96 protein-coding genes, 4 tRNA genes, 3 rRNA genes and 1 other RNA gene (2 of these 104 cut by a window edge) are annotated in these 115,343 nt (G+C 61.6%); 50 read left to right on the top strand and 54 right to left on the bottom strand.

Going from position 1 to position 115,343, the window contains the following annotated elements:
- Together LLJ08_RS04375 and LLJ08_RS04370 are read right to left on the bottom strand one after the other, a co-directional pair.
- A protein-coding gene (locus LLJ08_RS04375) for a saccharopine dehydrogenase family protein (protein ID WP_179485800.1) crosses the window boundary here: on the bottom strand, positions 1 to 293 show its 5' portion. Its footprint begins 946 nt before the window's first position; the window shows 293 of its 1,239 coding nt (coding positions 1–293); the start codon lies at positions 291 to 293; its stop codon lies beyond the left edge, outside the window.
- Positions 294 to 319: 26 nt separating this feature from the next.
- The gene (locus tag LLJ08_RS04370; protein WP_228208292.1) at positions 320 to 1,417 is read right to left on the bottom strand and encodes a carboxynorspermidine decarboxylase; all 1,098 of its coding nucleotides are present in this window, start codon (positions 1,415 to 1,417) and stop codon (positions 320 to 322) included.
- 273 nt (positions 1,418 to 1,690) lie between these two features.
- Here LLJ08_RS04370 and mksB point away from each other — a divergent pair, with 273 nt between their 5' ends.
- The 3 genes from mksB (at position 1,691) to mksF (ending at position 6,621) form a co-directional block, all read left to right on the top strand.
- A complete protein-coding gene (gene mksB / locus LLJ08_RS04365; protein WP_041016180.1) occupies positions 1,691 to 2,977 on the top strand; it encodes an Mks condensin complex protein MksB in 1,287 nt (428 codons plus the stop codon).
- Positions 2,978 to 3,088: 111 nt separating this feature from the next.
- Positions 3,089 to 3,790, top strand: coding sequence for an Mks condensin complex protein MksE (gene mksE / locus LLJ08_RS04360; protein ID WP_228208291.1), 702 nt, complete (start codon positions 3,089 to 3,091; stop codon positions 3,788 to 3,790).
- Positions 3,787 to 6,621: an Mks condensin complex protein MksF gene (gene mksF / locus LLJ08_RS04355; protein WP_228208290.1), complete on the top strand. Its 2,835-nt coding sequence runs from the start codon at positions 3,787 to 3,789 to the stop codon at positions 6,619 to 6,621. Before mksE ends, mksF begins: the two co-directional genes overlap by 4 nt.
- 102 nt (positions 6,622 to 6,723) lie before the next feature.
- Here mksF and LLJ08_RS04350 read toward each other — a convergent pair whose 3' ends face one another.
- The 14 genes from LLJ08_RS04350 to LLJ08_RS04285 all read right to left on the bottom strand — a co-directional run bounded on the left by LLJ08_RS04350 (position 6,724) and on the right by LLJ08_RS04285 (position 22,496).
- On the bottom strand, positions 6,724 to 9,033 hold the full coding sequence (locus LLJ08_RS04350) for a PqiB family protein (protein WP_228208289.1): 2,310 nt from the start codon (positions 9,031 to 9,033) through the stop codon (positions 6,724 to 6,726).
- Positions 9,026 to 9,649 carry a paraquat-inducible protein A gene (locus tag LLJ08_RS04345; protein ID WP_042927444.1) on the bottom strand — a complete coding sequence of 208 codons (624 nt, stop codon included), beginning with the start codon at positions 9,647 to 9,649 and terminating at the stop codon, positions 9,026 to 9,028. Before LLJ08_RS04345 ends, LLJ08_RS04350 begins: the two co-directional genes overlap by 8 nt.
- Complete coding sequence (locus tag LLJ08_RS04340; protein ID WP_101277021.1) at positions 9,636 to 10,292, bottom strand: paraquat-inducible protein A; 657 nt, start codon at positions 10,290 to 10,292, stop codon at positions 9,636 to 9,638. The genes LLJ08_RS04345 and LLJ08_RS04340 overlap by 14 nt, the downstream gene beginning before the upstream one ends.
- 450 nt (positions 10,293 to 10,742) lie before the next feature.
- Positions 10,743 to 10,858, bottom strand: a 5S ribosomal RNA gene (rrf, locus tag LLJ08_RS04335).
- 133 nt (positions 10,859 to 10,991) lie between these two features.
- Positions 10,992 to 13,882 (bottom strand): 23S ribosomal RNA (locus LLJ08_RS04330).
- Positions 13,883 to 14,135: 253 nt separating this feature from the next.
- Positions 14,136 to 14,211, bottom strand: a tRNA-Ala gene (locus LLJ08_RS04325).
- A gap of 30 nt (positions 14,212 to 14,241) precedes the next feature.
- A tRNA-Ile gene (locus LLJ08_RS04320) sits at positions 14,242 to 14,318 on the bottom strand.
- Between the two features lie 91 nt (positions 14,319 to 14,409).
- A 16S ribosomal RNA gene (locus LLJ08_RS04315) occupies positions 14,410 to 15,946 on the bottom strand.
- The 16S, 23S and 5S rRNA genes sit together here with 2 tRNA genes alongside, the layout of an rRNA operon.
- Before the next feature lie 570 nt (positions 15,947 to 16,516).
- Entirely contained in the window at positions 16,517 to 17,128 is a 612-nt protein-coding gene (gene msrQ / locus LLJ08_RS04310; protein ID WP_228208288.1) for a protein-methionine-sulfoxide reductase heme-binding subunit MsrQ, read from the bottom strand.
- Positions 17,128 to 18,135: a protein-methionine-sulfoxide reductase catalytic subunit MsrP gene (gene msrP / locus LLJ08_RS04305; RefSeq protein ID WP_228208287.1), complete on the bottom strand. Its 1,008-nt coding sequence runs from the start codon at positions 18,133 to 18,135 to the stop codon at positions 17,128 to 17,130. The genes msrQ and msrP overlap by 1 nt, the downstream gene beginning before the upstream one ends.
- A 54-nt stretch (positions 18,136 to 18,189) precedes the next feature.
- The gene (gene pssA, locus LLJ08_RS04300; protein WP_014819285.1) at positions 18,190 to 19,029 is read right to left on the bottom strand and encodes a CDP-diacylglycerol--serine O-phosphatidyltransferase; all 840 of its coding nucleotides are present in this window, start codon (positions 19,027 to 19,029) and stop codon (positions 18,190 to 18,192) included.
- Positions 19,030 to 19,183: 154 nt separating this feature from the next.
- Positions 19,184 to 20,200, bottom strand: coding sequence for a ketol-acid reductoisomerase (ilvC, locus tag LLJ08_RS04295; protein ID WP_003303406.1), 1,017 nt, complete (start codon positions 20,198 to 20,200; stop codon positions 19,184 to 19,186).
- Positions 20,201 to 20,277: 77 nt separating this feature from the next.
- Entirely contained in the window at positions 20,278 to 20,769 is a 492-nt protein-coding gene (gene ilvN / locus LLJ08_RS04290; RefSeq protein WP_003279875.1) for an acetolactate synthase small subunit, read from the bottom strand.
- Positions 20,770 to 20,771: 2 nt separating this feature from the next.
- Positions 20,772 to 22,496 (bottom strand): acetolactate synthase 3 large subunit, encoded by a 1,725-nt coding sequence (locus tag LLJ08_RS04285; protein WP_031298394.1) that lies wholly within the window; start codon positions 22,494 to 22,496, stop codon positions 20,772 to 20,774.
- Positions 22,497 to 22,903: 407 nt separating this feature from the next.
- On the opposite strand from LLJ08_RS04285, the gene LLJ08_RS04280 reads away from it, so the two are divergent.
- Positions 22,904 to 23,335 carry a DUF4124 domain-containing protein gene (locus tag LLJ08_RS04280; protein WP_041016159.1) on the top strand — a complete coding sequence of 144 codons (432 nt, stop codon included), beginning with the start codon at positions 22,904 to 22,906 and terminating at the stop codon, positions 23,333 to 23,335.
- A 42-nt stretch (positions 23,336 to 23,377) separates the two neighbouring features.
- Here LLJ08_RS04280 and LLJ08_RS04275 read toward each other — a convergent pair whose 3' ends face one another.
- The 3 genes from LLJ08_RS04275 to mrcB all read right to left on the bottom strand — a co-directional run bounded on the left by LLJ08_RS04275 (position 23,378) and on the right by mrcB (position 26,796).
- A complete protein-coding gene (locus LLJ08_RS04275; RefSeq protein ID WP_041016158.1) occupies positions 23,378 to 23,704 on the bottom strand; it encodes a YqcC family protein in 327 nt (108 codons plus the stop codon).
- Positions 23,704 to 24,417 (bottom strand): tetratricopeptide repeat protein, encoded by a 714-nt coding sequence (locus LLJ08_RS04270; RefSeq protein ID WP_272877201.1) that lies wholly within the window; start codon positions 24,415 to 24,417, stop codon positions 23,704 to 23,706. The genes LLJ08_RS04275 and LLJ08_RS04270 overlap by 1 nt, the downstream gene beginning before the upstream one ends.
- 66 nt (positions 24,418 to 24,483) lie before the next feature.
- A complete protein-coding gene (mrcB, locus tag LLJ08_RS04265) occupies positions 24,484 to 26,796 on the bottom strand; it encodes a penicillin-binding protein 1B (RefSeq protein ID WP_228208285.1) in 2,313 nt (770 codons plus the stop codon).
- A 159-nt stretch (positions 26,797 to 26,955) separates the two neighbouring features.
- Here mrcB and LLJ08_RS04260 point away from each other — a divergent pair, with 159 nt between their 5' ends.
- From LLJ08_RS04260 to LLJ08_RS04245, 4 genes are all read left to right on the top strand, one after another.
- The gene (locus tag LLJ08_RS04260; protein ID WP_090523166.1) at positions 26,956 to 28,518 is read left to right on the top strand and encodes a bifunctional aminoglycoside phosphotransferase/ATP-binding protein; all 1,563 of its coding nucleotides are present in this window, start codon (positions 26,956 to 26,958) and stop codon (positions 28,516 to 28,518) included.
- Between the two features lie 73 nt (positions 28,519 to 28,591).
- Positions 28,592 to 29,377, top strand: a complete 786-nt coding sequence (locus LLJ08_RS04255; RefSeq protein WP_228208284.1) for a class I SAM-dependent methyltransferase — start codon at positions 28,592 to 28,594, stop codon at positions 29,375 to 29,377.
- A gap of 18 nt (positions 29,378 to 29,395) precedes the next feature.
- Positions 29,396 to 29,659, top strand: a complete 264-nt coding sequence (locus LLJ08_RS04250) for a TfoX/Sxy family protein (protein WP_014819277.1) — start codon at positions 29,396 to 29,398, stop codon at positions 29,657 to 29,659.
- A gap of 111 nt (positions 29,660 to 29,770) precedes the next feature.
- Positions 29,771 to 30,568, top strand: coding sequence for a Crp/Fnr family transcriptional regulator (locus tag LLJ08_RS04245; protein WP_090523158.1), 798 nt, complete (start codon positions 29,771 to 29,773; stop codon positions 30,566 to 30,568).
- A 197-nt stretch (positions 30,569 to 30,765) separates the two neighbouring features.
- Here LLJ08_RS04245 and LLJ08_RS04240 read toward each other — a convergent pair whose 3' ends face one another.
- From LLJ08_RS04240 to LLJ08_RS04230, 3 genes are read right to left on the bottom strand one after another with little or no spacing between them, the layout of a single operon-like run.
- Entirely contained in the window at positions 30,766 to 31,659 is an 894-nt protein-coding gene (locus tag LLJ08_RS04240; RefSeq protein WP_228208283.1) for a ChaN family lipoprotein, read from the bottom strand.
- An 11-nt stretch (positions 31,660 to 31,670) separates the two neighbouring features.
- Positions 31,671 to 32,438 carry a heme ABC transporter ATP-binding protein gene (locus LLJ08_RS04235; RefSeq protein WP_045666873.1) on the bottom strand — a complete coding sequence of 256 codons (768 nt, stop codon included), beginning with the start codon at positions 32,436 to 32,438 and terminating at the stop codon, positions 31,671 to 31,673.
- Positions 32,438 to 33,475 (bottom strand): FecCD family ABC transporter permease, encoded by a 1,038-nt coding sequence (locus tag LLJ08_RS04230; protein ID WP_256445905.1) that lies wholly within the window; start codon positions 33,473 to 33,475, stop codon positions 32,438 to 32,440. The genes LLJ08_RS04235 and LLJ08_RS04230 overlap by 1 nt, the downstream gene beginning before the upstream one ends.
- Positions 33,476 to 33,608: 133 nt before the next feature.
- Between LLJ08_RS04230 and LLJ08_RS04225 the strand changes: the two genes are divergently transcribed.
- The 14 genes from LLJ08_RS04225 (at position 33,609) to LLJ08_RS04160 (ending at position 50,506) form a co-directional block, all read left to right on the top strand.
- Complete coding sequence (locus LLJ08_RS04225) at positions 33,609 to 33,944, top strand: Rieske (2Fe-2S) protein (RefSeq protein ID WP_014819272.1); 336 nt, start codon at positions 33,609 to 33,611, stop codon at positions 33,942 to 33,944.
- Positions 33,945 to 33,975: 31 nt separating this feature from the next.
- Entirely contained in the window at positions 33,976 to 35,793 is a 1,818-nt protein-coding gene (locus tag LLJ08_RS04220) for a protein-disulfide reductase DsbD (protein ID WP_228208282.1), read from the top strand.
- A gap of 209 nt (positions 35,794 to 36,002) precedes the next feature.
- Positions 36,003 to 36,446, top strand: a complete 444-nt coding sequence (aroQ, locus tag LLJ08_RS04215; RefSeq protein WP_014819270.1) for a type II 3-dehydroquinate dehydratase — start codon at positions 36,003 to 36,005, stop codon at positions 36,444 to 36,446.
- Between the two features lie 75 nt (positions 36,447 to 36,521).
- Positions 36,522 to 36,980 (top strand): acetyl-CoA carboxylase biotin carboxyl carrier protein, encoded by a 459-nt coding sequence (gene accB / locus LLJ08_RS04210; RefSeq protein ID WP_023446134.1) that lies wholly within the window; start codon positions 36,522 to 36,524, stop codon positions 36,978 to 36,980.
- A 17-nt stretch (positions 36,981 to 36,997) separates the two neighbouring features.
- Complete coding sequence (gene accC, locus LLJ08_RS04205; protein ID WP_015275919.1) at positions 36,998 to 38,347, top strand: acetyl-CoA carboxylase biotin carboxylase subunit; 1,350 nt, start codon at positions 36,998 to 37,000, stop codon at positions 38,345 to 38,347.
- Positions 38,348 to 38,492: 145 nt separating this feature from the next.
- Positions 38,493 to 39,374 (top strand): 50S ribosomal protein L11 methyltransferase, encoded by an 882-nt coding sequence (gene prmA / locus LLJ08_RS04200; RefSeq protein WP_228208281.1) that lies wholly within the window; start codon positions 38,493 to 38,495, stop codon positions 39,372 to 39,374.
- A 109-nt stretch (positions 39,375 to 39,483) separates the two neighbouring features.
- Positions 39,484 to 40,728: a DUF3426 domain-containing protein gene (locus tag LLJ08_RS04195; protein WP_228208280.1), complete on the top strand. Its 1,245-nt coding sequence runs from the start codon at positions 39,484 to 39,486 to the stop codon at positions 40,726 to 40,728.
- Positions 40,729 to 40,929: 201 nt separating this feature from the next.
- Positions 40,930 to 41,943: a tRNA dihydrouridine synthase DusB gene (gene dusB, locus LLJ08_RS04190; RefSeq protein ID WP_042924294.1), complete on the top strand. Its 1,014-nt coding sequence runs from the start codon at positions 40,930 to 40,932 to the stop codon at positions 41,941 to 41,943.
- Positions 41,940 to 42,260 carry a DNA-binding transcriptional regulator Fis gene (gene fis / locus LLJ08_RS04185; protein WP_003279911.1) on the top strand — a complete coding sequence of 107 codons (321 nt, stop codon included), beginning with the start codon at positions 41,940 to 41,942 and terminating at the stop codon, positions 42,258 to 42,260. Before dusB ends, fis begins: the two co-directional genes overlap by 4 nt.
- Positions 42,261 to 42,336: 76 nt before the next feature.
- Positions 42,337 to 43,941, top strand: coding sequence for a bifunctional phosphoribosylaminoimidazolecarboxamide formyltransferase/IMP cyclohydrolase (gene purH / locus LLJ08_RS04180; protein ID WP_228208279.1), 1,605 nt, complete (start codon positions 42,337 to 42,339; stop codon positions 43,939 to 43,941).
- 199 nt (positions 43,942 to 44,140) lie between these two features.
- On the top strand, positions 44,141 to 45,433 hold the full coding sequence (gene purD, locus LLJ08_RS04175) for a phosphoribosylamine--glycine ligase (protein ID WP_228208278.1): 1,293 nt from the start codon (positions 44,141 to 44,143) through the stop codon (positions 45,431 to 45,433).
- A 116-nt stretch (positions 45,434 to 45,549) separates the two neighbouring features.
- On the top strand, positions 45,550 to 48,357 hold the full coding sequence (locus tag LLJ08_RS04170) for a hybrid sensor histidine kinase/response regulator (protein ID WP_228208277.1): 2,808 nt from the start codon (positions 45,550 to 45,552) through the stop codon (positions 48,355 to 48,357).
- Positions 48,358 to 48,726: 369 nt separating this feature from the next.
- Entirely contained in the window at positions 48,727 to 49,674 is a 948-nt protein-coding gene (locus LLJ08_RS04165) for a lysylphosphatidylglycerol synthase transmembrane domain-containing protein (protein WP_228208276.1), read from the top strand.
- Positions 49,675 to 49,774: 100 nt separating this feature from the next.
- Positions 49,775 to 50,506: a VC0807 family protein gene (locus tag LLJ08_RS04160; protein WP_281429800.1), complete on the top strand. Its 732-nt coding sequence runs from the start codon at positions 49,775 to 49,777 to the stop codon at positions 50,504 to 50,506.
- 55 nt (positions 50,507 to 50,561) lie between these two features.
- On the opposite strand, the gene LLJ08_RS21090 is transcribed toward LLJ08_RS04160, so the two are convergent.
- The 5 genes from LLJ08_RS21090 to LLJ08_RS04140 form a co-directional block, all read right to left on the bottom strand.
- Positions 50,562 to 50,648 carry a small membrane protein YohP gene (locus tag LLJ08_RS21090; protein WP_443977743.1) on the bottom strand — a complete coding sequence of 29 codons (87 nt, stop codon included), beginning with the start codon at positions 50,646 to 50,648 and terminating at the stop codon, positions 50,562 to 50,564.
- A 94-nt stretch (positions 50,649 to 50,742) separates the two neighbouring features.
- Positions 50,743 to 51,642, bottom strand: coding sequence for an AEC family transporter (locus tag LLJ08_RS04155; protein WP_014819259.1), 900 nt, complete (start codon positions 51,640 to 51,642; stop codon positions 50,743 to 50,745).
- 112 nt (positions 51,643 to 51,754) lie between these two features.
- Entirely contained in the window at positions 51,755 to 52,675 is a 921-nt protein-coding gene (gene rfbD, locus LLJ08_RS04150) for a dTDP-4-dehydrorhamnose reductase (protein WP_125875413.1), read from the bottom strand.
- A gap of 272 nt (positions 52,676 to 52,947) precedes the next feature.
- Positions 52,948 to 53,655: a DNA/RNA nuclease SfsA gene (sfsA, locus tag LLJ08_RS04145; RefSeq protein ID WP_228208275.1), complete on the bottom strand. Its 708-nt coding sequence runs from the start codon at positions 53,653 to 53,655 to the stop codon at positions 52,948 to 52,950.
- Positions 53,655 to 54,827, bottom strand: a complete 1,173-nt coding sequence (locus LLJ08_RS04140) for a pyridoxal phosphate-dependent aminotransferase (RefSeq protein WP_228208274.1) — start codon at positions 54,825 to 54,827, stop codon at positions 53,655 to 53,657. The genes sfsA and LLJ08_RS04140 overlap by 1 nt, the downstream gene beginning before the upstream one ends.
- Positions 54,828 to 55,018: 191 nt before the next feature.
- Here LLJ08_RS04140 and dksA point away from each other — a divergent pair, with 191 nt between their 5' ends.
- From dksA to LLJ08_RS04060, 16 genes are all read left to right on the top strand, one after another.
- Positions 55,019 to 55,465 carry an RNA polymerase-binding protein DksA gene (gene dksA / locus LLJ08_RS04135; protein ID WP_003284903.1) on the top strand — a complete coding sequence of 149 codons (447 nt, stop codon included), beginning with the start codon at positions 55,019 to 55,021 and terminating at the stop codon, positions 55,463 to 55,465.
- Between the two features lie 90 nt (positions 55,466 to 55,555).
- A complete protein-coding gene (gene gluQRS / locus LLJ08_RS04130; RefSeq protein WP_228208273.1) occupies positions 55,556 to 56,461 on the top strand; it encodes a tRNA glutamyl-Q(34) synthetase GluQRS in 906 nt (301 codons plus the stop codon).
- A gap of 95 nt (positions 56,462 to 56,556) precedes the next feature.
- The gene (locus LLJ08_RS04125; protein WP_003284901.1) at positions 56,557 to 56,733 is read left to right on the top strand and encodes a hypothetical protein; all 177 of its coding nucleotides are present in this window, start codon (positions 56,557 to 56,559) and stop codon (positions 56,731 to 56,733) included.
- The gene (locus tag LLJ08_RS04120; protein WP_179485775.1) at positions 56,717 to 59,671 is read left to right on the top strand and encodes a sensor histidine kinase; all 2,955 of its coding nucleotides are present in this window, start codon (positions 56,717 to 56,719) and stop codon (positions 59,669 to 59,671) included. The genes LLJ08_RS04125 and LLJ08_RS04120 overlap by 17 nt, the downstream gene beginning before the upstream one ends.
- A gap of 61 nt (positions 59,672 to 59,732) precedes the next feature.
- Positions 59,733 to 61,145 carry a sigma-54-dependent transcriptional regulator gene (locus LLJ08_RS04115; RefSeq protein WP_045666278.1) on the top strand — a complete coding sequence of 471 codons (1,413 nt, stop codon included), beginning with the start codon at positions 59,733 to 59,735 and terminating at the stop codon, positions 61,143 to 61,145.
- Between the two features lie 736 nt (positions 61,146 to 61,881).
- Positions 61,882 to 63,276 carry a polynucleotide adenylyltransferase PcnB gene (locus tag LLJ08_RS04110; protein WP_104096831.1) on the top strand — a complete coding sequence of 465 codons (1,395 nt, stop codon included), beginning with the start codon at positions 61,882 to 61,884 and terminating at the stop codon, positions 63,274 to 63,276.
- A gap of 1 nt (position 63,277) precedes the next feature.
- Positions 63,278 to 63,805: a 2-amino-4-hydroxy-6-hydroxymethyldihydropteridine diphosphokinase gene (gene folK, locus LLJ08_RS04105; RefSeq protein WP_221102675.1), complete on the top strand. Its 528-nt coding sequence runs from the start codon at positions 63,278 to 63,280 to the stop codon at positions 63,803 to 63,805.
- A gap of 127 nt (positions 63,806 to 63,932) precedes the next feature.
- Positions 63,933 to 64,733: a 3-methyl-2-oxobutanoate hydroxymethyltransferase gene (panB, locus tag LLJ08_RS04100; protein WP_014819250.1), complete on the top strand. Its 801-nt coding sequence runs from the start codon at positions 63,933 to 63,935 to the stop codon at positions 64,731 to 64,733.
- Positions 64,730 to 65,590 carry a pantoate--beta-alanine ligase gene (gene panC, locus LLJ08_RS04095; protein ID WP_045666541.1) on the top strand — a complete coding sequence of 287 codons (861 nt, stop codon included), beginning with the start codon at positions 64,730 to 64,732 and terminating at the stop codon, positions 65,588 to 65,590. Before panB ends, panC begins: the two co-directional genes overlap by 4 nt.
- 83 nt (positions 65,591 to 65,673) lie before the next feature.
- Entirely contained in the window at positions 65,674 to 66,054 is a 381-nt protein-coding gene (panD, locus tag LLJ08_RS04090) for an aspartate 1-decarboxylase (RefSeq protein WP_014597581.1), read from the top strand.
- Positions 66,055 to 66,416: 362 nt separating this feature from the next.
- Positions 66,417 to 68,081, top strand: coding sequence for a glucose-6-phosphate isomerase (gene pgi / locus LLJ08_RS04085; RefSeq protein WP_228208272.1), 1,665 nt, complete (start codon positions 66,417 to 66,419; stop codon positions 68,079 to 68,081).
- A 131-nt stretch (positions 68,082 to 68,212) separates the two neighbouring features.
- The gene (locus tag LLJ08_RS04080) at positions 68,213 to 69,088 is read left to right on the top strand and encodes an oxygenase MpaB family protein (protein WP_228208271.1); all 876 of its coding nucleotides are present in this window, start codon (positions 68,213 to 68,215) and stop codon (positions 69,086 to 69,088) included.
- A gap of 64 nt (positions 69,089 to 69,152) precedes the next feature.
- Positions 69,153 to 70,169, top strand: coding sequence for a class I SAM-dependent rRNA methyltransferase (locus LLJ08_RS04075; RefSeq protein WP_228208270.1), 1,017 nt, complete (start codon positions 69,153 to 69,155; stop codon positions 70,167 to 70,169).
- Between the two features lie 85 nt (positions 70,170 to 70,254).
- On the top strand, positions 70,255 to 73,143 hold the full coding sequence (locus LLJ08_RS04070; RefSeq protein WP_228208269.1) for a DUF748 domain-containing protein: 2,889 nt from the start codon (positions 70,255 to 70,257) through the stop codon (positions 73,141 to 73,143).
- Positions 73,143 to 73,439: a DUF2845 domain-containing protein gene (locus LLJ08_RS04065; protein ID WP_101275046.1), complete on the top strand. Its 297-nt coding sequence runs from the start codon at positions 73,143 to 73,145 to the stop codon at positions 73,437 to 73,439. The genes LLJ08_RS04070 and LLJ08_RS04065 overlap by 1 nt, the downstream gene beginning before the upstream one ends.
- A gap of 18 nt (positions 73,440 to 73,457) precedes the next feature.
- Positions 73,458 to 73,769 (top strand): DUF2845 domain-containing protein, encoded by a 312-nt coding sequence (locus LLJ08_RS04060; RefSeq protein WP_090523116.1) that lies wholly within the window; start codon positions 73,458 to 73,460, stop codon positions 73,767 to 73,769.
- A gap of 73 nt (positions 73,770 to 73,842) precedes the next feature.
- On the opposite strand, the gene LLJ08_RS04055 is transcribed toward LLJ08_RS04060, so the two are convergent.
- The 15 genes from LLJ08_RS04055 to ftsH form a co-directional block, all read right to left on the bottom strand.
- Positions 73,843 to 74,211 (bottom strand): BON domain-containing protein, encoded by a 369-nt coding sequence (locus LLJ08_RS04055; RefSeq protein ID WP_014819242.1) that lies wholly within the window; start codon positions 74,209 to 74,211, stop codon positions 73,843 to 73,845.
- Positions 74,212 to 74,475: 264 nt separating this feature from the next.
- Entirely contained in the window at positions 74,476 to 76,581 is a 2,106-nt protein-coding gene (gene pnp, locus LLJ08_RS04050; protein WP_090523112.1) for a polyribonucleotide nucleotidyltransferase, read from the bottom strand.
- A 165-nt stretch (positions 76,582 to 76,746) separates the two neighbouring features.
- Positions 76,747 to 77,016 (bottom strand): 30S ribosomal protein S15, encoded by a 270-nt coding sequence (rpsO, locus tag LLJ08_RS04045; RefSeq protein WP_003293213.1) that lies wholly within the window; start codon positions 77,014 to 77,016, stop codon positions 76,747 to 76,749.
- A 114-nt stretch (positions 77,017 to 77,130) separates the two neighbouring features.
- A complete protein-coding gene (gene truB, locus LLJ08_RS04040) occupies positions 77,131 to 78,048 on the bottom strand; it encodes a tRNA pseudouridine(55) synthase TruB (protein WP_221102667.1) in 918 nt (305 codons plus the stop codon).
- Positions 78,049 to 78,050: 2 nt separating this feature from the next.
- Positions 78,051 to 78,440: a 30S ribosome-binding factor RbfA gene (gene rbfA / locus LLJ08_RS04035; protein ID WP_003280893.1), complete on the bottom strand. Its 390-nt coding sequence runs from the start codon at positions 78,438 to 78,440 to the stop codon at positions 78,051 to 78,053.
- A 102-nt stretch (positions 78,441 to 78,542) separates the two neighbouring features.
- Entirely contained in the window at positions 78,543 to 81,044 is a 2,502-nt protein-coding gene (infB, locus tag LLJ08_RS04030) for a translation initiation factor IF-2 (RefSeq protein ID WP_023446159.1), read from the bottom strand.
- Between the two features lie 28 nt (positions 81,045 to 81,072).
- The gene (gene nusA / locus LLJ08_RS04025; RefSeq protein WP_046620279.1) at positions 81,073 to 82,554 is read right to left on the bottom strand and encodes a transcription termination factor NusA; all 1,482 of its coding nucleotides are present in this window, start codon (positions 82,552 to 82,554) and stop codon (positions 81,073 to 81,075) included.
- A gap of 47 nt (positions 82,555 to 82,601) precedes the next feature.
- Positions 82,602 to 83,060 carry a ribosome maturation factor RimP gene (gene rimP / locus LLJ08_RS04020; RefSeq protein ID WP_023446161.1) on the bottom strand — a complete coding sequence of 153 codons (459 nt, stop codon included), beginning with the start codon at positions 83,058 to 83,060 and terminating at the stop codon, positions 82,602 to 82,604.
- Positions 83,061 to 83,187: 127 nt separating this feature from the next.
- Positions 83,188 to 83,264: transfer RNA gene (locus LLJ08_RS04015), tRNA-Met, on the bottom strand.
- A 94-nt stretch (positions 83,265 to 83,358) separates the two neighbouring features.
- Positions 83,359 to 83,444: transfer RNA gene (locus LLJ08_RS04010), tRNA-Leu, on the bottom strand.
- A gap of 7 nt (positions 83,445 to 83,451) precedes the next feature.
- The gene (gene secG, locus LLJ08_RS04005) at positions 83,452 to 83,835 is read right to left on the bottom strand and encodes a preprotein translocase subunit SecG (protein WP_228208268.1); all 384 of its coding nucleotides are present in this window, start codon (positions 83,833 to 83,835) and stop codon (positions 83,452 to 83,454) included.
- Between the two features lie 4 nt (positions 83,836 to 83,839).
- On the bottom strand, positions 83,840 to 84,595 hold the full coding sequence (tpiA, locus tag LLJ08_RS04000; protein ID WP_041016122.1) for a triose-phosphate isomerase: 756 nt from the start codon (positions 84,593 to 84,595) through the stop codon (positions 83,840 to 83,842).
- A gap of 65 nt (positions 84,596 to 84,660) precedes the next feature.
- A complete protein-coding gene (gene glmM, locus LLJ08_RS03995) occupies positions 84,661 to 85,998 on the bottom strand; it encodes a phosphoglucosamine mutase (protein WP_041016121.1) in 1,338 nt (445 codons plus the stop codon).
- Positions 85,999 to 86,008: 10 nt separating this feature from the next.
- Positions 86,009 to 86,860, bottom strand: a complete 852-nt coding sequence (gene folP, locus LLJ08_RS03990; RefSeq protein WP_042924361.1) for a dihydropteroate synthase — start codon at positions 86,858 to 86,860, stop codon at positions 86,009 to 86,011.
- 171 nt (positions 86,861 to 87,031) lie between these two features.
- Positions 87,032 to 88,942, bottom strand: coding sequence for an ATP-dependent zinc metalloprotease FtsH (gene ftsH / locus LLJ08_RS03985; protein WP_042924365.1), 1,911 nt, complete (start codon positions 88,940 to 88,942; stop codon positions 87,032 to 87,034).
- 490 nt (positions 88,943 to 89,432) lie between these two features.
- Between ftsH and yhbY the strand changes: the two genes are divergently transcribed.
- Positions 89,433 to 89,744: a ribosome assembly RNA-binding protein YhbY gene (yhbY, locus tag LLJ08_RS03980; RefSeq protein ID WP_221102666.1), complete on the top strand. Its 312-nt coding sequence runs from the start codon at positions 89,433 to 89,435 to the stop codon at positions 89,742 to 89,744.
- 33 nt (positions 89,745 to 89,777) lie between these two features.
- On the opposite strand, the gene LLJ08_RS03975 is transcribed toward yhbY, so the two are convergent.
- The 8 genes from LLJ08_RS03975 to grpE form a co-directional block, all read right to left on the bottom strand.
- Positions 89,778 to 90,209: a hypothetical protein gene (locus tag LLJ08_RS03975; protein ID WP_014819229.1), complete on the bottom strand. Its 432-nt coding sequence runs from the start codon at positions 90,207 to 90,209 to the stop codon at positions 89,778 to 89,780.
- Entirely contained in the window at positions 90,187 to 90,663 is a 477-nt protein-coding gene (gene greA, locus LLJ08_RS03970) for a transcription elongation factor GreA (protein WP_041016117.1), read from the bottom strand. The genes LLJ08_RS03975 and greA overlap by 23 nt, the downstream gene beginning before the upstream one ends.
- Positions 90,660 to 93,881, bottom strand: coding sequence for a carbamoyl-phosphate synthase large subunit (gene carB, locus LLJ08_RS03965; RefSeq protein WP_041016116.1), 3,222 nt, complete (start codon positions 93,879 to 93,881; stop codon positions 90,660 to 90,662). Before carB ends, greA begins: the two co-directional genes overlap by 4 nt.
- 172 nt (positions 93,882 to 94,053) lie before the next feature.
- Positions 94,054 to 95,202 carry a glutamine-hydrolyzing carbamoyl-phosphate synthase small subunit gene (gene carA / locus LLJ08_RS03960; RefSeq protein WP_044314321.1) on the bottom strand — a complete coding sequence of 383 codons (1,149 nt, stop codon included), beginning with the start codon at positions 95,200 to 95,202 and terminating at the stop codon, positions 94,054 to 94,056.
- Positions 95,203 to 95,418: 216 nt separating this feature from the next.
- On the bottom strand, positions 95,419 to 96,225 hold the full coding sequence (dapB, locus tag LLJ08_RS03955) for a 4-hydroxy-tetrahydrodipicolinate reductase (protein ID WP_014819225.1): 807 nt from the start codon (positions 96,223 to 96,225) through the stop codon (positions 95,419 to 95,421).
- Positions 96,226 to 96,302: 77 nt separating this feature from the next.
- Positions 96,303 to 97,433 carry a molecular chaperone DnaJ gene (dnaJ, locus tag LLJ08_RS03950; RefSeq protein WP_003280872.1) on the bottom strand — a complete coding sequence of 377 codons (1,131 nt, stop codon included), beginning with the start codon at positions 97,431 to 97,433 and terminating at the stop codon, positions 96,303 to 96,305.
- A 122-nt stretch (positions 97,434 to 97,555) separates the two neighbouring features.
- A complete protein-coding gene (gene dnaK, locus LLJ08_RS03945) occupies positions 97,556 to 99,469 on the bottom strand; it encodes a molecular chaperone DnaK (RefSeq protein ID WP_228208267.1) in 1,914 nt (637 codons plus the stop codon).
- Between the two features lie 99 nt (positions 99,470 to 99,568).
- Positions 99,569 to 100,138, bottom strand: coding sequence for a nucleotide exchange factor GrpE (grpE, locus tag LLJ08_RS03940; RefSeq protein WP_041016112.1), 570 nt, complete (start codon positions 100,136 to 100,138; stop codon positions 99,569 to 99,571).
- 201 nt (positions 100,139 to 100,339) lie between these two features.
- Here grpE and recN point away from each other — a divergent pair, with 201 nt between their 5' ends.
- The gene (gene recN / locus LLJ08_RS03935; RefSeq protein WP_228208266.1) at positions 100,340 to 102,013 is read left to right on the top strand and encodes a DNA repair protein RecN; all 1,674 of its coding nucleotides are present in this window, start codon (positions 100,340 to 100,342) and stop codon (positions 102,011 to 102,013) included.
- 56 nt (positions 102,014 to 102,069) lie between these two features.
- Here the strand turns inward: recN and fur are convergent, their stop codons facing one another.
- The gene (gene fur, locus LLJ08_RS03930) at positions 102,070 to 102,474 is read right to left on the bottom strand and encodes a ferric iron uptake transcriptional regulator (RefSeq protein WP_003280866.1); all 405 of its coding nucleotides are present in this window, start codon (positions 102,472 to 102,474) and stop codon (positions 102,070 to 102,072) included.
- A gap of 95 nt (positions 102,475 to 102,569) precedes the next feature.
- On the opposite strand from fur, the gene LLJ08_RS03925 reads away from it, so the two are divergent.
- Positions 102,570 to 103,085 carry an outer membrane protein assembly factor BamE gene (locus tag LLJ08_RS03925; protein ID WP_014819220.1) on the top strand — a complete coding sequence of 172 codons (516 nt, stop codon included), beginning with the start codon at positions 102,570 to 102,572 and terminating at the stop codon, positions 103,083 to 103,085.
- Between the two features lie 41 nt (positions 103,086 to 103,126).
- On the opposite strand, the gene LLJ08_RS03920 is transcribed toward LLJ08_RS03925, so the two are convergent.
- On the bottom strand, positions 103,127 to 103,441 hold the full coding sequence (locus LLJ08_RS03920) for an RnfH family protein (protein ID WP_104096819.1): 315 nt from the start codon (positions 103,439 to 103,441) through the stop codon (positions 103,127 to 103,129).
- The gene (locus LLJ08_RS03915) at positions 103,434 to 103,868 is read right to left on the bottom strand and encodes a type II toxin-antitoxin system RatA family toxin (RefSeq protein ID WP_023446175.1); all 435 of its coding nucleotides are present in this window, start codon (positions 103,866 to 103,868) and stop codon (positions 103,434 to 103,436) included. The genes LLJ08_RS03920 and LLJ08_RS03915 overlap by 8 nt, the downstream gene beginning before the upstream one ends.
- Before the next feature lie 210 nt (positions 103,869 to 104,078).
- Between LLJ08_RS03915 and smpB the strand changes: the two genes are divergently transcribed.
- Positions 104,079 to 104,561 carry an SsrA-binding protein SmpB gene (gene smpB, locus LLJ08_RS03910; protein ID WP_003299438.1) on the top strand — a complete coding sequence of 161 codons (483 nt, stop codon included), beginning with the start codon at positions 104,079 to 104,081 and terminating at the stop codon, positions 104,559 to 104,561.
- Between the two features lie 72 nt (positions 104,562 to 104,633).
- Here smpB and LLJ08_RS03905 read toward each other — a convergent pair whose 3' ends face one another.
- Entirely contained in the window at positions 104,634 to 105,419 is a 786-nt protein-coding gene (locus tag LLJ08_RS03905) for a GntR family transcriptional regulator (protein ID WP_228208265.1), read from the bottom strand.
- A 268-nt stretch (positions 105,420 to 105,687) separates the two neighbouring features.
- On the opposite strand from LLJ08_RS03905, the gene LLJ08_RS03900 reads away from it, so the two are divergent.
- From LLJ08_RS03900 to LLJ08_RS03865, 8 genes are all read left to right on the top strand, one after another.
- Positions 105,688 to 107,382, top strand: a complete 1,695-nt coding sequence (locus LLJ08_RS03900; RefSeq protein WP_228208264.1) for an L-lactate permease — start codon at positions 105,688 to 105,690, stop codon at positions 107,380 to 107,382.
- 198 nt (positions 107,383 to 107,580) lie between these two features.
- Positions 107,581 to 108,402 carry a (Fe-S)-binding protein gene (locus LLJ08_RS03895; protein ID WP_191122753.1) on the top strand — a complete coding sequence of 274 codons (822 nt, stop codon included), beginning with the start codon at positions 107,581 to 107,583 and terminating at the stop codon, positions 108,400 to 108,402.
- On the top strand, positions 108,399 to 109,859 hold the full coding sequence (locus LLJ08_RS03890; RefSeq protein ID WP_228208263.1) for a LutB/LldF family L-lactate oxidation iron-sulfur protein: 1,461 nt from the start codon (positions 108,399 to 108,401) through the stop codon (positions 109,857 to 109,859). The genes LLJ08_RS03895 and LLJ08_RS03890 overlap by 4 nt, the downstream gene beginning before the upstream one ends.
- Positions 109,856 to 110,527 (top strand): LutC/YkgG family protein, encoded by a 672-nt coding sequence (locus LLJ08_RS03885; RefSeq protein WP_038663056.1) that lies wholly within the window; start codon positions 109,856 to 109,858, stop codon positions 110,525 to 110,527. Before LLJ08_RS03890 ends, LLJ08_RS03885 begins: the two co-directional genes overlap by 4 nt.
- Positions 110,524 to 113,376 carry an FAD-binding and (Fe-S)-binding domain-containing protein gene (locus tag LLJ08_RS03880; protein WP_228208262.1) on the top strand — a complete coding sequence of 951 codons (2,853 nt, stop codon included), beginning with the start codon at positions 110,524 to 110,526 and terminating at the stop codon, positions 113,374 to 113,376. Before LLJ08_RS03885 ends, LLJ08_RS03880 begins: the two co-directional genes overlap by 4 nt.
- Before the next feature lie 181 nt (positions 113,377 to 113,557).
- The gene (locus LLJ08_RS03875) at positions 113,558 to 113,863 is read left to right on the top strand and encodes a hypothetical protein (RefSeq protein ID WP_014819211.1); all 306 of its coding nucleotides are present in this window, start codon (positions 113,558 to 113,560) and stop codon (positions 113,861 to 113,863) included.
- Between the two features lie 133 nt (positions 113,864 to 113,996).
- Positions 113,997 to 114,375: a transfer-messenger RNA gene (gene ssrA, locus LLJ08_RS03870) on the top strand.
- Between the two features lie 163 nt (positions 114,376 to 114,538).
- On the top strand, positions 114,539 to 115,343 hold the 5' portion of the coding sequence (locus LLJ08_RS03865) for a tyrosine-type recombinase/integrase (RefSeq protein WP_228208261.1). Its footprint extends 434 nt past the window's final position; only the first 805 of its 1,239 coding nucleotides appear in the window; it begins with the start codon at positions 114,539 to 114,541; its stop codon lies off the right edge, out of view.

Raw genomic sequence — 115,343 nt, 5'->3', positions numbered from 1 at the left:
AGCACGGACATGTTGAGGAAGGCAGAACCGACGTTGATGACGATCTGCGATTCGGTTTCACGAATCAGTGCCTTGGTCGCTTCCACGTCCATGGCGTCCAGCGCATAGGCCTTGATTTCGCCGGGCTGCTTGAGCCCGCCCTTGGCTTGCACGCTGTCGATGATGGCCTGGCATTTGGAGATGTTGCGCGACGCGATAGCAATACGACCGAGTTCGTCGTTGTGCTGCGCGCACTTATGGGCCACCACCTTGGCGACACCTCCTGCACCAATGATAAGAACGTTTTTCTTCAATTGTTTCACCCCCTTGTACTGCGGCCTCAGGAAAGGCTGGACAGGTAATCGTTAAAGTCGAACTCACGAACCACCTCGACGCTTCCGTCGAGCTGCTTTACCACGATGGACGGCATTTTCAGGCCGTTGAACCAGTTTTTCTTGACCATGGTGTAGCCTGCCGCGTCGATGAACGACAGCCGATCGCCGATGGCCAACGGACGATCGAATTGGTACTCACCGAAGATGTCGCCGGCCAGACAGGATTTGCCGCACACCATGTAGCTGTGCTCGCCGTCGTTGGGCGCCATCTTGGCGTTGAGGCGATAGATCAGCAGGTCGAGCATGTGCGCCTCGATGGAGCTGTCGACCACCGCCAGGTTCTTGCCGTTGTACAGGGTGTCGAGCACCGTGACTTCCAGCGACGCACTCATGGTGATCGCCGCTTCGCCCGGCTCCAAGTAGACCTGTACGCCGAATTTTTCCGAGAACGCTTTCAGCCGCGCGCAGAAGGCATCCAGCGGATAGCCTTCGCCGGTGAAGTGGATACCGCCGCCGAGGCTGACCCACTCGACCTTTTCCAGCAGGTGACCGAAGCGCTCCTCGATGGTGGTCAGCATCTGGTCGAACAGCTCGAAGCTGCTGTTCTCGCAGTTATTGTGGAACATGAAGCCGCTGATCTTGCCGATCACCGCCTCGATCTTCGCCGGGTCGTGCTCGCCCAGACGACTGAACGGCCGCGCCGGGTCGGCCAGCAGATAGTCGGAACTGCTCACCTGCGGATTGACGCGCAGGCCGCGGATGGTGCCCTCGGTGCCGGCCTCGAAGCGCTCCAGCTGGCCAATGGAGTTGAAGATGATCTTGTCGCAGTTGGCGACCATCTCTTCGATCTCATCATCGGCCCAGGCCACGCTGTAGGCGTGGGTTTCGCCGGCGAACTTCTGCCGGCCGAGCTTGAGTTCGTACAGCGAGGACGAAGTGGTGCCATCCATGTACTGCTGCATCAGGTCGAATACCGACCAGGTGGCGAAGCACTTGAGGGCCAGCAGCGCCTTGGCGCCGGAGTGTTCGCGCACGTAGGCGATCTTCTCCAGGTTGCCCAGGAGCTTCTGTTTATCAATGAGGTAATACGGCGTCTGGATCATGTCTACGTGCCCCCAAGGGATTTCGCCGGACAGGAGCCGGCAGCTCCCGTTTGCAAAAGCCGCGAATTGTGCCGATTACCGACGCAGATCGGAATAGATTTTCAACACTTCGTCACCATTCAAGGACATCCGGCAGCACCGATATGGCTGCAAGCGCCGATGCTAGACAAGCTAACCCGCCTGCAATGACGTTCAAGTGAATCACCCAGTTGATTGCCGGGCGCCGCATTCAGAGCGCGTCCGATTGTCCGGCGGGCCTTCAGTGGGCTGTCAATGCAGTACAATTCGCGCTTTTTCACTGGCTGGACTGGCGCCTCGATGATCGAACCCAAGCGCGTACTGCGTGCCCTCGCTGAACACTGGACGTTGCTCGAGCCGCTGTGCGAGCGTTTCGACGCCGGCACCCTGAGCCTGGTCGAACTTCGTCATCAGCTGGCCGCGCAGCTGCCCGAAGGCACGCCCACCGATATCACTGCCCTGCTCGACCAGTGGATCCGCCTGGACATCCTGGTGCCGGTGGCCAAGAGCCCCAACCGCTTCGAGCTGAACGCGCAGATCCACGACTTCCTCGCCTACCTGCGCCGCGAGCACCGCCTTGGCCTGTGCCTGGAGATCGAAGCCTACCTACGCCACCTGGAGCGCCTGGCCGGGCATATCCTCGATGCGTTCGAGATTCGCGATGGCAACGACCTGGCCCGCCAGCTGCGCCTGCTGGACATGCGCGTGCGCGATGTATTGAAGAAGCTCGATAACGACGAGCAGGCCCTGGTCGCCGTGGCCGACCGGGCCAAGACCAGCGACCGCCAGATTCCGCTGCGCCAGCGCTATGCAGAGGTGTTGGCGACCTGGGACGAATACGTCGAGCCGATGATCCAGCTAGTCTCCGCCGATGGCGCCTTCGAGCAGGGCGTGCACCGCGTCGAGCAGGTGCTGATGAAACTGCTCGGCGAACAGCAACGCCTTGGCCAGCTGGTGGACGACGACCTCCTGCTGCGCACCCACGCGCGCATCCTCGAGATGCAGACCACCGCCCAGCTGACCCTGCGCAAGGCCCGCGAACTGCTGTTGCCGCTGCGCGAGGAAGCGCGCCGGCACAATGCGGTGACCCGCGGCGCCGCGCTGGCCCTGTCGGCGATCCGCAAGAAAGGCCTGGACGCCGTACCGCAGGCCTCGCTGCCGCTGTTCACCCGTCCGCAGAGCACTTTTCTCGGCACTGCCAGCCAGGTCGAGGCCTACGTCTATGCCCTGGCCCGCTTCGAGCCGAAACCGGCGCAGTTCCCGCGGGCCAGCGGCAAGCGCAAGGGCGAGCAGCCGCGCGCACCGCGCACCGCCCGCGAGATGATCGAGCGCTGCCAGCAGGCACTGCCGCTGCCGGACCTGATGGCCTGGCTGCTGGAACAGGAACCCGAGGGTGCCACAGACGAGCTGCTCTACTGGTTTTCGCGCCTGTCCCGCGACAGCCGCTTCCAGCGCGATCGCCTGGAGCGTCGCGAATACCTGACCCGCGAGCACCGCGTCAGCCTCAGCTCCTTTGCGCTGGTGGCCAACGCCAATGGCTGATTCCTACGTAGGGTGGGCAACGCGCAGCTTGTCCACCTTTGCCAACGCCGAACTCCCCGGTGGAAAAGCCTCTGGCGTTTTCCACCCTACGATTACCTGTGAGCCACGTTTATGAACATCGACCTCAAGGAAATGACCCAGCTGGCGCCGATCTTCCGCGAGCTGTTCAAGGGCTATCACCTGTCCCGCAGCGAGCCGGAGCCCTACGCGCAGCTGTCGAACATGCAGGACCAGTACCGCGCACTGTTCAAGGCGCTCGGCTTCGAGCTGGTCTGCGATCCGCGCGGCTTCTATTACTTCGTCCCCGAGCAGATGGGCGCGCAGGTGAACAAGACCGCCCAGCGCCTGGCACTGTTCACCTTCATCCTCGTCGAGCACCTGGCCGACCAGGGCCGCGATCCGCTGGCCGTGCTCGATGGCGGCAGCCTCGGTCGCGATGAACTGCCGGCGCTGCTGGACAAGTACCGCGACCTGTTCCTGCAGGCCGAAGTCACCACGCAGGAAGAGCTGGAAGAAAAGGTCATCCGCCGCCTGACGCAGCTGGGCTTCGCCGAGGACAGCAACGGCGTCTACCGCTTCCTGCCACCGATGCACCGCTTCCTCGACGTCTGCCTGTCGGTGCAGCAGGACCGCGATCTCGCCGCCAGCCTGCACAGCAGCGACCTGCCGTTACCAGCGCCGGAGCTGATCGCTGAAGACGACAGCGAGGACGACATCATCCTTATCGAAGAGCCGGACGAAGCTCTCGTCGAAGAGTCCGAAGAAGCCGCCCTCGCCCGCGCCATTGCTGCAGAAAAGGAGCTTGAAGCATGAGCCAGGAACGCTACGGCATTCGCCGCTTCGCCCTGCTGAACACCGCCGGCTACAGCCTCGGCATCTTCCCGCTGGAGAACCCGCTGTCGGTCTACGGCGCCAACAACCTCGGCAAGTCCGCTTCGATCAACGCGCTGCAGTTCCCGATCCTGGCGCGCATGTCGGACATGAGCTTCGGCAAGTACAGCCTCGAGCAGTCACGCAAGTTCTACTTCGCCAGCGACACCAGCTACATCCTGGTGGAAGTCATGCTGCCCCACGGCCCGCATGTGATCGGCGTGGCCGGTCGCGGCCCGGGCGGCGGCTTCGGCCACCAGTTCTTCGTCTACCAGGGCTCGCTGGATCTCGACCATTACCAGCAGAACGGCACCTGCCTGCGCCAGCGCGAGCTGTTCGCCAATCTCGAACGCGCCGGCATCAAGGCCTACGAGGCCAAGCCGGATGAACTGCGCCGGCTGCTGGTCGGCGGGCACACCTCAATCCCGTTGGACATGACGCTGATCCCGCTGCGCTCGACCAGCGAGCAGAGCCTGAAGACCTTCCGCGCGCTGTTCATCAACCTGCTGCACATGCGCGAGATCACGGCGGCCAAATTGAAGCAGCTGTTCCTCGATGCCTTCGAGCACAGCCTGCGCTCGGGCAGCGTCGACTACATCGCAGCCACCGAAGAAGCCTTCCGCGACGTGCGCCGCATGGAGCAGGACTACCAGGCACTGGTCGCCGCCGGCCCGCTGGTCGAAGCGCTGGCTTCCGGTGTCGCCCAGCGCGAGCTGCTGCGCGGCAAGCTGCATCGCCTGTCGCCGTTGCTCGACAACCTGCTCGGCACCTGGCACGACTACGCCGATGCACGCAAGGAAGAGCTGGTGATCCAGGCCGAGCACTACCGTCGCGAGCAGGACGGCCTGCAGAATGAACAGCGCGGTTCGACCGGCGAGCTGATGCGGCTGGAGCGCGAGATCAGCGAAGCCCAGCGCTGGCTCGGCGAGCTGGCGGTGCTGAAGAACCGTTTCACCCTGGTGGAGGACGCCCATGTGCTGGAGCAGCAGCTGCTCGCCGCCAAGGACGCCCATGACGAGCTGGCCGGTGCACTGGCGCAGTCCCGCCAGTTCTCCAGCGAGGACCTGGACGAGCGCCTGCGCGACCTGGAAAAGCGCTTGAAGTCGGTCAAGCAGCAGCTCGACCATGCCGACAACAACAGCTATTCGCGTTTGCGCGAGGAGTTTTCCCAGGCCGATGTGGATCGCCTGATGCGCCTGTTCAACGGCCAGCTGTTCAGCCTACCGCTGGGTGAGAAAGGCATCACTGCAGAAGGCGAGGACTGGGTCAAGGCAGTCGAAGCGGTGCTGGATCGCTTCAAGGGCGACACCTTCTCGGTGCCGGGCCTGTCCATCGACCTTTCGCATATCGAACCACCGGCCTTGCAGGCGCTCGCCGACCGCGCCGCCCTGCGCGACCAGAAGGATCGTCTCGAGCGCGAGCTCAAGCAGCTCAAGACCCAGCATGCCGTGGCCGTCGACCGCGCTGCGAGCAAGGCCCAGGCCGAGGCGCTGTACCAGGCCGTGCTGGATGCGCAGAAAGCGCTGGAAGACTTCCGCCGCAGCCAGACCCTGGCCGCAGAAGAGCCGGCAAAGCTGGAGCAGCTGGCCCAGGCCGAGGCAGCCCAGGAAGAACTCAAGCGCACCAGTGACGCCTTCGCCGAGCGCGTCCAGCACCTGTCCGCCAAGCTGCAGCTGGTCGGCCGTCAGCTGGCCGATCTGGAAGCCAAGGAGCGCACGCTGGAAGACGCCCTGCGTCGTCGCCAGCTGCTGCCAGCCAACCTACCGTTCGGCACGCCGTTCATGGATCCGGTGGACGACTCGCTGGACAACCTGCTGCCGCTACTCAACGACTACCAGGACAGCTGGCAGGCGCTACAGCGCGTCGACGGCCAGATCGAGGCGCTGTATGCCCAGGTGCGCCTGAAAGGCGTGGCCAAGTTCGACAGCGAGGAAGATCCCGAGCGTCGTCTGCAACTCTTGGTCAACGCCTACGCGCATCGCCAGGACGAGGCGCTGACCCTGGCCAAGGCGCGCCGTGCCGCGGTCACCGACATCGCTCGAACGCTGCGCAATATCCGTAGCGACTACGAAAGCCTGGAACACCAGCTGGCGCTGTTCAACCGCGAGATCAACAAGCGTCAGGTTTCCAACCTGGCGAGCTTCCGCATCGTGCTGGCGCCGAACAAGGATGCGCTCAAGCATATCGATCAGATCATCCACAGCGCCGGGCAATACGAGGAAGGCGAGACGCTCTCGGTGTTCGATCTGTCCCAGTCTTCCGAACAGGACGCGAAGAACGAGGAAGCCAAGGAGTATCTGGCGCAGCTGGTGGCGGCGAACAACAACCAGCTGGGCCTGAAGGACCTGTTCGAGCTGGCGTTCGAGATCACCAAGGTCGGCGGCCAGCCGGTGATTCACACCGACATCGATGGCGCAGCGTCGAACGGCACCACCATGACCATCAAGGCGCTGACCAACATGTATCTGTTGCTGCACCTGATGGATCGCGAGCAGGCTGGGCGCATCCGCCTGCCCTACTACCTCGACGAGGCGGCGGACATCGACGAGCGCAACCAGCAGGCGCTGATCGAAACCAGCCTGCAGCTGGGCTTCGTGCCGATCCTCGCCTCGGTGAAGCCGCAAGTCTCGGCGCACGTCGCCATCGACCTGGAAGGCGGCAGCGGGCCGGCCGGGATCTACATCGACGAGGCGGACTGGAAATACATCAGCCGCCGCGAACCGGGCGCCAGCCAGGCCACTGCTTCAGCCCAAAGGACCGAAGAACCGGCCTGATCTCCCTGTAATGAAAAGGGCCCCGAGGGGCCCTTTTTCATACACATCCGGATATCGCCGTAGGGTGGACTTCGGCCCACCAACAACGTCCCGGATCGATCGTCACTTGTCACTGGCAGCTCGGCCCAGCTCGATCTTCGGCGCCCAGTCAAACCATTCCTCCTGCGGCTCCTTGAACAAGGCAAAGGTCTGTCCTGGTAAGGCTCGCTGCCCCATGCGTTCGCCATCAGGCGTGGCAAAGGCAACGCCACCCTCGATCAGCGACTCCAGCGAGTCGGTACGCACGCTGGCGCCCTTGAACAGACTGAAGTCGACACCGAACCCACTGGTTTCCCAGAACCGGCTGCCGGTATGCACCAATGCAGCGTAACGTGGCTCGATCAGTACGCGGATCAGCACGCGGTCGGCAGTCTGCCCCAACTCGTAGCCAGTCACCTCGCCGACCTTCACCTCACGGTAGGTGACCGCATTGCCTGGCTTGATCGAACCCAAACGCGCAGCGCTGAGGACCAAGGCGATCCCTTCACCAGCCTTCTGCGGCTCACGCTCCTGGCCCACGAAACGCGCTTGAGCGGCCGCACCTGGTTTGCCGGGAGCAACCTCAAGATAGGGACCGCTGACCAGCGTATCCAGATTGGCGGTGCGCATGATGCCCAGTTCGGGCCGTACCACCCAGAACTGCGTGCCCGCACGAGCGATACGCGACTCTGCGGCGGTAATCCGAGCACGCAGCACGACGTGACCGAGGTCGTCGCTCAGGGTCACACTGTCAACCTCGCCGACCTCCAGCCCCTTGTAGCGGATCGGCGTGCCGGCACCGAGGCCGTCGCCGCGCTGGAGACGAATCTCTATCGAGGTACCGCGCCGTATTGCGCTGTCCCGGTCCTTGTGCAACTTGAATCGGGGCACCTTTCTGGCAGCCGGAGCTTGCGGCTCCGGCGTCTCGAATGCGATGCCCCCGGCCAGCAGGCTCTGCAGCGATTCGCTGCGTACCTCAATACCGGAAAGCCCGCCGGTAAGGGAAATGCCACTGGCATTCCAGAACCGGCTCGAACTGTTCACTAGGCCGGCGTAGGGCTGCTCGATGTGCACGCCAACCACGACCCGCTGCTGGTCGCGCGAGAACTGGTAACTCTGCACGGAGCCAACCCGTACCTGGCGATAGAGCACAGGACTACCGACATCCAGCGAACCGAGGTTGTCCGCCGTCAGTACCAGGTGAAGGCCGGGCGAGCGTATATCCAGCGGTGGTGCCTTGGCGCGTGCGACGAAGTTGCGCCTGGCTTCTGCGCCCTTCTCGCCGGGGCGAACAGCGATGTAATTGCCGCGCACCAAGGCCTCGAGCCCGGAAATACCGGCGACCGATACCGATGGCTTGACCACCCAGAATTGCGTGTCCTCTACCAGATAGTCCTCGAACAGCGGGTCGATGGAGAGTTCGGCCTGCGCGCCGCTGAGGTCGGAATCGATATCCAGCTTCTTCAGCAGACCGACCTGCATGCCCTTGTAGATGACAGGCGTCCGGCCGGCCTGCAGCCCATCGAAATCCTGCAGCGATACGAGCGTCTTGATACCGGCCTGGGCAGCATCGAAATCCTCGTAAAGGCGGAACGGAATGCTCGGGTCGGTCGCAGGGCTGTCCTTGCGGTGAGATGGCGTGGCGAAGGCGATACCGCCGGCGACGATGCTAGCCAGAGACTCCGTACGGAACTTAACCCCCGTCAGACCGGCATCCACGGTGACGCCGCTGGCATTCCAGAATCGCGTGTGTTTGCGCACCAGATGGGCGTACTCTGGCTGGATATACAACTGCACCTCGACGGTACTGTCGTCCTCGGACAACACGTAGTTCTTGACCTGTCCGACCTGGATCTGCCGATAGAACACCGGACTGCCGCGATTCAGCGAGCCAAGGCGCTCGGCTTTGAGCGTCAGGTGCAGGCCGATGCGGCTGTCGGACATCGGCGGCTCTTCCGCCAGCGCAACGAAACGCCGCGTTGTCTCGCCATCAGCAGGGCTGATACCGATGTAGTTGCCCGACACCAGAGTCTCCAGCCCGGTAATCCCGGCTAGCGTCACACTGGGCTTGACCAGCCAGAAGCGCGTGCCGCTGCGTAGATAGCCATCGACGTCCTTGTTCATCTCGATGTCCGCGACAACGACCTGCCGGCGCTCATCGTCGCCTAGACGCAGATCACGCACGACACCAATCGTCATGCCCTTGTAGAGCACCGACGTCTTGCCGATCTCGATCCCTTCGGCACTCTCGAAGACGACCTCGATGTGGATGCCTCGCTCGCTATAGGCCTGCCAGGCGAGCCACGCTCCGATAGCCAGTGCGATCAGAGGCAGAATCCAGATGGCCGACCAGCTGGAGGCAGGGCGAGTATTGGCTTGTGGCAGGTCAGTCATGCTTGTTCCCGGATTCCGTGTTATCCCAGATCAGACGAGGGTCAAATGTAATCGCAGCCAACATGGTCAGGATGACTACGCTGGCAAAGGCTATCGCGCCGAAGCCCGCTTCGACGCTGGCGAGGCTGCCGAAATTGACGATCGCCACCAGAATGGCGATGACGAAAATATCGAGCATGGACCAGCGTCCGATCCACTCGATAAAGCGAAAAACCAATATCCGTTGGCGCGGCGACATTGGATGGTGGCGCTGTACTGAAAACAGCAACATCGCGATTCCAACAAGTTTGAACGTGGGAACCAGAATGCTGGCGATGAACACCACGGCGGCTATTGGAAACATGCCGTGCTTGGCCAAGGTCACGACGCCAGACATGATTGTGTCCGGCGTGCCACTGCCCAGCATGCGTACCGTCATGATCGGCAGCAGGTTCGCCGGCAGGTAGAGCAGAGCTGCAGTGATCAATAGCGCCCAGGTTCGAACGATGCTGTTGGGTCTGCGCATATGCACGCGTGCACCGCAGCGGACGCATCGCTGATCACGCTGACCGGCGTCCGCCCGGTTGAGCTGATGGCACTCGTGGCAAACCATCAACCCAGCATCAGCGGCGCGCATCGCGGCGCTCCGACAACGCTTGCCAGACCTGGTGCGGCGACATCACCAACTCCAGCCAGACCTGAACGACCAGCAGACCGGCAAAGCACGCCAGCCCGATCCCCAGGCTGAGTTCGGCCATGTCCCTGAGTTTGATGATCGACACCAGAATGCCGAGCAGGTAAACCTCCAGCATCCCCCATTCACGTAGATGGTGATACGTCCGGTAGAGCAGCATGCCCAATGGCTTCGCCTGATCGACCGCAATGCAGAGCAATACAGCCAGCTGGCAAAGGAGTTTAAGTAGCGGCACAGCCATGCTGCAGAGAAACACCACCACGGCGATACCTTGCATGCCGCTGTTATACAAACTGAGCACACCACTCCAGACCGTATCGTCAGTAACCCGGCCGAGCAGATTCAGTCTCATGATGGGTAGGAAGTTGGCCGGGAAGTACAGCAGCAACGCAGCGAGCACCAACGCCAGCCCAGGTCCGACGATTCGATGCCGCAAGCGAAACAACTCACAACCGCAACGAGGGCACTCAGCAACCTCGCCGAGATTGAGGTTCGGCTTGAGCATCAGCAAATCACATTCAGGGCAAGCGACTAACTGGTCAAGCGGAACCTCATCAAGCCCTGGCGTAGCAGCCGATTCCGGCATAGCAAATATCCGAGCAAAGCACTCATTCTAAACGAGCGGCACACGCCGCTGTGAGCTGTCAGTCGGACGAAGACGACGACACTCAGTAGCAGTGAACGACCGAGTGGGACTATCGATATGTTGTCGTTGGCACCCGATCTGCTGGGTGCCTACTCATAGCCACCAGAGGGCAAACCGGCCCGCGGCTTGTCGCGCAACCGTTCGTCAACAGAAAACGGCAACGGCTGATTTCAGCATCGACGCAATCCGAAGGCATGACCACGACTCTTGATAGATCGCAGGCAGACACGCTCCAGAACAAGTCCTGCGCGGCCTCGGCCTGCCCCGCACTATTCGGCCATCCCTTCTACACGCCGAGCCGGAAGCAGCCCTGGCTGTCTCGATAGATATTTCTTCAGCCCAAAAGCAAACCCCCGACCAGCTTACGCGGGTCGGGGGTTTGGGAAAGGAGCTTGACGATGACCTACTCTCACATGGGGAGACCCCACACTACCATCGGCGATGCGTCGTTTCACTACTGAGTTCGGGAAGGGATCAGGTGGTTCCAACGCTCTATGGTCGTCAAGCAATTCAGTTGCTGCCTCGGGGTTTAGCCGCTGCAGCCAATCGGGTATGTGATGAATTGGTATTGCGTGTTCGTGCAGATTTTCGGTCTGTTTGTCGACTTTCCGTCTAACAGCCAAATTGTTTGGGTGTTATATGGTCAAGCCTCACGGGCAATTAGTATTGGTTAGCTCAACGCCTCACAGCGCTTACACACCCAACCTATCAACGTCGTAGTCTTCGACGGCCCTTCAGGGAGCTCAAGGCTCCAGTGAGATCTCATCTTGAGGCAAGTTTCCCGCTTAGATGCTTTCAGCGGTTATCTCTTCCGAACGTAGCTACCCGGCAATGCCACTGGCGTGACAACCGGAACACCAGAGGTTCGTCCACTCCGGTCCTCTCGTACTAGGAGCAGCCCCTCTCAAATCTCAAACGTCCACGGCAGATAGGGACCGAACTGTCTCACGACGTTCTAAACCCAGCTCGCGTACCACTTTAAATGGCGAACAGCCATACCCTTGGGACCGGCTTCAGCCCCAGGATGTGATGAGCCGACATCGAGGTGCCAAACACCGCCGTCGATATGAACTCTTGGGCGGTATCAGCCTGTTATCCCCGGAGTACCTTTTATCCGTTGAGCGATGGCCCTTCCATACAGAACCACCGGATCACTAAGACCTACTTTCGTACCTGCTCGACGTGTCTGTCTCGCAGTCAAGCGCGCTTTTGCCTTTATACTCTACGACCGATTTCCGACCGGTCTGAGCGCACCTTCGTACTCCTCCGTTACTCTTTAGGAGGAGACCGCCCCAGTCAAACTACCCACCATACACTGTCCTCGATCCGGATAACGGACCAGAGTTAGAACCTCAAAGTTGCCAGGGTGGTATTTCAAGGTTGGCTCCACGCGAACTGGCGTCCACGCTTCAAAGCCTCCCACCTATCCTACACAAGCAAATTCAAAGTCCAGTGCAAAGCTATAGTAAAGGTTCACGGGGTCTTTCCGTCTAGCCGCGGATACACTGCATCTTCACAGCGATTTCAATTTCACTGAGTCTCGGGTGGAGACAGCGCCGCCATCGTTACGCCATTCGTGCAGGTCGGAACTTACCCGACAAGGAATTTCGCTACCTTAGGACCGTTATAGTTACGGCCGCCGTTTACCGGGGCTTCGATCAAGAGCTTCGCTTGCGCTAACCCCATCAATTAACCTTCCGGCACCGGGCAGGCGTCACACCCTATACGTCCACTTTCGTGTTTGCAGAGTGCTGTGTTTTTAATAAACAGTCGCAGCGGCCTGGTATCTTCGACCGGCATGGGCTTACGTAGTAAATACTTCACCCTCACCGGCGCACCTTCTCCCGAAGTTACGGTGCCATTTTGCCTAGTTCCTTCACCCGAGTTCTCTCAAGCGCCTTGGTATTCTCTACCCAACCACCTGTGTCGGTTTGGGGTACGGTTCCTAGTTACCTGAAGCTTAGAGGCTTTTCCTGGAAGCATGGCATCAACCACTTCGCTTTCTAAAAGAAAGCTCGTCATCAGCTCTCGGCATTAAGATCCCGGATTTACCTAAGATCTCTGCCTACCACCTTAAACAAGGACAACCAACGCCTTGCTGGCCTAGCCTTCTCCGTCCCCCCATCGCAGTAACTAGAAGTACGGGAATATTAACCCGTTTCCCATCGACTACGCTCTTCAGCCTCGCCTTAGGGACCGACTCACCCTGCGTCGATTAACGTTGCGCAGGAACCCTTGGTCTTTCGGCGTGCGAGTTTTTCACTCGCATTGTCGTTACTCATGTCAGCATTCGCACTTCTGATACCTCCAGCCAGCTTCTCAACTGACCTTCACAGGCTTACAGAACGCTCCTCTACCGCTCAACTTGCGTTGAACCCGTAGCTTCGGTACCTGGTTTGAGCCCCGTTACATCTTCCGCGCAGGCCGACTCGACTAGTGAGCTATTACGCTTTCTTTAAAGGGTGGCTGCTTCTAAGCCAACCTCCTAGCTGTCTAAGCCTTCCCACATCGTTTCCCACTTAACCAGGATTTTGGGACCTTAGCTGACGGTCTGGGTTGTTTCCCTTTTCACGACGGACGTTAGCACCCGCCGTGTGTCTCCCGTGCTGACACTTGCTGGTATTCGGAGTTTGCATCGGTTTGGTAAGTCGGGATGACCCCCTAGCCGAAACAGTGCTCTACCCCCAGCAGTGATACACGAGGCGCTACCTAAATAGCTTTCGAGGAGAACCAGCTATCTCCGAGCTTGATTAGCCTTTCACTCCGATCCACAGGTCATCCGCTAACTTTTCAACGGTAGTCGGTTCGGTCCTCCAGTCAGTGTTACCTAACCTTCAACCTGCCCATGGATAGATCGCCCGGTTTCGGGTCTATTCCCAGCGACTAGACGCCCTATTAAGACTCGCTTTCGCTACGCCTCCCCTATTCGGTTAAGCTCGCCACTGAAAATAAGTCGCTGACCCATTATACAAAAGGTACGCAGTCACCTAACAAAGTAGGCTCCCACTGCTTGTACGCATACGGTTTCAGGTTCTATTTCACTCCCCTCTCCGGGGTTCTTTTCGCCTTTCCCTCACGGTACTGGTTCACTATCGGTCAGTCAGTAGTATTTAGCCTTGGAGGATGGTCCCCCCATATTCAGACAAAGTTTCTCGTGCTCCGTCCTACTCGATTTCACTTCTAAGACCTTTTCGCGTACAGGGCTATCACCCACTATGGCCGCACTTTCCAGAGCGTTCCGCTAAAATCAAAGAAGCTTAAGGGCTAATCCCCGTTCGCTCGCCACTACTAAGGGAATCTCGGTTGATTTCTTTTCCTCAGGGTACTTAGATGTTTCAGTTCCCCTGGTTCGCCTCACACACCTATGTATTCAGTGTGTGATAACCATCTTATGATGGCTGGGTTCCCCCATTCAGACATCTCCGGATCAAAGTCTGTTTGCCGACTCCCCGAAGCTTTTCGCAGGCTACCACGTCTTTCATCGCCTCTGACTGCCAAGGCATCCACCGTATGCGCTTCTTCACTTGACCATATAACCCCAAGCAATCTGGTTACTGTCTATAACGTGAAGACGACATTCGCCGAAAATTTGCATAGAGAACACGCAAATTTTACCTTGACTTGAATAATCACCAGTGAAAGTGACCACTCAAATCTACTTCTATCACATACCCAAATTTTTAAAGAACAGTTCTGGCGCAAAGACCAGAAATCAATACCCTCACACATCACAGGATGCGTAAGCAGCACTCATTTCTGAGCTTTCAGCGATTTTCGAGTTAATGGTGGAGCCAAGCGGGATCGAACCGCTGACCTCCTGCGTGCAAAGCAGGCGCTCTCCCAGCTGAGCTATGGCCCCATCTACAGATCGGCCACATCCCATGACAATTGGTGGGTCTGGGCAGATTCGAACTGCCGACCTCACCCTTATCAGGGGTGCGCTCTAACCAACTGAGCTACAGACCCAATCGTCTCTCTCGGGTCGAAACCCAATCGCTTTTCGCTAGTGAATCAAGCAATTCGTGTGGGAGCTTATGAAGAAGCTGAAGTCTTCGATTAAGGAGGTGATCCAGCCGCAGGTTCCCCTACGGCTACCTTGTTACGACTTCACCCCAGTCATGAATCACTCCGTGGTAACCGTCCCCCCGAAGGTTAGACTAGCTACTTCTGGAGCAACCCACTCCCATGGTGTGACGGGCGGTGTGTACAAGGCCCGGGAACGTATTCACCGTGACATTCTGATTCACGATTACTAGCGATTCCGACTTCACGCAGTCGAGTTGCAGACTGCGATCCGGACTACGATCGGTTTTATGGGATTAGCTCCACCTCGCGGCTTGGCAACCCTTTGTACCGACCATTGTAGCACGTGTGTAGCCCAGGCCGTAAGGGCCATGATGACTTGACGTCATCCCCACCTTCCTCCGGTTTGTCACCGGCAGTCTCCTTAGAGTGCCCACCTTAACGTGCTGGTAACTAAGGACAAGGGTTGCGCTCGTTACGGGACTTAACCCAACATCTCACGACACGAGCTGACGACAGCCATGCAGCACCTGTGTCAGAGCTCCCGAAGGCACCAATCCATCTCTGGAAAGTTCTCTGCATGTCAAGGCCTGGTAAGGTTCTTCGCGTTGCTTCGAATTAAACCACATGCTCCACCGCTTGTGCGGGCCCCCGTCAATTCATTTGAGTTTTAACCTTGCGGCCGTACTCCCCAGGCGGTCGACTTAATGCGTTAGCTGCGCCACTAAGATCTCAAGGATCCCAACGGCTAGTCGACATCGTTTACGGCGTGGACTACCAGGGTATCTAATCCTGTTTGCTCCCCACGCTTTCGCACCTCAGTGTCAGTATTAGCCCAGGTGGTCGCCTTCGCCACTGGTGTTCCTTCCTATATCTACGCATTTCACCGCTACACAGGAAATTCCACCACCCTCTGCCATACTCTAGCTTGCCAGTTTTGGATGCAGTTCCCAGGTTGAGCCCGGGGCTTTCACATTCAACTTAACAAACCACCTACGCGCGCTTTACGCCCAGTAATTCCGATTAACGCTTGCACCCTTCGTATTACCGCGGCTGCTGGCACGAAGTTAGCCGGTGCTTATTCTGTCGGTAACGTCAAAACACTAACGTATTAGGTTAATGCCCTTCCTCCCAACTTAAAGTGCTTTACAATCCGAAGACCTTCTTCACACACGCGGCATGGCTGGATCAGGCTTTCGCCCATTGTCCAATATTCCCCACTGCTGCCTCCCGTAGGAGTCTGGACCGTGTCTCAGTTCCAGTGTGACTGATCATCCTCTCAGACCAGTTACGGATCGTCGCCTTGGTGAGCCATTACCTCACCAACTAGCTAATCCGACCTAGGCTCATCTGATAGCGCAAGGCCCGAAGGTCCCCTGCTTTCTCCCGTAGGACGTATGCGGTATTAGCGTTCCTTTCGAAACGTTGTCCCCCACTATCAGGCAGATTCCTAGGCATTACTCACCCGTCCGCCGCTGAATCAGAGAGCAAGCTCTCTTCATCCGCTCGACTTGCATGTGTTAGGCCTGCCGCCAGCGTTCAATCTGAGCCATGATCAAACTCTTCAGTTCAATACTGCTTGGGTTTTGAGAAAACCCTAAACTTGGCTCAGCAATCGCAAATCTCTTTACAAGTAAAGAGTAACTCTCGAATAAACGAGTGTTGCTTTGTGATGCTGATAATCTATCTGACCATCAGTCTTACATTCACAAGCACCCACACGAATTGCTTGATTCAGTTGTTAAAGAGCGTTTCGATAAAGTCTTTCGTCTCAACCGAGGCCGCGCATTCTACAGCAGCCTTGTTACCTGTCAAGCTGTTTTTGAAGAAGTTTTTCTTTCTTCTCAACCGCTTGCGCTTCAGATCAACTTGCGTCTCTCGTCAGCGGGAGGCGAATCATACAGCGTTCAAAACCGCTGTCAACCACCTCTTTCAACCGCTTCCGATCAACCCGACCGAAGCCGCCAACAGGATGCAACTACCACCCTGCCAGCCCGGCGCATTCTACTCGAATCCGCCATCCGTGCAACCCTTTTATTTCGCTAACCTTTTGATTTACAAGAGGTTTTGCCTAAGGACTGCGCCGGAAGTGGTGCGCATTATAGGAGCCTGAAAATCAACGTCAACCGTTTATTTCAGTTTTATTCACCCCTACCTTTTCGGCTGCGCACTGACGCGAGAGTCTTAGTCACCGCTGGAACACGCAGGAAAAACAGCGCCATTGCAATACCCGCATAGAGAAACCAACGGGCCGCGTCGGCCCGAACGACCCAGAGCATATGCAGCAACGCAAGAATGACAATGAGATAAACCAACCTATGCACTTTCTTCCAGCGCTTACCAAGCCGACGCATGCTCCACCGGGATGATGTCATCGCCAAGACGGTCAGTCCGACAAACCCTAGTCCACCGACCAGAACATAGGGGCGTTCGCGCATTTCCTCGCCCAAACGAGAAAACTCGCCACCCAATAAGAAGTATAGATAACCACTCAGGTGCAGCAGTGCATAGGTGAAACACCACAGTCCGAGCTGACGTCGGACGGCAAGCCAGCCACCCCATCCAGTCAGCCGTTGCATCGGAGTCATCGAAAGCGTCAGAAGCAGCAAAACCAGCGCACCTTCACCGAGATTATCGACCAGCACCTTGCCTGGGTCAGGACCAAGCGCGAACTGCCAGCCCAGATACAGCCAATACAACGGCAAGCTCGCGGCGCAGGCGAAAACCGCCGGCCGCCACACGGGGTAGCGCATCAATAGTCCTTACTGAGATCCATCGAGCTATATAACCCCGCGACTTGCTCCGCGTAGCCGTTGAACAGTTGGGTGTCCCGGAGGTTTGTGCTGAACAGGCTTCCTGGGAGCCGGCGCTCACGAGCTTGCGACCATCGCGGATGCGAAACCTTCGGGTTAACGTTGGCGTAGAACCCATATTCCTGCGGCGCCATCGACTGCCAGGTCGTAATCGGCTGCTCGCGCACGAAGCTGATGCGTACAATCGACTTGATGCTCTTGAAGCCGTACTTCCAAGGGACCACCAGCCTCAGCGGCGCCCCATTCTGGTTAGGTAGCGTACGGCCATACATCCCGACTGCAAGCAACGTTAGCGGATGCATGGCCTCATCCATTCGCAACCCTTCGACATAGGGCCAATCGATCAGCCCAAACCCGGAGCGGGTTCCGCGCATTTCCTCCGACCGGTACGCCGTTTCGAAACGAATGAACTTCGCAGAGGAATGCGGTTGGGCCTTGCGAATCAGATCGGCCAAAGGAAATCCCAGCCACGGGATGACCATTGACCAGGCTTCAACACAGCGAAGCCGATAGATGCGTTCCTGGAGTCGGCTTTCCGAGCACAGTTCCTCAAGAGCGTAACGCCCAGGCTGATCGACCTCACCGTCGATCAACACCGACCAAGGCTCCACTTTCAAAGTCGAAGCATGACGCGCCGGATCACCTTTATTGGGGCCAAATTCGTAGAAGTTGTTGTACTGGGAAGCGTCCGCAAATGGCGTGATGGCTTCGCCGTCAGGGACCACTGCTTGCCAACGGGCGCTGGCGAGCTTGTCGGTGAACCATTTCGGTGCTGGCGCCGATGTAACGCCAGGATAACGCTCGGAAGCTTTAGCGAGAGCTGGCAATCCGGCGGCAGCCCCCGAAAGCATCACCCCACCAAGAATCTGCCGACGGCTCAAGTAAGCAGCCTCGGTCGTTACCTCTGACTCACGGCACTCGCCGGAGGCGGGAATCTTGATAAGCATGGGTTGCTCCGCGTATTGACTCCGATGGAGCAATACGCGCAGCCGAGTTGAAAATCAACCCTCGACACGCTTGCGGCGGCGCAACTGCATCAGGTACTGCACAGGGCCGGACGCCGCATACGCCAGGAAGATCAACAGTAGAATGCGGGGCGGATCACTGAATACGACAGCGAACACGAGCACTACTATCAGGATAGCGACGAAAGGTACGCGCCCTTTCAAATCGAGATCCTTGAAGCTGTAGTACTTGATATTGCTGACCATCAACAAACCTGCGGCCGCGACCATCAGCGCGAACAGCATGACCAATATGAGCGGCAGATCGACTCCGCGAATACCAACCTCATCCAGTGCCCAGACAGCCCAGACCCAACCGGCGACTACTCCCGCCGCAGCCGGGCTAGCCAGACCAATGAACCAGCGCTTGTCCACCTTACCGATCTGCGTATTGAAACGCGCCAGACGCAGAGCGGCGCAAGCGACATATATGAAGGCGACGGTGAGACCAACATTACCCAGTTCGGACAATGCCCACTCGTACGCCAGCACTGCGGGGGCCAGACCAAAGGCAACCATGTCCGACAGCGAATCGTACTCGGCACCAAATGCGCTTTGGGTATTGGTGAGACGAGCCACGCGCCCATCCAGACTATCGAGCACCATGGCGACGAACACCGTGGCGGCGGCCACGTAGAAGTTGCCGTTAATCGCGGTGATGATCGAAAAAAAACCAGCAAAAAGGTTGGCGGTGGTGAACAGGTTGGGCAGCAGATAGATGCCACGATGACGAACCTTGCGCCCATCAGGCTCTTGGGTCTCCTCGACATGCTCGTCGATCGGCAGAATGCTTTCTGGCTCGACTGGCTTGTTCGGCTCTTCGGGTTGTCCACTCATGCGCATTCACCTTCTACAACAGGTTACGGATAGATTTCGACCAGTCTTGGAGACTTGGGGTTCAGCCTGGCCAAAGCCGGGTTTTATACCAGAAGCCTGGCAGGCCGAACGAAAAAACGCGGCCGAAGCCGCGTTTTCTCGAGCAGTAGAACGATCAGTTCTTGCTCTTGTCGACGATCTTGTTCGCCGCGATCCAAGGCATCATTGCACGCAGCTTCTCGCCGACCACTTCGATACCGTGCGCCGCGTTGTTGCGACGGTAGGCAGTCATGGACGGATAGTTGGCAGCGCCCTCGGTGATGAACATCTTGGCGTACTCGCCGTCCTGAATGCGCTTCAGGGCATTACGCATGGCGGCGCGGGACTCGGCGTTGATCACCTCAGGGCCGGTCACGTACTCGCCGTACTCGGCGTTGTTGGAGATCGAGTAGTTCATGTTGGCGATGCCGCCTTCGAACATCAGATCGACGATCAACTTCAGCTCGTGCAGGCACTCGAAGTAGGCCATTTCCGGCGCGTAGCCAGCCTCGACCAGAGTTTCGAAGCCGGCCTTGACCAGCTCGACGCAACCGCCACAGAGAACAGCCTGCTCGCCGAACAGGTCGGTTTCGGTTTCGTCCTTGAAGGTAGTCTCGATGATGCCGGTACGGCCACCGCCGACACCGCAGGCGTAGGACAGCGCGACGTTGCGGGCATTGCCGGAAGCGTCCTGGTAGATCGCGATCAGGTCAGGGATGCCGCCGCCCTTGACGAACTCGGAACGCACAGTGTGGCCCGGCGCCTTGGGAGCAATCATGATCACGTCCAGATCGGCACGGGGCACGACCTGGTTGTAATGGATCGAGAAGCCGTGGGCGAAGGCCAGAGTAGCGCCCTGCTTCAGGTTCGGCTCGATTTCGTCCTTGTACAGGCGGCCCTGGAACTCGTCCGGGGTCAGGATCATCACCAGGTCGGCAGCAGCAACCGCGGCCGGCACGTCGCTGACCTTCAGGCCATGGGCCTCGGCCTTGGCAATGGACGACGAGCCCGGGCGCAGGCCGACGGTGACGTCGACGCCGGAATCCTTCAGGTTGCACGCGTGCGCGTGGCCCTGGGAGCCGTAACCGATGATGGCGACCTTCTTGCCCTGAATGATCGAGAGGTCGCAGTCTTTATCGTAAGAAACCTTCATGAATTACCCCTGTTGCCGGCCTCGTGGGCCATTCGATAAAACGTTACTGACTGGAGAGACGACGCGTCCGCCAGCCGTTAGATACTCAGCACCTTGTCACCGCGGGAAATCCCGGTGACGCCACTGCGCACAACCTCCAGGATCGAAGCAGTGCCAACGGCCTGGATGAAACTGTCCAGCTTGTCACTGGTTCCGGCCAACTGAATCGTATAAACGCTGGTGGTCACGTCGACGATCTGCCCGCGGAAGATATCGGTGGTGCGCTTGACCTCGGCGCGTTGGGCACCGGTGGCCTTGACCTTGATCAGCATCAGTTCACGCTCGATATGAGCGCTTTCCGACAGGTCGACCAGCTTGACCACCTCAACCAGCTTGTTGAGGTTTTTGGTGATCTGCTCGATCACCTCCTCGTGGCCTACCGTGGTTAGCGTTAGACGCGACAGGGTCGGGTCTTCGGTCGGCGCCACGGTGAGGCTTTCGATGTTGTAGTTGCGTTGCGAAAACAGGCCGACCACACGAGACAGCGCACCCGGTTCGTTTTCCATCAGCAGGGAAATGATGTGTCTCATGATCAGGTCCGCTCCGTCTTGCTCAGCCACATGTCGCGCATCGCACCGTCTTTGATCTGCATCGGATAGACATGCTCAGCGGTATCGACCGCGATATCCAGGAAGACCAGGCGATCCTTCATGGCGAACGCCTCTTCCATCATCGGCTTGAGGTCCTTGAGGTCGGTGATGCGCATTCCCACGTGACCATAAGCCTCGGCCAGCTTGACGAAGTCTGGCAGCGACTCCATGTAGGAGTGCGAATAGCGGCTGTTGTACACCATGTCCTGCCACTGGCGAACCATTCCCAGCGCACCGTTGTTGAGGTTGATGATCTTCACCGGCAGGTCGTACTGCAGGCAGGTGGACAGCTCCTGGATGTTCATCTGGATGCTGCCCTCACCCGTCACCACCGCGACATCGGCTTCGGGGAAGTTCAGCTTCACGCCCATGGCTGCAGGCAGACCAAAGCCCATGGTGCCGAGGCCGCCCGAGTTGAGCCAACGGTTGGGCTTGTCGAACTTGTAGTACTGGCAGGCGAACATCTGGTGTTGACCGACGTCCGAGGCTACATAGGCGTCGCCCTTGGTCACTTCGCAAAGCACCTCGATGGCGGCCTGAGGCTTGATGATCGAACCATCGCCCTTGTCGTAGGGGAACAGCCCGCGGTTGCCGCGCCACTCGTCGATCTGTTTCCACCAGCTGGCGACCGTCTCGGCATTCGGCGTCTGACCGATTTCCTTGACGATGGCGACCATCTCGGTCAGCACACTGTCGACCGGACCGACGATCGGAATGTCGGCCTTGATGGTCTTGGAGATCGACGCCGGATCGATGTCGATATGGATGATCTTGGCGTTCGGGCAGAATTTCGCCGCACCATTGATGACGCGGTCATCGAAGCGCGCACCGACCGCCAGGATCACGTCGGAATGGTGCATGGCCAGGTTGGCGGTGTAGCTGCCGTGCATGCCGAGCATGCCGACGAACTGGCGGTCACCGCCCGGATAGCAACCCAGGCCCATCAGGGTGTTGGTCACCGGCAGGTTGAGCATCTTCGCCAGCTCGGTCAATTGCGCCGAGGCCTTGCCCAGGATCACGCCGCCACCGGCGTAGATGATGGGCCGCTTGGCTCCCAGCAGCAGTTCCGCCGCTTTGCGAATCTGGCCCGAATGTCCACGCACGGCCGGACTGTACGAACGCAGCTTGGCCTTCTTCGGATAGACGTACTCGAACTTCTCGGCCGGGTTGGTCATGTCCTTCGGAATGTCGATGACAACCGGCCCTGGACGCCCGGATTCGGCGAGATAGAACGCCTTTTTCATCACTTCGGGGATTTCCGAAGGATGCTTGATCATGAAGCTGTGCTTCACGATGGGCCGGGAGATACCGATCATGTCGGTTTCCTGGAAGGCATCGGTGCCGACCATGGTGCTGGGCACCTGACCGGAGATGACCACCATCGGGATCGAGTCCATGAAGGCGGTGGCGATACCGGTGATGGCGTTGGTCGCCCCTGGTCCGGAGGTCACCAGCACCACGCCGGCCTTGCCGGTCGCGCGCGCATAGCCATCGGCCATGTGCGTGGCGGCCTGCTCGTGACGAACCAGGATGTGTTCGATGGCCTTTTCCTTGAAAAGCGCATCATAGATATGCAGAACGGCACCGCCCGGGTACCCGTAGATGTACTTAACGCCTTCGTCACGCAGGGAGCGGACGACCATTTCAGCGCCGGATAAGAGTTCCACGTTGTTCACCTCTGAAACGCCAGATAGCGATTCCAAGTCGGAGCCGCCAGAAATAGGTTTACTGCCAGCAGGGCATGAGCGACGGTGGTCGCCGACTACGTCAGCCACTGACTGAGCCAGTATTGGAAGAGACCCTGGTGTCGCGGGCTCTCCACCCAGCGCGAGGTAACGCGTTGCGGGTGATGCAGGTCGGCGCGGGTAGCACCTCATGTCTGTCTAGACTGAGCCGGTATCGCTTGCGGCGAGGCGACTCAGGACAGCAAGCCTCGAATTGTTCGGATTCAGCACCAGCAAGTCAAGCTCGCCGTTGTGTTTGGGCAGCGTTGAGCTGTGACAGGGTGCAGAAGCGGCGCTCCGGCTTTTGGGTATAGTGACTGCCGGTTTCCGATTCCAATGAAGGTAACGACATGCGATTCATGTTTCTTGCGGGCGGCTTGGTACTGGCGCTTTGCGGCAACGTCATGGCCGCCCAGGTATACAAGTGGGTAGACGCCCAGGGGGTCACGCACTTCGGCGCGCAACCGCCGCAAGGGCAGCAGGTGGAAACCGTCAACACCGTCACCGCGCCGGCAAAATCGACCACGATGCCAGCCCCCGTCGTCGAGGACGAAACCGAGGTCGACCAGCAGAGCGTCGATCGCAAGGTGAAGCGCCAGGTCGCCGAGCAAGAGGCCGAACGCAAGCGCTATTGCGAGACGATGCGCACCAACCTCGCGCAACTGCAAAACAATCCGCGGGTACGTGTCGAAGAGAAGGGTGAAACCCGGCGAATCACCGAAGAGGAGCGGCAGGCAAGGATCGCAGAAACACGCGACAAGATCGCCGAAAACTGCAACTGATACCGCATCTTTAGGTATTGCGCTGGCGGCGCGCCAAGCCGCTCAGCGCGAAGGCGCCTCGATCAACGCATCGAAAGCACGCAGTGCCTCGAGCAAACTGACTACCCGCGCCTCCCGATAGACCAGCTCTGCCATCGCACAGATGCCCGACGCCTGCGGCAGAGGATGATCCGCCTCGACAATCGCCTTCATCCGCGGCAGGAATATCCACTGCAGCCATTGTTCGAAGCGCAGCGTATCCACGCAAAACGGCTCGACGCTGGCCAGAGCCTCCGGCGCCGGCGGCTCGACGCTCCACATGTCAAGCGTGCGCAGCTCGCGCTCGATCAAAAGCAGCTGCTGCGCGACTGCCGGTAGGCGCGGATCCATCACAGATTGACCTTGGCCCGTTCACGAGCCTGCGCGGCACCGGCACTGTCGCCCCGCCGCTCGCGTGCCTGCGCAATCAACTCCCAGAGGCTGGCCTGCAGCGCCGGGCGCCCGCTGGCATAGCTCAATGCGCGGCGCGACAGCTGCTCCGCCTGAGTGGCATCCCCCTGCGCCAACCGGACCTGGGCCAGACGATAAAGGACCTGCGGCTCGCGCGGCGCAATACGCTGCGCACGTTCGAGACTGGAAGCCGCACCATTCAGGTCACCACCGCCCTGCTGCTGTTGAGCCGTAGTCAACAGCGCGAGCACAGGGCCATCCAGCTGCTCGTCGGCGGCCAGGCCGCTGCTGCTGCCGGAGGACGGGATACCGGTGGGCATGCTCGGTTGCTGCTGCGTGCTGGCCGGCGCCGAGATTGACGGTGCCGGCTGCCACGCAGGCTGATCTCCGCCTGTCGTTCCACTCGACCCGGCAAAGGGTGCATCTGGCGCGGCGAACGTCTCAAGCGGTGCAGAGCTGCCTTGCGGCACCATCACCACCACCCCAGAATCCTCCTGCTGCTGCCTTGGCGTCGCGACCGCGGCTGACGCGCGGTATCCCTGGCGAGCCGCCACCTCCTCGGAAACGGGAGCGCCAGAGTCCACCACGGGGATCGACCCACGATCCACTGTCGCGCACCCCTGTACCAGCGTCACCGCTGCAACAACGGCCATCCACTGCTTGTTCACCAATTCAGACCTCTCAACGTAGAACCACGAAGCACGCGACCTCTGCGGCAGTTACTCCAACCAGCCACGCACCCAATCCATGACCGACTCCGCCGGCGCCTGAATGCCGCAGCCAGGTCCGGGGGCCGGTTCGCTGCCGCGAATATAGGGCATCTGCACCGCATCGGGGCAACGCTCATCCGTACCCAGGCCGCTTCGCGCGTCCACCCAGGCATATGTCACGTTGTCCGGCACTGGCATCTGCAGAGGCAGCGGATCGGCCCGCCGCATGAAATCGCTCCACACCTGCAGCGCGCCGGTCGCCCCAGTCAGCGAAGTTTTGCCATTGTCATCACGACCCAACCAGACCACTGCCAGCAGATCCTGGCTGAAGCCTGCGAACCAGCTGTCACGCGAGTCGTTTGTGGTCCCGGTCTTGCCAGCGAGATTCAGCGACTGCGGCAAACGGTTGTAGGCAGAACGACCCGTTCCTTCGCGCATGGCACGCTGCATGGCGTACTGAGTCAGGTAGATGGCACCCGGATCGAAGCGCTGCTGAATCTGGAACGGATACCGCTTGAGTGGCTCACCGTCCGCGGTCAGCACGCTGCGAATGCCACGCAACGGAGTGTTGAAGCCACCGTTGGCCAGGGTCTGATACATATCGGCAACTTCGATCGGCCGCAAACCGCCCGCTCCGAGCAGCATCGACGGATACGCTGGCCACTGTGGCGATGCACCCAGCCGCTCAAGCGTCTTCAGTACATTCGGCACACCCAGGTCGAGCCCGAGCCGCGCCGTGGACAGGTTGTAGGAATTGGCGAGTGCCTGATACAGGTAAACCGTGCCATAAGCCTGACGCCCATAGTTCTGCGGCTTCCAGATCTGCCCGTCGGCGCCCTTGACCGAGAAGGGCTCGTCTTCGAGCAGACTGGTCAGCGTGTACTGGCTGGGCTTTTCCAGGGCAGCCAGGTAGATGGCCGGCTTGATCAGCGAGCCGATCGGCCGTGACGCATCGAGCGCGCGATTGAACCCCGCGAAACCCGGCTGGCGACTACCGAGCAGGGCCTGAATTTCACCGGTCTCAGGATTGGTCACGATCATTGCGCCTTCGACGCCTTCGGTGCTCTTGCCGAGACGCTTGAGGGTTTCGCTCATGGCCTGCTCGGCCTTGAGCTGGATCACCGGATCGAAACTGGTGAAGACACGCAGACCTTCTTCGGTGAGGTCCTCGTCCCGATAGTCCTCACGCAGCTGACGCTTGACCAGGTCGAGGAAGGCCGGATAGGAGCTGTCGGCCATGCTGCCACGCTGGGTCACGCCCAGCGGTGCCTGCTTGGCTTTTGCTATGTCCTCGGCGCTGACCGCCTGCTGCTCGGCGAGCAGGTCGAGAACCAGGTTGCGCCGCTCCAACGCCCGCTCGGGATTGCGTCGAGGGTTGTAGTAGGTAGGCCCTTTCACCATGCCGACCAGCAATGCCACCTGCGGCAACTTCAACTCGGCCAGCGGCTGGCCGAAGAAGTACTGGCTCGCCAGACCGAAGCCGTGAATGGCACGGCGACCGTCCTGACCGAGAAACACTTCGTTCAGGTAGGCTTCGAGAATGTCTTCCTTGTCGTAGTGCAGCTCCAGCAGCACCGCCATCATCGCCTCGGTGGCCTTACGGCTGAGGCTGCGCTCGTTGGTCAGGTAGAAGTTCTTCACCAGCTGCTGGGTCAGCGTACTGCCCCCTTGGCGAACCTGGCCTGCAGTCAGGTTGACCCAGACGGCGCGGGCAATGGACTTGGGCGATACACCGAAGTGATTGAAGAACTCCCGATCCTCCACGGCGACCAGCGTTTCCACCAGATACGGCGGCACCTGATCGAGCTTGATCAGGATGCGATCCTCGTTGTGCGCGGGGTACAGCCCACCGATCAACACCGGCTCCAGCCGCGCTACCGGCAGCGAGCCGCCATTGCCAGCGCTGAGGCCGGCGACGAAATCACCAGAGAAGCGCACTCGCAGCCGCTGCGACTGTTCGGCACCTTCGTAGAACTGGAAGCCGCGGGTGTGCAGTTCGATGTCATTACCAGCCACCGACGCGCCACCCGGACCGCTGACAGCCTTTTCGCGGCGATAGCCCAACGCATCCAGCTCGGCAAGAAAATCGGTCTTATCGAGCTTCTGCCCGACGAACAACTCCAGCGGTCGTGCATAGACCTTGGCCGGAATCGTCCAGCGTTTGCCGGAGAATTTCTCCTGCACCACGGCATCGAGATAAATGGCGAAACCGGCCAGGATCACCAGGCCGACAATGGACAGTTTGACCGCCCAGCCCAACCAGGGGCGAGCGCCAGCGGAGCGGCGTCTGGAGCGTGTACGGGGGGAGCGAGATTTAGTCATGGCGGCGCATTATACGCACTTTGCAGGCGCGGACCGACGGCCTCTCAGCGGTTTGCAGCGCAACGCACAGCGGCCATAATGCCTGCGACTTTTCGACTGTGTGGACTGCTTCGCAGTGGACTCGCACGCCCCGTTCAAGAACTTCAACAAGGAATGACCGTGAGCCAAGCACTGATCGCCGCCCTGCAGAATCCAGCCCTGTACCCGCATCCCAGCGAGGGCTTTCGGGTAATCGAGACCCACATTTCCTGGGTCATCCTCACCGGCACCTATGCCTACAAGATCAAGAAGCCAGTGGACTTCGGCTTTCTCAACTTCACCGACCTCGCCTCACGCAAGCATTTCTGCGAAGAAGAGCTACGGCTCAACCAGCGCATGGCGCCGGATCTGTATCTCGCAGTCGTTCCCATCAGCGGATCGCCGGATGCACCCGAGATCGATGGTACAGGCGAGCCCTTCGAATATGCGCTGAAGATGCGCGAGTTCCCACAAACCCAGCTACTGGCCGAACTGCAGGCGCGCGGCGAGTTGACGGACGCGCACATTGACGCCCTGGCCGAGCAGATCGCCCGCTTCCACCAGGGCACCCCGCAGGTGCCTGCCGGTCATGCACTGAGCAGTGCCGATGCGATCGTTGCGCCGATGCGGCAGAACTTCGAACAGATTCGCCCGTTGCTCAGCGAAGCCGAGGATCTCCGCCAGCTGGATGCGCTCGAGGAATGGACCGAAACTAGTATCGAGCGCCTGCGTCCGCTGCTCGACCAGCGCTGCCAGGAAGGTTTCGTCCGCGAATGTCACGGCGATCTTCACCTGGGCAATGCCACATTGATCGATGGCAAGGTGGTGCTGTTCGACTGCATCGAGTTCAACGAGCCGTTTCGCCTGATCGATACCGCATCCGACGCAGCCTTCCTGGCCATGGACCTCGAGGATCGTGGCCTGAAGTGCCAGGCGCGCAGGTTCATCAATGGCTGGCTGGAACACACCGGCGACTACGCAGCGCTGGCGCTGCTGAATCTGTACAAGGCCTATCGCGCACTGGTCCGCGCCAAGGTCAGCCTGTTCCGTCTGTATCAGGAGCAGGACGCGGTGCAACGCAAGGTTATCGTACGGCAGTACCGCAGCTACGCGAATCTGGCCGAAAGCTACAGCGCCATTCCCTCGCGCTTCCTCGCCATCACCCACGGCGTGTCCGCCGTAGGCAAGAGCCACGTTGCGCTACGCCTGGTCGAGGCACTTGGCGCGATACGCCTGCGCTCGGATATCGAACGCAAGCGCCTGCATGGCGAGCAGCCCGAAGCCCAGCAGGGCCACCTCGATGCCGGCATCTACAGCCAGCAGGCCAGCGATGAGACCTACAAGCGGCTGCATCAGCTGGCAACGACTGCGCTGCAGGCTGGCTTTTCCGTGGTGATCGACGCGGCATACCTGAAGCAGCAGCAGCGCCAGGATGCCTGGCAGGCGGCCGAGACCACTGGCGTGCCCTTCCTGATACTCGATTGCCAGGCGCCGGATGCGGTGATCGCGCAGTGGCTGGCGCAACGCCAGGCCGAGGGGCTTGATCCATCCGACGCGACCATGGAGGTAGTGCATGCCCAGCAGGCCAGCCGCGAGGCGCTGAACGAGAGCGAGCGACTGCATAGCCGTCGGGTCGACACCCAGGACGCCGGCAGCCTCGACGAGCTGGTCGCCAGTATCCGTCAGCACCTGCCCGGCCTCTGACCGCCAGGCACCGCCGCCAGCAGAGTGCGGCGGTGCTTCTATACTCCCGGTATTCCAATCGTGGAACACCGCTATGTCTGCCAGCGAATCACCCGAGCCAAAGCCGACCAGTGACAGCATCCAGCTGTTCTCCAGCCGGTCCGCCGACTACGCACGCTTCCGCCCGACCTACCCCGAGGCGCTGTTCAACTGGCTCGCCAGCCAATGCGCGGCCACCGACACCGCGCTCGACCTTGCGGCCGGCAACGGGCAAGCGAGCATCCCGCTGACACGACACTTCCATCGGGTCCTGGCCTGCGACGCGAGCGCCGAACAGCTCGCGGCTGGCGACACCTGGTTAAACGTGCAGCGTTTCGTCGCCGATGCGGAGCATCTGCCATTGCGCAGCGGACAGCTCGATCTGCTGGTAGTCGCACAAGCCCTGCACTGGTTCGCCACGCCGGCATTCTTCAATCAGGCGCGGCGCGCACTGAAGCCGAACGGCCTGTTCTGCGCCTGGTGCTACAGCCTGCTGGATATATCGGCCGCAGTGGACGCGATCATCCATAGGCTCTACTACGAAACACTCGCCGGTTGCTGGCCACCTGGTCGCAGCAGCGTCGATGCCGGTTACCGCGATATCCAGCCTCCCTTTCCACGTATCGAACCGCCACCCTTCGCCCTCGAAGCGCACTGGGATCTCCGCGAACTGATGGGCTATCTGCGTACCTGGTCTGCCGTGAAGCAATGGCAGCAGCGGCATGGTCGCGACCCCATCACATCAATCGAGCCCCAATTGACGTCTGCATGGGGCCAGGCAGGTCAGCGGAGGCTTATCCGCTGGCCGCTACACTTTCTGACAGGCTTCCCCAACCGCTAGCACCGCAAGGGCGCCGCCATGCACGACGAACTGCTTTCGCTCCGCAATCTCGGCAAGACCTCGGTGCAATGGCTGCATGCATCGGGAATCCACACCGCTGCGGACCTCCGACGATTGGGCGCGGTGAGCTCCTATCGCGCTGTGAAGGCACGCGGCTTCGGGGCCTCGAAGGTTCTGCTGTATGCCATTGAGGGGGCGTTGAGAGATGTCCCGTGGCAGCAGCTGCCGATCCCGCTGAAGGAAGAGCTGAATCGGAATCTGGGCGCCGATCGCGACAACTAGAGCTAGCTCACAACCTCTGCTCGGCGAGATTTACTCAGGCCCTCGCCCGAGCCTATTGTGCGCTGACGTGACCCTGCCAATCGTCTGCCCGTTCGTTCAAGGATTACCGACATGTATTTACTCGGGGAGCAACCGGCCTACGCCGATCGCCTGATCAACCGCCTGCAAACCATCCCCACCCAATTGCTCGAAGGCTTGCAGCCCTCAGGCCCCAACCTTGAACTCAAGCACACCGACGATCTGTGCGCCGAGCTGCCGGCACAGCAACTTTTCATCATCGAGACCGGGCTACTGCATGCGCTGATCGACGGCAAGGCGCTGTTCTATCTGCAGGAGGGCGACCTGGTTGGATTGCGCCAGTCGGGCGACCTGCCAGAGTGCCGCTATTGCAGCGACGAACCCGTCAGCCTGATTCCCTACTCGCGCAACGCGGTGTTCCAGCACATCCACTCCGATGAGCATCGCCAGGAACTGTTCACCCAGTATCTGATTGGTCATACCGCCCTGCTCGGCGACGCCCTTGCGCGCCTGAAGCAACCGGAGATCCGCCCGGCTACCGGCTTCAAGCATTTCGCCGTCGGTGAAGAGCTGATCCGCCAAGGCGACGAGGCAGACAACGTGTTCATCATCATCGAAGGCCACGCCGAGGCGATCGTCGACGGCCAGAAGGTTGGCGACGTACAGAAGGACGAGATCTTCGGCGCCATGGCGGTCTTCACCCGCGAGCGACGCAGCGCAACGGTGGTCGCCAGTGAGGCCTGCACGGTCATGGTCATTCCCAAGGAACAGTTCCTCGGACTGACACAGAGCAACCCCCGCATCGCTCACAGCCTCATTGAAAGCATGGCGCGGCGCATTGACCTGCTGAACAAGGAAGTCACTCATCTGCGGGTAAACGTTGCCGTTTGAGGCAGACCAGCCCAGAGAATATTTTTTTACGAAAGCCTGTTGACGCAGAAATGAGAATTGTTATTATTATCGCAACTGATCGCGAGGTCAGCCGATAGCTGAAGGCTCAGGCAGTCGATCCTTCAGGTTATCTCCTCATCAGGCTAATCACGGTTTTGACCCGGCTCTGCCGGGTCTTTTTTTGCCTGTAGAAAATGTCAGCCAGGTTGCTTGCCCGGTCGACGCAGCTGTTCACAATGATCCTGCTCCGGTTGCGAGGGGGTGTACCAGACATAGTCGGCCTGCGCAGCGGATACCGTCTCGCCCACTTCAGCAAGCATCAACACCGCGACTGACTTCCCTGACAGATCCTCGATATGCAACGGCACGCCCAGATCTCGACGGACATGGAACGCGCCGGCCAGCAGCATGGCTGGCTCGGCTGCGGCGAGCGTTCGCTCGGCCATGCGTCGATCACGCTGCTGCTGCACGGCCAGCATCGCCGGGAGCTGGGAGGCCGGCAGCATCCCGCAGTGAGAGACCTCGATCTGCGCCAGCAATGCCTCGCTTACCGCCGCGGTCGCAGATTTGCGCCCCTGCAATGACGGTGCGGCACGATAGATCGACATGATTTCGTCGCGCCCGAGATTGGCATGCAGCAATGGGTAAGGCTGCGCGAGCGCATGTGAAACCAGGGCTCCGTACTGAGCCCAATCCCAGCCCCTCTGCCAGCCCAGCGCCTCAGGAAGATCGGCTGGCGCTCGCCCCTCACGCACCTCGCGGCGCACCGCATCGACTAGCGCCTGCTGTTGGGGGTCAAGCATCTCCAGCAACAAGCTGCCCTGCGGACGTTCTTCGGCCAACGCCCGCAGCAACCAGAGCTGCAGCGCATGGTGATCCGGGTTGTCGTGCCGCTCGCCGACCAGCAGTCGATCCTGCGCCTGCAGCTCCGCTACCAGCTGCGCGGGCGTGAGTACCGCGTCACTGCGCAGATCGACGATCAGACCGAGCTTCGGATGCTCACGCCCTTCGGGACTTTGCCACTCAGGTAGCGGCGGTAGCGAATGGCATGCCGTCAGCAAACCCAGCACAAGCAACACAAGAATGCGCACGATGAACCTCCTCAACGGGCAATGATCAGCGGGTGACCGAGTTCCGGATGCCGCTGCACCAACACATCCAGACCGAATACCGCTCGCAGCGGCTCGGCTTGCAGCACTTCATCGGGTGGCCCTGCCACGATTGGCCGACCATCCTTTAGCAGCAGTAGCCGATCACAATAGCGCGCAGCCAGATTCAGATCGTGCAGGATCACCAGAGCGGCGGCGCCTTGCGCGGCGAAGGCCCTGACCGCCTTTAAAATGCTGTGCTGGTGCGCAGGATCGAGCATTGACGTAGGCTCGTCGAGCATCAGCACCTGCCCTGTCTCGCCCGGCCACAGCTGCGCCAGCACCCGAGCGAGATGCACACGCTGACGCTCACCTCCAGACAGTTCGAGGTAGCTGCGCGTCGCAAGGTGCCGCGCGTCCGCCGCAGCCATCGCTGCTGCAACGAAGGCGGCATCGGCTCCGCGCCCGGTGCGATGAGGCAGGCGCCCCATGGCCACCACATCCGCCACGCGGAAAGCGAAGCTAAGCGTCGAACTCTGCGGCAACACGGCTAGGCAACGCGCGCGTTCCACATCCGCCCAGTCGCCGAGCGGCCGCCCTTGGAGCAAGACCTGCCCCCTGGAAGGCCTGAGCTCGCCGGATAACGTCGCCAGCAGCGTGCTCTTGCCCGCACCGTTCGGGCCGAGCACACCGAAAACCTGCCCCGGGCGCAGCTCGAGGGAAACATCCTGCAGCGCCGTTATCGCGCCACGGCGCACGGTCAGATCGCGGCCCACCAGCATCAGAGGCGCTCCCGCAACAGCAGATAAAGGAAGAAAGGTGCGCCGAGCAACGCAGTGACAATGCCGATCGGCAGCTCCGCCGGCGCTATCACCAGCCGCGCGGCGACATCGGCAAGCAGCAGCAAGCTGCCGCCAGCAAGTGCCGAAGCTGGTAGCAGCAAGCGGTGATCGGGGCCGACCAACAGGCGCATCAGGTGCGGAACCACCAATCCGATAAAGCCGATCAGACCGGTAGCAGCCACCGCTGCGCCGACACCCAGCGCCGTGCAGACCACCAGTTCACGCTTGATCCGCTCCACATCGAAACCGAGATGACGCGCTTCCGATTCGCCGAGCAACAACGCATTCAGGGCTTTCGCCCGCCGCGGCAGCCACAGTGCGACGGCGATGGTGATCAGCAGCAGCGGCCATAGCCGTGCATAACTGGCGCCGTTCAGACTGCCGAGATTCCAGAAGGTCAGCGAGCGCAACGTTCTGTCGTCGGCCAGATAGCTGAACAACCCAACCACCGCACCGGCCAGCGCGGTCAGCGCAATGCCGGCCAGCAGCATCGTGGCGACGTGGGTCTGCCCGTCGCGCCGGCCGAGTCGGTAAACCAGCAAGGTCACGCCCAGCCCGCCGACGAAGGCGAAGACCGACAGCAGGTAGGGCTCCAACCCCGCAGGCAACGCCGGAATAAATGTGCTACCGACTATGGCGATCGCCGCGCCCAACGCAGCACCGCTGGAAACCCCGACCAGCCCTGGATCGGCCAGCGGGTTGCGGAACAGCCCCTGCATCGCCACCCCGCAAAGCGCCAGTACTGCCCCGGCGGCGCAGCCCAGCAAGGTCCGCGGCAGGCGGATCTGCGCAAGAATCAGCTCGGCCTGCTCGAGCCCGGACGCTTCGATCGGCACGCCTACCAAGCGCAGCGCCGCAGCCAGACTGTCGCCCAGCGCCAGGCTCACCGGTCCCAGTGCCAGCGACAACCAGATCGCGACCAGCAACAACAAGCCGAGTACGAAGAACAGAAAGCGCGCAGGAACCGGACTACCCATCGGATTGCTTTGCCAAGCGGTATGTGCGGCGAAGGATAAGAGCCCGCCGCCGCAGCCGCCAGCCCGGCAAAAATTATCCGACTGCACTTCCTCGCCAGCTGCGGGATAATTCCGGCTTATGGCGGAGGACCCGATGATCAGATTGTGCGCGACATCCGAGCTTCTCGAAGGGCAGAGCCGCGGCTTCACGGTCGGGGAGCTGAAAGTGATCGCCGTTCGCCGGGATGGCCGGACATACCTGTACGAGAACCGTTGCCCACACCGCGGCGTTCCGCTGGAGTGGCGTCCCGACCAGTTCCTCGACGACAGTGGCAGCCTGCTGCAATGCGCCACTCACGGCGCGCTGTTTCTCATCGAATCCGGTGAGTGCGTGGCCGGCCCCTGCGACGGCCAGACGCTGCGCCAGCTGGATGCAGTCGAGGACAAGGACAGCATCTGGTTGCAAACTGATCGGCAGAGCGACAGTTGAGCACGGGCGCCGGGCGTCGGGCTTGGTTATCATGCCGCCACAGCTTTACCGTGAGATCGCCATGCTTCGCCTGCTGAGTCTGCTGCTCCTGCTATTCGTGCTTCCTGCCCACGCCGGCCTGTTCGACAACAAGCCCAGCGCCAGTTTTGGCGGTGCGCTGAACAACAGCAGCGATTTCCTGCCGGTACGCGAAGCCTTTCGACTGAGTCTCGTTGAAGCTACGCCTGAACAGATCACCCTGCGTTTCGTCGCAGCGGAGGGCTACTACCTCTACCGTCATCGTTTCGCCTTCAAGACCGACCAGTCAGGTGTCGTGATCGGTGAGCCGAAGCTGCCCGCCGGCGTGCCCAAGGTCGATGACTATTTCGGTGAGATCGAAGCCTATTACGGCATTGTCGATGTCGAGCTACCGCTGACGAACCCGGACAACCGCCCCTTCGTTCTGCAGGTCTCCTACCAGGGCTGTGCCGATAAAGGCCTGTGCTACCCCCCGGAAACCGAATCGCTCCCCATCGGCGACGTTGCCGGCGCCCCCAGCGGAGCGACCACCGAAGCGTCAGCCAGCCAGCGGGCCAGCGAACGCGACCTCTCCTGGCGCTCCATCGCGCTATTCTTCCTCGCCGGTCTGGGCCTGACCTTCACCCCCTGCGTCCTGCCAATGCTGCCGATTCTTACCGGCGTCGTGCTGCGCGACCAGCCCGGCGGAATGCGCAGCTTCCTGCTGTCGCTGGCCTACGTGCTGCCGATGGCTGGCGGCTTCGCTCTGCTCGGCGCGCTGATGGGCGTATTCGGCGCCGAGCTGAATCTGCAGGCGCGCCTGCAATCACCCTGGATTCTTGTACCCTTCGCATTATTCTTCGTCGCCTTCGCCCTGGCCATGTTCGGGCTGTTCGAGCTGCGCCTACCACAGGCACTCAGCAGTCGACTCGACCGTCTTGCCGGCAGCGCACGCGGCGGCTCGTTTACCGGAGCGGCGCTGCTCGGTGCCGTGTCCAGTCTGCTGGTATCGCCTTGTGTTTCCGCTCCGCTGGCCGGCGCACTGCTGTACATCAGTGCCAGCGGCGATGCGCTAGGCGGTGGCCTGAAGCTGTTCGCCCTGGGCCTGGGTATGGGCGCACCGCTGGTGCTGTTCGCCACCGGAGGTGGCGCGCTACTGCCCAAGAGCGGCCCATGGATGATCAGTGTGCGCAACGTATTCGGCGTACTGCTGCTTGCCGTCGCCGTCTGGATGCTCGAGCGCGTACTGCCCGGTCCGCTTGCTCTGGCGGCGTGGGGCCTGCTCGCGGCCGGCAGCGCCGTATTTCTCGGCACCCTAGAATTCACCAGCAAGACGCCCAGGCAGAAGCTCGCGCAGCTGATGGGACTGATATTGCTGGTCTACGCGCTGGCCGCGTGGGTCGGGGCGCTACAGGGCGGCTCCGATCCACTTCGGCCGTTGCCAACCTCCGTGGCCGGATCAGCGCCGGGCAGCATGACCAGTGAAGGCTGGCACACCATTTCCACGCCGGCCGAGCTCGATACCCAACTGGCTGCCGCCCGCGCCGCCGGCCAGCCGCTGATGCTCGACTGGTACGCCGACTGGTGCATCAGCTGCAAGGTGATCGAACGCGAGGTGTTCGCCAACCCGCAGGTGGCACCGCGGCTGACCGACTATCGTCTGATCCGCTTCGACATCACCGAAAGCAACGCCGGCCAACGCAGCCTGCTGGACCGCTACAAACTGTTCGGCCCCCCGGCCATCCTGTTCTTCGATCGGCGTGGCAATGAGATGTCCGAAGTGCGCGTAGTCGGCGAGATAGACGCTCCCGGTTTCAGCGAGCGTCTGGATCGCGCGGCACCTCTGCTCTAGCTCACGTACGCATTTTCGCGGGATCGATCCATGACAAGCCGACAATCCTCAGCCCAATGAATCATTGCGGCAATCTTCAGACATAATGCGGGCATTTCCTTCGATCGCGACATGACTGGACAGTCATACCCTGCTTGGGGCATAGTTTTTCCCTTCTCGCGACCAGCCACCTCGACTGATCAGCGCATACAGAAAAACAAGGAATACCGATGGCCACGTTTCTGGTCCTCCACGGGCCGAATCTGAACATGCTCGGCACCCGCGAGCCGGGCGTCTACGGCGCAGTGACGCTGGCGCAGATCAATCAGGATCTGGAGCAGCGTGCCCGAGATCGCGGACATCATCTGCTGCATCTGCAATCCAACGCCGAGTACGAACTGATCGAGCGCATCCATGCCGCGCGCAGCGAAGGCGTCGATTTCATCCTGATCAATCCCGCGGCATTCACGCATACCAGCGTCGCATTACGTGACGCGTTGCTGGCCGTGAGCATCCCATTCATCGAAGTGCACCTGTCCAACGTGCACAAGCGTGAACCTTTCCGCCATCACTCCTACTTTTCCGATATCGCGGTGGGTGTGATCTGCGGCCTTGGCGCCAGCGGCTACCGACTGGCCTTGGAGGCCGCCCTGGAACAACTCGCTGCTTCCTGAGGGGCTCGTGCACATGCCGAGCCTTGAAGAAGCGAGCAGCAATGCCCTTTGAACTTACCTGGGAGTCAATGCTTCATGGATATTCGCAAAGTCAAAAAGCTGATCGAACTGCTGGAAGAGTCCGGTATCGACGAACTGGAGATCCACGAGGGTGAAGAGTCGGTACGCATCAGCCGCCACAGCAAGCAGGTAGCGATGCAGCAGCCGATCTACGCTCAGGCTCCGGCTGCACCGGCTCCTGCTCCGGTAGCTGCTGCCGCCCCGGCTGCCGACGCTGCCCCGGCCGCGCCCAAGCTGAACGGCAATGTGGTCCGCTCGCCGATGGTCGGCACCTTCTACCGTGCGTCCTCGCCGGAATCCAAGGCGTTCGTCGAAGTCGGTCAGAGCGTCAAGAAGGGCGACATCCTCTGCATCGTCGAAGCCATGAAGATGATGAACCACATCGAGGCCGAGATCAGCGGCACCATCGAATCCATCCTGGTGGAGAATGGTCAGCCGGTCGAATACGACCAGCCGCTGTTCACCATCGTTTGAACCGCGGAGAGCCAGCGATGTTGGAAAAAGTACTGATCGCCAACCGCGGCGAGATAGCCCTTCGAGTTCTGCGCGCATGCAAGGAACTGGGCATCAAGACCGTGGCTGTGCACTCCACTGCCGACCGTGACCTGATGCACGTGTCGCTGGCCGACGAGTCCGTCTGCATCGGCCCGGCCGCCTCTGCCAAGTCCTACCTGAGCATCCCGGCACTGATTGCCGCTGCCGAAGTCACCGGCGCCGACGGCATCCATCCCGGCTACGGCTTCCTCGCCGAGAACGCCGACTTCGCCGAACAGGTGGAGAAGTCCGGGTTTACCTTCATCGGCCCAACCGCCGACGTCATTCGCCTGATGGGCGACAAGGTATCGGCCAAGGACGCGATGAAGCAGGCCGGCGTGCCGACCGTTCCGGGTTCTGACGGCCCACTGCCGGAAGACGAGAAGGAAGCGCTGCGCATCGCCCGTGAAGTGGGCTACCCGGTGATCATCAAGGCCGCCGGTGGCGGTGGTGGTCGCGGCATGCGCGTGGTGCACAAGGAAGAGGATCTGATCGCCTCGGCCAAGCTGACCCGCAACGAAGCCGGCGCAGCCTTCGGCAACCCGATGGTCTACCTCGAGAAATTCCTGACCAACCCACGCCACGTGGAAATCCAGGTACTGGCCGACGGCCAGGGCAACGCCATCCACCTCGGCGATCGCGACTGCTCGCTGCAGCGCCGTCACCAGAAGGTGATCGAGGAGGCCCCTGCCCCGCTGATCGACGAAGAAGCCCGCCGCAAGGTGCAGGCCCGCTGCGTCAAGGCGTGCATCGACATCGGCTACCGCGGCGCCGGTACGTTCGAGTTCCTCTATGAAGACGGCAACTTCTACTTCATCGAGATGAACACTCGCGTACAGGTCGAGCATCCAGTTACCGAGATGGTTACCGGCATCGACATCGTCAAGGAGATGCTGCTGATCGGTGGCGGCCAGAAGCTGTCGATCAAGCAGGAAGATGTCGTCATCCGCGGCCATGCCGTGGAATGCCGCATCAACGCCGAGGATCCGCGCACCTTCATGCCCAGCCCGGGCAAGGTGAAGCACTTCCACGCGCCAGGCGGCAACGGCGTGCGCGTCGATTCGCACCTCTACGACGGCTACTCGGTTCCGCCGCACTACGACTCGCTGATCGGCAAGCTGATCACCTTCGGCGCAAACCGCGACGAGGCCATGGGCCGCATGCGCAACGCACTGGACGAGCTGATCGTCGATGGCATCAAGACCAACGCCCCGCTGCACCGCGATCTGGTGCGCGACCCCGGCTTCTGCAAGGGCGGCGTGAACATCCATTACCTGGAGAAGAAACTGGGTATGGACAAGCACTGAGCCCCGCTCGGCGCTGTACTACAGAGGCTTCCTTCGGGCGGCCTCTGTCGTTTCTGCCAGGCGCGAATCGAGCCCACGCTGGCCGCAACACGCCCCCTCCAGTAAGCTTGCCGGCTTTTACCGCGACCCCATTCGAGAGGCCTCCATGTCTTGGCTGCAGATCCGACTCGCCATCACCCCCGATCAGGCCGAAGCGCTGGAAGACCAGCTGCTGGATCTGGGCGCGGTCTCCGTGACCTTCATGGACGCCGAGGATCAGCCGATCTTCGAGCCGGATCTCAACACCACTCCGCTGTGGTCGCACACGCACCTGTTGGCATTGTTCGAAGCCGACACCGACCCGGACTCCCTGCTCGCCCACCTGCAGCTGCTGCGCGGCGGCGAGCTGCCCGAGCACCAGGTCGAAGTGATCGAAGACCAGGACTGGGAGCGCAGCTGGATGGACAACTTCCAGCCGATGCGCTTCGGCCAGCGGCTGTGGATCGTCCCCAGCTGGCACGCGGCGCCGGAGCCCGACGCGGTCAACCTGCTGCTGGATCCTGGCCTGGCGTTCGGTACCGGCACCCACCCCACTACCGCACTCTGTCTCGAGTGGCTGGACGCACAACCTCTGCAGGGCCAATCCCTGCTGGATTTCGGCTGCGGCTCGGGCATCCTGGCGATCGCCGGCCTGTTGCTGGGCGCCGAACATGCCGTCGGCACCGACATCGATACCCAGGCGCTGGACGCTTCACGCGACAACGCCGAGCGCAACGGCATCGCCGCAGAGCGTTTCGCGCTCTACCTGCCTGAACAGCTGCCGGAAAAGGCTGCCGACGTGGTGGTCGCCAACATCCTTGCCGGCCCGCTGGTTTCGCTGGCGCCGCGCATCACCGCACTGGTCAAGCCCGGCGGCCGCCTGGCACTGTCCGGCATCCTAGCCGAACAGGCCGAGGAGGTGCGCGCCGCCTACAGCGATGCATTCGAGCTCGACCCAACCGCCGACAAAGATGGCTGGGTACGCATCAGCGGCGTCCGACGTGCCTGAGCAGCGCCTTGCGACCTCGCCCGCACACTTGCACAACAGGCGCCGCAGCCCCTGCCGCTGCGCGACTGGCATACGCTAGACTAGCCGGCACCTTCGCGCGGAAAGACGCATGACCAGCTTCATCACCCAGTGCCCCAACTGCAGCACCCGCTTTCGCGTCGCCCGCAGCCAGTTGCGCGCGGCCCGCGGCGCAGTGCGTTGCGGCGCCTGCATGGAAGTCTTCAACGCCGCCCATCATCTGCTGCGCGATGAGCTGGACCCGACGCAACCACTGACAACTCCCGTCGACAAGTCGATCCAGACGCAGGCTACCGAGCATCCCAGGGCTACCATGCCGGCGCCAACCGCCAAGGCCGATGAAACGCTGTGGATTCACGATGACCTGGACCTGGACAGCCTCGACCTGGACGAAGAGCTGGCCAAACTGGAGCGGCAGGAGCGCGAATTGTCTCGCGACCTGCTCAGCCTCGAAGCCAACGGCGACGCGGCAACCAGGCCTCGCGATCCGCTACCGGAGATATCCTCCACGCAGGACGAAAGCTGGGCCGAGATCCTGCTGAACGCCGAACAGGGCGTCACGCAGTCGCCGGCGAGCCCGAGCGATGAGGTGGTCAGCTTCACCCCGGTCACCTCGGAGTCTCCGCAACCGCTGAGCCCATTGGCAGCCAGTCCCACGCCGCTCGCGATCGCCGAGGCCCTGCAGGCGCACGACGAAAGGGTCGAACCTGAACTGGCAACGCCATCGGCTACCGAACAGCTCGCCCCTGTCGTCGATCCTGCAGCGCCACGCCGCGAGCCCGACCTGCGCGACGAGCCGCTGTTCGAGCTCGACGATGAGCCACTGCAACTGGACTGGCAGGAAGCGAAGAAACCCTGGGGACGCTGGCTCGGCTGGAGCGTCCTGAACCTGTTGGCACTGCTTGCGCTGGGTGCCCAGTACGTTGCCTACAACTACGACGAGCTGTCGAGGCAGCACCAGTATCGCAGCTGGTTCGAGCGTATCTGCCCGACCGTTGGCTGCGAACTGCCGGCCCTGGTCGACATTGGCCAGATCAAGAGCAGCAACCTGGTCGTGCGCAGCCATCCCGAGTTCACCGGCGCGCTGGTCGTCGACGCGATCCTCTACAACCGCGCGGCCTTTGCACAGCCGTTTCCGCTATTGGAAATCCGCTTTGCCGACCTCAACGGCAAACTGATCGCCAGCCGCAGTTTCAAGCCCAGCGAATATCTTTCTGGAGAACTGGCAGGACAGGCCCAGATGCCACCGCAGGTTCCCATCCATATCGCCCTGGATATCCTCGACCCGGGCGCAAAGGCAGTTAATTACAGCCTGAGCTTCCATTCGCCCAAATAGCGACGAGCTTGCAGTTCAGACTGCCGCCGCCGGCGCTCATCGCGCGGGCGGTGGGCGCGTCCAAACTCCCGGCGATAAGGCGACCACTGTTCAGAATTTGTTCAAAACAGCCTTTAACCCGTCATGCGTAGCGGGTATTATGCCCACCCTTTTTTGCAGTCCCGATCTACCTAACAAGCAGGCCCCAAGCAGGGAATCTTCATGTCAGCGGTACGCATCGGCCCTTACACCTTGACCAATCGATTGATCCTCGCGCCAATGGCCGGCGTGACCGATCAGCCGTTCCGCCAGTTGTGCCGCCGCTTCGGCGCGGCTCTGGTGGTCTCGGAAATGCTCACCAGCGATGTGCGTCTGTGGAACAGTCGCAAATCTCGCCTGCGCATTCCCCATGCGGACGAGCCCGAGCCCCGCTCAGTGCAGATCGCCGGTGGCGACCCGCAGATGCTGGCCGAGGCGGCGCAGCGCAATGTGGAGCTGGGGGCGCAGATCATCGACATCAACATGGGCTGCCCGGCGAAGAAGGTCTGCAACAAGGCCGCCGGCTCGGCGTTGATGCGTGACGAGAAGCTGGTCGCGGATATCCTCGAAGCCGTGGTCGGCGCCGTGACCGTTCCGGTGACGTTGAAGATTCGCACCGGCTGGGATCGGCAGAACAAGAACGGCCTGACCGTCGCGCGTATCGCCGAGCAATCGGGCATCGCAGCACTTGCCGTTCACGGCCGCACCCGCGCCGACCTGTACACCGGCGAAGCCGAGTACGACACCATCGCCGCCATCAAGCAGGCGGTGTCGATTCCGGTGTTTGCCAATGGCGATATCGATTCGCCGCACAAGGCGGCCCAGGTACTACAGGCAACCGGAGCGGACGGCCTGTTGATCGGACGTGCGGCGCAGGGTCGCCCGTGGATCTTTCGCGAAGTGGAGCATTATCTGCGCACCGGCGAGCTGCTCGCGGCGCCGACGCTGGACGAAGTTGAAAGCACCCTGCTGGAGCATGTGCAGGCGCTGCATGAATTCTATGGCGAGGTGATGGGAGTCCGTATCGCCCGCAAGCACGCGGGTTGGTATCTCGCAACACTGCCGGGCGCGCGGGACTTCCGCGCCCGTTTCAATCATCTGGAAGACAGGGATGCACAGGCCTTCAGCATTCAGCAGTTCTTTGCCGAACAACGCTCAGGGCCTGGCTCGGTGGATGGAACAGAGGTGGCCGCATGACGCTGTTGAATGAAACATTGGTAAGTGGAACAACATCCGTGAGTGACAACGTGAACCTCAAGCAGCACCTGAACACGCCGAGCGAAGCGGGGCAGACGCTGCGAGGCAGCGTCGAGAAAGCGCTGCACAATTATTTCGCCCGCCTCGAAGGTGCAGACGTCACGGACGTTTACAACCTCGTACTCTCCGAAGTGGAAGCGCCGTTGCTGGAAACCGTGATGCACTACGTCAAGGGTAACCAGACCAAGGCTTCCGAGCTGCTGGGCCTGAACCGCGGCACCCTGCGCAAGAAACTCAAACAGTACGACCTGCTCTGACGCGGCAGCTGGCAGGCGCGGCTGTCCGCACCTGCCTGCTTCGCGGACTCAAGCCTGTAGCCTCTAGGAAACGTCAATGACCGACCAAACCACCCGCCTTCCCGTGCGCCGCGCGCTGATCAGCGTGTCCGACAAGACCGGCGTCGTCGACTTCGCCCGCGACCTCGAAGCCCTCGGCGTCGAGATCCTCTCCACCGGCGGCACCTTCAAGCTGCTGCGTGACAACGGCATTGCTGCTGTCGAAGTGGCCGACTACACCGGCTTCCCGGAGATGATGGACGGCCGGGTGAAAACTCTGCACCCGAAGATTCACGGCGGCATCCTCGGCCGCCGCGACCTGGACGGCGCGGTGATGGCCGAGCACGGCATTGCCCCGATCGATCTGGTGGCGGTCAACCTCTATCCGTTCGCAGCCACGGTGGCCAAGCCCGGATGCACCCTGCCGGACGCCATCGAGAACATCGACATCGGCGGCCCGACCATGGTCCGCAGCGCGGCCAAGAACCACAAGGACGTCGCCATCGTGGTCAATGCCGAGGACTACGCGGCAGTGGTCGACAACTTGAAGAACGGCGGGCTGACCTACGCCCAGCGCTTCGACCTGGCGCTCAAGGCGTTCGAGCACACCGCCGGCTACGACGGCATGATCGCCAACTACCTGGGCGGCATAGACCAGAGCACCGAGCAGCTCAGCACCGAAAATCGCAGCCTGTTTCCGCGCACCTACAACATGCAGTTCATCAAGGCGCAGGACATGCGCTACGGCGAGAATCCGCATCAGCAAGCCGCCTTCTATGTCGAGAAGCCCGACGAGGCTTGCGTCGCCACCGCCACGCAACTGCAGGGCAAGGAGCTGTCGTTTAACAATGTGGCCGACACCGACGCTGCGCTGGAGTGCGTGAAGAGTTTTACCAAGCCGGCCTGCGTAATCGTCAAGCATGCCAACCCGTGCGGCGTGGCTGTGGTACCGGAAGATGAAGGCGGCATCCGCAAGGCCTATGACCTGGCCTACGCCACCGACAGCGAGTCGGCCTTTGGCGGCATCATCGCCTTCAACCGCGAGCTGGACGGCGAAACCGCCCAGGCCATCGTCGAGCGCCAGTTCGTCGAGGTGATCATCGCACCCAGGGTCTCTCAAGCTGCGCGCGACATCGTCGCCAGCAAAGCCAACGTGCGCCTGCTCGAGTGCGGCGAATGGCCGGCCGAGCGCAGCCCGGGCTGGGACTACAAGCGCGTCAACGGCGGCCTGCTGATCCAGAGCCGCGACATCGGCATGATCACCGAAGCAGACCTGAAGATCGTCACCCAGCGCGCGCCGACCGAGCAGGAGATCCATGACCTGATCTTCGCCTGGAAAGTGGCCAAGTTCGTCAAGTCCAACGCCATCGTCTACGCCAAGAACCGCCAGACCGTCGGCGTTGGTGCCGGCCAGATGAGCCGCGTCAACTCCGCGCGCATCGCCGCGATCAAGGCCGAGCACGCCGGCCTGCCGGTTCCCGGCGCGGTGATGGCCTCGGACGCCTTCTTCCCGTTCCGCGACGGCATCGACAACGCGGCCAAGGCCGGCATCACCGCGGTGATCCAGCCGGGCGGCTCGATGCGTGACAACGAAGTGATCGCAGCGGCTGACGAAGCCGGCATTGCCATGGTGTTCACCGGCATGCGCCACTTCCGCCACTAAAATCGGCCGCACTCGGACAGGCATCTGCGGTGTTGCCCGACTCTTCCCCCATGCTCATTGCCAGAAGGCAACTCCGCTGGGTGAAGAATCGGGCGCCTTGCATCTACCAGCCCGATCGCGACCTCGGTATTCGTAGGGTGGATAACGCTTCGCTTATCCACCAAGCGGGCTACCGGCCCGCCTCCATTGGGAGAGAGAAATGAACGTACTGATCATCGGCAGCGGCGGCCGCGAGCACGCCCTGGCCTGGAAAGTGGCGCAGGACAAACGCGTCGAAAAGGTCTTCGTCGCCCCGGGCAACGCCGGCACCGCCACCGAAGCCAAGTGCGAGAACGTCGCCATCGACGTACTGGCCATCGAGCAACTGGCGGATTTCGCCGCCGCCAACGTACAACTGACCATCGTCGGCCCCGAGGCACCGCTGGTCAAAGGCGTGGTCGATCTGTTCCGTTCGCGCGGCCTGGACATCTTCGGACCGACCGCCGCCGCCGCGCAGCTGGAAGGCTCCAAGGCTTTTACCAAGGACTTCCTGGCGCGCCAGAACATCCCCACCGCCGACTACCAGAACTTCACCGAAGTCGAGCCGGCATTGGCCTACCTGCGTGAAAAAGGCGCGCCGATCGTCATCAAGGCCGACGGCCTGGCCGCCGGCAAGGGCGTGATCGTCGCCATGACCCTGGCCGAAGCCGAGGAAGCGGTGCGCGACATGCTGTCCGGCAACGCCTTCGGCGACGCCGGCGCGCGCGTAGTCATTGAAGAATTCCTGGATGGCGAAGAGGCCAGCTTCATCGTCATGGTCGACGGCGAGAACGTGCTGCCGATGGCCACCAGCCAGGACCACAAGCGCGTCGGCGACGGCGACCGCGGCCCCAACACCGGCGGCATGGGCGCCTATTCGCCGGCTCCGGTGGTCACCGCCGATGTGCATAAGCGCGTGATGGACGAGGTGATCTACCCGACCGTGCGCGGCATGGCTGCCGAAGGCAATGTCTACACCGGCTTCCTCTACGCCGGTCTGATGATCGACAAGGCTGGCCAGCCGAAGGTCATCGAGTTCAACTGCCGCTTCGGCGACCCGGAAACCCAGCCGATCATGGTGCGCCTCGAATCCTCACTGGTGCTGCTGGTCGAAGCCGCGCTGGCCAAGGCGCTGAACAAGGTCGAGGCGACCTGGGATCCGCGCCCGACCGTCGGCGTGGTGCTGGCCGCTGGCGGCTACCCGGGCGATTACGCCAAGGGCGATGTGATCGAAGGGCTGGACGATGCCGCTGCGCTGGATGGCAAGGTGTTTCATGCCGGTACCGCTCTGAACGACCAAGGCCAGGTCGTCACCGCCGGTGGCCGCGTGCTTTGCGCAACGGCCATCGGCCGCACCGTCTCCGAGGCGCAGCAGCAGGCATACCGTCTGGCGGAAAAAATCCACTGGAATGGCTGTTTCTATCGCAAAGATATCGGCTATCGCGCCATCTCCCGGGAGCTGGGCGACAGCTGAGCGTAGCCAGGCGCCAGGAATGCGTGCGGCGCCAAGTTTTATCGCTGCCGCACGCATTACAGGCCGACAAAGGCATGGCTATAATCGGCCGTCACACACATGAACGGACTTCTCAAGTGGGTCGGCTCCGGATTGCCATCGCTGTTTTCTTCGGCCTGCTGCTGATCAACCTGATCCCGCTTCCGGCCCTGGCGTCCATTACCCAGTCGCCACCCTCCCCCGCACTATCCGCTCCACCCAATTCCGTGCCACAGAACTGGCGCATGCTGATCGACCAGTCGGGAGGGCTTACGCTCGATGAGGTGGTTTCCCAGCGCGCACTGTTCCAGCGTCTCGAAAAACTCTCCTACAGCGCTCCGGCCAGCGACCGAGCGGTCTGGCTGCAGGTCAGCCTACCGTCACTGACACGACCGAAGTGGCTGTGGCTGTTTGCACCACGGGTGCAGTATCTGGACTTCTACCTGTTGCGTGACGGCCAGCTCGAGCAGCATACGGCGACCGGGGAACTACGTCCCTTCAGCGCCCGGCCATTGCCCAACCGGGCGTACTTGTTCAGCCTTCCCAATGACGGGCAGCCGCGCGAGGCTTATATCCGCCTGCAGTCCAGCCATCCAATGATGACCTGGTTCAAGACCATTGATGAAGCCGGCCTGGTCAGCCTGAGCAAGCCTGCCTACCTGTTTGGTGCGCTGTTCGGTGCACTGGCGTTGCTGATGATCTACAACCTGCTGCGCTTTGCCTACACGCTCAGCTACACGCATATCTGGCTGAGCCTGCTGCACGGCGCCCTGCTGGCCTGCGCCATGGCCAATCTCGGAGTGATGGCGGCGTGGCTACCCTGGCTGACCTACAGTCAGCCGCTGATCGCCGATCTGTCGGCGATGGCCGCCAGTGCAGCGCTGCTCGGCTACACGCTGGGCTTCTTCCATCATCGCGGGCGAATCTGGATCACCTGGCTGCTGGGCATCGAACTCAACCTGGTACTGGCGCTGGCGGCCAGCATCCTGCTGGGTCAGTGGCCGTGGTACAGCTGGCTGATCTATTCGCTGGTGCTGGCCGCATCGTGCAGCACTCTGTTCGTCGCGATCTATCACTGGCGCCAAGGCTATCAGCCGGCGCGCCTGGTGGTGGCCGGAACGACCCTGTTCAACGTAGGCATGATCTTCTTCATGCCCATGTTGCTGGGCTTCGACCAGCTCGACCCGGGCTGGTTGACTGGCGGCTTGTTCAGCCTGGCGACCCTCGCAGGGTTGCTGCTCAGCTTCGCCCTGCTCGAACGTCAACGTCAGCGCCAGACCGACAGCCGCACCCAATACACAGCAGCGGCAGTCAGCAGCGCGGAGCTCAAGACCAAGGCCGATTTCCTGTCCAAGATCAGCCATGAACTGAGAACGCCAATGAACGGCGTGCTGGGCATGAGCGAATTGCTGCTGGGCACATCGCTGTCGGCCAAGCAACGCGACTACGTCCAGACGATTCATAGCTCCGGCAACGAACTGCTCAATCTGATCAACGAGATTCTCGACATTTCCAAGCTGGAGTCCGGCCAGATCGAGCTGGATGACGTGCAGTTCGATTTCAACGCACTGATCGAGGACTGTCTGAGCATCTTCCGCGCCAAGGCCGAACAACAGAAGGTCGAGCTCATCAGCTTTATCCAGCCGCAGCTGCCGCAGGTGGTGACCGGCGATCCGACCCGCCTGCGCCAGACCCTGCTCAACCTGCTGGAGAATGCCTTCAAGCAGACCGACGAAGGCGAGGTGTTGCTGATCGCCGCGGTCGACGGACCGCCCGAGAGCCCGCGCCTGCGCATCACCGTGCAGGATAGTGGGCGGCCACTCGAGGCGTACGAGCGCGATGCGCTGCTCAATGCCGCGGTCGACAGTCATGACTTTCTTGCAGCGACACGCCATGGCGGGCGCCTGGGGCTGATCATCGCGCGCCAGCTGGTGCAACTGATGGATGGTGATTTCGGTATCCAGACTGGCACCAGCCAGGGCAACACCTTGTGGATCAGCCTGCCGCTGGCCAGTGAAGGGCTGGCGCAGAGCAATGCCGACCTGGACGGGCCGCTGCAAGGCACTCGCCTGCTGATCGTCGATGACAACGACACCTGCCGCAAGGTACTGGTCCAGCAATGCAGCGGCTGGGGCCTGGAGGTCAGCGCCGTTGCGTCGGGCAAGGAGGCGTTGGCCCTGCTGCGGACCAAGGCGCACCTCAAGGAATACTTCGATGTGGTCCTGCTCGATCAGGACATGCCCGGCATGACCGGCATGCAGCTGGCGAGCAAGATCAAGGAAGATTACAGCCTCAACCATGACGTCCTGCTGATCATGCTCACCGGCATGAGCAGCGCACCGAGCAAGATCATTGCGCGCAATGCGGGTATCAAGCGCATCCTCGCCAAACCGGTCGCCGGTTACACGCTGAAGACCACCTTGGCCGACGAACTCGCGCAGCGCCAGCCGGGCACTCAGCAGCGCCAGGCAACGGTGCCGCAGAACCTGCCCGCGCTCGAAGTCCCGAGTGACTTCCGCATCCTGGTCGCCGAGGACAACAGTATTTCCACCAAGGTCATCCGCGGCATGTTGAACAAACTCAACCTGCAACCGGACACCGCCTGCAACGGCGAAGAGGCGCTGGAGGCGATCAAGGCGCAGCCGTATGACCTGGTCCTGATGGATTGCGAGATGCCCGTGCTCGACGGCTTTCAGGCCACCCACCAGCTGCGTGAATGGGAAGCCAGGAATGCGCGCCGGCGTACCCCCGTCGTTGCCCTGACTGCGCATATCCTCAGCGAGCACCGCGACCGCGCGCGAGAAGCAGGCATGGACGGTCATATGGCCAAGCCGGTGGAACTCTCGAACCTGCGCGAACTTGTCGACCACTGGGTTCGCGTCAAGCAGGCAGAGAGCGTCGACTGACCGCGCCCTACCGTCCCCGCAGGCTTCCAATCCCTGACAACAGTCGACATCCCAGTTTCCAGGCAAGCACCGCACTGGTACCGCTTCTACACCCCCTACACCACATGCACAGCATCGCCTCAGGCTACCGATGCCCAGACGACCGCCCTGGCATCGGCGCTCTCCTGCGAGATACCAATCCAAGCGGAACCTCCTCCTACCGGTCCGAGCGAGAAGACCACTTGGGTGAAAAACTGAACAAAACCGGTCGCCAGCTGCCGATTGTTTGACGATTCGAGAACAGGTGGAGGTTTGGCATGGCGGTCGATCAGGGATGAGTGTGCTTCAGCGCAAGACGTGGCCAATCCTCTTCCCTCAAGGAGCCACGTAATGATGAAGCGGAGCGATGTCGCCTGGACCCTCATCGGAGTCCTGGCCGTGCTGCTGTCCGGCTACCTGCTGTACCACGAAGTGCGCAACATCTCGCTCAGCGAGCTTACCGACAGCCTGCAGGCGATCGGCGCGCGGCGTTGGCTGCTGGCCGCGCTATCGACCCTGGGCGCCTATGTCGCGCTGGCCTGGTACGACCGCATCGCGATGGCTCATCTGGGCAAGAAGATGTCCTGGTGGTTCATCGCACTCTGTTCCTTCACCACCTACGCGCTGGCGCACAACATCGGCGCATCGGTGTTTTCCGGCGCCCTGGTGCGCTATCGCGCCTACCGCAGCCGGGGCCTGACGCCCCAGGAAATCGGCATCCTGATCGTCTTCTGCTCGCTGACCTTCGCGCTGGGCACCCTGCTTGCCGGGGGTGCCGTGCTGATTCTGAAACCGCAGCTTCTTCATCGGGCTGTCGATAGCGACAGCTGGGTATCCATCGCCGTCGGTTCGACCCTGCTCATGCTGGTCGCGCTCTATGCGTTCGGCGCATGGCGTCAGTTGCCACCCTGGCGGCTGGGCAAATGGCACATCGAGTACCCGCGACTGCCGATCGTCGGCCGTCAGCTGCTGGCGGGCCCGCTTGAGCTGCTCTGCGCCGCGGCGATCATCTACTTCGCGCTGCCGCCGGAACACAGCCCGGGCTATCTCACCGTCCTTGGCGTATTCCTCGCCTCCTTCACCCTGGCATTGCTGTCCCACGCACCCGGCGGGCTCGGTGTGCTGGAGCTGACCTTCGTAGCCGCCCTTCCGGAAATTCCCACGGTGGACGTGCTGGCAGCACTCATCGTGTTCCGCGGTTTCTATCTGCTACTGCCCTTCGCTCTGGCCATGATCGTCGTACTGATATTCGAGTACGGCCAATGGCGCGCGAAACGCAGCGCACGGCCCGAACATTGATGATGGGGAAACGATACAAATCGCCATCCCGACGAAGATGGTATGGCGAATGACCGCAACACAGGCGATCATGCAGCCCTCTCCAGACCAACCCGATGTCATGACCGATACCGACCAGACCCACGCCGAACATAAACCGCGCCCGCTAATCGACCTGGCCGTCAGCATCCTGATTCCCTCGCTGATCCTGATGAAGCTCAGTGGTGAAGACCGCCTCGGCGCAGACGGTGCACTGCTGCTTGCCCTGGCCTTTCCGCTGGGCTGGGGGCTGTGGGAGCTGGCCAAATACCGCAAGTTCAACTGGATAGCCCTGCTCGGCCTGATCAGCGTGCTGCTGACTGGCGGCATCGGGCTGCTTCAGCTCGATACCCAGTGGCTCGCCATCAAGGAAGCAGCGGTTCCCGGCATCATCGGCATCGCCGTGCTGGCCTCGACGCGCACCCGCTACCCGCTGATTCGCACCCTGCTGTACAACCCCAAAGTGCTCAACGTGGACAAGATCCACGAACAGCTCGAGCAAAACGGCCAGGTCGAACACTTCGAAACGCGGCTGCTGCGGGCGACCTACCTGCTCAGCGGCACCTTCTTCTTCTCGTCGTTCATGAATTACGTGCTGGCCAAATGGATCGTCAACAGCCCCGCCGGCAGCGAAGCCTTCAACGCCGAATTGGGCCGCATGACCCTGCTCAGCTACCCGATGATCGCCATTCCGAGCATGTTGATGATGATGGCGATCTTCTTTTACCTCTGGCGCACCATCCACGGGCTGACCGGCCTGCGACTGGAGGACATCATGGCAACCTCGGCGCAGGAACCGCGCAGCAACAAATAGCGGCGCATGAAAAAGGCCGGCGGGCTTGCGCCGGCCGGCCTGTCGCCCCCGCTCGTCAGAACAGCAGCTTGAATATCCCGATCACCACGATCAGGCCGATGATGAAGATGATGCCTGCGGTCCCGCCGATGAATTTCAACATGCCGTGCTCTCCGGTTTTTTTCAGGTCTGTGATTTTTGTGACAGTCCTGTCCCGGAGCCGTTCGTCAAAACTGCAGCGGAGTCCTAGTCGCTGACTAGCCAGCAGCGAGCAGCATCCATAGCGGCAGGCTGATGACTGCAGTCACGGTCGAGAGAAACACGGTCGAGCTGACTGCTCGCGTGTCCTCGGAATGCTTGACGAACGCCAGCACGTTAACGCCACTCGGGCAGGCTGCAAGCAGCACCAGCACGTTGCGTGCATCCTGATTCAGCCCTGGCAGCAACCCGCTCAGCCACCAGACCAGTGCCGGAAACGCCGCCAGTTTGACCAGCGTCAGCAGCAGCGCCGTCCCGTTTGGCCGCAGGCGGTAGCGCGACAGGCTGATGCCCAGCACCATCAGCGCACAGGGCAATGCCGCCTGCGCGAGCCATACAGCGACGCGCCAGAGCGGCTCGGGCAGCTCGAGCCCGGATAGATTCAACAGGGCACCGAGCACCAGACCGATGATCAGCGGATTCGCCAGATTCCTCAGCAGCGCCGGAGCGCTGACCTTGTCGCCGTCACCCAGTGCCGCGTAGAAGCTCTGCAGCGAGAACAGGACGAGACTGTGAAACACCAGGATAGCGAACACATAGACCAGGCTTTCAGCGCCAAGCAGCGTGGTCACCAGCGGGATGCCGACCAGTACGTTGTTCGAGTAGGCGGCAGTAAGGCCAAGCGGAGTGGCGCGCCCGGCGCGGCGGTGAGCGACCAGATTGACCAGCAGGAACACCAGCAGCACCGGTACGAAATAGGCCAGCAGCAGCATTGGCGACATGCCATCACTCAGCTCGGCGCGGGCGATCCCGGTAAACAGCACTGCCGGCATGAACAGCTTGAAGGTGACACTGGCCAGCCCGGCCGCTCCTTCGTTGTTGAGCCATTGCCGCCAGCCGAACAGATAGCCGAGCGTGATCAGACCGAAGATCGGCAGGATTGCCAACACCACTACCATGCTGCGCCCCTTCTAGAGCCGAACGTCAGGCCACGCCTTGGCGCGGGGGCGCAAGAATACACCGGAGATCAGGAAAATCGCACGGCGCCGGGTAACTGCCGTGCACTTTCTGTCAGGCGCGGGAGGACCGCTCACGGCTGAACGCCGGGTGCTCCTGCTGACGCAGGATCGCCAGCACATCGGCCAGGTCTTCCTGCCAGTGACGGGGCGCGAGGCAAAAGGTCGACTCGAAGCGGCTGCAGTCGAGCACCGACCAGGCCGGCCGCCGGGCGGGAGTCGGGTACTGCGCCGTGGCAATCGGCGACACCGTCGGCTGCCGCGAGATCAGCCCGGCGCCTTCGCCCTGACGGAAGATTTCCACGGCGAAGTCATACCACGAACAAGCCGGTACGCCGCTGTAGTGGTACACCCCCCAAGCGAGATCCGCGCCGGCTGCGTAGCGGCGTGCCAGTTCGAGCAACACCGAAGCGATGCTGCCAGCCTGGGTGGGGCAGCCTATCTGGTCGCTCACCACACCAAGCGCATCGCGCTGCCGGGCGAGCCGCAGCATGGTCTTGACGAAGTTGTGCCCGTGCACGCCATACACCCAGCTGGTGCGAAGGATCAGATGCGATTGCAGACGCCCACGGATCGCTTCCTCGCCCGCCAGTTTGCTCGCTCCGTAGACGCCGGTCGGACCGGTTTCGTCGCTCTCGGTATAGGGGCGATCGGCCTCACCGGAGAACACATAGTCGGTGGATATATGGAACAACGGAACGCCAGCGTGCTCGGCCGCCTCGGCGAGGTGGCGCGCGCCGTCGCGGTTCACCGCATAGGCCTGCTCACGATGAGATTCGGCATTGTCCACATGGGTATAGGCGGCCGCATTGATGATCAGCCCAGGACGTTGACGCATCACTGCCGCAACCTGCTCGGGTTGCGCGATATCCAGCTGGGCCCGTGCAGGCGCCAGCACCTCCAGCCCGAAACTTGCTGCCCGTTCCACCAGTTCTCGACCCACTTGGCCGCCGGCACCGCAAACGAGGATTCGCATTCTTTGTAGCCTCATCGACGACGCCCGCGCCAGGCGCGAGCGTCCGAAATTAGTTTCATCCACGGCGCTACACGCGCATCAGAGATGTCGCGCTGTCGCCGCAGGAGCCATCGAAAACGGGCTGGAACGCGTCGTAACGCCGCGTCGAACAGCGGAGCAGAGCCTTCCCGTAAGTGATGGATGTGGTTTCCAGCCTCGTTGAGGCCAGACGAAAGGCGCTTTGTTCCCGAGCCGGGCAGAAAAATTTTCCAACCGTCACGACCGTCCACCCATCAGAGCAATACCGGCAATCGGCCAGTAATACGCAACTCCTCGACGGAAAGATCGACCCTGTAAGCCAGTACTTCCACGCCTGCCGCCTGCGCTTCCCGCAGCGCAGCGGCATAGGCCGGATCGATCTCCTCGGCCGGCCGCACTGCTTCGATGCCGCTCAAATTGACGCAGTACAGTTGCACCGCACGCACACCGGCACGGGCCAGCGTCGCCAGTTCACGCAGGTGCCTGGCGCCGCGCGCCGTTACGGCGTCGGGAAAGGCCGCCACTGGCGTTTCGGCAAAGCCGAGGGTGACACTCTTCACCTCGACGAAGGCGGCAGTTCCGGCGTAGTCGAGACGAAAATCCACCCGGCTGCTCTCCACGCCATAAGCCACCTCGCGCTTGAGCGTCGAGAAACCGGCCAGCTCGGCGATCTGCCCATTCAGCAGCGCCTCCTCGACCAGCGGATTGGCCCGCGCCGTGTTCACGCACGCCAACCGCCCCTGCGGGGTTTCGACCAGCTCCCAGGTCCCCGGCAATTTGCGCCGCGGATCGCTGCTGCGCTGGAACCACACTCGCGCTCCCTCGCCCATGCAATTGAGCATCGAGCCGGTGTTGGGGCAGTGGATGCACAGCGCTTCGCCCTCGTCGGTGATGATATCGGCAAGAAAACGCTTGTAGCGCCTGACCAGTCGCCCCTGCTCCAGCGGTTGCGCAAAACGCATCAGGATTGCCAGCTGCGCAAGCCGCGGGCAATGCGCTCGACAGCCTGTTCCAGGCGCGGCAGGTCCTGGGTGTAGGCGAAACGCACATGATGTCCGGCCTGGAAACGACCGAAATCCAGGCCTGGGGTGATCGCGACGAACTCCGTTTCCAGCATGTGCTGGCAGAACGCATAGGCATCGCCGCCAAAGGCGCTGATGTCGGCGTACAGATAGAACGCGCCCTGCGGCTCGACCGCGATACCGAAGCCGAGCTCCCGCAAGGCTGGCAAGAGGAAATCACGGCGGCGGGCGAACTCGCCGCGGCGTGCCTCGAGAATCTCCAGCGTCGCCGGTTGGAAACACGCCAGGGCCGCGTGCTGAGCCATGCTCGGCGCGCTGATGTAGAGGTTCTGCGCAAGCTTCTCCAGCTCCGGAACGGCTGCCGGCGGCGCCACCAGCCAGCCCAGGCGCCAGCCGGTCATTCCGAAATATTTGGAGAAGCTGTTGAGCACGAAGGCGTCGTCGTCGACTTCCAGCACGCTTGCCGCGTCCACGCCATAGGTCAGCCCGTGGTAGATCTCATCGACCACCAAATGGCCGCCACGCGCTTTCAGCGCTGCCGAAAGCCCAGCCAGCTCCTCGCGATCCAGCAGCGTCCCGGTGGGATTGGCCGGCGACGCGACCAGCGCACCGACGCTGGCGCGATCCCAGTAGCGCTCGACCAGCTCCGGAGTCAGCTGATAACGAACCTCCGGGCCGACCGGCACCAGTTGCGCGGCACCTTCGACCAAGCGCAGAAAATGCCGGTTGCAGGGGTAACCCGGATCGGCGAGCAGCCAATGCTTGCCGGGGTCCACCAGCAGGCTGGCAGCCAGCAGCAACGCGCCGGAGCCGCCGGGTGTAATCAGGATGCGTTCGGGGTCAATGGATAATCCGTAGCGCTGCGCATAGAAACCGACAATGGCTTGACGCAGCTGCGGCAGGCCGCGCGCCGGGGTATAGCGCGTGTGCCCGGCGGCCAGCGCGGCCTGCCCTGCCGCCACGATGGGCGCCGCGGTGGTGAAGTCCGGCTCGCCGATTTCCAAATGAATGACGTCGTGGCCTTGAACTTGCAGCTGGTTGGCCCGCTCCAAAAGCGCCATGACGTGGAAAGGTTCGATTGCGCGGCTGCGCGCACTGTATGACGAGGTCATCTGACCTTCCTGTTGGGAACGAAACGTGAATTCTACCCAAGGTCCCGATACCGCTGCAGTTACTGTTGGATTCGGGAGTAGCGCGCCCCGATCCGATCTGGTAAGTTCGCCCGCTTGCAGCCGCAGGGCCGGCACGGGCCGGCAAGGGACAAATCATCCTGCGCAATGGACATAGCGAGAGGCGTTCATCCATGCCCATTACCAAAGAAACACCGTCGAGCAAGCAACTGATTCGCGCCTTCGAGCCCTATAAGGAAAGCAAGGGCGAGGAATACATGAGCGACAAGATGCGCGCCCATTTCACCGGCATCCTGAACAAGTGGAAACAGGAGCTGATGGAAGAGGTCGATCGCACCGTGCACCACATGCAGGACGAGGCTGCCAACTTCCCTGATCCGGCCGACCGTGCCAGCCAGGAAGAAGAGTTCAGCCTGGAACTGCGCGCCCGCGACCGCGAGCGCAAGCTGATCAAGAAGATCGACGAGACGCTGCAGCTGATCGAAGACAACGAGTACGGCTGGTGCGATTCCTGCGGCGTCGAGATCGGCATCCGCCGACTGGAAGCCCGCCCTACCGCTACGCTCTGCATCGACTGCAAGACGCTGGCGGAGATCAAGGAAAAGCAGATCGGTTCCTGATCCCGAACGGGGCGCTTCGGCGCCCCGCTTCATTTCCAGGCTCTGCAGCGTTTCATCCGCCCCGCCATCCCAGATAGCGCCGGCCCCAACATGCCCTTTCCTGCCCCGTCCCAAGCCCATCGCTACGTCGGCCGTTTTGCCCCGACACCCAGCGGCTATCTGCATTTCGGCTCACTGGTGGCCGCCCTCGCTTCCTATCTTGACGCCCGCGCGGTCGGCGGCCGCTGGCTGCTGCGCATGGAAGACATCGACCCGCCACGGGAGATGCCCGGCGCCCAGCGAGCCATCGTCGAGACGCTGTCGAGCTACGGATTCGAATGGGACGGCGATATGTTGCGCCAGAGCGAGCGTCAGGTCGCCTACGGCGCCGCCATCGAGCGCCTGCTGGATGAAGGCTTGGCGTATGCCTGCACCTGCTCGCGCAAGCAGCTCGAAGACTATCCGGGCCCCTACCCGGGTTTCTGCCGCAACGCCGGCCACGGTCTCGATGACGCCGCCATACGCCTGCAGGTGCCTGATCGCGCGTACGGCTTCACCGACCGCGTGCAGGGCGAATTCCGCCAGCATCTGGGTCGCGAGGTCGGCGACTTCGTGATCCGCCGTCGCGACGGCTTGATCGCCTATCAGCTGGCGGTGGTGCTGGATGACGCGTGGCAGGGAGTAACCGACGTCGTACGCGGTGCCGATCTGCTCGACTCCACGCCGCGCCAGCTGTACCTGCAGGAAGTGCTCGGTCTACCCCAGCCGCGCTATCTACACCTGCCGCTGATCATCCAGCCGGATGGACACAAGCTGGGCAAGAGTTACCGCTCGCCACCCTTGCAGCCTCACGAGGCCAGTCCGCTGCTGCTGCGTGCTTTGCGCGCGCTGGGCCAGCAACCGCCCACAGAGCTGAACGATGCACTGCCAGCGGACATCCTCGCCTGGGCGGTGCTGCACTGGGACGCTCAGCGCATCCCTCGCACACGGACACTGGCCGAATCGCAGCTGCGCTAGGCGGATTGCCACGCTGCGCCAGCTTTTGCCTGCCGCAGGTGGCTTGCCGCCCGCCGCTGCTCTACCATCGCCCCACTTCCGACACGAGACCCGGCATGTATATCTACCGACTGGTGCTGCTCCTGGTGGTGGGCATCTATCTGTTCTCCCCCGCCATCATGGACTGGTGGATCGACCCCAACGGGGCCTGGTATCGGCCCTACGTGCTGTGGCTGATCCTCATCGTGGTGACCTTCATACTCCAGAGCCAGCGTGATGCAGACGAGCTTTAGCCTGAGCCACCTGATCCTGATCAGCGTTGCCTACCTGATCATGCTGTTCGGCGTCGCCTGGGTCAGCGAGCGCGGATTGATTCCACGCTGGGTGATCCGCCACCCGCTGACCTACACATTGTCGCTGGGCGTCTACGCCAGCGCCTGGGCCTTCTACGGCACGGTAGGTCTGGCCTACCAGTACGGTTACGGCTTTCTCGCCACCTATCTGGGGGTCTGCGGTGCTTTCCTGCTGGCGCCGGTGCTGCTCTATCCGATCCTGCGGATCACCCGCACCTACCAGCTCTCGTCACTGGCCGATCTGGTCGCCTTCCGCTTTCGCAGCACCTGGAGCGGGGCGCTGACCACGCTGGTCATGCTGATCGGCATGCTGCCGTTGCTCGCCCTGCAGATCCAGGCGGTGGCCGACGCCATCGGCATTCTCACTCTGGAGCCGCTGCAGGAGCGCGTGGCGCTGGGCTATTGCCTGATGATCATGCTGTTCACCATCCTCTTCGGCGCCCGCCACATCGCCACGCGGGAGAAGCACGAAGGCCTGGTGTTCGCCATCGCCTTCGAATCCATCGTCAAGCTGGTGACCTTCGGTGCCATCGGCCTCTACGCCCTGTATGTGGTATTCGGCGGCCCGCATCAGCTGGAGATCTGGCTGCTACAGAACCAGTCGGCGCTACAGGCATTGCACACGCCCTTGCAGGAAGGGCCCTGGCGCACACTGCTGCTGGTGTTCTTTGCCTCGGCCATCGTGATGCCGCACATGTATCACATGACCTTCACCGAGAACCTTGATCCTCGCGGCCTGGTGAGCGCCAGCTGGGGCCTGCCGCTCTATCTGCTGCTGATGAGCCTGGCCGTGCCGCTGATCCTCTGGGCCGGACTCAAGCTGGGGGTCAGCACCAACCCCGAGTACTTCACCTTGGGCCTGGGCATCGCCGCACAGAGCGAAACCCTGGCGCTGCTGGCCTTCGTCGGCGGTCTCTCGGCATCCAGCGGGCTGATCATCGTCAGCACCCTGGCACTGTCGGGCATGGCGCTCAACCACTTGGTGCTGCCGCTGTATCAGCCATCCAGCGAAGGCAACATCTACCGCTGGCTGAAGTGGACGCGCCGCAGCCTGATCTTCGCCATCATCATGGCCGGCTACGGCTTTTACCTGCTGCTCGGTGCCGAGCAGGACCTGTCCAACCTCGGCATCGTCGCCTTCGTCGCCACTCTGCAGTTCCTGCCGGGCGTGCTGTCCGTACTCTACTGGCCGACCGCCAATCGCCGCGGCTACATCGCGGGCCTGCTGGCCGGCATCGGCGTCTGGGTAGTGACCATGCTGTTGCCGCTGGTGGGCAACCTGGACGGCTTCTACATTCCGCTGTTCAACGTCGTCTATGTACTGGACGACACCAGCTGGCATCTGGCGGCAATCGCGTCACTGGCGGTCAACGTCCTGGCGTTCTCGCTGTTCTCGATCTTCAGTGAAACCAGCCCCGAGGAGCAGAGCGCTGCCGAGGCCTGCGCCGTAGAGAACGTCCGCCGCCCGCAACGGCGCGAACTGATCGCCGCCTCACCACAGGAGTTCGCCACCCAGCTGGCCAAGCCACTGGGCGCCAAGACCGCGCAACGGGAGGTGGAACAGGCCCTGCGCGATCTGCAGCTACCGTTCGACGAGCATCGCCCCTACGCGCTGCGCCGCCTGCGCGATCGTATCGAAGCCAATCTCTCCGGCCTGATGGGCCCCAGCGTAGCCCAGGACATCGTCGAGAATTTCCTGGCCTACAAGAACGGTGCCGACGGCTACATCACCGAGGACATCCACTTCATCGAAAGCCGGCTGGAGGAGTATCACTCGCGCCTGACCGGCCTGGCCGCAGAATTGGACGCCCTGCGCCGCTATCACCGGCAAACACTACAGGAGCTGCCCATGGGCGTCTGCTCGCTGGCCAAGGATCAGGAAATCCTCATGTGGAACCGTGCGCTCGAGGAACTCACCGAGATCCCCGCGCTGCAAGTCGTCGGCTCGCGCCTGACGACCATCGCCGAACCCTGGCGCAGCCTGCTGAGCGACTTCATCGAGCAGGCCGATGAACACCTGCACAAGCAGCGGCTGGCGCACAACGGCCATCGCCGCTGCCTCAACCTGCACAAGGCAGCCATTGCCGAGCCACTGGCACCGGGCAACAGCGGCCTCGTGCTGCTGGTCGAGGACCTGACCGAAACACAGCAGCTCGAAGACCGCCTGGTTCACTCCGAACGCCTGGCGAGCATTGGCCGCCTGGCCGCTGGCGTGGCGCACGAGATCGGCAACCCGATCACCGGCATCGCCTGCCTGGCGCAGAACCTGCGGGACGAACGCGAAGGCGACGGGGAGATCGTCGAGATCAGCGGCCAGATCATCGAGCAGACCAAACGCGTATCGCGCATCGTGCAATCGCTGATGAGCTTCGCCCATGCCGGCGAGCGACAGCACCAGCTGTATCCGGTGAGCCTGGCGCAGGTGACACAGGACGCCATCGGCCTGCTCTCGCTCAACCGCAACCGCACCGAAGTGCAGTTCATCAACATCTGCGATCCGACGCACTTCGCCGAGGGCGATCCACAGCGGCTCGCCCAGGTTCTGATCAACCTGCTATCCAACGCCCGCGACGCGTCGCCGCAAGGCGGCTTGATCCGCATCAGCAGCGAAGTTGCCGAACAGTCGGTGTACCTGACGGTGGAAGACGAAGGCAGCGGCATTCCGAAGGACATCCAGGACCGGCTGTTCGAGCCATTCTTCACCACCAAGGACCCTGGCGAAGGCACCGGCCTGGGCCTCGCGCTGGTCTATTCGATCATTGAAGAGCATTATGGCCAGATCGATATCGACAGCCCGGCCGACCCGGAAACACAGCGCGGCACCCGTTTTCGCATCACCCTGCCGCGGCATGTCGAAGCGTCCCATGCCGTAAGTTGAAGAGGCGACTGCCGTGCCGGCCCTTTGCCGGTTATGCCTCCAGACCGTCGAGAGAGTACTGATGTCACACATTCTGATCGTCGAAGACGAAACCATCATCCGCTCCGCCCTGCGACGCCTCCTCGAGCGTAACCAGTACGAGGTCAGCGAAGCCGGCTCGGTGCAGGAAGCACAGGAGCGCTACAGCATCCCGGGTTTCGACCTCATCGTCAGCGACCTGAGACTTCCCGGCGCCCCCGGCACCGAGCTGATCAAGCTCGCCGAAGGTACCCCGGTGCTGATCATGACCAGCTACGCCAGCCTGCGCTCGGCCGTGGACTCGATGAAGATGGGCGCAGTCGACTACATCGCCAAACCGTTCGACCATGACGAGATGCTGCAGACCGTGGCACGCATCCTCACCGACCATCAGCACAACGCAGCGACACAAGCGCAGCCCTCCCGTGGCGCAAGCGCCGCCTCAGCGACAACCGACCGAGAAGACATCGGCATCATCGGCCACTGCGCGCCCATGCAGGACCTGTTCGGCAAGATCCGCAAGGTCGCCCCGACCGACTCCAACGTGCTGATCCAGGGCGAATCGGGCACCGGCAAGGAACTGGTCGCCCGCGCGCTGCATAACCTCTCGCGCCGCGCCAAGGCCCCGATGATTTCCGTCAACTGCGCGGCCATCCCGGAAACGCTGATCGAATCCGAACTGTTCGGACACGAGAAAGGCGCCTTCACCGGTGCCAGCGCTGGCCGCGCCGGGCTGGTCGAAGCCGCTGACGGTGGCACTCTGTTTCTCGACGAGATCGGCGAACTGCCGCTCGAGGCACAGGCACGTCTGCTCCGGGTCCTGCAGGAAGGCGAGATCCGCCGGGTTGGTTCGGTGCAGTCACAGAAGGTCGACGTACGCCTGATCGCTGCCACGCACCGGGATCTGAAAACCCTGGCCAAGACCGGCCAGTTCCGTGAAGACCTCTATTACCGCCTGCACGTCATCGCGCTCAAGCTGCCGCCGCTGCGCGAGCGGGGTGGTGACGTGCTGGAGATCGCCAAAGCGTTCCTGGCACGCCAGGGTGAGCGCATGAGCAGCGACGACCTGCATTTTTCCCGCGATGCCGAGCAGGCGATCCGTCACTACTCGTGGCCGGGCAACGTTCGCGAGCTGGAAAACGCGATCGAGCGCGCAGCCATTCTCAGCGAAAGCCCGGAGATCGACGCCGAGCTGCTGGGCATCGATATCGAGCTGGACGAACTGGACGACGATTTCGACGAGCCCCTTGGCACCATTCGCGGCATTGCCACGGGCAACGAGCCGACCGAGGATCTGTCGCTGGAGGACTACTTCCAGCACTTCGTGCTCGAGCATCAGGATCACATGACCGAGACCGAGCTGGCTCGCAAGCTGGGCATCAGCCGCAAATGTCTGTGGGAACGCCGCCAGCGCCTGGGAATTCCGCGGCGCAAGTCGAGTAGCGCGGCCGGGTAATCTGTTACCGCCCGCCATGACTCGTAACAAAAACCGGGAGCAACGGTAACGCTGCCCCGGTTTTTTATTGCCCGCCTCAGTCTAGATAATTACCAAGCCATTGATAAATAAGGACTTTCAAAAAGTGGCACGACAACTGCTTACTTACAGGCACAACAACAATAACAAGCAGATCCCACAATAAGAACAAGACGTAACGGCTCCAGCAAAATAAAGACAAGAAGGCGGAGGCGCAGCTAACTGATTCTTTTGGAGAGGACTTGCCACGGGGTTCGCCCCACGACCAGGCCGAGAACAACAAAAAACTGCATCAGCAGGGCCCGCACTGGTTGGATCGAAGATCAAGGCAAAGTCAGCGACCAAAGAAATCCGTTTGCTATTAGCTCCCAGTGTGGAGTGCTCCTGACGGCCACGGCCCGATGGAACAGGCGAACAACAAAAACAGCAACGCCTGAGCGACTAATAACAATAAAGCACGCAACAGTATTCAAAGGGGAGCTTCGGCTCCCCTTTGTGCTATCCGGGGCTTACCCATTTTCCTTCACAGCAGTCTTACTGCTCGACAATCGCGTGGCCTCCGCCCTGCGCCAAGCACTGCCTGCGTGACGCGGCGCACGATGCTTTTTGACACCTCCCTGCGCATCGTTCAACATCCAGCACTCTCGGTGCTAGAATCCGCGCAGGTTTCGCGGCCATTCGCGACACCGGCCCGTCTTCCGCCACACAGTTGCCCCCCATGCTGAAAAAGCTGTTCCAGTCTTTTCGTCTTCCTCTGCGCCGCATCCCGCATCCCCGCCGCACACCTGAAATTCTGTCCAGCCGACAGCATTCCCTGCATCGCAACGAGATCAGTCGTTACGCGGTGAGCGTGGTCGAACGACTGCAGCAGGCGGGTTACGAGGCATATGTGGTCGGCGGCTGCGTGCGCGACCTGCTGCTGCAGCTGAATCCCAAGGATTACGACGTCGCGACCAGCGCGACCCCCGAACAGGTCCGCGCCGAATTCCGCAACGCCCGCGTGATCGGACGCCGTTTCAAGCTGGTGCATGTGCATTTCGGTCGCGAGATCATCGAGGTCGCCACCTTCCGCGCCAACCATCCGGAAGAGGATGACGACGACGCCAGCCATCTCGCTTCGCGCAACGAGAGCGGCCGCATCCTGCGTGACAACATCTATGGCACCCTCGAAGACGACGCCCAGCGCCGCGACTTCACCATCAATGCGCTGTATTACGATCCGACTTCCGAGCGCATCCTCGACCACACCCGTGGCGTACACGACATCCGCAATCGCCTGATCCGTCTGATCGGCGACCCCGAGCAGCGCTACCAGGAAGACCCGGTGCGCATGCTGCGTGCCGTGCGTTTCGCCGCCAAGCTCGACTTCGAGATCGAACGGCACAGCGCCGAACCCATCGTCGACCTCGCCGACCTGCTCGACGGCATTCCCTCGGCACGCCTGTTCGACGAAGTGCTCAAGCTATTCCTCGGCGGCAAGGCCGAGCGCACCTTCGAGCTGCTGCTCGAATACGATCTCTTCGCCCCGCTGTTCCCGGCGAGCGCCGCAGCACTCGAGCGCAACCCGGAATACGCCGGCACGCTGATCCGCAACGCCCTGGCCAACACCGACCTGCGCATTCAGCAGGGAAAACCGGTGACGCCGGCATTCCTCTTTGCCGCACTGCTCTGGCCCGCCCTGCCCGCCCGCGTACTGGAACTGCAGGACCGTGGCATGCCGCCGATCCCGGCGATGCAGGAAGCGGCGCACGACATCATCTGGGAGCAGTGCCAGCGCACCGCGATTCCCAAGCGTTTCACCATCCCCATGCGCGAGATCTGGGACATGCAGGAGCGCCTGCCGCGCCGCCAGGGGCGCCGCGCCGATCAGTTGCTGGAAAATCCGCGCTTCCGCGCCGGCTACGATTTCCTTCTGCTACGCGAAAGCGCCGGAGAGAAAACCAACGGCCTCGGCGACTGGTGGACCGAATATCAGGAAGCCAGCGACAGCGAACGTCGCAACATGATTCGCGGCCTCAGCAACAAGGAAGAAGCCGGCGGAGCGAAGAAGCGTCGTCGCGGGGGGCGCCGCCGCCGTGGTCCGGGCGACAACGCCGCCAACCCGGCCGAGTAAAATGGAACGCGTCTACATCGGCCTGGGCAGCAATCTGGCCGATCCGCAACAGCAACTGCGCGGCGCCCTGCAAGCGCTGGCTGACTTGCCACAGAGCAGTCTCGCAGCGGTATCGTCACTCTATGCCAGCGACCCACTCGGACCAGCCGACCAACCACGTTACGTCAACGCCGTAGGCGCACTGGACACCAGTCTCGCGCCGCTCGATCTGCTCGACGCCCTGCAACGCATCGAGCAGGCCCAGGGCCGCGAGCGCAAGGCGGAGCGCTGGGGCCCGCGTACGCTGGATCTGGACATCCTGCTGTTCGGCGATCGCCTGATCGCCGAACCCCGTCTGCAGGTTCCGCATTACCACCTGCAAGCCCGCGCGTTTGTGCTCTACCCGCTCGCCGAAGTCGCTCCGGCGGAGTTGCTGCTGGCCGATGGTCGCCGACTCGTCGACCTGCTCGCCGCCTGCCCCTTCAGCGGTCTCGAGCGGCTTGGCGATGACGGTGTCACCGCCGCGGTAACGAACGTAACGCGCGGGTAACACTCGCGATTGACTTACTCTGTCGTCGCCGGGACTATAAGCGCCCTCTGCCATCCGCGGCCCCATGCACCCAACCGGTGCGCCGCGCGGCAACCCTGACCTCCGAGGCTCGAAGAGGACGGCATTCATGCCAGACGTAACCCTGACCACGCTGCAAGGGCTCAAGCAGAAGGGCGAAAAGATCGTCATGCTCACCTGCTATGACGCCACCTTCGCCAAGACCGCCTGCGATGCCGGCGTCGAGATGCTTCTGATCGGCGATTCACTCGGCATGGTCCTGCAAGGTCACGACAGCACCCTGCCGGTCACCGTTGCCGACATGGCCTATCACACCGCCAGCGTCAAACGCGGTAATCGTGGCGCGATGATCGTCGCCGACCTGCCGTTCATGGCCAACGCCACCACCGAGCAGACCCTGAACAATTCGGCCGTGCTGATGCAGGCTGGCGCACACATGATCAAGCTGGAGGGCACCGCCTGGCTGGCCGAGTCGATCCGCCTGCTGGCCGAGCGTGGCATTCCAGTCTGCGCACACATGGGCCTGACGCCACAGGCGGTCAACATCTTCGGCGGTTACAAGGTACAAGGCCGCGAGGAAGCCCAGGCACTTCAGATGCTGGAGGACGCCAAGGCGCTGGAAGCCGCCGGTGCAGCCATGCTGCTGCTCGAATGCGTACCCAGCGAACTGGCTGCGCGCATCACCCGGGCGGTGCAGATTCCGGTGATCGGCATCGGCGCCGGCAGCGACACCGACGGCCAGGTGCTGGTGTTGCACGATATGCTCGGGCTCTCGCTCGGTGGCCGCGTACCGAAGTTCGTCAAGAACTTCATGCGCGAGCACGGTGACATCCCTTCCGCCATCGCCGGCTACGTGAAAGCCGTCAAGGCCACCGAATTCCCCGCAGTCGAACACGGTTTCTCCGCATGAACATCGTCAAGACCATCGCCGACCTGCGTGCCGCAGTGTCCCGCGCCCGTGGGGAAGGCAAGCGCATCGGCGTCGTACCGACCATGGGCAACCTGCACGCCGGTCACATAGCGCTGGTGAAGAAGGCCGGGCAGCGCGCCGACTTCGTGGTCGCCAGCATCTTCGTCAATCCACTGCAGTTCGGCCCCAACGAAGACCTGGACAACTACCCGCGCACCCTCGCTGCGGATCAGGACAAGCTGTTCGAGGCCGGCTGCCACCTGCTCTTTGCGCCGAGCGTCGAAGAGATGTATCCGCACGGCCAGGCCCAGCAGACCATCGTTCGCGTGCCCGGCGTTTCCGAAGGTCTCTGCGGTGGCAGCCGCCCCGGGCATTTCGACGGTGTCTCCACCGTGGTCAGCAAGCTGTTCAACATGGTGCTGCCGGACCTCGCCGTATTCGGTCAGAAAGACTTCCAGCAGCTGGCGGTGATCCGCACCATGGTCCGCGATCTGAACATGCCGGTGCAGATCCTCTCGGAGCCGATCGTTCGCGCCGCCGATGGCCTGGCGCTGTCTTCACGCAACGGCTATCTGAGTGCAGACGAGCGCGCCACGGCTCCGTCGCTGTACCGCACCCTGAGCCAGCTGGACGTAGCGATCCGGGGCGGTCGCCGCGACTACCCGGCGCTGATCGCCGAAGGCCTGAGCGCTTTGCAGGCTGCCGGCCTGCGTCCGGACTATCTGGAGATTCGCAACGCAATCGACCTGCAGCCAGTCAGCGAGCGCTCCACCGAGCTGGTCATCCTCGCCGCCGCCTACCTGGGCAAGACGCGGCTGATCGACAACCTGCTGGTGGACATCCACACATCGGCCTGATCCCAGCCATTTGCCCGCAGCCTTGATCACGTTCGAGGCTTAAGGCACACTCTGCGCCGCTTGCGCACCCGGAGGACCCCGCCATGCACGCCATCATGCTCAAGGCCAAACTGCACCGCGCCCAGGTAACTCACTCGGTGCTCGATTATGAAGGTTCCTGCGCCATCGACGGCGAGTGGCTGGACCTGGCCGGCATCCGTGAATACGAACAGATCCAGATCTACAACGTCGACAATGGCGAGCGCTTCACCACCTACGCCATCCGCGGCGAGGAAGGTTCGAAGATCATCTCGGTCAACGGTGCCGCTGCTCACAAGGCCGGTGTCGGTCACCGCCTGATCATCTGCGCCTACGCCCACTACAGCGAGGCCGAGCTGGCCAATTTCAAACCGCATGTGCTGTACATGGGTGCCGACGGCGAGCTGAGCCATACCAGCAATGCAATCCCGGTACAGGTCGCCTGAGTCACCATTCAGGCGCTGTCGAATAGAAGCCCGAGGTGTTCCGCACTTCGGGCTTTTTCGTTTAGAGGTGACTGAACGGTCGACCGGCGACGGGGTGAAAGCACAGGCGTGGGCAGAATAGAAGACAATGGCCTGGAACAGAGTGGGGGTTTCTCTGTCAGAGCTGACTCTGATGGCATAGGATGTGCCTTCACCGGCTCGGTGAAAGCCGGGTTCGGCCAGCATCCGCAGCATTCAGGAGGAGTGCCGGCGCGCCCGCACGGTCATACACATTACTGAGTCCCGTCGCGACCACGCGAGCCTATGCGTGCGAGTGCAAGAGGGGGTCAGCGGCCTGTCAAAGCAAAGGAAGCCGCATCACCATGAGCTACTACCAGCATCCGCTCGATGTCACCGGCCTGCCGTCCTGGAAGGCCCTGGAAGAACACCGCCTGGCCATGCAGAACTTCAGCATGCGCGAGGCCTTCAAGGCCGACCCGACGCGCTTCGATGATCTGTCGGTTTCCTGCAGCGGCCTGTTTCTCGACTACTCGAAGAATCTCATAACCCCCGAAACCCGTACCCTGCTGGTGAACCTGGCCCGCGAGGCCGGCGTCGAGCAGGCGGCCCGCGCCATGTTCGAAGGCGAGCGCATCAACGCCTCGGAAAACCGTCCCGTGCTGCACACCGCCCTGCGCCGCCCGATGGGCGAGTCGGTGATGGTCGACGGCAAGAACATCATGCGTGACGTGCATACCGCGTTGGCGCAGATGACCGACATCGTCACCCGCATCCACAACAACCTGTGGCGCGGCTTCAGCGACAAGACCATCACCGACGTGGTGAACATCGGCATCGGCGGCTCGTTTCTCGGCCCGCAGCTGGTATCCGAAGCGCTGCTGCCGTTCACCCAGCACGGCGTGCGCACGCATTATCTGGCGAACATCGACGGCAGCGAGTTCCGTGAGGTGACGGCCAAGCTGAATGTCGAAACCACGCTGTTCATCATTTCCAGCAAGACGTTCGGCACCCTCGAGACGCTGAAGAACGCCCAGGCCGCGCGCACCTGGTATCTGGGCAAGGGCGGCACCGAAGAGAAGCTCTACCGCCACTTCATCGCCGTCACCAGCAACAAGCAGGCGGCGGTCGAATTCGGCATTCGCGAGAAGAATATCTTCCCGATGTGGGACTGGGTCGGTGGTCGCTATTCGCTGTGGTCGGCGATCGGCTTGCCCATCGCCCTGGCGATCGGCATGTCCAACTTCAAGGATTTGCTGTCCGGCGCCTACAGCATGGACCAGCATTTCCTCAGCGAGCCGTTCGAAAGCAACATGCCGGTGCTGCTGGCGATGTTGGGCGTCTGGTACCACAACTTCTGGGGTGCACAGAGCTACGCGTTCCTGCCTTACGACCACTACCTGCGCAACTTCGTCAAACACCTGCAGCAGATGGACATGGAGTCCAACGGCAAGAGTGTGCGCCAGGATGGCACACCGGTGTCCTGCACGACCGGCCCGGTGATCTGGGGCGGTGTCGGCTGTAACGGCCAGCATGCCTATCACCAGCTGCTGCATCAGGGCACACCGCTGATCCCGGCCGACTTCATCGTGCCCGTGGTCAGCCACAACCCGGTCGCCGACCACCATGAGTGGCTCTACGCCAACTGCCTGTCGCAGAGCCAGGCACTTATGCGCGGCAAGACGCGCGAAGAAGCCGAGGCCGAGCTGCGCGCCAAGGGCCTCAGCGAAGCAGAGGTGCAGCGTCTCGCCCCGCACAAGGTGATCCCCGGCAACCGCCCGAGCAATACCGTGGTGATGGAAACCATCAGCCCCGGCCGCCTCGGCGCACTGATCGCGCTGTACGAGCACAAGGTCTTCGTCCAGGGTGTGATCTGGGGGATCAACTCCTTCGACCAGTGGGGTGTAGAGCTCGGCAAGGATCTGGGCAAGGCCGTCTACAACCAGATGACCCGCTTCGATGCTGCGCCGGCAGAAGATGCCTCCACCCAGGGCCTGATCGACTTCTTCCGCGGTCGCCACCGCGGCTGATATTGCCGTTCGACCGGACAGTGCGCTGCTGCTGTCCGGTCTCTCCTTCCCCCGTTACCGCCGCCGATTGGCGAGGTCGCGGCGTCTGTTCAGGTAACATCGCCGCTTGCCAAGCCAACAGCGCTGTCGTAATGGAATTCATTCGCCGTCATATCGAAACCCGAGTGCTCAGCCTTACCGGGCTGGCGATCGGCGGTGTCGATTACGAAAATCCTCCGGGCGATCCTGGCCTGTTCGGGCCTGAGTCAGTGTGCTGGCGCGTACATGGCGACTTCACCTCGATGATGGTCGGCGGAATTTCCGCACTCCTATTGCAGGCGCTGCACCCGTTGGCGCTGTCCGGCGTTTGGGATCACTCGAATTTTCGCGAGGACCTGCTCGGCCGCCTGCGGCGCACTGGGCAGTTCATCTCCGCCACTACCTTCGGCAGCCACGCCGATGCCGACCGGCTGATCGAGCGGGTCAAGCGGATTCATGCGGGCGTGTCCGGCACGGCGCCGGATGGTCGTCCCTATGCCGCATCCGATCCCGACTTGCTGACCTGGGTGCACGTCGCCGAGGTCAGCAGCTTTCTAAAGTCGCACTTGCGCTACCTCAATCCGGATCTACCCGCCGCCGAGCAGGATCGCTATTACGCCGAGGTGGCGCTGATTGCCGAGCGCCTCGGCGCCGGTGACGTACCGCGTTCGCGCACGCAGATCGAGGCTTACCTCGAGCGCACCCGCCCCCAGCTCCGGAGCGACGAGCGTGAGCTGGAAATCCTGCAGATACTGCGGACCGCCCCGGCGCCAAGCCCGTTGCTCAGGCCTTTCGGCACGCTGATGCTGCACGCAGGAATCGAGCTCTTGCCCGAGTGGGCTCAGGAGATGTTTGGCCTGACGCTTAGCGAAAGCCGACGCCAGCTGATCCGCGTTGGGGTCCGCAGTACCGCGCCGGTGGTGCGCTGGGCCGTACGCAGTGGCTCGGTGCACCGCGCGCGCCGACGCATGGGCCTGCCGCCACGCTAGCGCCAGGCAACCAGCGCAGCGATTCTTGGTAGACTGCGCGCCCCTTCATTTCGAGTCGCCGCGCATGTCATCCCTTGTCCAGGCGCTGCGCGCCGCCTTCGATAGCCGCCGCCCGCTGCTCGATGAATTGCAGCAGCAAGGCACCGATTGTTACCGACTGTTCCATGGCAGCCAGGAAGGCGCGGCCGGCCTGACGTTGGATCGCTACGGCCCGCAGCTGATGGTACAAAGCTTCCATCAAGCGCTCGACACGCAAGCGTTGCAAAGCATCCATGACGAAGCCACCGACTTCCTCGGGCAACCGCTGCAGCTCATCTACAACGATCGCTCGCAGAGCAACTCACGGATCGACCGCAGCAACCAGGCGCATCAGCCGGAGGACGTGGCGCTGGAAGATCAGGTCGCCCATGAGTGGGGCCTGCGCTATCGCGTGCGTGGTCGGCACAGCGGGCAGGACCCGCTGCTGTTTCTCGACCTGCGCAACGCCCGTGGCTGGGTCAAGCAACACAGTACCGGTAAGTCGGTGCTCAATCTGTTCTCCTACACCTGCGGCGTCGGCCTGTGTGCTGCCGCAGGCGGTGCAGCGGAAGTCTGGAATGTCGATTTCGCCGAGCGCAACCTGGCAGTGGGTCGGGAGAACGGCGCGCTGAACCCTTCCCTACCGCCGATGCAGTTCGTGCATTCCGACTACTTCCCGGCGATCCGCCAACTGGCTGGCCTTCCGGTCAGCGCCCGTCGCGGGCGAGCCTTACCGGACTACCCGCGCATGGCGCAACGCCAGTTCGATCTGGTGTTGCTCGATCCGCCCGCCTGGGCACGCAGCGCCTTCGGCACGGTGGACCTGTTGCGCGACTATCAGAGCCTGCTCAAACCGGCGTTGCTGGCAACCGCTGAAGGTGGGGTGCTGATCTGCTGCAACAACCTGGCGAAGGTATCGATGGATGAGTGGCGGCCCCTGGTGCTGCGCTGTGCCGAGAAGGCCGGCAGGCCGGTACGCGAATGGCAGGCGCTGGCACCGGCCGCCGACTTCCCCTCGCGCGATGGGTTGCCCCCACTGAAGACCCTGATTCTGCGGCTTTGAGCGCATTGCCCGTATCGTTCGATTCGGGGAACCGCGTACGCGTGCCATACTCCAAGGCAACCATCCGCCAGGAATACTTCCGGTCATGCCCAATGGAATGAAGCGTGCGTTCACCGGGGTGGCGCTCGTGCTGATCTGCTACAGCCTGCTTGGCTTTCTGATCCTGCCGGGTATCGCCCAGCGCATCGCCAATCAGCAGCTTGCGGCCTACGCAACCGTGCCGGCCAGCCTGCAACGTATCGAATTCAACCCGTTCAGCCTCGAGCTCTCGCTGTTCGGCCTGCGCATCGGCGAGCAGGACGATCGTCAGCTGGCCTTCGAGCGGCTCTTTCTCGACCTGCAGTGGGACAGCCTCTGGCAACGCACGCTGCACCTGGCCAATGTCGAGCTGATCGAGCCGGACGTCGAGGTGCGCTTCGCCGAAGATGGCACGCTCAATCTCAGCCAGCTGTTCGAGGTGCCTGAATCAGAGCCGACAGCCAGCGAGGACGCTGACACCTTTCCGCTGCGCATGGATCGTCTGCAACTGGCAGGCGGCCGCCTCGCCTTCATGGACCAGCGTCCGAGCGAACCCATTGCCCTGGTCTACGATTCACTGGATTTCGAACTGCACAATCTCGCCACCCGCAGCGACGGCAGCGCCGATGCCCGTCTAACCGCCAGCGGGCCGAGCGGAGGGCGCATCGACTGGCAGGGCGATATCAGCCTGCAACCACTGACATCCAGCGGTCAGTTGCAGATCAGCGATCTCCAGCTCAAGGACCTGTGGCCCTATGTACGCGACGCCGTGCCGCTGACACTCAAGGATGGCAGTCTCGAGTTCAGCACGAACTATCGCCTGGACCTCAGCGATGACCTCGCGCTGCGACTGGAGAATGCCAAGGCCGCACTCGGCCCACTGGCCCTCGACAGCCCCGATGGGCACAAGCTGATCCGCATGGAGCGACTCGAGCTGAGCGAAACGTCGCTGGACTTGGCCAGGCAGCAGATCAGCATTGGCAAACTGCGCAGCCGCAATCTGGAAAGCTGGGCGGCCCGGGAAGCGGACGGAGAACTCGACTGGCAGAAACTGTTCGCCTCGACCAGCGACAAGACAGATGCCGACGCGCCGGCCACGGACGACACAGCAAAGGGAGCCAACGCACCCTGGCAGGTGTTGTTACGCGACGCTCAGTTGCGCGACTACCGAGTCCATCTCGTCGATCGCGTCCCGGACGATGAAGTCGCGCTAGAGCTGGGCCCGCTAGATCTGAACATCCGCGAGTTCGACAGCCTCGGCACCAGCCCCTTCTCCCTTGAACTGGAAACCGGAGTCGGTAAGCAAGGCGCCATCCAGGCCAACGGGCAACTTCAGATGAGCCCCGTGAGCGGCAAGCTGGCGGTGACGACGCGAGATATCGACCTGCGCATCGCTCAGGCCTATCTCAGCCCACTGGTCCATCTGGAAGTGCGCAGCGGCCTGCTGGCCAGCGAACTCGAGGTCGAGCTCAAGTCCACCGAGCCGCTGGCCTTCAGCGTTCGCGGCAGCGTAGACGCCACTCAGCTGCATACGCTGGACACGATCAACAATCGCGATTTCGTCAAATGGCAGCGCCTGCAACTCAGCGGCCTCGACTACCAGCACCCGAGCAGCCTGGCAGTCGAGCGCGTCGACCTCAGCCAGCCTTATGCGCGCTTCATCATCAACCCGGACCTGAGCACCAACATCAACGACCTGCTGGTCGAGCGCAGTGAGGCTGGGGATGACAACGCACAGGCACAAGACTCCTCCGAGCCGCTGGCTATCCGTATCGGCGGCATTGCCATTGCCGACGGCTCGGCGAACTTTGCCGACTTCAGCCTGCGACCGCCCTTCGTCACCGCCATCCAGTCGCTCAACGGTGATATCGGCACCCTGGACAACCGCGAGCAGAAAGCCGCCTCGGTAAATGTCGCCGGCAAGGTGGATCAGTATGCGCCGGTCAGCATCAAGGGCAGCCTGACGCCTTTCGATCCACTGCAGAGTCTCGACATCGCCACGAGCTTCCGCCAGGTCGAGTTGACCACACTGACGCCTTACTCCGGCAAATTCGCCGGCTACCGGATCCGCAAGGGCCGCCTCAATCTGGATCTGCATTACCGGATTGAGCAGGGTCGTCTAAACGCAGAAAACAAGGTCGTTCTGGAGCAGCTGCAGCTTGGCGAGAAGGTCGACAGTCCTGATGCCGTGGATCTGCCTGTTCGGCTGGCGGTCGCCCTGCTCAAGGACAGCAAGGGCACCATCTCCATCGAATTGCCGGTGCAGGGCAACCTGAACGACCCGCAGTTCAGCGTCATGCCGATCGTCTGGCAGACGCTGCGCAATCTGGTGGTTCGCGCAGCCCAGGCGCCATTCAAGTTCATAGCCGGACTGGCCGGCGGAAGCGACGCCGACCTCAGCCATGTCGGCTTCGAACCGGCCAGCAGCGAGCTGGATAGCGAAGCGCGCAAACGTCTGGACACGCTGGCCTCGGCCCTGAAGCAACGTCCGGCTCTACGCCTGGAGGTGGAAGGCATGAGCGCCGCTGCCGTCGATGGCGCGCTGCTGGCCGAGCAACGCCTACAGCAGGAGTTCCGCGAAACCCAGTATCGAATCCTGCAGCGTCGTGGCGACAAGGTGCCCGCGGACGCCAGTCAGATCCAGGTCGAAGCGGACGACGAGGCCGCGTTGCTGGAAGGCATCTACCGCAGTCGCCTCAAGCAGCAGCCGCCAGCCGAGTGGCGCGAACTCGACGACGAAGAGCGCGCCGCACAGATGCGCAAGGCCGTGCTCGATTCCTGGAGGGGCAGTGCAGCGTTGCTGCGCCGCCTCAGCCGCGAACGTGCGGCCGCGATAAAGGACTATCTGGTAGACGTGGGCCTGGACTCGGAGCGGGTGTACCTGCTGGACACCGGCACAACCGAACAGGGAAGCGACGGTAAGGTCGCGACGGCGATGCACCTGGGGAGTGAATGATGATCTCGCGTAAATACGTTGTTGCTTGTGTACTGCTGGTCGCGTTTTCCGGGGCTCACGCCGATACCCTGCGTTGCGGGAGCCAGCTCGTCACCACGGGTGACCGCGCCTTCGAAGTGGAAAGCAAGTGCGGCGTGCCGCAGCACCGCGATCTTGTCGGCTACACGCTCAGCCGTAACGACCGCCAGGAGTTCGCGCTGGAGGAATGGGTTTACGGTCCGCGTAATGGCATGCTCAGCATCCTGACCTTCGAAGGCAACCGCCTGGTTCGCATCGAAACCCGCAGAGCTAACTGATCCCCTGGAGCCATACCGATGGACCGTCGCGTTCCCGCAACACTTCTGCTTTGCCTGTTGCTTGTCACCCTGCAAGCGCAGGCCTCTTCTACCTATCGCTGCAACAGCCGCCTGGTGAGCCTGGAAGCCAGCACGGCCGAGGTTCGCAGCAAATGCGGCGAGCCATCCAGCGCCGCCTTGGTAGGTTACAAGGAGATCGTTGATGATCATGGCTACCAACAGGAGGTGCCTGTCGAGGAATGGGTCTATGGGCCGAACAACGGCATGCTCCATTTCCTGCGATTCGAAGGCAATCGTCTCCGGCAGATCACCAGTGAGCGAGGAAACTAGGACACAAAAAACCCCACTATAGAGTGGGGTTTTCTGATCTGCGCCCCGCCAGCGACTGGCGAGGAGAGCTCTGTTATTCGGCGGTTTTCAGGCCGTCGGCAGAGACTTCACGAACGCCTTTGATGCCCTTGGCCTTGGCCACGGCAGCTTCTTTCTCGGCTTCGGTAGCTACGGTCCCGGACAGCGAGACGACGCCATCCTTGGTTTCCACTTCGATGTCCATGCCGGGAGTCGCGTCTTCGGCCAGCAGGGTGGATTTCACCTTGGTGGTGATCCAGGTATCGGAAGCAGCATCACCGGCATCGTCCATAGTGTTGGCGGCCAGCATGACGGTATCGGTCTTGTCGATGGCAGGCGTGGTATCGGCCAGAGCGGCGCCGGCGAACGGTAGGCTAAGAGCAGCGGCGATGGCAGCGGCAGTAAGTGTCTGAGTAGTCTTCATAGATGTCACTCCTGTTCTCGTGGTTTCTGGGGCATGACTCCGGCCTCAGATGCACGAATAACAGCGCAAGCGTTGTGCCAACTTGAATTTATTTTTTTATCCTTAATAATCAATAAGTTATGCATGGCAGCAATTTACGGTTTACTTGCACATTGCAAGTTTCCCCCGGCTTCTGCGTGCATCTTGCAATCTCGCATAGGCATTGAATAAATATCACGACCAAACAAAAAGGGCCCGAAGGCCCTTCTGTTCAACTGCCAGCTGTCAGACGCCAGAGGCTTCAGCGGCGGCAACGTCCTTGATGGAGAGCTTGATACGGCCGCGGTTGTCCACGTCCAGCACCAGCACCTTCACTTCCTGACCTTCTTTCAGCACATCGGTGACTTTCTCGATACGCTGATCGCTGATCTGCGAGATGTGCACCAGGCCATCCTTGCCCGGGAGGATGTTGACGAACGCGCCGAAGTCGACGATGCGCTCGATCTTGCCGACGTAGATCTTGCCGATTTCGGCTTCAGCGGTGATGCCCAGTACGCGCTGCTTGGCCGCCTCTGCCGCTTCCTTGGTTTCGCCGAAGATCTTGATCGAGCCATCGTCTTCGATGTCGATCGAGGCCTTGGTCTCCTCGCAGATAGCGCGAATGGTGGCGCCACCCTTGCCGATCACGTCACGGATCTTGTCCTGGTCGATCTTCATCGCCAGCATGGTCGGGGCATTGGCCGACAGCTCGCTGCGTGACTGGGCGATGACCTGGTTCATCTGGCCGAGAATGTTCAGGCGCGCTTCCAGGGCCTGGCCCAGAGCGATTTCCATGATCTCTTCGGTGATGCCCTGGATCTTGATGTCCATCTGCAGCGCGGTTACGCCTTTGGCGGTACCAGCAACCTTGAAGTCCATGTCGCCCAGGTGGTCCTCGTCACCGAGGATGTCGGTCAGAACGGCAAACTTCTCTCCTTCCTTGACCAGGCCCATGGCGATACCGGCTACCGGCGCCTTCATCGGCACGCCCGCATCCATCAGTGCCAGCGAGGCACCACAGACCGATGCCATGGAGCTGGAACCGTTAGACTCGGTGATCTCGGAAACCACACGGATGGTGTACGGGAATTCATCGGCGCTCGGCAGCATGGCGGCAACGCCACGACGGGCCAGGCGACCGTGGCCGATTTCGCGGCGACCGGTAGCGCCCATGCGACCACACTCACCGACCGAGTACGGCGGGAAGTTGTAGTGCAGCATGAAGGGGTCTTTCTTCTCGCCTTCCAGGGTGTCGAGCAGCTGCGCGTCACGGGCAGTGCCGAGGGTCGCAACGACCAGGGCCTGGGTCTCGCCACGGGTGAACAGTGCCGAACCGTGGGTCTTGTCGAGCACGCCGACTTCGATGTTCAGCCCGCGAACGGTACGGGTGTCGCGACCGTCGATGCGCGGCTTGCCATTGACGATGTTCTCGCGAACGGTGCGATATTCGATCTCACCGAAGGCATCCTTCACTTCGCCGGCAGACGGCTGGCCTTCTTCACCGGAGAACTTGGCAACGACCTGGTCCTTCAGCTCACCCAGGCGCGCGTAGCGGTCCTGCTTGATGGTGATGGTGTAGGCCTGGGAGATGGCTTCGCCGAACTCGGCACGGATGGCATCCAGCAACGCGGTGTTGGCCTGCGGAGCAGCCCAGTCCCAACGCGGCTTGCCGGCTTCGGCGGCGAGCTCTTCGACAGCCTTGATCACGGCCTGGAACTCGTCATGGGCGAACAGCACGGCGCCCAGCATCTGGTCTTCGGTCAGCTCTTTGGCTTCCGACTCGACCATCAGTACGGCGTCCTTGGTGCCGGCCACGACCATGTCCAGGCTGGAGGCCTTGAGCTGATCGTAGTTCGGGTTCAGCAGGTAGCCGGTTTCCGGATGGAAGGCCACGCGTGCCGCGCCGATCGGGCCGTCGAACGGAATACCGGAAACAGCCAGGGCGGCCGAAGTACCGATCATCGCGGCGATGTCCGGATCAGTCTTCTTGCTGGTGGAAACGACAGTACAAATGACCTGCACTTCGTTCTGGAAACCTTCCGGAAACAGCGGACGGATCGGACGATCGATCAGGCGAGAGGTCAGGGTTTCCTTCTCGGAAGGACGCGCCTCCCGCTTGAAGAAGCCGCCAGGGATCTTGCCGGCTGCGTAGGTCTTCTCCTGGTAATGCACGGAGAGCGGGAAGAACCCCTTGCTCGGATCGGCGGTCTTGGCACCGACCACGGTTACCAGCACGGTGACGTCGTCATCGACGGTGACCAGCACTGCGCCGGAGGCCTGGCGAGCGATACGACCCGTTTCCAGGGTTACGGTCGACTGACCGAATTGAAACTTCTTGATTACCGGATTCACGGTTTTTCCTTCTCTTTGTTGCCTTGGGGAAATTGGCAGAACGCCCGGGAGTCGGCCCGGAACGACCTGCAAGAAAGCCAAAAGCTGGAAGACCGAAGCTGATCGAGGGGATATCCCACTTTCAACTTCAGGCTTCCAGCTTCCGGCTTCCAGCGCGGGCGCGTCTTAGCGACGCAGACCCAGACGACCGATCAGGGTGCTGTAACGAGTGGTGTCCTTACCCTTCAGGTAATCCAGCAGCTTGCGGCGCTGGTTAACCATGCGGATCAGACCACGACGCGAGTGGTGGTCTTTGCCGTTGGCCTTGAAGTGGTCCTGCAGCTTGTTGATGTTGGCGGTCAGCAGGGCTACCTGCACTTCCGGAGAACCGGTATCGCCTTCAGCTTGCTTGTACTCGTTAACGATCTGGGCTTTTTCTTCAACGCTCAGTGCCATGATAGGGCTCCTTGAGTGAACAGGCCGGGAATCATCCCGTGTTTAATAAAGAGAAATGACCGTGCCTGCTGACAGCCACCCTCTGACGCAACGCGCGAACGCGCCGCGTAACGGTCATTCCGACCGAATCAACCGACGTGGCGCGATGCGCCCGTCTTCGCTCACTTCACCGATGCCGATGAAGCGACCATTGTTATCCTGTACGCGAACCATGCCGTACTTGGGAGCTTCTGGCGCCCGCACCGGTTGTCCATGCAGCCAGTAATAGGCACTGTGCTCGGACAGCTGCAACAACGGCCAATGCTCAAGTCCGCTGTCCACCGGTTGCAAGAGACTATCCAGCGCCTCGGCACCACCCTCACCATGCAACTGCTCAAGCGTTTCGAGCGTTACCGTCTGCGACAGGTCGAACGGCCCGGCCTGGGTTCGCCGCAGCTCGGCAACGTGCGCTCCACAGCCGAGCAACTGGCCGATGTCTTCGACCAAGGTGCGGATATAGGTGCCTTTGCTGCATGCAACGGCGAGTCGCGCCTTGTCGCCGTCAAGCGAGAGCAACTCCAAGCGCGCAATATTAACAGAACGCGGCTCGCGCTCCACCACCTCTCCGGCACGCGCCAGTTTGTACAGCGGCTGGCCATCGCGCTTGAGTGCCGAATACATCGGCGGCACCTGCAGGATGTCACCGCGAAACTGCGGCAACAGTGCCTCCAACTGCCCGACGGTAACCGCTACCGGCTTGCGCTCCAGAACCTCACCTTCGGCATCAGCAGTGGTCGTGGTGACCCCCAGCTGCATGACCGTCTCGTAGGCCTTGTCCGCGTCCAGAAGGTACTGCGAGAACTTGGTGGCCTCGCCAAAACACAGCGGCAACACACCAGTGGCAAGAGGGTCGAGACTTCCGGTATGCCCAGCTTTTTCCGCGTTGAGCAACCAGCGGACCTTCTGCAACGCAGCATTGGATGTGAACCCGCGCGGCTTGTCGAGCAGGATGATGCCATTGACGTTACGGCGTACACGCTTGACCTGTGCCACGCTTATTCTCCGCGCTCGTCGCTGTGCTTGCGATCTTCCGCCACTGCGCGCTCGATCAGCGAGCTCAACTCGACACCACGACGAATGCTGGCGTCGTAGTTGAAATGCAGTTGCGGAACAGTGCGCAGCTTCATGCTCTTGCCCAGCTGCATGCGCAGGAATCCGGCAGCGTCGTTGAGGATGCGCAAGTTGCCCTTGACCGCCTCCTGGTCGTCATCTTGCCCCATGATGGTGATGAAGATCTTCGCGTGGGAAAGATCACGACTGACGTCGACCGCAGTGATGGTGACCAGACCCAAACGCGGATCCTTGATCTCACGCTGAATGAGCAGCGCCAGTTCGCGCTGCATCTGATCGCCGATACGCTGGGTACGACTGAATTCTTTGGCCATAAATTTCCACCCGTTTAAAAGCCGAAAGCTGGAAGCTCGAAGCAGTGACCGCATTCAGGCGGCCACCGACTCCTTGCTTCCAGCTTTCAGATTGACGCTTGCTTACAGCGAACGCGCCACTTCGACCTTCTCGAACACTTCGATCTTGTCGCCGACCTTGACGTCGTTGTAGCTCTTCACGCCGATACCACACTCCATGCCGGCACGGACTTCCGCGACGTCATCCTTGAAGCGGCGCAGCGATTCCAGCTCGCCTTCGAAGATGACGACATCGTCGCGCAGGACGCGGATCGGGCGATTGCGATGCACCAAGCCCTCGGTGACCATGCAACCGGCGATGGCGCCGAACTTCGGCGAGCGGAACACGTCACGAACTTCGGCGATGCCGAGGATGTTCTCGCGAACGTCGCTGCCGAGCATACCGGTGAGCGCCTTCTTGACGTCCTCAATGATGTCGTAGATGACGTTGTAGTAGCGCATGTCCAGACCTTCGGCCTCGACGATCTTGCGCGCCCCCGCATCAGCTCGAACGTTGAAGCCGAACAGCACGGCGTTGGAGGCCAGTGCGAGGTTGGCATCGGATTCGGTGATACCACCGACACCGCCACCCACCACACGAACCTGCACTTCGTCGTTGCCCAGACCGTTGAGAGAGCCCTGCAGCGCTTCGAGCGAGCCGCGCACGTCTGCCTTGAGCACGATGTTGAGCGTCTTCTTCTCGTCCTGACCCATGGTCTCGAAGATGTTCTCCAGCTTGCCGGCATGGGCACGAGCCAGTTTCACTTCGCGGAACTTGCCCTGGCGGAACAACGCAACTTCACGAGCCTTCTTCTCGTCGGCCACAACGGTCAGGTCGTCACCGGCTTCCGGCGTACCATCCAGGCCGAGGATCTCGACCGGAATCGACGGGCCGGCTTCCTTAACAGGCTTGCCGTTCTCGTCGAGCATCGCACGAACGCGACCGAAGTTGACGCCACACAGGACCATGTCACCCTGACGCAGGGTACCGTCCTGAACCAGCACGGTGGCTACCGGACCCCGCCCCTTGTCAAGGCGCGACTCGACCACCACTCCGCGACCAGGCGCAGACGGCGTTGCCTTGAGCTCGAGGAGCTCGGCCTGCAGCAGAACGGCTTCGAGCAGTTCGTCGACGCCGGTACCCATCTTCGCGGAGACCGGAATGAACGGCGTGTCGCCGCCCCACTCTTCCGGAATCACGTCGAGCGCGCCCAGGCCGTTCTTGATGTTGTCCGGATTCGCATCCGGCTTGTCGATCTTGTTCACCGCGACCACGATCGGTACGCCGGCAGCCTTGGCGTGCTGGACGGCTTCCTGCGTCTGAGGCATCACGCCGTCATCCGCCGCGACCACCAGGATCACGATGTCGGTGGCCTTGGCACCACGAGCACGCATGGCGGTAAACGCCGCGTGACCTGGGGTGTCGAGGAAGGTGACCATGCCACGCTCGGTTTCGACGTGATAGGCACCGATATGCTGGGTGATACCACCAGCCTCGCCGACAGCCACCTTGGCGCGGCGAATGTAGTCGAGCAGCGAGGTCTTGCCATGGTCAACGTGACCCATCACGGTCACGACCGGCGCACGCGAGACCGACTCACCTTCGAACTTCAGCAGCTCGGCCAACTGCTCTTCCAGAGCGTTGTCGCTGACCAGCTTGACCTTGTGGCCCAGCTCTTCGGCAACCAGCTGAGCAGTTTCCTGATCCAGCACCTGGTTGATAGTGACGGGCGAGCCCATCTTGAACATGAACTTGATGACTTCGGCCGCTTTCACCGACATCTGCTGGGCCAGTTCGGCCACAGTGATGGTTTCGCCGATCGACACTTCGCGCACTACAGGTCCTGTTGGGCTCTGGAACCCATGCTGATTACGCTTCTTGAGCTTGGACTTGCCGCGGCCGCCGCGACGGAAACCATCGGCCTCGTCTTCACCGGTACGTACGGTACGCGCCAGCGGAGCCTTGGTCTTGAGCGAAGGACGATGCTGCGCATGCTTGCGATCACGACGCTCGTCGTCATCACTGCGTGGCTTCTCGACACGACGAGGCTCTTCCTTCTTACGCTCAGGCGCAGGAGCTACAGGCTCGACCGCAACCGGTGCAGGTTCGGCGCTCATCGCCGGCTCAACAGCTGCTGGCGTAGAGGCCTCGCCCTGAGGCTTGACCGACTCAGCCTGACGGCGTGCTTCTTCTTCGGCACGCTCGCGCGCGTCCTGCTCGGCCTTCAGGCGAGCAGCCTCTTCAGCCGCGCGCTGCTCCTCGGCTTCGCGACGCTGTTCGGCTTCGATTTCCTCGGCGCTGCGCTTGACGAAGGTCTTCTTCTTGCGCACTTCAACGCTGATGGTCTTGCTACCGCCAACCTTGAGTTTGGTAGTGGTCTTACGCTGCAAGGTGATCTTGCGCGGCTCGTCCACTTTCGCCCCGTGGCTGCTTTTCAAATGGGCCAACAGGGCCTGTTTCTCGTTATCGGTCACTACTTGCTCGGCGCTGGTGTGCGACAGTCCTGCCTCACGCATCTGCTGAAGCAGTCGCTCGACCGGTGTGGCGACCACCTGGGCCAGTTCTTTCACCGTGACTTGCGTCATGCATTTCTCTCCTCAGGCCGCTAATTACTTACTCGAACCAATGGGCTCGGGCGGCCATGATCAGCTTGCCGGCACGCTCTTCATCGATGCCGTCTATGTCGAGCAGGTCGTCTATAGACTGCTCGGCCAGGTCTTCGCGGGTGATGACGCCCCGCACGGCCAACTCGACCGCCAGTTCTTTATCCATGCCATCGAGTGCCAGCAGATCTTCAGCCGGCTGAGCATCCGCAAGCTTCTCCTCGTTGGCGATGGCCTTGGTCAGCAGGCGATCTTTGGCCCGCGTACGCAGCTCATTGACGATGTCTTCGTCGAAGCCTTCGATGCCAAGCATTTCCTCCATGGGGACATAGGCAATCTCTTCGAGGGAGGTAAAGCCCTCTTCCACCAGCACCTGTGCAAGTTCCTCATCAACGTCCAACTCATCAATGAAGTTGCGCAGGATGTCACCGGTTTCTTCCTGCTGCTTGGCCTGGATGTCCGCTTCAGTCATGACGTTGAGCGTCCAACCACTAAGCTGACTGGCCAGACGCACATTCTGACCGCCACGGCCGATCGCCTGCGCCAGATTGTCTTCGGCAACCGCGATATCCATGGCGTGAGCGTCTTCGTCGACGATGATCGCGGCCACTTCAGCCGGAGCCATCGCATTGATGACAAACTGAGCCGGGTTCTCATCCCACAGGACGATATCGACGCGCTCGCCGCCAATTTCGCCAGAGACGGCCTGAACCCGCGAACCGCGCATGCCGATGCAGGCGCCCTGCGGATCGATGCGCTTGTCCTTGGAGCGAACGGCGATCTTGGCCCGCGAACCAGGATCACGCGACGCACCCATGACCTCAATGAGGCCTTCGGCGATTTCTGGCACTTCGATGCGGAACAGCTCGATCAGCATCTGCGGCGCAGTACGCGACAGAATCAACTGCGGGCCGCGGTTCTCAGTGCGAATTTCCTTGAGCAGTGCGCGAACACGGGCACCGACGCGGAAAGTTTCACGCGCAATGATGTCTTCTCGGGCAAGCAATGCTTCGGCGTTGTTGCCCAGATCGACGATTACGCTGTCGCGGGTAACTTTTTTGACAGTACCGGAAATGATCTCGCCCAGGCGATCGCGGTAGGCTTCTACCACCTGCGCACGCTCGGCCTCGCGGACCTTCTGCACGATCACCTGTTTGGCGGTCTGCGCGGCGATACGCCCGAATTCGATAGACTCGATCTTCTCTTCGAACACATCACCGAGCTTGGCGTCTGGATTGCGCTCCTGAGCCTGATCGAGCGCCAGCTGATGGGCTGGATCATCGAAATGCTCATCGTCGACCACGGTCCAGCGACGGAACGTTTCGTAACTGCCGTTCTGGCGATTGATTTCTACACGCAGATCAACTTCGTCCTCGTAGCGCTTCTTGGTAGCCGTGGCCAAGGCCAGCTCAAGCGCTTCGAAAATCACACTCGCCGGTACGCCCTTTTCATTGGACACCGACTCCACAACCAGCAGTACTTCTTTGCTCATCGTACGCCTCGCCTTTCGCAATCCATTGGGTTCCGCGGGATCCGTTCTCAGTCAAAACGGGGAATGATGTTGGCCTTATCGATCATGTCGATCGGCAGCAGGTACTCATGGTCGTCCACCTGCACCACGACATCCTGCTCTTCCACCCCACGGAGAAGACCCTGGAAATTGCGCCTGCCCTCGAAGGGCGAGCGCAGCTTTATTTTTACCTGATCACCGATATGGGCCGTGTACTGTTCGATCGTGAACAGCGGCCGATCCATGCCAGGAGAAGAAACCTCAAGGGTGTAGTCCACGCTGATTGGATCTTCCACATCGAGCACACCGCTCAATTGACGACTGACTTTCTCGCAATCGTCGATGAGGATGCCATCGGCATGGTCGATATAGACACGCAACAGTGAATGCCGCCCCTGGGAAATGAACTCAATACCCCAGCACTGATAGCCAAGCGCCTCAACCACCGGGGCCAACAAGGCCTGCAACTGTTCTAGCTTGCTCGACATCGAAGTCCCTCGCGCATGCTGTACAAATGAAAAATGGGCGAAACGCCCATCCCTTTGACCGCCTGTAAATGCCGGCGACCTGGCCTCAAGCTAATAAAAAGCCCCTGTACAGGGGCTCTTTATTGACTGGTTGCGGGGGCTGGATTTGAACCAACGACCTTCGGGTTATGAGCCCGACGAGCTACCAGACTGCTCCACCCCGCGTCAAACTGGGCACGAATTATACGACCCATGCCTAATACAGGTCAACCGAAACCCTTAAACACAAGAAAGCCCGCACTAGGCGGGCCTGCTTGTTTGGTACCGAGGAGGGGACTCGAACCCCTACAGCCTATGGCCACTACCACCTCAAGGTAGCGTGTCTACCAATTCCACCACCTCGGCAAAAACCTTATTGCCCTTCCTCCACCTCAGGGAGATCGCCAGCAGCATCCGCCGACTTGCGCTGATCGAGCACAGGGACGTCTTCGACTGCTGGCTTGCTGGCCGGCACTTCCAGCACAGCTGGATCCGGCAGCCCCGCCTGGGACAACTGATCAGCCTGTTGTTTCGCGAAGAACGCCAAACCCAGACTGGTCACGAAAAAAACGCCGGCGAGTATAGCAGTAAGCCGGCTCAAAAAGGTAGCAGAACCTTGGCTTCCGAAAACAGTTGCCGAAGCACCCGAACCGAACGAAGCACCAGCATCTGCACCCTTGCCCTGCTGCAGCAGCACCAGCGCAACAACACCTAGAGCAACCAGCAGATGCACCACAATCACGACAGTCTGCAACATCTGTTCAGTTCCCCGCGGCGCGACAAATCGCACCAAATTCATCCGCTTTCAGAGAGGCCCCGCCAACCAGCCCCCCATCAATATCCGCCATTGCGAATAGCTCAGCGGCATTCTCCGCCTTGACGCTGCCGCCGTACAGAAGCCTTACGCCTTCAGCGATGCGGCCATCATGACGCGACAACTGCTCTCGAATGGCAGCATGCACTTCCTGCGCCTGCTCAGGCGTTGCGGTCAAGCCACTACCAATCGCCCAAACAGGCTCGTAAGCAATAACCGCCGACTCGAATGCGGCGACACCACGGTCATCCAGCACTCGCGCCAACTGACGCCCAACCACTTCGAGCGTCTTGCCTGCCCGTCGCTCTTCAAGCGTCTCACCCAGGCACAACACAGGCTTAAGACCACCCACCTGCGCTGCCGAAAACTTGCGACTGACCACTTCGTCCGTCTCACCCAACAACAGGCGACGTTCGGAGTGACCAACCAGAACCCACTTACAACCGAAATCAGCGAACTGCTCAGCCGAAACCTCACCGGTCAACGCCCCGAAGCCATTCTGCGCCGCACAATCCTGGGTACCGACGGCAACATGCTCACCATCAACACCATCCAGAACCTGAGAGACATGCACAGCGGAGGGAAACACCGCAATCTCGATATCCGCAGGCAAAACCTGCATCCGGAGAGACTCGACAAGCTCTGCGACGCTAGCGCGGGTACCGTTCATTTTCCAGTTACCAGCTACCATGGGGCGACGCATGCTTTACCTCATCGGTCAAAGTGGGCGCAGATGTTACTCAACAGCAAACGCCCTGGCAAGCGCGATTACGCACAAACTTCGGTAACGATCTTCGCCAGCTCCTCAGCCATGCCACGCACCTGACTTTCGTCATCGCCTTCAACCATGACACGCACCAGCGGCTCGGTCCCGGACTTGCGCAAAAGCACGCGGCCACGACCACCCATGCGCTCGGTAACACTGTCGCAAGCAGCTTGCACGCTAGGATGCGAAATTGGATCGCGCTCGCCAGAAAAGCGCACGTTGATCAGCACCTGAGGGCACTTGTGCCAAGCCAGTCGCTCCTGCGCGAGCGTCTGGCCGCGCCGACGAAGCGCCAGCACCACCTGCAACGCCGCGATGATCGCATCGCCCGTGGTGGTGTGCTGCGCACAGACAATATGCCCGGAGTTTTCACCACCCAATGCCCAGCCACGCTCAAGCATCTCCGCGATCACGTAGCGATCTCCCACCTTGGCGCGGGTGAACGGTATCTCCCGCGCTTTCAAGGCAAGCTCAAGCCCCAGGTTACTCATCAGCGTGCCGACAACGCCGCCAGCCAACCGATCTCGCTCCTGCAAATCAGTCGCGATGATGTAAAGCAGTTCGTCGCCATCCACGACCGCACCGGTGTGGTCGACCATCATCACCCTGTCACCGTCGCCATCGAAGGCTATGCCCAGATCCGCGCCATTATCGACAACCGCCTTCTGCAGCTGCCCGACATGAGTGGAGCCAACATCGGCATTGATGTTCAGACCGTCCGGCTGCGCACCTATAACCACCACCTCGGCGCCCAGCTCACGGAACACGCTGGGAGCAACCTTGTAGGTCGCGCCATGCGCGCAGTCGATCACCAGCTTCAACCCGGAGAAATCAGTGCTGGTTGGCACGCTGCTCTTGCAGAACTCGATATAACGGCCAGCCGCGTCATTGATGCGGGATGCCTTGCCAAGCTGTGCCGAGTCGACCACGGTCATCGGCGCATCGATCAACTCCTCGATCATCAGCTCCACTTCATCAGGAAGCTTGGTGCCGCGACCGGAAAAGAACTTGATTCCGTTATCGTGATGCGGATTGTGCGAGGCGCTGATCACAATACCCGCCTCAGCATGGAAGGTACGCGTCAGATAGGCGACTGCGGGCGTCGGCATAGGCCCAAGCAACAGTACGTCCGCGCCAGCCGCCGACAAGCCCGCCTGCAATGCTGACTCGAACATGTAGCCCGAAATACGCGTGTCCTTTCCGATCAGAATCCGGCACTTTCCCTGCTTGCGAAAGGCCATGCCAGCCGCCCAGCCCAGCTTGAGCATGAAGTCCGGGGTGATCGGAGCCTGCCCGACGTGCCCACGGATGCCATCGGTACCGAAGTATTTTCTAGTCATGGTGCCTTCCCTATTGCGCCGCCTGCACTGCAGCAATCATTCGAACTACATCAACCGTCTCGGCAACGTCATGAACGCGCACAATTTGCGCGCCCTTGCCTACGGCGAGCGCCGCCAAAGCCAGACTGCCGTACAAGCGCTCATCAACTGGCCGACCCAGCACGGCCCCGATCATGCTCTTGCGCGAGACACCGACCAGCAATGGCCGACCCAGCCGATGCAGTACCTCCATACGCCTGAACAGCACAAGATTATGGTTCAGCGTCTTGGCGAAGCCGAAGCCGGGATCTAGGACGATGCGATCGAGCGGGATTCCCGCCGCAGCACACGCACCCATTCGCTGGTCAAGAAACGAACAAACCTCCTCCACAACGTCGTCGTAGCGGGGATCCCTCTGCATATCACCTGGCTCGCCGCGCATGTGCATGAGGCAGACCGGCAGGCCAGCGTCAGCCGCGGCATCCAGCGCACCGTCGCGCTGCAGCGAGCGCACGTCGTTGATCAGCCCAGCGCCCAGCCTCGCACACTCGCGGATGACTGCGGGCGTGGACGTATCCACCGAAACGACCACGTCGAGCTCCCGCGCGATCATCTCTACGATCGGTGCGACCCGCTCCAGCTCCTCGGTCGGCGAGACGGCGCGCGCGCCAGGGCGCGTAGACTCGCCACCAACATCGATCAGCGTAGCCCCAGCCACGGCCATTGCTTCGGCATGCCGAAGGGCTGCCTCGCGCTCGGCAAAGCGACCACCATCAGAGAAAGAATCGGGTGTGACATTGAGAATCCCCATCACATGAGGACGGGAAAGATCGAGAACCCGGCTGCCACATACCAGCCGAGCGGGGGAAAGAGATTCGGTCATTTACGAGCCTTGAGCTTTCAGGCCGGACACCCTGAACAGGCGCCCCACACCAGCTGCACCACCATGGCGCAGCGGGCTGGACAATTTACACCAGAAGGGGCGCCTTATGCGCCCCTTCTGGTGTACTCCGATTTTCACGCGCCCGATGCAGTCATCGGCTTACGCATGCCGTCAATGCTCGCCGGCAGGACCACCGATCGGGGTTTGCGGGCGACTATCATCAGGCACGACTGGCGTACCGGACGCGCCCGAGCCGCCCTCCCAATCACGCGGCTCTCGAGGTGTGCGCCCAGCCATGATGTCGTCGATCTGCGGCGCATCGATGGTCTCGTACTTCATCAAGGCTTCGGCCATCACATCCAGCTTGTCGCGATTATCGGTCAAGATCTGCTTGGCCGTTCCGTAGCAGTGGTCGATGATGCTGCGGACCTCTTCATCGATCAGCCGCGCGGTTTCACCGGACACATTGGAATGCTGGCTGCCGGCACTGCGACCGAGAAACACCTCGCCTTCTTCTTCGGCATACATCAACGGGCCAAGCTTCTCCGACAAGCCCCACTTGGTCACCATGTTCCGCGCCAACTGCGTGGCGCGCATGATGTCGTTCGACGCACCCGTGGTGACACCCTCGAAGCCCAGCGTCATCTCTTCCGCAATCCGTCCTCCGAACAAGGAGCAGATCTGACTGATCAACGCCCGCTTTGACAGGCTGTAACGATCCTCCTCCGGCAGGAACATGGTGACGCCTAGCGCTCGACCGCGTGGAATGATGGAAACCTTGTATACAGGATCATGCTCGGGGACCACGCGCCCGACGATGGCATGACCTGCTTCGTGGTAAGCAGTGTTGAGCTTTTCCTTCTCGGACATGACCATTGACTTGCGCTCGGCGCCCATCATGATCTTGTCCTTGGCCAGCTCGAACTCACGCATTTCGACGATGCGCTTGTTGGAGCGCGCGGCAAACAGCGAAGCCTCGTTGACCAGATTGGCGAGATCCGCACCGGAGAAGCCCGGAGTGCCCCGCGCAATTACACCCGGCTCGACGTTCTCGCTGATCGGCACCTTGCGCATGTGCACCTTCAGGATCTGTTCGCGACCACGAATATCCGGCAGGCCGACTACAACCTGACGGTCGAAACGCCCTGGACGAAGAAGCGCAGGATCGAGCACATCGGGACGGTTGGTCGCCGCAATGACGATGATCCCGTCGTTCATCTCGAAACCGTCCATCTCCACCAGCAACTGGTTGAGGGTCTGCTCGCGCTCATCGTGCCCACCACCGAGACCTGCGCCACGATGACGACCGACTGCATCGATCTCGTCGATGAAGATGATGCACGGCGCGTGCTTCTTCGCCTGCTCGAACATGTCGCGGACACGACTGGCACCGACACCAACGAACATCTCGACGAAATCCGAACCGGAAATGGTGAAGAACGGCACCTTGGCTTCACCTGCAATCGCCTTGGCCAGCAGCGTCTTACCAGTGCCGGGCGGGCCGACCATCAGCACACCACGCGGAATGCGACCGCCGAGACGTTGAAACTTGCCAGGATCACGCAGGAACTCGACCAGCTCGTGGACTTCTTCCTTCGCCTCATCGCAGCCGGCGACGTCAGCAAAGGTCGTCTTGACCTGATCCTCGGAAAGCAGGCGCGCCTTGCTCTTGCCGAAACTCATCGGCCCACCCTTGCCACCCGCACCGCCCTGCATCTGCCGCATGAAAAACATGAATACAGCGATGATCACCAGAATCGGGAAGCTGGCAACGAGAAGCTGGGTCCAGATACTTTGCTGCTCAGGCTGCTTGCCCTCGATCAGCACGTTGTTGTCGAGCAGATCGCCGATCAGACCATTGTCCTGAATCGCCGGGCGAATGGTCTTAAAGGTATCGCCTTCGCTGCGCTTGCCGATGATCACGAAACCATCGACCGTCACACGCTCGACGCGCCCTTCCTTGACCTGCTCGAGGAAGTCGGAATAGCTCAGCGTCTGCGGCTCGCTGGGGCTGGAGAAGTTGTTCATCACCGTGACCAGGACGGCGGCGATGATCAGCCACAGAATCAGGTTTTTTGCCATGTCGTTCAAATTAACTACCCTCTGGAGCAAACCCGTTGTCTGCGGGCCGCATGACGGCCGGTTGGTTGCTCGGCCTAACTTACTACACAACGTACTGGAACTGGCAGCCGGTCTGTAACCCTATGAAACAGCCTAGCCCTTGTAACACCGAGCCGTCCATTCAACTGAAGCCTGCACGATAGACCGCAAGATATGGCATTTTGCACCGAGCGCTATTCGCTACAGTTTTTGAAGCAGCGCGCCCCGCGACGCAACTCTGCAACCCATATTGGGGCCGTATGGACAATCACAAGGCCGGCATGATTTTTCGTCAGCTGATATCTGACGCGTATCCAGAGACATTCGACGCACGATCCCAGCCACCGAAGAAGAACTTTTTGTCGGTACGGACGGATACAGCATGCCCCAAGCTGACGCCTCATCTGTGCGGTCATGCACCTCTCGGTTACACTAGCCGCCGTTTCCAAGGTTCTGACGCAAGGGTCGACATATGCCGCTCACCAACGAGCAAAAGAAGCAGTACAAATCCATCGGCCACCATCTAAAACCGGTCCTGATCGTAGCCGAGAACGGACTGACCGAAGGCGTTCAAGCCGAACTCGAGCGGGCCCTGAACGACCATGAGCTGATCAAGATCCAGTTCCGCCTCGCAGAGCGTGAAGACCGCCGCGCGCTGATAGAAGAACTGTGCAAGGTCGGCAAGTGCGAGCTGGTACAGACCATCGGCAAGATGGCCCTGGTGTACCGCAAGAATCCGAAGCCGAACAAGCAGCTTTCGAACATTCACCGCTTCCAGGCCTGAGATCGTGCGCGGCAGACTCAATCTGCCGCGCGCTCAGTACTCGCGTCCCGGAGCGGGCTGCAAGACCAGCATCAGGCCACACAGCGCCATCACCAGAAAGCTGAAGCTGGCCCAGTAGAGCGAGTCGAACCAGCCCGCCCGCATCAACAACTGGCTGCCCGCGAGCATCATTACTGTCAGCAAAAGCTGGCCGCGAACGTCACGCCACAAGCCGCGCAGCCCCATCACCTGAACCAAGACCAGCGCCTGCAGCGCGCTACAGAATGCGGCAAAGCCGACCAGCAGCGGCTTCAGGCTGCCAGCGATCTCATCGACCAATAAAGGTGCCAGCCCGACGCGCCCAAGGGCAGGCAAGACCAGAAATTGCAGCAGCCACAAGCCGCCGACCCAGAACGTCTGGGCCAGCTGCCAGGTGATGATGCCAGCCCGCGCCGGCTGTCGGTCAGACGTGGCGGACTTCGACAATCTCGTACTCGATCAACCCACTGGGCGTTTTGACGGCTACGACATCACCTTCTTCCTTGCCGATCAATGCGCGGGCAATCGGCGAACTGACCGAAAGCTTGCCCTGCTTGATGTCAGCTTCATCGTCGCCGACGATCTGGTAGGTCACCTGCTCGTCGGTCTCGACATTGGCGATATCCACAGTGGTACCGAAGATTACCTTGCCAGTCGGCGGGATATTGGCGATGTCGATCACCTGGGCGTTCTGCAGTCGACCCTCGATGTCGCGGATACGCGCCTCAACCATGCCCTGCTGCTCACGCGCAGCATGATACTCGGCGTTCTCCTTGAGATCGCCCAGTTCACGCGCCTCGGCGATCGCCTGGGTGATCTGCGGACGCAAAACGGTCTTCAGATGCTTGAGTTCGTCTTCCAGGGCGCGAGCGCCCTGGATGGTCATTGGAAATTTTGTCATGCCTTGATTCCTGCATGGAGATCCTGCAAGCGGCGCACGGTCTTCTCGGGACCGAACTTGAGCGCCTCACAGATCGCCTGGCCACCCGCGATAGTGGTGGTGATGCAGATCTTGTGCTGCAGGGCGTTGCGCCGAATGGAATACGAATCGGCGATGGACTGACGGCCTTCGGTAGTGTTGATGACCAACGTGACTTCGTCATTCTTGATCATGTCGACCACGTGCGGACGGCCTTCGGTCACCTTGTTCACACGGCGCACCGGCAGTCCGGCCGCCTCGATGATCCGCGCGGTGCCGGCGGTGGCCACCACCTCGAAACCGAGCCCGACCAGATCACGAGCGACCTGTTCGACGTAAGGCTTGTCGTCTTCGCGCACGCTGAGGAACGCGCAACCCGAGGTCGGCAGGATTTCGCTAGCGCCCAGCTGGGCCTTGGCAAAGGCTTCGGCAAAGCTGTCGCCTACGCCCATCACCTCACCGGTGGACTTCATCTCCGGACCGAGGATGGTATCGACGCCGGGGAACTTGGCGAACGGGAATACCGCCTCCTTGACGCTGTAGTAGGTCGGGATGATTTCGCGAGTGAAGCCGATTTCCTTCAGTGTCTTGCCAGCCATCACGCGCGCCGCAACCTTGGCCAGCGACTCGCCAATGCACTTGGAAACGAACGGCACGGTACGCGAAGCACGCGGATTGACCTCGAGCACGTAGATATCTTCGCCCTGCACGGCCATCTGTACGTTCATCAGGCCTATCACGTCGAGCTCCAGGGCCATCTTGCGCACCTGGTCACGAATCTCGTCCTGAATATGCTGCGGCAACGAGTAGGCCGGAAGCGAGCAGGCCGAGTCACCGGAGTGGACACCGGCCTGCTCGATGTGCTGCATGATGCCGCCGATGACGACGTCAGTACCGTCGCAGACCGCGTCGATATCCACTTCGATGGCGCAGTTGAGGAAGTGATCCAGCAGCACCGGGCTGTCGTTGGACACCTGGACCGCTTCACGCATATAGCGCTTGAGTTCCTCTTCCTCGTAGACGATCTCCATCGCCCGGCCGCCCAGCACGTAAGAGGGGCGCACCACCAGCGGGTAGCCGATCGCCTTGGACGCAGCGATGGCTTCCTCCTCACTACGCGCCGTGGCGTTCTGCGGCTGACGCAGATTCAGACGCTGCACCATCTGTTGGAAGCGTTCACGGTCTTCGGCGCGGTCGATCGCATCCGGACTGGTGCCGATGATCGGTACACCCGCCTCTTCCAACGCACGGCAGATCTTCAGCGGGGTCTGCCCGCCATACTGCACAATCACGCCCTTGGGCTGCTCGACACGGACGATTTCCAGCACGTCTTCCAGGGTTACCGGCTCGAAGTACAGGCGGTCGGACGTGTCGTAGTCGGTGGAGACGGTTTCTGGGTTGCAGTTGACCATGATGGTCTCGTAACCGTCTTCACGCATGGCCAGCGCGGCGTGCACACAGCAGTAGTCGAACTCGATGCCCTGTCCGATACGGTTGGGGCCGCCACCCAGGATCATGATCTTGTCGCGGCCCGACGGGTTGGCCTCGCACTCTTCCTCGTAGGTCGAATACATGTAGGCCGTATCGGTAGCGAACTCGGCGGCGCAGGTGTCGACGCGCTTGTAGACCGGCAGCACCTTGAGCTTGTGACGGTGGCTGCGCAGGTTCTTCTCGGTGACGCCCAACAGCTTGGCCAGACGCGCGTCGGAAAAACCCTTGCGCTTGAGCTTGTACATCAGATCGCGGTCGATGCTGGACAGGCCCAGCGTCTTGACGTGCTCTTCATCCTTGACCAGATCCTCGATCTGCACCAGGAACCAAGGATCGATCTTGGTCAGCGCGAACACATCTTCGACGCTCTTGCCGGCACGGAAGGCGTCGGCGACATACCAGATGCGATCGGCGCCCGGCACCGTCAGTTCGCGTTTGAGGGTGCTCTCGGCCTCGGCGTCAGCCAGATTCAGTTTCGGATCGAAACCAGTTGCGCCGACTTCCAGGCCACGCAGCGCTTTCTGCATGGATTCCTGGAAGGTGCGACCGATCGCCATGACCTCACCGACCGACTTCATCTGAGTAGTCAAGCGCGCGTCGGCCTTGGGGAATTTCTCGAAGGCAAAGCGCGGCACCTTGGTCACGACGTAGTCGATGGCCGGCTCGAAAGACGCAGGCGTGCGACCGCCAGTGATGTCGTTCTGCAGTTCGTCGAGGGTGTAACCCACAGCCAGCTTCGCCGCGATCTTGGCGATCGGGAAGCCTGTGGCCTTGGATGCCAGCGCCGAGGAACGCGACACCCGCGGGTTCATCTCGATCACCACCATGCGGCCGGTATCTGGACAAATGCCGAACTGCACGTTGGAGCCACCAGTTTCCACGCCGATCTCGCGCAGCACCGCCAGCGAGGCGTTACGCAGGATCTGGTATTCCTTGTCGGTCAGGGTCTGGGCCGGCGCGACGGTGATCGAGTCGCCGGTGTGCACGCCCATCGGATCGAAGTTCTCGATGGAGCAGACGATGATGCAGTTGTCCTTCTTGTCGCGGACCACCTCCATCTCGTATTCCTTCCAACCGATCAGCGACTCGTCGATCAGCAGCTCACTGGTCGGTGAAAGGTCCAGGCCGCGGGCGCAGATCTCTTCGAACTCTTCACGGTTATAGGCGATGCCGCCGCCGGTGCCACCCATGGTGAACGACGGTCGAATGATGCAGGGGAAGCCGACCTTGTCGAGCACGCCGTAGGCTTCTTCCATGTTGTGCGCGATGCCGGATACCGGACAGGCAAGACCGATGTCCTTCATCGCCTTGTCGAAGCGCGAACGGTCTTCGGCCTTGTCGATGGTGTCGGCGTTGGCACCGATCATCTCGACGCCGAACTTCTCCAGAATGCCGTGCTTTTCCAGGTCCAGCGCGCAGTTCAGCGCAGTCTGACCACCCATGGTCGGCAGCAGTGCGTCCGGACGCTCCTTCTCGATGATCTTGGCCACGGTGGCCCATTTGATCGGCTCGATGTAGGTGGCGTCAGCCATGGCCGGGTCGGTCATGATGGTCGCCGGGTTGGAATTCACCAGGATGACGCGGAAGCCTTCCTCCTTAAGCGCCTTGCAGGCCTGAGCGCCGGAGTAATCGAACTCGCACGCCTGGCCGATGACGATGGGGCCGGCGCCGAGGATGAGGATGCTTTTGATATCTGTACGTTTTGGCATTTTCGTTACTCGAATCCTTAGGTCAGTCGGCAAGTCATCTTGAGAGTTACTGCGCGCCGCCTGGGCTGCGTTGCGCGGTACTCACTTCCTCGCCGTACTACCTGTACTGTCTCGTCGTTGCGTTCCGGGCGCCTTGCCCAGACCGCGCTCGCTACACTCTCAAGACGACTCGTTACTGTCGTTTGGCCATGGCTTCGATGAAACGGTCGAACAGCGGCGCGACGTCATGCGGCCCCGGGCTCGCTTCGGGGTGACCCTGGAAGCTGAAGGCAACCTTGTCGGTGCGCTCGATGCCCTGCAGGGTGCCATCGAACAGCGACTTGTGTGTCGCACGCACATTGGCCGGCAGACTAGCTTCGTCCACGGCAAAGCCATGGTTCTGACTGGTGATCATCACCACACCGGTCTTCAGATCCTGAACCGGGTGGTTCGCACCGTGGTGGCCGTTGGGCATCTTCACGGTCGTGGCGCCGGAGGCGAGCGCCAGCAACTGGTGACCAAGGCAGATGCCGAACACCGGGATGTCGGTTTCGAGCACTTGCTGGATCGCCTTGATCGCGTAGTCGCAAGGCTCGGGGTCACCCGGGCCGTTGGCCAGGAAGATACCGTCCGGGTTCAGCGCCAGGGCTTCGCTGGCAGGCGTCTGTGCCGGAAGCACGGTGACGCGGCAACCGCGGGCGACCAGCATGCGCAGGATGTTGTACTTCACGCCGTAATCAAAGGCGACGACATGGTAGGGCAGCTCGCTGGCGGGAATCTCGGCATGGCCGTCATCCTTCAGGCACCAGACACTGGAGCGCCACTCGTAACGCTCCTTGACGCTGACTTCCTTCGCCAGATCCATGCCCTTGAGGCCGGGGAAGCTGCGCGCCAGCTCCAGCGCTTTCTCTTCGGTCGCGTCGCTACCAGCCAGGATGCAGCCGTTCTGCGCACCCTTCTCACGCAGGATACGGGTCAGGCGACGAGTATCGATGCCGGCGATGGCAACGGTGCCATTGGCTTTGAGGTAGTCAGGCAGGGGTTGCTTGTCGCGCCAGTTGCTGGAAATCAGCGGCAGGTCACGAATAACCAGACCCGCAGCCCAGACCTTCCAGGACTCGGCATCCTCCGGCGTGGTACCAGTGTTGCCGACATGAGGATAGGTCAGGGTTACGATCTGCTTGGCGTAGGAAGGATCGGTGAGGATTTCCTGATAGCCGGTCATGGCGGTGTTGAACACCACCTCACCAATGGTTTGCCCATCGGCGCCGATGGATTCGCCGCGAAAGATGCTGCCATCGGCAAGAGCCAGAATGGCTGGCGTAAGGGCTGGCTTAGTCAAGAGACCTCCCGTAGATCAAGGCTGGAGCAGACGCAGATTGTAAAAAAGCGGGATGACGTGTGAAGGTCATCCCGCTTTTTGTTTGATTCATTTCTGCGCAACTTTTAGTGGACACACTAAAGCGGGAAGCTTACATAAAACCGCCTTTCGGGTCCAGCCAAAATAGCCGGCAAACGCACTCGAACGGGGCGCGACGCTGCCAGCCGACGCAGCGAATCATTTCAGACCGAGCACATCCTGCATGTCGTAAAGACCTGCCGGCTTCTCGTCCAGCCATAGCGCGGCACGTACGGCGCCCTTGGCGAAGGTCATGCGGCTGGAGGCCTTGTGGGTGATTTCCACGCGCTCACCATCGGCGGCGAACAACACTGTGTGATCACCGACCACGTCGCCGGCACGGACGGTAGCGAAGCCTATGGTGTCGCGCTGACGCGCACCGGTTTGCCCCTCACGTCCATATACCGCAACCTTCTGAAGGTCACGCCCGAGCGCCTCGGCGACGACTTCACCCATGCGCAGTGCGGTACCAGAAGGTGCGTCCACCTTGTGCCGGTGATGCGCTTCGATGATCTCGATATCCACGTCGTCACCTAATACCCGCGCTGCCGTATCCAGCAGCTTGAGGCACAGATTGACGCCGACACTGAAGTTGGCGGCAAAGACGATCGGGATGTCCCTGGCCGCCGCAACGAGACGCTCCTTCTCGTCAGGCGAGAATCCGGTGGTACCGATCACCATCGCCTTGCCGGCGCGCCGGCAGACTTCCAGATTCTTCAGGGTCACCGAAGGATGGGTGAAATCGATCAGCACGTCGAACTCATCAATGGCCCTGACGAGCTCACCGGTCAGCGGCACGCCCAGACGACCGATGGCTGCCAGCTCGCCGGCATCGGCACCCACCAGAGTGCTGTCCGGACGATCGATGGCCGCCGTCAGGCCGGCGGCACCACTGGTCTGCTGCACCGCCTCGATCAAGGTCTTGCCCATACGCCCGGCGGCGCCGGTCACTGCAATACGTCGCATCAATTCAGCTCCAGGCTGCAGGCTTCAAGCGGAGGACGCAGGCACGAAGCCTGTCATCCTCCACCCATAGGCCCTTGTCATACATCACCGAAAAAGCGCTTCACACCTTCGAACCAGCCACTGGCCTTGGGGGAATGCGAGGTGTCCCCCTGCAGCGTGCCGCGAAACTCCTCGAGCATCTCACGCTGACGCTTGCTCAGGTTGACCGGCGTCTCCACCGCGACCCGACACAGCAGATCGCCCGCCGCACCACCGCGCACCGGCGCGACCCCCTTGCCACGCAAGCGGAACTGCTTGCCGGTCTGGGTACCCTCAGGAATCTTCAGCTTGACGCGGCCATCCAGGGTCGGCACTTCCAGCTCGCCACCCAACGCGGCATCGGCAAAGCTGATCGGTACTTCGCAATACAAATGTTTGCCATCGCGCTGGAAGATCGCGTGCTCGCGCACATTGACCACCACATACAGATCGCCGGCCGGGCCACCCTGAGTGCCCGCCTCGCCTTCGCCAGACAGACGAATGCGATCACCGGTATCGACACCCGGCGGCACCTTGACCGAGAGTGTCTTCTGTTCTTCGACGCGCCCCTGCCCATGGCAGCTGCCGCACGGATCGGAAATCATCTTGCCGCTGCCGTGGCAGCGCGGGCAGGTCTGCTGCACCGAGAAGAAGCCCTGCTGCATGCGCACCTGACCGATACCGCCACAGGTGGTACAGGTCACCGGGCTGGTGCCCTTCTTCGCACCGGAGCCATCGCAGGTCTTGCACTCAACCAGCGTCGGCACGCGGATAGTCACGGTGGTGCCGCGCACCGCCTCTTCCAAGTCGAGTTCGAGCGTGTAGCGCAGATCGCTGCCACGCTGTGCGCCGCCACGGCCGCCGCCGCGGCCGCCGCTGAAGAAATCGCTGAACACGTCGCCGAAGATATCGGAGAAGTTCGCACCACCGTAACCGGCACCGGCTGCCCCAGCACCCATCTGCGGATCGACACCGGCGTGGCCGTACTGATCGTAGGCAGCACGTTTGCTCGGATCGGAAAGTACTTCGTAGGCCTCATTGGCCTCCTTGAAGGCGTCTTCAGCCGCCTTGTCCCCCGGATTGCGGTCCGGGTGATGCTTCATCGCAAGGCGCCGGTAAGCTTTTTTCAGCTCTGCCTCGCTGACGCCGCGCTCGACGCCCAGCACCTCATAAAAATCGCGTTTGGCCATAACTATCCTGAACCCTCAAATTCATGCCTTCCAGACACGCCGACGCGGGAGCAAGCCCCCGCGCAGCGGTCGGGCCCGCCCGAACGATGTCGGGACGGGCTGGAGCGGAAGCAAGCCAGGGCTTACTTGTTGTCCTTGACCTCTTCGAACTCGGCGTCGACCACGTCGTCGCCCGGCTTGCCCTGCTCATCTGGCGACTGACCTTCACCAGCCTGGGCCTGCTCGGCGTACATCTTCTGCGCGACCGGGGTTGAAGCCTGGGAAACCGCCGCGATCTTCGCTTCGATTTCAGCCTTGTCGTCGCCCTTGATGGCCACTTCCAGCTCGCCAAGCGCCTTCTCGATGGCCGCCTTGTCATCGTCGCTGGCCTTGTCGCCGGCTTCGGTGAGCATCTTGCGAGTGGCGTGCACCAGCTGGTCGCCCTGGTTACGTGCGGTGGCCAACTCCTCGAACTTGCGGTCTTCCTCGGCATTCGCCTCGGCATCGCGGACCATCTGCTCGATTTCCTCCTCGGACAGACCGGAGTTGGCCTTGATCACGATGGACTGCTGCTTGCCGGTGGCCTTGTCCTTGGCGGACACGTGCAGGATGCCGTTGGCGTCGATGTCGAAGGTGACCTCGATCTGCGGCATGCCACGCGGTGCCGGCGGAATCTCGGCCAGGTCGAAGCGGCCCAGCGACTTGTTCTGCGTAGCCTGCTTGCGCTCGCCCTGCAGCACGTGAATGGTCACGGCGCTCTGGTTGTCGTCGGCAGTGGAGAACACCTGCGACTTCTTGGTCGGGATGGTGGTGTTCTTCTCGATCAGCGGAGTCATCACGCCGCCCAGGGTTTCGATACCCAGGGTCAGCGGCGATACGTCGAGCAGCAGCACGTCCTTGACGTCACCGGCCAGGACCGCGCCCTGAATGGCAGCACCCATGGCGACGGCTTCGTCCGGGTTGACGTCCTTGCGTGCTTCCTTACCGAAGAATTCGGCAACCTTCTGCTGCACCAGCGGCATGCGGGTCTGGCCACCAACCAGGATCACGTCGTCGATCTTCGAAACGTCGACACCGGCATCCTTCAACGCGATTCGGCAAGGCTCGATGGTGCGCTGCACCAGATCCTCGACCAGCGCTTCCAGCTTGGCCCGGGAGATCTTCACGTTCAGGTGCTTAGGACCGGTCGAGTCTGCGGTGATGTATGGCAGGTTGACGTCGGTCTGCTGACTGGAGGACAGCTCGATCTTGGCCTTCTCTGCTGCTTCCTTCAGGCGCTGCATCGCCAGCGGATCACCCTTGAGGTTCATGCCGGTTTCTTTCTTGAACTCGTCGACGAGGTAGTCGATCAGGCGAATGTCGAAGTCCTCACCACCGAGGAAGGTGTCACCGTTGGTGGCCAATACTTCGAATTGATGCTCGCCATCGACTTCAGCGATCTCGATCACCGACACGTCGAAGGTGCCGCCACCCAGGTCATAGACGATCACGGTGTGGTCGCCCTTGGCCTTGTCCATGCCGTATGCCAGCGCAGCCGCGGTCGGCTCGTTGATGATGCGCTTGACATCCAGACCGGCGATACGACCGGCATCCTTGGTGGCCTGACGCTGGCTGTCGTTGAAGTAGGCCGGAACGGTGATCACCGCCTCGGTCACCGGCTCACCGAGGTAGTCCTCGGCGGTCTTCTTCATCTTCTTCAGGATTTCAGCGGAGATCTGCGGCGGCGCCATTTTCTGGCCATTCACCTCGACCCAGGCGTCGCTGTTGTCGGCCTTGACGATCTTGTAAGGGACCATCTGAATGTCTTTCTGCACGACGTCTTCGTCAAAGCGACGACCGATCAGACGCTTCACCGCATACAGGGTGTTGTGCGGGTTGGTCACTGCCTGGCGCTTGGCCGACTGACCAACCAGAATTTCGCCGTCGTTCGCGTACGCGATGATCGACGGAGTGGTACGGCCGCCTTCGGCATTTTCAATTACCTTGGCCTTGCCGTTTTCCAGAATCGAGACGCAGGAGTTGGTGGTTCCCAGGTCGATACCGATGATCTTGCCCATTTAATTCGCTCTCCAAATTTCGATTGGTCCGCGCCTGTTTTACCGGCTGCGGGTAACACAAAAACGCTTGGCTACCAGATGGGGGTCGGCAACCGGATTTCAAGCCTTCTCATCAATCGAAGGCGGCACATCGGCAGGCGCCTTGCTGACGACGACCATCGCCGGACGCAGCAGGCGACCGTTGAGTAGGTAACCTTTCTGGAACACCTTAAGCACGCTGCCCGGCTCGACATGGGTGCTTTCTTCCATGGCCATGGCTTGGTGATGCTCAGGATTGAACGGCTCGCCATGCGGATCGAGCTGCTCGAGCTGGTGACGCGCCAGCGTGTCCTGAAGCAGCTTGAGGGTCAGCTCGACGCCCTCACGCATGGGCTTGACCGCTTCGTCATCAGCACTGGACAGCTCAAGGCCACGCTCGAGACTGTCGGCAACGGCAAGCAGATCACCGGCAAACTTTTCCAGGGCGAACTTGTGCGCCTTTTCCACATCCTGCTCGGCGCGCCGGCGGATGTTCTGCAGCTCAGCCGCAACGCGCAGTGACTGGTCCTGCGCAGCGGCCAGCTGCTCTTCCAGCGACTGCACGCGGGCGGCCAGATCCTCGGCTACGTCCGCTTCCGAGTGCTCGGGCGCTTCCGGGTTCTGGTTATCCAGGTTCTGCTCGTCGGCCATAGGTCCTCCTCTCTATACGATCAGCGGGCAGCAAACCCGCGCTTGTGCCGCTATATGGGGGCGCGAAAACAGGCTTCAAGGGCGGAAAGCGAAGAGCGCCCAGCGAAATGACGAGCAACCGCACATTCATCCTTCAACGCTTGTAGCGCCCAGGAAAACCACTGTATAAATACCCAGCCACGCAAATCGGGAGCCCTTGCCATGCTGGTTCATCTATCGGTCCACAACTACGCCATCGTCGAGCACCTCGACCTCGAGCTGAAACGCGGCATGAGCGTCATCAGCGGAGAAACCGGCGCAGGCAAGTCGATCATGCTCGATGCCCTCGGCCTGACGTTGGGCGACCGGGCCGACAGCAGCGTGGTGCGCATCGGCGCCGACAAGGCCGACATTCTTGCCAGCTTCGACCTGGACGATATTCCCGACGCCCGCGCCTGGCTCGCGGAGCGCGACATGGACCATGACGGGCCCTGCATCCTGCGCCGCGTCATCACCGCCGAAGGTCGTTCCCGCGGCTACATCAACGGCACCCCTTGTCCGCAGAGCGACCTCAAGTCGCTGGGCGAGCTGCTTATCGATATCCACAGCCAGCATGAGCATCAATCCCTGCTGAAGATCGACACCCATCGGCGCCTGCTCGATGAGTACAGCGGCAACCAGGAGCTGGCGCGACAGGTCCAGCTGGCCGCCCAGCGCTGGCGGCAGACGCGACAGACCCTGGAACGCCTGAGCAACAGTGGCGACGAACAGCGCGCACGCCACCAATTGCTCAGCTACCAGCTGGAAGAGCTGGAGAACCTGGCGCTGGGCGAGAACGAACTGGAGCAACTCGAGCGCGAACACAAGAACCTGGCCAATGCTGAGCAGTTGCTCGGCGCCTGCCGCCAAGTCATGGAGCTGTGCAGCGAGAGCGATGCCGGCAACGTGCTGTCGGCACTGACCAGCAGCCTGCAGCGTCTGAGCGCCTTCCAGAACCAACCTCAAGCCCTGAGCGAAGCAGTCAATCTGCTGGCGAGCGCGCAGATTCAGGTCGAAGAGGCGATCGGCGAGCTGAACCGCTTCGTCGATCACTTCGACGCCGATCCGGAGCGCCAGCAGATGCTGGAAGAGCGGCTGGATACCATCTACACCCTCGCTCGCAAGCACCGCGTGCAACCGACCGAACTGCCCAACCTGCACCAGCAGCTGCTGGAGGAGCTAGAAGTGCTGAACGCCGACGACGAAGCAGTCGAGCGCCTCGGTGAAGAACTGGCGGCCTACGCTCGGCACTACGAAGAAAAAGCCGGAGAACTCAGCCGCATGCGCCAGGCCGCGGCCGAACAGCTGGCCAGCGCTGTCGAGGTAGAGATTCAAAGACTGGGTATGCCAGGCGGCAGATTCAGCGTGCAACTCAAGCCTGCAGCCGAAGGCGAACTGATGCCCTACGGCCTGGAGCAGGTCGAGTTCCTGGTCAGCGCCAACCCGGGCCAGCCCCTGCGCGCACTGGCCAAAGTCGCATCCGGGGGTGAACTATCACGCATCAGCCTGGCGATTCAGGTGATCACCGCGCAGACATCCCGCGTACCGACGCTGGTGTTCGATGAAGTCGACGTGGGTATCGGCGGCCCGACCGCGGAGATTGTCGGCCAGCTGTTGCGCCGCCTCGGTGAGCGCGGCCAGGTGCTGACCGTCACCCACCTGCCCCAAGTCGCCGCCCAAGGACATCACCACCTGTTCGTGCACAAGGCTCGCGGGGCGGATGAAACCCGCACTGCCGTCGCAGAACTGGATCAGAACGGCCGCGTCGAGGAAATCGCGCGAATGCTCGGCGGCGTCGACCTGACCGAGCAGTCTCTGGCACATGCCCGACAGATGGTCACCTCCGCACAAGCCTGAGCCCGGCAGCCAGGCACAAAAAAGGCGGCCTTGGCCGCCTTTTTCATATGTCTGGATCAGTCTTTTTTGCGCACGTAGAGCACCAGATTGTGATCCACCAGCTCGTAGCCGTGACGCTTGACGATTTCTTTCTGCAACTTCTCGATCTCGGGATCGAAAAACTCGATGACGTCGCCGCTATCGACGCAGACCATGTGGTCGTGATGCCCGCCGTCGGCCAGCTCGAAGACGGCATGACCACCATCGAAGTTGTGCCGAACTACCAGACCGGCCGCCTCGAACTGGGTCAGCACGCGATAGACCGTCGCCAGACCGACATCCTCACCCGCTTCCATCAACGCCTTGTAGACGTCTTCGGCGCTCATGTGGCGGCGATCGGTAGTGTCCAGCATCTGCAGGATCTTGACCCGCGGCAGAGTTACCTTGAGACCAGCTTTACGTAGTTCGCTATTTTCAACCATGGTTGGCTTTCTCGCTGCTGCTGTTTCGCAGCCTCCTTCAATACGGGTATGATCCGGGTTCTTTGCCCAGCCAAGATAGTGGAAGTCACCCACCGATGCAAAACACCAAGCTCATGCTGGCCAGCCTCTCCTTCGCAGGTCTGGTCGCACTCGCCGGTTGTTCATTCCCCGGGGTTTACAAGGTCGACATTCAACAGGGCAATGTCGTCACGCAGGACATGATAGACCAGTTGCGCCCCGGAATGACCCGCCAGCAGGTGCGGTTTATCATGGGCAACCCGCTGATCACCGACACCTTCCATGCCAACCGCTGGGACTACCTGTACAGCATCCAGCCGGGCGGCAGTCCGCGCCAGCAGGAGCGAGTCAGTCTGGTATTCAATGCCAACGACCAGCTGGCGGGCCTGGCCGGCGACTTCATGCCCGGCGTAAGCCGCGATGAACAGATCCTTGGCCGCGACGCCCAGGCGCCTGACGCGGCTCCTGCCGCCCAGCCAAGCCAGCCTGAAGAGCGCCCTGCGCCTGGCTCGCTGCTGGAGCAGATTCAGCGTGAAGTGGATGAAGCGGAGCCGGTTCCGGTGCCGATTCCCGAACCGCTGGAAACCGAATAAAGAAACGCCCGGCTAGCCCGGGCGTTTTTGTTTCAGCATATTCAAGCGTCTTCGGCCTTGTTCTTTGCTGCCCGTGCGGCGCGCTGTTTGCGCACCTCTTTCGGGTCGGCAATCAGCGGCCGGTAGATCTCCACGCGCTCACCCTCCTCGAGCACGCGCTCATCGGGCTTGGGCACGGCCTTGCCGAAGATACCCAACGGAGCTGCGGCCAGATCGAGCCCCGGGAAGTGCGTATCCATTCCCGAACGCAAGGCCGCGTCGCGCACGGTGGTGCCCGCGGGCACGGTCATCTGCAGCAGCTTCTGCTTGTCGGCCAGGGCATAGACCACTTCGACCGCAATCGATTGCTTATCCATATAGCTGCTTCGCCCGCTCGCAGAAGGCATCGACCAAAGTGTTGGCAGCCTGGTTGAACAGCGGCCCGAGCGTTGCCTTGACCAGCGGCCCGGCGTAATCAAAGGTCAGATCCAGGCTTATCTTGCAGGCCTTTTCCCCCAAGGCCTTGAATTCCCAGATGCCATGAAGATGGCTGAATGGGCCTTCCTCAAGCGTCATCTCGATACGCTTGCCGAGGTCCAGGGCGTTGCGCGTCATGAAGCGCTGGCTCAACCCGGCCTTCGCCACCGTCATGCTGGCGTGCATTTCGGTCTCGCTGCTGGAAAGCACCTCAGTCGCTGAACACCAGGGCAGGAACTGCGGGTAGCTGGCTACGTCGTTGACCATGTCGAACAGCGCCTGGGCCGGGTACGGCAGCAGCGCGGAACGTTGAATGTGCGTCGTCATGCGGACCTTCTACGTCGTCGTTTCATTGCGCGCCATCCAAAAGTTGGCGCAGCCAGCCCGCAACCGCGGCTTCCGGGCGACACCCGGGAAGCGGCTCAGCGCAAAGCGGGGCACATTGTCGGGGATTAACGGCTGCCCCTCAAGTTTCTGCCGCCAGCGCTCTTGCAGGCTGTCGCCAGCCGCAGCGGGACTCCCTATAATGCGGCCCCTATGGCCAAACAGAAGAAACAGTCCCCCGGGACCATCGCGCTGAACAAGAAAGCGCTACACGACTACTTCATCGAACAGAAATTCGAGGCGGGCCTCGTCCTGGCCGGCTGGGAAGTGAAGAGCATGCGCGCCGGCAAGGCTCAGCTGGTCGACAGCTACGTCCTGCTCAAGGATGGCGAAGCCTGGCTGATGGGTGCGCACATCACGCCGCTGACCAGCGCCAGCACACACGTCATTGCCGACCCGACCCGCACCCGCAAGCTGCTGCTGAACAAGCGCGAGCTGGGCAAGCTGTTCGGCGCCGTACAGCAGAAGGGCTACGCCTGCGTAGCGCTGTCGCTGTACTGGAAGAAGCACATGATCAAGTGCGAGATTGCCCTCGGCAAAGGCAAGAAGGAGTACGACAAGCGCCACACCGAGAAGGAACGCGATTCCGACCGGGAGATCCAGCGCGCGATGCGCACCAAGGGCAAGGACGACTGAGCCGCGCCCGTCGCATGGCCCGATAAGCCCACGCGGCAATACCCGAGCCGGCAGGCAGTGCCGGCTCCGCTCTCACCCTTCCTTCTGCATCCGCTCTCCCTGCCTGCGCTGCGCGCGCGCCAGACGCTGAGCCTCCTGCTGACCTTCAGCCAGCACTTCCTGCACGTAATTGATATGGCGATGGATGACCTCCCGCGCCTCGGTCGCTCGCCTGGCCATGATCGCCTCGTACAACTCGCGATGCTGGCTCATCAGCATGTCCCGCGTTTCGTCACGCAGGGCGTACATGCCGCCGATATTGGTCACCACGTTGCGCTTGAGCAGGTCGAACAGGCCACGAATGGTATGCAGCAGCACCGCGTTGTGGCTGGCTTCGGCAATGGCGAGATGGAACTGGGCATCGGCTGCGCCCTCTTCTGCCCGAGAGACCTTGCCTTCCCGGGCGTAGCAGTCCTGCAATGCGGCAAAGGCTTCGGTGAGCCGCTTCCGATCCACCTCGGTCGCACGCAGCGCTGCGTAGTAGGCGCAGCTGCCCTCGAGCGTGTGGCGAAACTCCAATAAGTCGCGCTGCACATCGCTGTTGTTTTCCAGCAGATGCAGCAACGGATCACTAAACGTCGAGCCCAGCGACTCGGCGACGAACGTACCTCCGCCATGCCGGCTGACCAGCAGCCCCTTGGCCGCGAGCTTCTGAATCGCTTCGCGAAGCGAAGGCCGCGAGACGCCAAAGCTTTCAGCCAGGGCGCGCTCCGCAGGCAGACGCTCACCCGCCTTGAGCGTGCCCTCGAGAATCATGGTTTCCAGCTGCGCGACGATATCGTCCGCTAGCCGCCGCTGCCGCACCATCCCCACGTCCATAGCCACCCCGAATGGTCATACCAATCCGAAAAATGCTAGCCATGACCGCGCATCTGCACAAGGCCGGCTGTTGCGACCAAAGTCTATAGCTAGCTAATTGACGCCCCTATACGCAGCTCTTACGCTGGCCATTCACTTCTGTTAATTGGTATTACCACTTTACAGAGTGGTCTAAAAATAAGAGGACTCAGCATGAGATCTGCGCACAAAAACTACTCCACGGTCCGCTCAGGGCCCCATCTGAACCGAACCGCAGGGGAAGCCTGACATGTCCAACGGACTGCTCGCACTTTTCGCCTTCACACCCATTCTGCTCGCAGCAATCATGCTGATCGGTCTGCGCTGGCCCGCCAGCCGCGCCATGCCGCTGGTCTTCCTGTTCACCGCAGCCATCGGGCTGTTCGTCTGGGACATGAGCGTCAACCGCATCATCGCCTCGACGCTGCAAGGCCTGGTGATCACCCTGGGCCTGCTGTGGATCATCTTCGGCGCAATCCTGCTGCTGAACACCCTCAAGCATTCCGGCGGCATCACCGCCATTCGTGCCGGTTTCACCACCATCAGCCCTGACCGCCGCATCCAGGCCATCATCATCGCCTGGCTGTTCGGTTGCTTCATCGAAGGCGCTTCCGGCTTTGGCACTCCGGCCGCCATCGCCGCACCGCTGCTGGTTGCGGTCGGCTTCCCGGCAATGGCTGCAGTCCTGCTCGGCATGCTGGTGCAAAGCACGCCGGTGTCTTTTGGCGCGGTCGGTACGCCGATCGTCGTGGGCATCAACAGCGGCCTGGATACCGCCACCATCGGCGCGCAACTGGTTGCGCAGGGGTCCAGCTGGAACGCCTACCTGCAGCAGATCACCAGCAGTGTGGCGATCACCCACGCCATCGTCGGCACAGTAATGCCGTTGGTCATGGTGCTGATGCTGACGCGCTTCTTCGGCAAGGAGAAAAGCTGGAAAGCCGGCCTCGAAGTGTTGCCGTTCGCGATCTTCGCCGGCCTGGCGTTCACCCTGCCCTACGCTGCCACCGGCATCTTCCTCGGCCCGGAATTCCCGTCGCTGCTCGGCGGCCTGGTGGGCCTGGCGATCGTTACCACTGCCGCTCGCTTCAAGTTCCTGACGCCGAAGACCACCTGGGACTTCGCCGACGCCAAGGAATGGCCGGCCGAATGGCTGGGCACCATCGAAATGAAGCTGGACGACATCGCGGCGCGCCCGATGAGCGCCTTCCGTGCCTGGCTGCCCTACGTGCTGGTCGGCGCGATTCTGGTGATCAGCCGCGTGTTCCCGCAGGTCACGGCCGCGCTGAAATCGGTATCCATCGCCTTTGCCAACATCCTCGGTGAGACCGGCATCAATGCCGGCATTGAACCGCTGTATCTGCCAGGCGGCATCCTGGTCATGGTGGTGCTGATTACGTTCTTCCTGCACGGCATGCGCGTTTCCGAGCTCAAGGCTGCCGTGAAGGAATCCAGCAGCGTGCTGCTCAGCGCCGGCTTCGTACTGCTGTTCACCGTGCCGATGGTGCGCATCCTGATCAACTCCGGCGTCAACGGCGCCGAGCTGGCCAGTATGCCAATCGTCATGGCGCGCTATGTCGCCGATAGCGTCGGCAGCATCTACCCGCTGCTGGCACCGGCCGTCGGTGCGCTCGGTGCGTTCCTGGCCGGCTCCAACACCGTCAGCAACATGATGTTCAGCCAGTTCCAGTTTGGCGTTGCGCAGTCGCTCGGAATTTCCGGGGCGATGGTAGTTGCCACCCAGGCTGTTGGCGCTGCGGCAGGCAACATGGTTGCGATCCACAACGTGGTGGCGGCATCCGCTACCGTTGGCCTGCTCGGCCGCGAAGGCTCCACGCTGCGCAAGACCATATGGCCTACTCTGTATTACGTACTGTTCACGGGGGTGATCGGCCTGATCGCCATCTACGTGCTAGGCGTGACCGACCCACTGGTCGGCGTGTAAGAAACAGGAACCGTGCCCCCGCTTGGGGGCACGGTTGCATTCCAGAAACCGCACCTGACAGGCCCATTGAAAAACCTAGGCGAGCAGGCAAGACGACGCAGAAGCAGCCTGACGCTGCTTCAAGGACGTATTGCCGAACGCAGGTAGTTTTTCAAAAGCCTGTTTGCGGATAACCGGGCTAACCCGGAGACCAAGCCGATGAGCGAACTCTTCTACGATGCTGCGCCGAACGCTACCCGCGTCGCGCCGCCGCTGCCAAAGCCGCGCGAATACCCCGCCAAGCCGAGCCAGGTTTATCTGTTCGGTACCTGCGTGGTCGACCTGTTCTATCCCGAGGCTGGCCTGGATGCCATCCGCCTGCTCGAGCGCGAAGGATTGATCGTGCACTTCCCGCAGGGTCAGACCTGCTGCGGCCAGCCGGCCTATACCAGCGGCTACACCGACGAGGCCCGCAACGTCGCACGGGCGCAACTGGATCTGTTCGCCAACGACTGGCCCGTGGTCGTCCCGTCCGGTTCCTGCGCCGGGATGCTGCGCCACCATTATCTGGACCTGTTCAAGGACGAGCCGGCCACGCTGAAGAAGGCGCAAGCGCTTGCCGAGCGCACCTTCGAGCTGGCCGAGTTCCTGCTCAATGTCTGCAAGGTCGAATTCAAGGACGCCGGCACGCCGACCAAGGTTGCCCTGCATACCTCCTGCTCGGCCCGCCGCGAGATGAACACCCACTTGCACGGCCGCGCCCTGCTTGCCCAGCTGGGCCAGGTCGAGCGCGTCGAGCATGATCACGAAAGCGAATGCTGCGGCTTCGGCGGTACCTTTAGCGTACGCATGCCCGACATCTCCGGCGCCATGGTGCTGGACAAGACCCGCGCACTGAAGGAATCCGGCGCGCATCAGGTGATCAGCGCCGATTGCGGTTGCCTGATGAACATCAACGGTTCGCTGGAGAAGCAGCGTGAAGCCCTGCGCGGTCAGCATCTGGCGACCTTCCTCTGGCAACGCACCGGAGGTGCCCGATGAACGCCGAACAGCGTATTCCCGCGATACAGATCGAGAACGCCGGTGACCCGGATTTCCGCGCCCGCGCTCGCAAGTCCCTGAAGGACGACCAGCTGCGGCGCAACTTCCGCACCGCCATGGACTCGCTGATGACCAAGCGCGCCGTGGCCTTCAGCGATGCCGACGAACGCGAGCGGCTGCGCGAGATGGGCAACCGTATCCGCGCCCGCGCACTGTCCAAGCTGCCCGAACTGCTCGAACGGCTGGAAACCAACCTGACCTGCAATGGTGTGAACGTGCACTGGGCGGAGACGGTTGAAGAGGCGAACAACATCGTCCTCGAGATCGCCCGCGCCCACGAGGCGAAGCAGGTGATCAAGGGCAAATCGATGGTCAGCGAAGAGATGGAGATGAACCATTTCCTCGAAGGCCATGGCATCGAATGCCTAGAATCGGACATGGGCGAGTACATCGTCCAGCTCGACCACGAAAAGCCTTCCCATATCATCATGCCGGCAATCCACAAGAACGCCGGCCAGGTCGCGTCCCTGTTCCACGAGAAACTCGGCGTGGAGTACACCAAGGACGTCGACCAACTCATTCAGATCGGCCGCCGCACCCTGCGCCAGAAGTTCTTCGAGGCCGATATCGGCGTCTCCGGCGTGAACTTCGCGGTGGCTGAAACCGGCACCCTGCTGCTCGTGGAAAACGAGGGCAACGGGCGAATGTCCACCGGCGTGCCGCCAGTACATATCGCCGTCACCGGGATCGAGAAGGTCGTGGAGAACCTGCGCGACGTGGTCCCGCTGCTCTCCTTGCTGACCCGCTCGGCGCTCGGCCAGCCGATCACCACCTACGTCAACATGATCTCCAGCCCGCGCAAGGCCGATGAGCTCGACGGCCCGCAGGAAGTGCACCTGATCCTGCTGGACAACGGTCGCAGCCAGGCCTTCGCCGACAGCGAGCTGCGCCAGACGCTCAACTGCATCCGCTGCGGCGCCTGCATGAACCATTGCCCGGTGTACACCCGCGTCGGCGGCCACACCTACGGCGAGGTCTACCCCGGTCCGATCGGCAAGATCATCACGCCGCACATGGTCGGTCTGGACAAGGTGCCGGATCACCCCAGCGCTTCGTCGCTGTGCGGCGCCTGCGGCGAAGTCTGCCCGGTGAAGATACCGATTCCGTCCATCCTGCGGCGCCTGCGCGAGGAGAACGTCAAGGCACCGGACGATCCGCACAAGGTCATGCGCGGCCAGGGCAGCAAATACTCGAAGCAGGAACGGCTGATGTGGGCCGGCTGGCGCCTGCTCAATACCAGTCCGACGCTGTACCGCGTGTTCGGCTTCTTCGCCACTCGCCTGCGCGGCCTGACGCCATCAAACATCGGCCCCTGGACGCAGAACCACAGCGCACCGAAACCTGCCGCCCGCTCGCTGCACGAGCTGGCCCGCGAGCACCTGGAGGGCAAGCGATGAGCGCCAAGGCCAATATCCTCGCCAAGCTGAAAAAGAGCCTGGAAGGCACCACGCCTATCGTCGATGACTACGACGTATCGCTGGTCACCCAGCCCTGGAGCTACGCGCCCGAGCAGCGCATTGCCCGCTTGCGCCAGCTGATGGAAGCGGTGCACACCGAGATTCACCTGACCACGGACGCCGGCTGGCCCGCCCTGCTCGAACAGCTGCTGCACGACCGCCAGCTGCCGAGCCTGCTGATCGCCCCGACCACGCCGTACGGCCAGCGCTTCACCGCGCATTGCGCCGGCCGTGAAGGCCTGCCGACGCTGAAGGCCTACGACCGCCCGGTCGAGGACTGGAAGGACGAGCTGTTCAACGACACACCGGCGAGCCTCACCGGCACACTCGGCGCCATCGCCTCCACCGGCAGTCTGATCATGTGGCCGACCCGCGAGGAGCCGCGCCTGATGAGCCTGGTGCCACCGGTGCATTTCGCCATCCTCAAGGCCAGCGAAATCCACGACAACTTCTACGAGATCCAGCAGAAGTTCCAGTGGGCCGCCGGCATGCCGACCAATGCGCTGCTGGTTTCCGGCCCGTCGAAAACCGCCGACATAGAACAGGTGCTGGCTTATGGCGCCCATGGTCCGAAGGATCTGATCCTGCTGATCCTGGAGGACGCATGAACGCGCCGGCCCAAATCGAACGCGCGCCTTTGCCGGCAGTGTTCCTCGGCGAAGTCGAACGCCTGATCCCGGTCGAGCGGCGCTTCGACGACCCGCTCTCCACCCTCGCCTTCGGCACCGACGCCAGCTTCTACCGGCTGATTCCCAAGCTGGTGGTGCGCGTCGAATCCGAAGCCGAGGTGATCGCGCTGCTCAAGCTGGCCCATGCGGAAAACGTCCCGGTGACCTTCCGCGCCGCGGGCACCAGCCTGTCCGGCCAGGCGATCAGCGACTCGGTGCTGATCGTGCTCGGCGACAACTGGAACGGCCGCGAGATTCGCAACGGCGGCGAGCAGATCCGCCTGCAGCCCGGCGTAATCGGCGCCAATGCCAACGCCGTGCTTGCGCCATTTCAGCGCAAGATCGGCCCTGATCCGGCCTCGATCAACGCCGCCAAGATCGGCGGCATCGTCGCTAACAACTCCAGCGGCATGTGCTGCGGCACTGCGCAGAACACCTACAAAACCCTCGCCGGCCTGCGCGTCGTGCTGGCCGACGGCACCGTGGTCGACAGCGAGGATGCCTCCAGCGTTGCCGCCTTCCGCCAGAGCCATGCGGCGCTGCTCGAACAGCTGGCCGAGCTGGGCCGCGAAACTCGCGCCAATACCGAACTGGCGGCGAAGATCCGCCACAAGTACCGGCTGAAGAACACCACCGGCTTTTCGCTCAATGCGCTGGTTGACTACGACGAGCCACTGGACATTCTCAACCACCTGATGGTCGGCTCAGAGGGCACACTGGGCTTTATCAGCGCGGTGACTTACGACACCGTACCGGACCATCCGCACAAGGCCAGCGCGCTGGTGGTGTTCCCCGACGTGGAAACCTGCTGCCTCGCCGTACCGGTGCTCAAGCAGCAACCGGTGTCCGCGGTGGAGCTGCTCGACCGCCGCAGCCTGCGCTCGGTCGAGCACAAGGCCGGCATGCCCGAGTGGGTGAAGGAACTGTCGCCGACCGCCTGCGCGCTCTTGATCGAATCACGCGCCGCCAGTCAGTCGCTGCTGCACGAGCAGATCAACCTGATCATGACCTCCATCGCGCACTTCCCGGTGGAGAAACAGGTCGACTTCAGCGAAGACCCGCTGGTCTACAACCAGCTGTGGAAGATCCGCAAGGACACCTTCCCAGCGGTCGGCGCCGTGCGCCAGACCGGCACCACGGTGATCATCGAGGACGTGACCTTCCCCGTCGAGCGCCTAGCCGAGGGCGTCAACCGGCTGATCGAATTGCTCGACAAGCACCGCTACGACGAAGCGATCCTCTTCGGCCACGCGCTGGAGGGCAATCTGCACTTCGTCTTCACCCAGGGCTTCGATGATCCGGCGCAGGTCGCCCGTTACGAAGCCTTCATGGGCGAAGTGGCACAGCTGGTTGCCGTCGAATTCGGCGGTGCGCTCAAGGCCGAACACGGCACCGGGCGCAACATGGCGCCCTTCGTCGAGCTGGAATGGGGCAGCGAAGCCTACGCGCTGATGTGGAAGATCAAGCGCCTGCTCGACCCCACCGGCATCCTCAATCCGGACGTGGTGCTCTCCGAAGACCCGGACATCCACCTGAAGAACCTCAAGCCGATGCCCGCCGCCGACGAGATCGTCGACAAGTGCATCGAGTGCGGCTTTTGCGAGCCGGTCTGCCCATCCAACGGGCTGACCCTGACGCCGCGCCAGCGTATCGTCATCTGGCGCGATATCCAGGCGCGCAAGCGCGCCGGTGTCGATACCACGGAAATCGAACGCCTCTACCACTACCACGGCGTCGAGACCTGCGCTGCCACCGGCCTCTGTGCCCAGCGCTGCCCGGTCGGCATCAACACCGGCGACCTGGTGCGCAAGCTGCGCGGACGTGAAGCGAGCAAAACCGGAACCGCCAACTGGCTGGCCGACCATTTCAGCACCGCCGTACAGGGCACCCGCTTCATGCTGCATGCCGCCAACGGCGCGCACATCATCCTCGGCACCAAGCGCCTGGCCAAGCTGTCCGCGAGCATGAGCAACGTCAGCAAGGGCCGCGTCCCGCAATGGACACCGGCCATGCCGCAGCCCCTGCAGCGCCTGCACCTGCCCCAGCCTGTCGTTCAGGATGAGCGCCCGCGGGTGGTCTATCTGGCCGCCTGCGTCTCCCGCGCCATGGCGCCCGCTGCCCGCGATCAGGAACAGGAGCCGCTGCTCGACAAGACCCGCAGCCTGCTTGAAAAGGCCGGCTACCAGGTGATTTTCCCCGAGCAGCTGAACGACCTGTGCTGCGGCCAACCGTTCGCTTCCAAGGGTTACGCTGAACAGGGCGAACGCAAGCGTCAGGAGATGCTCGACGCGCTGCTCAAGGCCAGCCGCGGCGGGCTTGATCCGATCTACTGCGACACCAGTCCCTGCACGCTGCGCCTGGTCCAGGGCCTGACCGATCAACGCCTCGACATGTACGACCCGGTGCGCTTCATCCGCACACACCTGCTCGACAAGTTGGACTTCGTCCCGCAGGAAAAGGCGATCGCCGTGCACGTTACCTGCAGCACCCAGCACCTTGGGGAAGCACAGGCACTGATCGATATCGCTCGTCGCTGCGCCAGGGAAGTCGTGGTGCCCGAAGGCATCCACTGCTGCGGCTTCGCCGGTGACAAGGGCTTCACCACGCCAGAACTGAACGGCCACGCTCTACGCAGCCTGAAAGACGCCGTGCAGATCTGCGAGGAAGGCATTTCCACCAGCCGCACCTGCGAGATCGGCCTGTCGCGTCATGGCGAGATCGACTACCACGGGCTGGTCTACCTGGTGGACCGCGTAACGCGTAGCAAAACAACCACGCAGCCGCTCTAGAAAAGGCACTACGGCCCCGCTCAGCGAAGCGCGGCCGTTTCGTTTGTGGCGTTTCGATGAACGCTCACGCGCAATCGCAGTCGGAATTTTAGAGCCCCTGACGGGTTCGATTCGACTCGGCGCCGCCGTTTCAGTTGGTATCTGGCAGGCCCGGGAAGTCCATAAGACTGGAGGACCCACAATGAAAGTTCATGCACTGCTCGCATCCGCGGTACTGCTCGCCAGCCCGGCCGTCTTCGCCCAAGACGACCTGTGCCAGCTCAACCTGCAGGAAATCGACGACAACATGGCCACCAACACCGCCACCCTGGGTGAGCCGGCCAAGAGCCAGGTCGACGAGTACGTCAAACAGGCCCGCCAAGCCCAGCAATCGGGCGACACCGAAGCCTGCATCGCGCACTCCACCAAGGCACTGCAAGAGCTGAAAGGCCCAGGCAGCACCGGTAGCGGCGGCACCAGCGGCTCCGGTTCCGGCGCCGGCAACTAAGCCAGGCCGGCGGGATCGTGCGAACGATCCTGCCGCAGCCGAGCTGTACATTTTGTAACCAGCATGGCTACAAACTGATCGACAGCGCAGAGAGATCGCCGTACACTCGCGCCCAGCACCACAAGCGTCACCAGGGGCCGATTAGGATTCGACGCCGGTAACAAAACTTGAGGGGCATGCCGAGTTGGTAACAGAACTCGTAAATAAACTGTTGCAAACTTATAGTTGCCAACGACGACAACTACGAAGGGTACGCGCTAGCCGCCTAACCTTCATCTGGTAGCTTCGGCTCCAGCGGTCACTAGGGGATGCCTGTAAACCCGAAATGACTGTCAGACAGAACAGGATCGCCGCCAAGTTCGCTGTAGACGTAACGGCTAAAACTCATACAGCTCGCTCCAAGCACCCTGCCAATCGGGCGGCGCGGAGTTAACTCAGTAGATCTGGCTAAGCATGTAGAACCGATAGCGGAGAGCTGGCGGACGGGGGTTCAAATCCCCCCGGCTCCACCAAATACACATCTAGACCTGTCTCAAACAGTCTACGATCACCCTGAAAAGCCCGCCCTGTGCGGGCTTTCTTGTTTCTGGCTGCCTCTTCTTGTTTACGCCTATACCTTCACGCGGTGTATCCTCTCGTGTATCTTCGTAAAACATTGAAACTGAGGGATACAGGATGAAGCGCAAGGACATCAAGAAGCGCCCGATGGCGGATACCGTACTGGCAAGCTTGGAGCCGGAGGACAAAGAGTATCGAGAGAACGATGGAAACGGGCTCTACCTTCGCGTTCGGCCAGACGGCTCGAAGTCTTGGCAGTTCCGCTACAAGAAGCCAGACGGCAAATGGTCCTGGATTGGGCTGGGCGCCTATGGCAAAGGCAGCCATCAACTAACCGGAGAACAGGCGCGGAAGGAAGCCGCGAAACTGCGCGACGACGCAGCCGAGGGCAGCAACCCACTCGCAACGAAACGAGCACGAAAAGCCGCAGAGGTGGAAGCTGCGAACAACACATTCGAGCATCTCGCTCGGGAGTGGTACGCCACCAAACGCAAGGGATGGAGTGAGGGAACGGCTGTCCGGACCATTGGCGCACTTGAGCTGCACGTATTTCCCACGTTCGGTAAGCGTCCCTATACAGCCATCTTGCCGATGGAGTGGATGGAGCTGCTCCGTGGCATGGAGCAGAAAGGAATCGTTGAGCAGACCAGCAGGGTTCGTGGCATGTGTCGGGAAATCTATGATCTGGCTCGAGTAACGGGGCGAGCGCAATACAACCCGCTCGAGGGACTGCATAAGTTTCTTCAGACCCGTCCTGCTGAAAACTATGCGCACGTGCCTGTCGCTGAACTTCCGGCGCTGCTTCGAGCAATGCGCGCTTACGGCACTATAGATGTACGAATTGGTTTGCAGCTGTTGAGCATGCTTGCCTGCCGTCCGTCCGAGCTACGCGAGGCTCGTTGGGACGAATTTGACCTCGATG

It is taken from the genome of Stutzerimonas chloritidismutans (assembly GCF_020783375.1).
Lineage (GTDB): Bacteria > Pseudomonadota > Gammaproteobacteria > Pseudomonadales > Pseudomonadaceae > Stutzerimonas > Stutzerimonas kunmingensis.
The sequence above is the reverse complement of the archived record's forward strand: the minus strand, read 5'-3'. Positions and strand labels throughout refer to the sequence as shown.

Bases quoted from the DNA above. Each gene is read 5' to 3' on its own strand.
- rimP (WP_023446161.1), bottom strand. From the start codon at position 83,060: ATGTCGAGCAAGCTAGAACAGTTGCAGGCCTTGTTGGCCCCGGTGGTT.
- LLJ08_RS04340 (WP_101277021.1), bottom strand. From the start codon at position 10,292: ATGCCGGAATCGGCTGCTACGCCAGGGCTTGATGAGGTTCCGCTTGAC.
- LLJ08_RS03895 (WP_191122753.1), top strand. From the start codon at position 107,581: ATGAGCGAACTCTTCTACGATGCTGCGCCGAACGCTACCCGCGTCGCG.
- LLJ08_RS04275 (WP_041016158.1), bottom strand. From the start codon at position 23,704: ATGGATCCGCGCCTACCGGCAGTCGCGCAGCAGCTGCTTTTGATCGAG.
- LLJ08_RS04060 (WP_090523116.1), top strand. From the start codon at position 73,458: ATGGACCGTCGCGTTCCCGCAACACTTCTGCTTTGCCTGTTGCTTGTC.
- LLJ08_RS04245 (WP_090523158.1), top strand. From the start codon at position 29,771: ATGTATTTACTCGGGGAGCAACCGGCCTACGCCGATCGCCTGATCAAC.
- LLJ08_RS04370 (WP_228208292.1), bottom strand. From the start codon at position 1,417: ATGATCCAGACGCCGTATTACCTCATTGATAAACAGAAGCTCCTGGGC.
- gluQRS (WP_228208273.1), top strand. From the start codon at position 55,556: ATGCCCTTTCCTGCCCCGTCCCAAGCCCATCGCTACGTCGGCCGTTTT.
- LLJ08_RS04065 (WP_101275046.1), top strand. From the start codon at position 73,143: ATGATCTCGCGTAAATACGTTGTTGCTTGTGTACTGCTGGTCGCGTTT.
- LLJ08_RS04080 (WP_228208271.1), top strand. From the start codon at position 68,213: ATGGAATTCATTCGCCGTCATATCGAAACCCGAGTGCTCAGCCTTACC.
- purH (WP_228208279.1), top strand. From the start codon at position 42,337: ATGACCGACCAAACCACCCGCCTTCCCGTGCGCCGCGCGCTGATCAGC.
- LLJ08_RS04255 (WP_228208284.1), top strand. From the start codon at position 28,592: ATGTCTGCCAGCGAATCACCCGAGCCAAAGCCGACCAGTGACAGCATC.
- LLJ08_RS21090 (WP_443977743.1), bottom strand. From the start codon at position 50,648: ATGTTGAAATTCATCGGCGGGACCGCAGGCATCATCTTCATCATCGGC.
- mrcB (WP_228208285.1), bottom strand. From the start codon at position 26,796: ATGACTAAATCTCGCTCCCCCCGTACACGCTCCAGACGCCGCTCCGCT.
- dusB (WP_042924294.1), top strand. From the start codon at position 40,930: ATGTCAGCGGTACGCATCGGCCCTTACACCTTGACCAATCGATTGATC.
- LLJ08_RS04160 (WP_281429800.1), top strand. From the start codon at position 49,775: ATGACCGATACCGACCAGACCCACGCCGAACATAAACCGCGCCCGCTA.
- accB (WP_023446134.1), top strand. From the start codon at position 36,522: ATGGATATTCGCAAAGTCAAAAAGCTGATCGAACTGCTGGAAGAGTCC.
- LLJ08_RS03875 (WP_014819211.1), top strand. From the start codon at position 113,558: ATGAAAGTTCATGCACTGCTCGCATCCGCGGTACTGCTCGCCAGCCCG.
- msrP (WP_228208287.1), bottom strand. From the start codon at position 18,135: ATGCTTATCAAGATTCCCGCCTCCGGCGAGTGCCGTGAGTCAGAGGTA.
- carB (WP_041016116.1), bottom strand. From the start codon at position 93,881: ATGCCAAAACGTACAGATATCAAAAGCATCCTCATCCTCGGCGCCGGC.
- LLJ08_RS04345 (WP_042927444.1), bottom strand. From the start codon at position 9,649: ATGCGCGCCGCTGATGCTGGGTTGATGGTTTGCCACGAGTGCCATCAG.
- aroQ (WP_014819270.1), top strand. From the start codon at position 36,003: ATGGCCACGTTTCTGGTCCTCCACGGGCCGAATCTGAACATGCTCGGC.
- LLJ08_RS04115 (WP_045666278.1), top strand. From the start codon at position 59,733: ATGTCACACATTCTGATCGTCGAAGACGAAACCATCATCCGCTCCGCC.
- yhbY (WP_221102666.1), top strand. From the start codon at position 89,433: ATGCCGCTCACCAACGAGCAAAAGAAGCAGTACAAATCCATCGGCCAC.
- mksE (WP_228208291.1), top strand. From the start codon at position 3,089: ATGAACATCGACCTCAAGGAAATGACCCAGCTGGCGCCGATCTTCCGC.
- folP (WP_042924361.1), bottom strand. From the start codon at position 86,860: ATGACCGAATCTCTTTCCCCCGCTCGGCTGGTATGTGGCAGCCGGGTT.
- prmA (WP_228208281.1), top strand. From the start codon at position 38,493: ATGTCTTGGCTGCAGATCCGACTCGCCATCACCCCCGATCAGGCCGAA.
- dapB (WP_014819225.1), bottom strand. From the start codon at position 96,225: ATGCGACGTATTGCAGTGACCGGCGCCGCCGGGCGTATGGGCAAGACC.
- LLJ08_RS03925 (WP_014819220.1), top strand. From the start codon at position 102,570: ATGCAAAACACCAAGCTCATGCTGGCCAGCCTCTCCTTCGCAGGTCTG.
- secG (WP_228208268.1), bottom strand. From the start codon at position 83,835: ATGTTGCAGACTGTCGTGATTGTGGTGCATCTGCTGGTTGCTCTAGGT.
- pssA (WP_014819285.1), bottom strand. From the start codon at position 19,029: ATGAGTGGACAACCCGAAGAGCCGAACAAGCCAGTCGAGCCAGAAAGC.
- LLJ08_RS03905 (WP_228208265.1), bottom strand. From the start codon at position 105,419: ATGGACGTGGGGATGGTGCGGCAGCGGCGGCTAGCGGACGATATCGTC.
- panC (WP_045666541.1), top strand. From the start codon at position 64,730: ATGAACATCGTCAAGACCATCGCCGACCTGCGTGCCGCAGTGTCCCGC.
- LLJ08_RS04225 (WP_014819272.1), top strand. From the start codon at position 33,609: ATGATCAGATTGTGCGCGACATCCGAGCTTCTCGAAGGGCAGAGCCGC.
- LLJ08_RS04155 (WP_014819259.1), bottom strand. From the start codon at position 51,642: ATGGTAGTGGTGTTGGCAATCCTGCCGATCTTCGGTCTGATCACGCTC.
- panD (WP_014597581.1), top strand. From the start codon at position 65,674: ATGCACGCCATCATGCTCAAGGCCAAACTGCACCGCGCCCAGGTAACT.
- LLJ08_RS04250 (WP_014819277.1), top strand. From the start codon at position 29,396: ATGCACGACGAACTGCTTTCGCTCCGCAATCTCGGCAAGACCTCGGTG.
- LLJ08_RS04350 (WP_228208289.1), bottom strand. From the start codon at position 9,033: ATGACTGACCTGCCACAAGCCAATACTCGCCCTGCCTCCAGCTGGTCG.
- ilvN (WP_003279875.1), bottom strand. From the start codon at position 20,769: ATGAGACACATCATTTCCCTGCTGATGGAAAACGAACCGGGTGCGCTG.
- LLJ08_RS04220 (WP_228208282.1), top strand. From the start codon at position 33,976: ATGCCGCCACAGCTTTACCGTGAGATCGCCATGCTTCGCCTGCTGAGT.
- LLJ08_RS04125 (WP_003284901.1), top strand. From the start codon at position 56,557: ATGTATATCTACCGACTGGTGCTGCTCCTGGTGGTGGGCATCTATCTG.
- ftsH (WP_042924365.1), bottom strand. From the start codon at position 88,942: ATGGCAAAAAACCTGATTCTGTGGCTGATCATCGCCGCCGTCCTGGTC.
- LLJ08_RS03900 (WP_228208264.1), top strand. From the start codon at position 105,688: ATGTCCAACGGACTGCTCGCACTTTTCGCCTTCACACCCATTCTGCTC.
- dnaK (WP_228208267.1), bottom strand. From the start codon at position 99,469: ATGGGCAAGATCATCGGTATCGACCTGGGAACCACCAACTCCTGCGTC.
- LLJ08_RS03915 (WP_023446175.1), bottom strand. From the start codon at position 103,868: ATGACGACGCACATTCAACGTTCCGCGCTGCTGCCGTACCCGGCCCAG.
- LLJ08_RS04235 (WP_045666873.1), bottom strand. From the start codon at position 32,438: ATGCTGGTGGGCCGCGATCTGACCGTGCGCCGTGGCGCGATAACGGCG.
- LLJ08_RS04055 (WP_014819242.1), bottom strand. From the start codon at position 74,211: ATGAAGACTACTCAGACACTTACTGCCGCTGCCATCGCCGCTGCTCTT.
- LLJ08_RS04230 (WP_256445905.1), bottom strand. From the start codon at position 33,475: ATGGGTAGTCCGGTTCCTGCGCGCTTTCTGTTCTTCGTACTCGGCTTG.
- LLJ08_RS03880 (WP_228208262.1), top strand. From the start codon at position 110,524: ATGAACGCGCCGGCCCAAATCGAACGCGCGCCTTTGCCGGCAGTGTTC.
- LLJ08_RS04280 (WP_041016159.1), top strand. From the start codon at position 22,904: ATGCGATTCATGTTTCTTGCGGGCGGCTTGGTACTGGCGCTTTGCGGC.
- LLJ08_RS04110 (WP_104096831.1), top strand. From the start codon at position 61,882: ATGCTGAAAAAGCTGTTCCAGTCTTTTCGTCTTCCTCTGCGCCGCATC.
- greA (WP_041016117.1), bottom strand. From the start codon at position 90,663: ATGACAAAATTTCCAATGACCATCCAGGGCGCTCGCGCCCTGGAAGAC.
- dksA (WP_003284903.1), top strand. From the start codon at position 55,019: ATGCCCATTACCAAAGAAACACCGTCGAGCAAGCAACTGATTCGCGCC.
- fis (WP_003279911.1), top strand. From the start codon at position 41,940: ATGACGCTGTTGAATGAAACATTGGTAAGTGGAACAACATCCGTGAGT.
- dnaJ (WP_003280872.1), bottom strand. From the start codon at position 97,433: ATGGCCAAACGCGATTTTTATGAGGTGCTGGGCGTCGAGCGCGGCGTC.
- smpB (WP_003299438.1), top strand. From the start codon at position 104,079: ATGGCCAAACAGAAGAAACAGTCCCCCGGGACCATCGCGCTGAACAAG.
- grpE (WP_041016112.1), bottom strand. From the start codon at position 100,138: ATGGCCGACGAGCAGAACCTGGATAACCAGAACCCGGAAGCGCCCGAG.
- mksF (WP_228208290.1), top strand. From the start codon at position 3,787: ATGAGCCAGGAACGCTACGGCATTCGCCGCTTCGCCCTGCTGAACACC.
- nusA (WP_046620279.1), bottom strand. From the start codon at position 82,554: ATGAGCAAAGAAGTACTGCTGGTTGTGGAGTCGGTGTCCAATGAAAAG.
- LLJ08_RS04140 (WP_228208274.1), bottom strand. From the start codon at position 54,827: ATGACCTCGTCATACAGTGCGCGCAGCCGCGCAATCGAACCTTTCCAC.
- LLJ08_RS04270 (WP_272877201.1), bottom strand. From the start codon at position 24,417: ATGGCCGTTGTTGCAGCGGTGACGCTGGTACAGGGGTGCGCGACAGTG.
- mksB (WP_041016180.1), top strand. From the start codon at position 1,691: ATGCAGTACAATTCGCGCTTTTTCACTGGCTGGACTGGCGCCTCGATG.
- LLJ08_RS04070 (WP_228208269.1), top strand. From the start codon at position 70,255: ATGCCCAATGGAATGAAGCGTGCGTTCACCGGGGTGGCGCTCGTGCTG.
- sfsA (WP_228208275.1), bottom strand. From the start codon at position 53,655: ATGCGTTTTGCGCAACCGCTGGAGCAGGGGCGACTGGTCAGGCGCTAC.
- accC (WP_015275919.1), top strand. From the start codon at position 36,998: ATGTTGGAAAAAGTACTGATCGCCAACCGCGGCGAGATAGCCCTTCGA.
- infB (WP_023446159.1), bottom strand. From the start codon at position 81,044: ATGACGCAAGTCACGGTGAAAGAACTGGCCCAGGTGGTCGCCACACCG.
- LLJ08_RS04165 (WP_228208276.1), top strand. From the start codon at position 48,727: ATGATGAAGCGGAGCGATGTCGCCTGGACCCTCATCGGAGTCCTGGCC.
- panB (WP_014819250.1), top strand. From the start codon at position 63,933: ATGCCAGACGTAACCCTGACCACGCTGCAAGGGCTCAAGCAGAAGGGC.
- rfbD (WP_125875413.1), bottom strand. From the start codon at position 52,675: ATGCGAATCCTCGTTTGCGGTGCCGGCGGCCAAGTGGGTCGAGAACTG.
- recN (WP_228208266.1), top strand. From the start codon at position 100,340: ATGCTGGTTCATCTATCGGTCCACAACTACGCCATCGTCGAGCACCTC.
- LLJ08_RS03885 (WP_038663056.1), top strand. From the start codon at position 109,856: ATGAGCGCCAAGGCCAATATCCTCGCCAAGCTGAAAAAGAGCCTGGAA.
- LLJ08_RS04120 (WP_179485775.1), top strand. From the start codon at position 56,717: ATGCAGACGAGCTTTAGCCTGAGCCACCTGATCCTGATCAGCGTTGCC.
- msrQ (WP_228208288.1), bottom strand. From the start codon at position 17,128: ATGCGCTACCCCGTGTGGCGGCCGGCGGTTTTCGCCTGCGCCGCGAGC.
- glmM (WP_041016121.1), bottom strand. From the start codon at position 85,998: ATGACTAGAAAATACTTCGGTACCGATGGCATCCGTGGGCACGTCGGG.
- LLJ08_RS03890 (WP_228208263.1), top strand. From the start codon at position 108,399: ATGAACGCCGAACAGCGTATTCCCGCGATACAGATCGAGAACGCCGGT.
- rpsO (WP_003293213.1), bottom strand. From the start codon at position 77,016: ATGGCACTGAGCGTTGAAGAAAAAGCCCAGATCGTTAACGAGTACAAG.
- ilvC (WP_003303406.1), bottom strand. From the start codon at position 20,200: ATGAAGGTTTCTTACGATAAAGACTGCGACCTCTCGATCATTCAGGGC.
- rbfA (WP_003280893.1), bottom strand. From the start codon at position 78,440: ATGGCCAAAGAATTCAGTCGTACCCAGCGTATCGGCGATCAGATGCAG.
- pgi (WP_228208272.1), top strand. From the start codon at position 66,417: ATGAGCTACTACCAGCATCCGCTCGATGTCACCGGCCTGCCGTCCTGG.
- purD (WP_228208278.1), top strand. From the start codon at position 44,141: ATGAACGTACTGATCATCGGCAGCGGCGGCCGCGAGCACGCCCTGGCC.
- tpiA (WP_041016122.1), bottom strand. From the start codon at position 84,595: ATGCGTCGCCCCATGGTAGCTGGTAACTGGAAAATGAACGGTACCCGC.
- LLJ08_RS04195 (WP_228208280.1), top strand. From the start codon at position 39,484: ATGACCAGCTTCATCACCCAGTGCCCCAACTGCAGCACCCGCTTTCGC.
- LLJ08_RS04075 (WP_228208270.1), top strand. From the start codon at position 69,153: ATGTCATCCCTTGTCCAGGCGCTGCGCGCCGCCTTCGATAGCCGCCGC.
- fur (WP_003280866.1), bottom strand. From the start codon at position 102,474: ATGGTTGAAAATAGCGAACTACGTAAAGCTGGTCTCAAGGTAACTCTG.
- LLJ08_RS03920 (WP_104096819.1), bottom strand. From the start codon at position 103,441: ATGGATAAGCAATCGATTGCGGTCGAAGTGGTCTATGCCCTGGCCGAC.
- folK (WP_221102675.1), top strand. From the start codon at position 63,278: ATGGAACGCGTCTACATCGGCCTGGGCAGCAATCTGGCCGATCCGCAA.